General features: G+C 35.2%; 95 protein-coding genes, 1 tRNA gene and 4 pseudogenes (2 of these 100 cut by a window edge). 45 read left to right on the plus strand and 55 right to left on the minus strand.

From position 1 onward, the window contains the following. Positions 1–3,667, minus strand: partial view of a PAS domain S-box protein gene (locus tag AC13DP_RS17825; RefSeq protein ID WP_013071718.1) — the 5' portion only. The gene continues 1,037 nt to the left of window position 1, outside the view; the window shows 3,667 of its 4,704 coding nt (coding positions 1–3,667); the start codon lies at positions 3,665–3,667; its stop codon lies beyond the left edge, outside the window. Between the two features lie 416 nt (positions 3,668–4,083). Between AC13DP_RS17825 and AC13DP_RS17830 the strand changes: the two genes are divergently transcribed. The 3 genes from AC13DP_RS17830 to AC13DP_RS17840 all read left to right on the plus strand — a co-directional run bounded on the left by AC13DP_RS17830 (position 4,084) and on the right by AC13DP_RS17840 (position 6,939). Continuing rightward, positions 4,084–4,968, plus strand: coding sequence for a formate/nitrite transporter family protein (locus tag AC13DP_RS17830; RefSeq protein WP_013071717.1), 885 nt, complete (start codon positions 4,084–4,086; stop codon positions 4,966–4,968). A 14-nt stretch (positions 4,969–4,982) separates the two neighbouring features. Continuing rightward, positions 4,983–5,840, plus strand: a complete 858-nt coding sequence (locus AC13DP_RS17835; protein WP_483068223.1) for an NAD(P)-dependent oxidoreductase — start codon at positions 4,983–4,985, stop codon at positions 5,838–5,840. A 160-nt stretch (positions 5,841–6,000) separates the two neighbouring features. Then, on the plus strand, positions 6,001–6,939 hold the full coding sequence (locus AC13DP_RS17840; protein WP_483068224.1) for a cation diffusion facilitator family transporter: 939 nt from the start codon (positions 6,001–6,003) through the stop codon (positions 6,937–6,939). A gap of 3 nt (positions 6,940–6,942) precedes the next feature. On the opposite strand, the gene AC13DP_RS17845 is transcribed toward AC13DP_RS17840, so the two are convergent. Beyond that, on the minus strand, positions 6,943–7,107 hold the full coding sequence (locus AC13DP_RS17845) for a hypothetical protein (RefSeq protein ID WP_483068225.1): 165 nt from the start codon (positions 7,105–7,107) through the stop codon (positions 6,943–6,945). Between the two features lie 56 nt (positions 7,108–7,163). Continuing rightward, positions 7,164–7,598, minus strand: coding sequence for a porin family protein (locus AC13DP_RS17850; protein ID WP_483068226.1), 435 nt, complete (start codon positions 7,596–7,598; stop codon positions 7,164–7,166). A gap of 179 nt (positions 7,599–7,777) precedes the next feature. Between AC13DP_RS17850 and AC13DP_RS17855 the strand changes: the two genes are divergently transcribed. The 4 genes from AC13DP_RS17855 (at position 7,778) to AC13DP_RS17870 (ending at position 12,080) form a co-directional block, all read left to right on the plus strand. Further along, a complete protein-coding gene (locus AC13DP_RS17855) occupies positions 7,778–9,925 on the plus strand; it encodes a M3 family metallopeptidase (RefSeq protein ID WP_483068227.1) in 2,148 nt (715 codons plus the stop codon). 274 nt (positions 9,926–10,199) lie between these two features. Then, complete coding sequence (locus tag AC13DP_RS17860) at positions 10,200–10,742, plus strand: hypothetical protein (protein ID WP_013071712.1); 543 nt, start codon at positions 10,200–10,202, stop codon at positions 10,740–10,742. Between the two features lie 196 nt (positions 10,743–10,938). Further along, positions 10,939–11,424, plus strand: coding sequence for a MarR family winged helix-turn-helix transcriptional regulator (locus AC13DP_RS17865; RefSeq protein WP_013071711.1), 486 nt, complete (start codon positions 10,939–10,941; stop codon positions 11,422–11,424). A gap of 83 nt (positions 11,425–11,507) precedes the next feature. Continuing rightward, the gene (locus tag AC13DP_RS17870) at positions 11,508–12,080 is read left to right on the plus strand and encodes a pseudouridine synthase (protein WP_483068228.1); all 573 of its coding nucleotides are present in this window, start codon (positions 11,508–11,510) and stop codon (positions 12,078–12,080) included. Positions 12,081–12,217: 137 nt separating this feature from the next. Here AC13DP_RS17870 and AC13DP_RS17875 read toward each other — a convergent pair whose 3' ends face one another. The 6 genes from AC13DP_RS17875 to AC13DP_RS17900 form a co-directional block, all read right to left on the minus strand. Continuing rightward, positions 12,218–12,928: a hypothetical protein gene (locus AC13DP_RS17875; RefSeq protein ID WP_347405603.1), complete on the minus strand. Its 711-nt coding sequence runs from the start codon at positions 12,926–12,928 to the stop codon at positions 12,218–12,220. Between the two features lie 26 nt (positions 12,929–12,954). Then, positions 12,955–14,685 (minus strand): gamma-glutamyltransferase, encoded by a 1,731-nt coding sequence (gene ggt, locus AC13DP_RS17880; protein ID WP_483068229.1) that lies wholly within the window; start codon positions 14,683–14,685, stop codon positions 12,955–12,957. A 69-nt stretch (positions 14,686–14,754) separates the two neighbouring features. Then, positions 14,755–15,318, minus strand: coding sequence for a biliverdin-producing heme oxygenase (locus AC13DP_RS17885; RefSeq protein WP_272957486.1), 564 nt, complete (start codon positions 15,316–15,318; stop codon positions 14,755–14,757). Then, entirely contained in the window at positions 15,302–15,868 is a 567-nt protein-coding gene (locus tag AC13DP_RS17890) for a response regulator (RefSeq protein WP_483068230.1), read from the minus strand. The genes AC13DP_RS17885 and AC13DP_RS17890 overlap by 17 nt, the downstream gene beginning before the upstream one ends. A gap of 55 nt (positions 15,869–15,923) precedes the next feature. Then, the gene (locus AC13DP_RS17895) at positions 15,924–18,149 is read right to left on the minus strand and encodes an ATP-binding protein (RefSeq protein WP_483068231.1); all 2,226 of its coding nucleotides are present in this window, start codon (positions 18,147–18,149) and stop codon (positions 15,924–15,926) included. Further along, positions 18,150–21,806: a CheR family methyltransferase gene (locus tag AC13DP_RS17900; protein WP_483068232.1), complete on the minus strand. Its 3,657-nt coding sequence runs from the start codon at positions 21,804–21,806 to the stop codon at positions 18,150–18,152. Between the two features lie 535 nt (positions 21,807–22,341). Between AC13DP_RS17900 and proC the strand changes: the two genes are divergently transcribed. The 9 genes from proC to AC13DP_RS17945 all read left to right on the plus strand — a co-directional run bounded on the left by proC (position 22,342) and on the right by AC13DP_RS17945 (position 34,520). Beyond that, the gene (proC, locus tag AC13DP_RS17905; RefSeq protein ID WP_013071704.1) at positions 22,342–23,148 is read left to right on the plus strand and encodes a pyrroline-5-carboxylate reductase; all 807 of its coding nucleotides are present in this window, start codon (positions 22,342–22,344) and stop codon (positions 23,146–23,148) included. A 29-nt stretch (positions 23,149–23,177) separates the two neighbouring features. Beyond that, complete coding sequence (gene proB, locus AC13DP_RS17910; RefSeq protein ID WP_013071703.1) at positions 23,178–23,954, plus strand: glutamate 5-kinase; 777 nt, start codon at positions 23,178–23,180, stop codon at positions 23,952–23,954. 75 nt (positions 23,955–24,029) lie between these two features. Beyond that, positions 24,030–25,229 (plus strand): glutamate-5-semialdehyde dehydrogenase, encoded by a 1,200-nt coding sequence (locus AC13DP_RS17915; protein WP_272958928.1) that lies wholly within the window; start codon positions 24,030–24,032, stop codon positions 25,227–25,229. 134 nt (positions 25,230–25,363) lie between these two features. Then, the gene (locus tag AC13DP_RS17920; protein ID WP_483068233.1) at positions 25,364–27,235 is read left to right on the plus strand and encodes a M61 family metallopeptidase; all 1,872 of its coding nucleotides are present in this window, start codon (positions 25,364–25,366) and stop codon (positions 27,233–27,235) included. Between the two features lie 157 nt (positions 27,236–27,392). Next, positions 27,393–29,396, plus strand: coding sequence for a monovalent cation:proton antiporter family protein (locus AC13DP_RS17925; protein ID WP_483068234.1), 2,004 nt, complete (start codon positions 27,393–27,395; stop codon positions 29,394–29,396). Between the two features lie 205 nt (positions 29,397–29,601). Continuing rightward, positions 29,602–31,272, plus strand: coding sequence for an ABC1 kinase family protein (locus AC13DP_RS17930; RefSeq protein ID WP_013071699.1), 1,671 nt, complete (start codon positions 29,602–29,604; stop codon positions 31,270–31,272). 96 nt (positions 31,273–31,368) lie between these two features. Next, a complete protein-coding gene (locus AC13DP_RS17935; protein WP_272957088.1) occupies positions 31,369–31,743 on the plus strand; it encodes a hypothetical protein in 375 nt (124 codons plus the stop codon). Between the two features lie 227 nt (positions 31,744–31,970). Next, complete coding sequence (locus tag AC13DP_RS17940; protein ID WP_483068235.1) at positions 31,971–32,783, plus strand: HAEPLYID family protein; 813 nt, start codon at positions 31,971–31,973, stop codon at positions 32,781–32,783. Positions 32,784–33,038: 255 nt separating this feature from the next. Continuing rightward, positions 33,039–34,520 (plus strand): S10 family peptidase, encoded by a 1,482-nt coding sequence (locus AC13DP_RS17945; RefSeq protein ID WP_013071695.1) that lies wholly within the window; start codon positions 33,039–33,041, stop codon positions 34,518–34,520. Between the two features lie 74 nt (positions 34,521–34,594). On the opposite strand, the gene thrC is transcribed toward AC13DP_RS17945, so the two are convergent. The 5 genes from thrC to AC13DP_RS17970 form a co-directional block, all read right to left on the minus strand. Then, entirely contained in the window at positions 34,595–35,902 is a 1,308-nt protein-coding gene (gene thrC, locus AC13DP_RS17950; RefSeq protein ID WP_483068236.1) for a threonine synthase, read from the minus strand. 5 nt (positions 35,903–35,907) lie between these two features. Continuing rightward, complete coding sequence (locus AC13DP_RS17955) at positions 35,908–36,828, minus strand: homoserine kinase (protein WP_483068237.1); 921 nt, start codon at positions 36,826–36,828, stop codon at positions 35,908–35,910. A gap of 2 nt (positions 36,829–36,830) precedes the next feature. Next, on the minus strand, positions 36,831–39,278 hold the full coding sequence (gene thrA, locus AC13DP_RS17960; RefSeq protein ID WP_483068238.1) for a bifunctional aspartate kinase/homoserine dehydrogenase I: 2,448 nt from the start codon (positions 39,276–39,278) through the stop codon (positions 36,831–36,833). A gap of 347 nt (positions 39,279–39,625) precedes the next feature. Beyond that, positions 39,626–41,089, minus strand: a complete 1,464-nt coding sequence (locus tag AC13DP_RS17965; protein WP_483068239.1) for a magnesium chelatase — start codon at positions 41,087–41,089, stop codon at positions 39,626–39,628. A gap of 14 nt (positions 41,090–41,103) precedes the next feature. Continuing rightward, positions 41,104–42,252, minus strand: coding sequence for a vWA domain-containing protein (locus AC13DP_RS17970; protein ID WP_483068240.1), 1,149 nt, complete (start codon positions 42,250–42,252; stop codon positions 41,104–41,106). 201 nt (positions 42,253–42,453) lie between these two features. Between AC13DP_RS17970 and AC13DP_RS17975 the strand changes: the two genes are divergently transcribed. After that, positions 42,454–43,551 carry an endonuclease/exonuclease/phosphatase family protein gene (locus AC13DP_RS17975; protein ID WP_228249874.1) on the plus strand — a complete coding sequence of 366 codons (1,098 nt, stop codon included), beginning with the start codon at positions 42,454–42,456 and terminating at the stop codon, positions 43,549–43,551. Here AC13DP_RS17975 and AC13DP_RS17980 read toward each other — a convergent pair. Further along, positions 43,535–43,939: a response regulator gene (locus AC13DP_RS17980; protein WP_483068241.1), complete on the minus strand. Its 405-nt coding sequence runs from the start codon at positions 43,937–43,939 to the stop codon at positions 43,535–43,537. The two genes, AC13DP_RS17975 and AC13DP_RS17980, sit on opposite strands and share 17 nt — an antisense overlap. Before the next feature lie 46 nt (positions 43,940–43,985). Further along, complete coding sequence (locus AC13DP_RS17985) at positions 43,986–45,737, minus strand: PAS domain S-box protein (RefSeq protein ID WP_272957083.1); 1,752 nt, start codon at positions 45,735–45,737, stop codon at positions 43,986–43,988. A 206-nt stretch (positions 45,738–45,943) separates the two neighbouring features. Between AC13DP_RS17985 and AC13DP_RS17990 the strand changes: the two genes are divergently transcribed. Further along, complete coding sequence (locus tag AC13DP_RS17990; protein ID WP_228249876.1) at positions 45,944–46,675, plus strand: tyrosine-protein phosphatase; 732 nt, start codon at positions 45,944–45,946, stop codon at positions 46,673–46,675. On the opposite strand, the gene AC13DP_RS17995 is transcribed toward AC13DP_RS17990, so the two are convergent. The 6 genes from AC13DP_RS17995 to AC13DP_RS18020 are packed head-to-tail and all read right to left on the minus strand — an operon-like array spanning position 46,672 to position 53,115. Further along, entirely contained in the window at positions 46,672–47,988 is a 1,317-nt protein-coding gene (locus AC13DP_RS17995; RefSeq protein WP_272957082.1) for a polysaccharide biosynthesis protein, read from the minus strand. The genes AC13DP_RS17990 and AC13DP_RS17995 overlap by 4 nt on opposite strands. Further along, a complete protein-coding gene (locus AC13DP_RS18000) occupies positions 47,981–49,120 on the minus strand; it encodes a DegT/DnrJ/EryC1/StrS family aminotransferase (protein WP_347405611.1) in 1,140 nt (379 codons plus the stop codon). Before AC13DP_RS18000 ends, AC13DP_RS17995 begins: the two co-directional genes overlap by 8 nt. 27 nt (positions 49,121–49,147) lie before the next feature. Then, on the minus strand, positions 49,148–49,744 hold the full coding sequence (locus AC13DP_RS18005) for a sugar transferase (RefSeq protein WP_228249879.1): 597 nt from the start codon (positions 49,742–49,744) through the stop codon (positions 49,148–49,150). A 57-nt stretch (positions 49,745–49,801) separates the two neighbouring features. Next, positions 49,802–51,082 carry a nucleotide sugar dehydrogenase gene (locus tag AC13DP_RS18010; protein ID WP_347405612.1) on the minus strand — a complete coding sequence of 427 codons (1,281 nt, stop codon included), beginning with the start codon at positions 51,080–51,082 and terminating at the stop codon, positions 49,802–49,804. Next, positions 51,083–52,084: an SDR family oxidoreductase gene (locus AC13DP_RS18015; protein WP_347405613.1), complete on the minus strand. Its 1,002-nt coding sequence runs from the start codon at positions 52,082–52,084 to the stop codon at positions 51,083–51,085. It lies immediately after the preceding gene. A gap of 11 nt (positions 52,085–52,095) precedes the next feature. Next, entirely contained in the window at positions 52,096–53,115 is a 1,020-nt protein-coding gene (locus AC13DP_RS18020; RefSeq protein ID WP_013071680.1) for a LacI family DNA-binding transcriptional regulator, read from the minus strand. Between the two features lie 430 nt (positions 53,116–53,545). On the opposite strand from AC13DP_RS18020, the gene AC13DP_RS18025 reads away from it, so the two are divergent. The 4 genes from AC13DP_RS18025 (at position 53,546) to AC13DP_RS18040 (ending at position 55,635) form a co-directional block, all read left to right on the plus strand. Next, positions 53,546–53,680, plus strand: coding sequence for a hypothetical protein (locus tag AC13DP_RS18025; RefSeq protein ID WP_013071679.1), 135 nt, complete (start codon positions 53,546–53,548; stop codon positions 53,678–53,680). Between the two features lie 123 nt (positions 53,681–53,803). Beyond that, complete coding sequence (locus tag AC13DP_RS18030) at positions 53,804–54,124, plus strand: phosphoribosylpyrophosphate synthetase (RefSeq protein ID WP_347405614.1); 321 nt, start codon at positions 53,804–53,806, stop codon at positions 54,122–54,124. Positions 54,125–54,223: 99 nt separating this feature from the next. Then, complete coding sequence (locus AC13DP_RS18035) at positions 54,224–54,724, plus strand: Dps family protein (protein WP_013071677.1); 501 nt, start codon at positions 54,224–54,226, stop codon at positions 54,722–54,724. A gap of 14 nt (positions 54,725–54,738) precedes the next feature. Further along, the gene (locus AC13DP_RS18040) at positions 54,739–55,635 is read left to right on the plus strand and encodes a mechanosensitive ion channel family protein (protein WP_228249883.1); all 897 of its coding nucleotides are present in this window, start codon (positions 54,739–54,741) and stop codon (positions 55,633–55,635) included. Between the two features lie 83 nt (positions 55,636–55,718). On the opposite strand, the gene AC13DP_RS18045 is transcribed toward AC13DP_RS18040, so the two are convergent. From AC13DP_RS18045 to AC13DP_RS18060, 4 genes are all read right to left on the minus strand, one after another. Beyond that, positions 55,719–58,493, minus strand: coding sequence for an outer membrane beta-barrel protein (locus tag AC13DP_RS18045; RefSeq protein ID WP_347405615.1), 2,775 nt, complete (start codon positions 58,491–58,493; stop codon positions 55,719–55,721). A gap of 123 nt (positions 58,494–58,616) precedes the next feature. Then, a complete protein-coding gene (locus AC13DP_RS18050; RefSeq protein WP_347405623.1) occupies positions 58,617–59,477 on the minus strand; it encodes an outer membrane beta-barrel protein in 861 nt (286 codons plus the stop codon). Then, complete coding sequence (locus AC13DP_RS18055; protein ID WP_347405616.1) at positions 59,478–61,370, minus strand: carboxypeptidase-like regulatory domain-containing protein; 1,893 nt, start codon at positions 61,368–61,370, stop codon at positions 59,478–59,480. A 269-nt stretch (positions 61,371–61,639) separates the two neighbouring features. Then, positions 61,640–65,359, minus strand: coding sequence for a metallophosphoesterase (locus AC13DP_RS18060; RefSeq protein ID WP_347405617.1), 3,720 nt, complete (start codon positions 65,357–65,359; stop codon positions 61,640–61,642). Between the two features lie 57 nt (positions 65,360–65,416). Between AC13DP_RS18060 and AC13DP_RS18065 the strand changes: the two genes are divergently transcribed. Together AC13DP_RS18065 and AC13DP_RS18070 are read left to right on the plus strand one after the other, a co-directional pair. Continuing rightward, a complete protein-coding gene (locus AC13DP_RS18065; RefSeq protein WP_013070985.1) occupies positions 65,417–66,601 on the plus strand; it encodes a Pycsar system effector family protein in 1,185 nt (394 codons plus the stop codon). A gap of 404 nt (positions 66,602–67,005) precedes the next feature. Beyond that, positions 67,006–68,433, plus strand: coding sequence for an exonuclease domain-containing protein (locus AC13DP_RS18070; protein ID WP_483068242.1), 1,428 nt, complete (start codon positions 67,006–67,008; stop codon positions 68,431–68,433). 456 nt (positions 68,434–68,889) lie between these two features. Here the strand turns inward: AC13DP_RS18070 and AC13DP_RS18075 are convergent, their stop codons facing one another. The 4 genes from AC13DP_RS18075 to AC13DP_RS18090 all read right to left on the minus strand — a co-directional run bounded on the left by AC13DP_RS18075 (position 68,890) and on the right by AC13DP_RS18090 (position 72,735). After that, complete coding sequence (locus AC13DP_RS18075) at positions 68,890–69,843, minus strand: cation diffusion facilitator family transporter (RefSeq protein WP_483068243.1); 954 nt, start codon at positions 69,841–69,843, stop codon at positions 68,890–68,892. Positions 69,844–70,077: 234 nt separating this feature from the next. Continuing rightward, complete coding sequence (locus tag AC13DP_RS18080) at positions 70,078–70,494, minus strand: hypothetical protein (protein ID WP_347405621.1); 417 nt, start codon at positions 70,492–70,494, stop codon at positions 70,078–70,080. A gap of 78 nt (positions 70,495–70,572) precedes the next feature. Next, entirely contained in the window at positions 70,573–71,430 is an 858-nt protein-coding gene (locus AC13DP_RS18085) for an AraC family transcriptional regulator (protein ID WP_347405622.1), read from the minus strand. 225 nt (positions 71,431–71,655) lie between these two features. Continuing rightward, positions 71,656–72,735, minus strand: a complete 1,080-nt coding sequence (locus AC13DP_RS18090; RefSeq protein WP_272956905.1) for a hypothetical protein — start codon at positions 72,733–72,735, stop codon at positions 71,656–71,658. Between the two features lie 315 nt (positions 72,736–73,050). Between AC13DP_RS18090 and AC13DP_RS18095 the strand changes: the two genes are divergently transcribed. Beyond that, positions 73,051–73,374, plus strand: coding sequence for a cupin domain-containing protein (locus tag AC13DP_RS18095; protein WP_013070978.1), 324 nt, complete (start codon positions 73,051–73,053; stop codon positions 73,372–73,374). Between the two features lie 3 nt (positions 73,375–73,377). Further along, positions 73,378–73,560, plus strand: coding sequence for a hypothetical protein (locus tag AC13DP_RS18100; protein ID WP_272956904.1), 183 nt, complete (start codon positions 73,378–73,380; stop codon positions 73,558–73,560). A gap of 220 nt (positions 73,561–73,780) precedes the next feature. Here AC13DP_RS18100 and AC13DP_RS18105 read toward each other — a convergent pair whose 3' ends face one another. The 13 genes and pseudogenes from AC13DP_RS18105 to AC13DP_RS18165 form a co-directional block, all read right to left on the minus strand. Beyond that, positions 73,781–74,635, minus strand: coding sequence for a sigma-70 family RNA polymerase sigma factor (locus AC13DP_RS18105; protein WP_273300871.1), 855 nt, complete (start codon positions 74,633–74,635; stop codon positions 73,781–73,783). A 111-nt stretch (positions 74,636–74,746) separates the two neighbouring features. Further along, the gene (locus tag AC13DP_RS18110; RefSeq protein ID WP_272957514.1) at positions 74,747–75,178 is read right to left on the minus strand and encodes a cold-shock protein; all 432 of its coding nucleotides are present in this window, start codon (positions 75,176–75,178) and stop codon (positions 74,747–74,749) included. Positions 75,179–75,759: 581 nt separating this feature from the next. After that, positions 75,760–76,701, minus strand: a complete 942-nt coding sequence (locus AC13DP_RS18115) for a fatty acid desaturase family protein (RefSeq protein ID WP_148211676.1) — start codon at positions 76,699–76,701, stop codon at positions 75,760–75,762. 718 nt (positions 76,702–77,419) lie between these two features. Then, positions 77,420–78,745, minus strand: a complete 1,326-nt coding sequence (locus AC13DP_RS18120) for an alpha/beta hydrolase family protein (protein ID WP_347406383.1) — start codon at positions 78,743–78,745, stop codon at positions 77,420–77,422. 64 nt (positions 78,746–78,809) lie between these two features. Beyond that, a complete protein-coding gene (locus AC13DP_RS18125; RefSeq protein ID WP_272957512.1) occupies positions 78,810–79,664 on the minus strand; it encodes a class I SAM-dependent methyltransferase in 855 nt (284 codons plus the stop codon). Between the two features lie 104 nt (positions 79,665–79,768). Further along, positions 79,769–80,404: an alpha/beta hydrolase gene (locus tag AC13DP_RS18130; RefSeq protein ID WP_347406382.1), complete on the minus strand. Its 636-nt coding sequence runs from the start codon at positions 80,402–80,404 to the stop codon at positions 79,769–79,771. 56 nt (positions 80,405–80,460) lie between these two features. Beyond that, positions 80,461–80,697: an alpha/beta hydrolase-fold protein gene (locus tag AC13DP_RS18135; RefSeq protein WP_483068257.1), complete on the minus strand. Its 237-nt coding sequence runs from the start codon at positions 80,695–80,697 to the stop codon at positions 80,461–80,463. A 765-nt stretch (positions 80,698–81,462) separates the two neighbouring features. After that, positions 81,463–81,921 (minus strand): hypothetical protein, encoded by a 459-nt coding sequence (locus AC13DP_RS18140; RefSeq protein WP_347406381.1) that lies wholly within the window; start codon positions 81,919–81,921, stop codon positions 81,463–81,465. Then, on the minus strand, positions 81,921–82,397 hold the full coding sequence (locus tag AC13DP_RS18145; protein WP_347406380.1) for a helix-turn-helix domain-containing protein: 477 nt from the start codon (positions 82,395–82,397) through the stop codon (positions 81,921–81,923). Before AC13DP_RS18145 ends, AC13DP_RS18140 begins: the two co-directional genes overlap by 1 nt. A gap of 21 nt (positions 82,398–82,418) precedes the next feature. Beyond that, on the minus strand, positions 82,419–82,967 hold the full coding sequence (locus AC13DP_RS18150) for a hypothetical protein (protein WP_347406379.1): 549 nt from the start codon (positions 82,965–82,967) through the stop codon (positions 82,419–82,421). A gap of 238 nt (positions 82,968–83,205) precedes the next feature. Further along, on the minus strand, positions 83,206–83,838 hold the full coding sequence (locus tag AC13DP_RS18155) for a hypothetical protein (RefSeq protein ID WP_347406378.1): 633 nt from the start codon (positions 83,836–83,838) through the stop codon (positions 83,206–83,208). Further along, complete coding sequence (locus AC13DP_RS18160; protein ID WP_347406377.1) at positions 83,829–85,316, minus strand: transglycosylase domain-containing protein; 1,488 nt, start codon at positions 85,314–85,316, stop codon at positions 83,829–83,831. The genes AC13DP_RS18155 and AC13DP_RS18160 overlap by 10 nt, the downstream gene beginning before the upstream one ends. A gap of 122 nt (positions 85,317–85,438) precedes the next feature. Next, positions 85,439–85,832: pseudogene (locus AC13DP_RS18165) on the minus strand (helix-turn-helix domain-containing protein). Between the two features lie 598 nt (positions 85,833–86,430). Here AC13DP_RS18165 and AC13DP_RS18170 point away from each other — a divergent pair. Then, positions 86,431–86,535 (plus strand): annotated as a pseudogene (locus AC13DP_RS18170) (IS110 family transposase); the annotation flags it as partial. 40 nt (positions 86,536–86,575) lie between these two features. Here AC13DP_RS18170 and AC13DP_RS18175 read toward each other — a convergent pair. Continuing rightward, complete coding sequence (locus AC13DP_RS18175) at positions 86,576–87,382, minus strand: hypothetical protein (protein WP_347406376.1); 807 nt, start codon at positions 87,380–87,382, stop codon at positions 86,576–86,578. Between the two features lie 102 nt (positions 87,383–87,484). Further along, complete coding sequence (locus AC13DP_RS18180) at positions 87,485–87,901, minus strand: helix-turn-helix domain-containing protein (protein WP_347406375.1); 417 nt, start codon at positions 87,899–87,901, stop codon at positions 87,485–87,487. 439 nt (positions 87,902–88,340) lie between these two features. On the opposite strand from AC13DP_RS18180, the gene AC13DP_RS18185 reads away from it, so the two are divergent. Together AC13DP_RS18185 and AC13DP_RS18190 are read left to right on the plus strand one after the other, a co-directional pair. Further along, positions 88,341–90,044: a helix-turn-helix domain-containing protein gene (locus AC13DP_RS18185; RefSeq protein ID WP_483068244.1), complete on the plus strand. Its 1,704-nt coding sequence runs from the start codon at positions 88,341–88,343 to the stop codon at positions 90,042–90,044. A 136-nt stretch (positions 90,045–90,180) separates the two neighbouring features. After that, positions 90,181–92,556, plus strand: a complete 2,376-nt coding sequence (locus AC13DP_RS18190) for an erythromycin esterase family protein (protein WP_347406981.1) — start codon at positions 90,181–90,183, stop codon at positions 92,554–92,556. Positions 92,557–92,732: 176 nt separating this feature from the next. Here AC13DP_RS18190 and AC13DP_RS18195 read toward each other — a convergent pair whose 3' ends face one another. The 3 genes from AC13DP_RS18195 to AC13DP_RS18205 form a co-directional block, all read right to left on the minus strand. Continuing rightward, entirely contained in the window at positions 92,733–93,323 is a 591-nt protein-coding gene (locus tag AC13DP_RS18195; RefSeq protein WP_347406980.1) for a nucleotidyl transferase AbiEii/AbiGii toxin family protein, read from the minus strand. A 56-nt stretch (positions 93,324–93,379) separates the two neighbouring features. After that, positions 93,380–93,865, minus strand: coding sequence for a helix-turn-helix transcriptional regulator (locus AC13DP_RS18200; protein ID WP_347406979.1), 486 nt, complete (start codon positions 93,863–93,865; stop codon positions 93,380–93,382). Between the two features lie 805 nt (positions 93,866–94,670). After that, positions 94,671–96,281: a hypothetical protein gene (locus tag AC13DP_RS18205; protein ID WP_347406978.1), complete on the minus strand. Its 1,611-nt coding sequence runs from the start codon at positions 96,279–96,281 to the stop codon at positions 94,671–94,673. A gap of 188 nt (positions 96,282–96,469) precedes the next feature. Between AC13DP_RS18205 and AC13DP_RS18210 the strand changes: the two genes are divergently transcribed. From AC13DP_RS18210 to AC13DP_RS18220, 3 genes are all read left to right on the plus strand, one after another. Continuing rightward, on the plus strand, positions 96,470–97,006 hold the full coding sequence (locus AC13DP_RS18210; RefSeq protein WP_347406977.1) for a Crp/Fnr family transcriptional regulator: 537 nt from the start codon (positions 96,470–96,472) through the stop codon (positions 97,004–97,006). A gap of 54 nt (positions 97,007–97,060) precedes the next feature. Next, positions 97,061–97,651, plus strand: a complete 591-nt coding sequence (locus tag AC13DP_RS18215; protein ID WP_347406976.1) for a DinB family protein — start codon at positions 97,061–97,063, stop codon at positions 97,649–97,651. A 123-nt stretch (positions 97,652–97,774) separates the two neighbouring features. Then, on the plus strand, positions 97,775–98,608 hold the full coding sequence (locus AC13DP_RS18220) for a VOC family protein (protein WP_347406975.1): 834 nt from the start codon (positions 97,775–97,777) through the stop codon (positions 98,606–98,608). Between the two features lie 92 nt (positions 98,609–98,700). Here the strand turns inward: AC13DP_RS18220 and AC13DP_RS18225 are convergent. From AC13DP_RS18225 to AC13DP_RS18235, 3 genes and pseudogenes are all read right to left on the minus strand, one after another. Beyond that, positions 98,701–98,916 (minus strand): annotated as a pseudogene (locus tag AC13DP_RS18225) (hypothetical protein); the annotation flags it as partial. Positions 98,917–99,070: 154 nt separating this feature from the next. Beyond that, positions 99,071–99,346: pseudogene (locus AC13DP_RS18230) on the minus strand (Arm DNA-binding domain-containing protein); the annotation flags it as partial. Positions 99,347–99,763: 417 nt separating this feature from the next. After that, positions 99,764–99,841, minus strand: a tRNA-Pro gene (locus tag AC13DP_RS18235). 142 nt (positions 99,842–99,983) lie between these two features. On the opposite strand from AC13DP_RS18235, the gene AC13DP_RS18240 reads away from it, so the two are divergent. The 13 genes from AC13DP_RS18240 to AC13DP_RS18300 all read left to right on the plus strand — a co-directional run bounded on the left by AC13DP_RS18240 (position 99,984) and on the right by AC13DP_RS18300 (position 112,631). Further along, a complete protein-coding gene (locus AC13DP_RS18240; RefSeq protein ID WP_347406973.1) occupies positions 99,984–101,168 on the plus strand; it encodes a PQQ-dependent sugar dehydrogenase in 1,185 nt (394 codons plus the stop codon). A 27-nt stretch (positions 101,169–101,195) separates the two neighbouring features. Next, positions 101,196–101,663: a c-type cytochrome gene (locus AC13DP_RS18245; RefSeq protein WP_013070961.1), complete on the plus strand. Its 468-nt coding sequence runs from the start codon at positions 101,196–101,198 to the stop codon at positions 101,661–101,663. A gap of 48 nt (positions 101,664–101,711) precedes the next feature. Beyond that, positions 101,712–102,320 carry a uridine kinase gene (gene udk / locus AC13DP_RS18250; protein ID WP_013070960.1) on the plus strand — a complete coding sequence of 203 codons (609 nt, stop codon included), beginning with the start codon at positions 101,712–101,714 and terminating at the stop codon, positions 102,318–102,320. An 18-nt stretch (positions 102,321–102,338) separates the two neighbouring features. After that, a complete protein-coding gene (locus AC13DP_RS18255) occupies positions 102,339–102,653 on the plus strand; it encodes an FtsB family cell division protein (protein ID WP_013070959.1) in 315 nt (104 codons plus the stop codon). A 42-nt stretch (positions 102,654–102,695) separates the two neighbouring features. Then, a complete protein-coding gene (locus tag AC13DP_RS18260; protein WP_483068245.1) occupies positions 102,696–104,096 on the plus strand; it encodes a methylmalonyl-CoA mutase subunit beta in 1,401 nt (466 codons plus the stop codon). Between the two features lie 3 nt (positions 104,097–104,099). Continuing rightward, complete coding sequence (scpA, locus tag AC13DP_RS18265) at positions 104,100–106,223, plus strand: methylmalonyl-CoA mutase (RefSeq protein WP_483068246.1); 2,124 nt, start codon at positions 104,100–104,102, stop codon at positions 106,221–106,223. A gap of 101 nt (positions 106,224–106,324) precedes the next feature. Next, positions 106,325–107,206: an SDR family oxidoreductase gene (locus AC13DP_RS18270; protein WP_483068247.1), complete on the plus strand. Its 882-nt coding sequence runs from the start codon at positions 106,325–106,327 to the stop codon at positions 107,204–107,206. A gap of 101 nt (positions 107,207–107,307) precedes the next feature. Beyond that, positions 107,308–108,072: a ParA family protein gene (locus tag AC13DP_RS18275; RefSeq protein WP_013070955.1), complete on the plus strand. Its 765-nt coding sequence runs from the start codon at positions 107,308–107,310 to the stop codon at positions 108,070–108,072. A gap of 3 nt (positions 108,073–108,075) precedes the next feature. Beyond that, complete coding sequence (locus AC13DP_RS18280; RefSeq protein WP_483068248.1) at positions 108,076–108,975, plus strand: ParB/RepB/Spo0J family partition protein; 900 nt, start codon at positions 108,076–108,078, stop codon at positions 108,973–108,975. Next, the gene (locus AC13DP_RS18285; RefSeq protein ID WP_013070953.1) at positions 108,965–109,564 is read left to right on the plus strand and encodes a DUF5683 domain-containing protein; all 600 of its coding nucleotides are present in this window, start codon (positions 108,965–108,967) and stop codon (positions 109,562–109,564) included. The genes AC13DP_RS18280 and AC13DP_RS18285 overlap by 11 nt, the downstream gene beginning before the upstream one ends. A gap of 2 nt (positions 109,565–109,566) precedes the next feature. After that, the gene (dapB, locus tag AC13DP_RS18290) at positions 109,567–110,283 is read left to right on the plus strand and encodes a 4-hydroxy-tetrahydrodipicolinate reductase (RefSeq protein WP_483068249.1); all 717 of its coding nucleotides are present in this window, start codon (positions 109,567–109,569) and stop codon (positions 110,281–110,283) included. Positions 110,284–110,398: 115 nt separating this feature from the next. Then, positions 110,399–111,976: a signal peptidase I gene (gene lepB, locus AC13DP_RS18295; protein ID WP_013070951.1), complete on the plus strand. Its 1,578-nt coding sequence runs from the start codon at positions 110,399–110,401 to the stop codon at positions 111,974–111,976. 1 nt (position 111,977) lies between these two features. After that, entirely contained in the window at positions 111,978–112,631 is a 654-nt protein-coding gene (locus tag AC13DP_RS18300) for a WbqC family protein (RefSeq protein WP_483068250.1), read from the plus strand. On the opposite strand, the gene AC13DP_RS18305 is transcribed toward AC13DP_RS18300, so the two are convergent. The 4 genes in view from AC13DP_RS18305 to mutL are tightly spaced (each overlapping or abutting the next) and all read right to left on the minus strand, a layout consistent with a single transcriptional unit that may run on beyond the window. Then, the gene (locus AC13DP_RS18305; protein ID WP_483068251.1) at positions 112,621–113,670 is read right to left on the minus strand and encodes an endonuclease/exonuclease/phosphatase family protein; all 1,050 of its coding nucleotides are present in this window, start codon (positions 113,668–113,670) and stop codon (positions 112,621–112,623) included. The genes AC13DP_RS18300 and AC13DP_RS18305 overlap by 11 nt on opposite strands. After that, positions 113,671–114,585: a rhomboid family intramembrane serine protease gene (locus AC13DP_RS18310; protein ID WP_013070948.1), complete on the minus strand. Its 915-nt coding sequence runs from the start codon at positions 114,583–114,585 to the stop codon at positions 113,671–113,673. It abuts the gene before it with no gap. Next, a complete protein-coding gene (locus AC13DP_RS18315; protein ID WP_013070947.1) occupies positions 114,586–115,335 on the minus strand; it encodes a rhomboid family intramembrane serine protease in 750 nt (249 codons plus the stop codon). It abuts the gene before it with no gap. Next, positions 115,336–115,343 carry the final stretch of a DNA mismatch repair endonuclease MutL gene (gene mutL / locus AC13DP_RS18320; protein WP_483068252.1) on the minus strand. Its footprint extends 1,852 nt past the window's final position, so 8 of the gene's 1,860 nt are visible here — the last part of the coding sequence; its start codon lies beyond the right edge, outside the window; the stop codon is at positions 115,336–115,338.

Below are 115,343 nucleotides of genomic sequence, written 5' to 3' on the forward strand. Positions count from 1 at the left end.
CTAAAAGGTTTAAGGCCTCGATAGCATTGGAGGCTGCATGGCATTGTATATCCTCTATCGCTAACATTTCTTTCAAGATAACCTGGTTATTATAATTATCGTCTATAATAAGCACATTAGTAATCTTGCTAGAATTCTCATCTAAAAAAGAAGCACCTTCTTCAGACTCAAAATACACCTTAAATGAAAAGCTAGACCCTATACCGGGTTCACTTTGTACATCAAGCTTGCTATTCATTAAATATAACAGCTTGTTAGAAATAGTAAGCCCTAAACCGGTTCCGCCGTATTTTCTGGTGGTACTGGAATCTTCCTGATCGAAGGCTTTAAAAATCCGTTCCAGATTTTGTGGGGCTATGCCTATACCCGTGTCTCTTACTATAAAAGTATATTCCCGTTGATGTTCTGTATTCTTATTTCCTGCCTCAATCCTAAGCTCTATTTCTCCCTTGTTGGTGAATTTAACTGCATTCCCCAGTAAATTGGTTAAGATTTGACGAATTCTAACGGAATCACCATAAATATACCGATCTACTTTCTGGCTAATATTTAGTAACACTTCTAAACCCTTTTCATGCGCTTTATGTTTAACAACATCTATGGTTTGGCCACATAGTTCAATAATATTTATTTTTTCTACACTAAGTTCTAATTTCCCCGCCTCAATCTTGGAAAAATCAAGAATATCGTTTATTAAATCTAATAGTGTATTTGCCGAATTATATACCGTCTCCATGTATTGTTTCTGGCTGGTATTTAATTCCGTCTTCATTAAAAGATCGGTAAAACCTATCACTCCATTTAAGGGGGTTCTAATTTCATGACTCATATTCGCCAGGAACTCAGACTTAGATTTACTGGCGGCCTCCGCTTTTAATTTGGCTTCTACTAGAGAATTTTCCATTTCTTTACGCCTGGTGATATCTTGTATTGTTGCCAAAATGATATCCTTCCCATTCGTATCTTTTATTTTAGCTCCATTCACCAAGGCGGGAAAAGTTGTCCCGTCCTTTTTTATAAAACTTTTCTCAAAAGCTTCTACTTTTTCATTTAAAACCACTTTTTTAAACTTATCGCTTACCAGTGGAATAAATTCTTTTGGAACAATTTTTCGGTAGGAAATCCCGGTAAATTCTTCTTTAGTATATCCCGAGGAAGTTATAAGTGATTGATTGGCTTCTATAAAAGTTCCGTTTTCCACATCAATTAGGCCAATACCTATTGGAGAAAGCTCATATAAAGACCTAAACCTCACCTCATTTTCTTTAATTTTTCTTTCGGCTATTTTTCGGTCGGTAATATCACTTTGAGTGCCAATCATACGCAGTGGCTTTTTATCTTCTGTCCACTCTACAACTTTACCACGGTCTAAAATCCATTTGTATTCCCCATCTTTACACTTAATTCTTTTTTCTACATGATATATAGGTAGCTTTCCCGTAAAATAATCCTGTAAAGCTTTTTCAGATTTTTCCAGATCTTTCGGGTGGATTCTTTTATCCCATTCTTCTACACTGGTAAGATCATCGGTTTCTTCAAAACCAAGCATTTCTTTTGCTCTTAACGATAAAAACTGGGTATTGCTATCTACAAACCAATCCCAAATACCATCTCCAGATCCTTCTAAAGCAAATTGCCAACGTTGCTCGCTTTTCTTCAGCTCTTCCTGTATTGCTTTTAACTGGCTTATATCTGTCGCTACACCTACATAACCGGTGATTACACCTTCGCTATTCTTAATAGCTGTAATTACAAGTTGAACCGGGAAACGTTCTCCGTTTTTACGAATATATGTCCATTCCAGCGATTCATAATCTTTTATCTTTGGCCCTGCAGTAAAAACATCAAAACCTTTTATTTCTTCTCCGTACTTTTTAGATAGCTCTATTTCACGTTCTTTTATTTCCTGCTTATCATGGAAAATAAAAAATTTTTCTTTCTCGATCATTTCTTCAGCTTTATAGCCAAAGAAATTTTCTGCTCCCTTATTAAATTTCTTTATTACACCATCCAAGTCACTTTCTATAATCGATACCTGCGTGGTGGCATCCATCATATTTTGAAGTTCCCGATAACTTTTATTAATATTTTCCTGAGCTTCTTTTGCCGCGGTAATATCGTTGATCTGAGAAATAAAATATAAAGGCTTGCCATTTTCGTCTTTTTGTAAAGACACGGTTAATAATCCCCATAATAAATGTCCTTCCTTATGAATATAGCGTTTCTCCATATTATAAGTATCGATTTCACCGGCCATCAATTTAGATAATAGCTTAAGGTCTTTATCTAAATCTTCATGATAGGTAACATCCATAAAAGACATTTCTAGTAACTCTTCCTGGGTGTAACCAATCATCTTACTAAGATTTCTATTTACATTAACCCACTTGCCATCTAAAGAAACCAATGCCATCCCGTTTGGAGAATAATCAAATGCACTTTTAAACTGGCTTGCATTTTTAAACGACTCGGCCTCAAGCAGCTTTCTTAAGGTGATATCCTCTACCTGAGCGATGATTAATCTTGGTGAACCGTCCTCTGCTCTAAGCAAAGACGTAAACGATTGTAACCAAATTATTCTGCCGTGATCCTTATAAAATCGGTATTCGATTCTATAATTATCAAACTTCCCTTGCAGCAACTTTTTCCTTTTTTCAGAAATTAGCTCAAAATCTTCCTCAAAAATTTGATTTTGAAAAGAAAATTTTTGTATTTCTTGGCTTGATAAGCTCTCCAATCCAAAGATTTTTTTAGCCGATTCGTTAGCATGGTAAACTTCATTAGTCTTAGGATCTATAAGAATAATTCCTAATGGAGAATTATCAAAAATATCTCGAAATCTAGACTGGGTTAATTTAAGTTCGTTTTCCTTTAATTTTTGCTCGGTAATGTCCTGAAATGCACCATATACCCTAATCGTTCTTCCGGCTTCTTGTTCGGCATTACCAAAAACCTTTACCCATTTTATATGACCTTTCGCCGTTAAGATTTGAAAATTATCAATATAAGAACCACCATTCTCAGCGACTTCCGTAAAAATTCTGGTTATTCGGTCTCTATTCTCTCCTTCCAAATAAAAGTCTAATCCAGTTTGCATACTGGGTACAAAATCCTCATCCACTTCATGAATGTCTTTAGTGACTTTGGTCCAATGAATTTGATTATTTACCAGATCAACCATCCAGCCACCTACTCTGGCAACTTCATTGGTCTTTTCAAATATTTCATTTAGCTTTTTTAGATAACTATTCTCATCATGAAGATGTAAATATTCCTCTTTAAAAGGAATATGTCGTTGTAGGATAAATATATATTCTGTTCCCGCTGCTAATTCCACCTTTACTTTTTTGAAATAAAACCGCCATTTACTGGTATCCATTTCAGGCTTATAGCAGTCGTAAGTTTCATCACTTTTTTCAGATTCTATAAAATTCCTTATAACCTCCGGAAAACTAATTTCTTTATTAGTTAATTCACAAAGTTTTTTAAAGTCAAGTGTTTTTTTACGATTTGGTACAGATTGAAAATTTCCCCAAATTGCTTTCTTCTTCACATCAACAAACCAGATGCATTCAAAAAGATGTTCTCCAAACCAATCGATAAGATTCGGATTTTCTGCTAGTAGATTATTAAACGAAGTATGTAAATCTTTAAAGTGTAGGACCATATATAATTTTGGTAACTAATAGTTCTACTCCTAACTTAAAAGTAGAATTTGTATACCATCTAATTTAAAAAATTACTATTTCTTGTATACCAAAAATTAAACTAGGTTGCAAAATACCAAATATTGCAAAAATCATCTAGTTTTTTAAAAATTCTTTGCTAATAAAGGATTAAGTAATTACTTACAGTTTATTACCCCAGATTTAAATCATTTAAAATACAAGACATTTCCCTTACTGCAGCCTATGCGACATAAATTAGCTTTATAAATCATTTTCTACGAATCTGGGAGGAGGTATGTTAAATAAATGCTTAAGTACCTTTTAAGATGTTATCCTATAGTTTGAAAGTCTTAATTTAGTCGATAAAATCCTAATTAGTTTTAGGCTGCATTAGACTAGCATATATAACATTGCAATGAAAGAAGAAGAAATCGAAGCAAAGGAACAGGAGAAAAAACAGGAAAATATAGATAAAGAACTTAAAGATTCTACTTCATTATCTGGAGACAGTACCAAATCTCATGGAGAGATCCTGAAACAACAAATCGTTGAAGGGCAGGAAACCTATGATCGTACACCGCAAAGTATTTTATTAAGTTCAATTACTGCTGGCCTGGAAATTGGCTTCAGTTATCTGCTTTTATGTTCTGTCTTTTATTTTTTTAGTGACAGCCTTCAAGAGGAAAGCCTATTTAAAATCATGGCTTTTGTCTATCCTATTGGATTTATTATGGTGATACTTGGTCAATCTATTTTATTTACAGAACAAACTTCACTACTTACCCTACCTGTATTAAACAACAAAAGAAGTATTAAAAGTTTGTTGAAAATCTGGGGGACGGTAATCGCAGGTAATCTTCTTGGTGGCTACATTATTGCGTTTATCCTAATTTGGATTGGCCCAAAACTTAATCTTTTTGAGCATAATACAATAGAAAAAATTGCGCATCACGTTACCGATTATAATGGTTTTGTGATCTTTGTAAGCGCCATTTTAGCAGGATGGCTTATGGGCTTACTTTCATGGCTTATAACCTCCTCTCGTGATACCATGAGCCGTATTTTTATCATTTTTATAATTACTGCAACAATGGCCTTTACCGGGCTTCACCACAGTATTATAGGTAGTATAGAAGTTTTTGCCGGTATGATTGTATCGCCAAATATCGAAATTCTGGATTATCTTAAATTTCAAAGTTTTGGATTATTAGGAAACTCTATTGGTGGTGGTGTTTTTGTAGCGCTATTAAAATACAGGGCTTTTGTGTACAATATCGATATGGAACGTAGAAATTATTAGTTGAAATATATAAAATGACTTCAGAAAAATTTAAAACAGGTTGGATTGGTTTAGGAAAAATGGGAAATCCCATGTCTAAACAAATTTTAAAAGCAGGATATCCATTAAGAGTTTATAATCGCTCTCAGGAAAAAACAAAAGCTTTAGAAACCGAAGGAGCAACCGCTGCCACAACGGCTAAAGAATTGGTTGAAAAAACAGATGCTATTTTCATTATGGTTTCTAATGACGAGGCTGTAAGTGAAATCTTCAATCAGGAAAACGGAATTTTTTCTGCGGAAGTAAAAAATAAGATCTTTATAAATGCCAGTACAATTTCTCCGGAATTAAGCATTTCCCTTTCCAAAGAATTAAAAAATAAAAATGCATTTTATCTGGATGCTCCCGTATCTGGGAGTGTAAAACAAGCTGAAGATGCAACGTTGGTAAGTATTGTTGGTGGAGAGAAAGCAATCTTCGATAAAGTAAAACCGGTTTTAGAGGCCTACTCTAAAAAAGTTATTCTTGTGGGAGAAAATGGTGTTGGAAATGCTGCAAAATTAGCGGTAAATACTTACTTAGGGATCTTAACACAGGGACTTGCTGAGATTATTCAATTTTCACGTACAAAAAATGTAAAAACTGAAGATCTTATGGAGATTATTAATAACAGCGCCTTAGGAAGTACTTTTGGAAAAATTAAAGGAGAAGCGGCTATTAACGAAAATTACAATGCAGCCTTTACTTTAGAGCATCTTACCAAAGATTTAAGACTGGCGCAAAACAGCGGATTTGACAAACCGGTTGGAAATGCTGCGTATAACACCTTTAAAAACGCCGAAGCTGAACTTGGAGCTGAAGATGTTATTGCCATTATCAAGAAACTATCTTAAATTCTTAAAATAATTACCTAAAGAAGAATGTTTTATGTAATTATTTTAAGCTGATATTATTTAGTTCATATCCCGATTTCGTATGAAACAAAAATAATTAATTGCGGTTACCGATTAGATTTGCACTGGGATTGCATAAGTCCCGGTGTACTTTTACACCATGTCACACCACCACCATCACCACCATAATCAATCGGGTAAAAACCTGAAGCTCGCGTTTTTCCTAAACTTAGGATTTACAATTTTAGAATTTTTCGGCGGAATTTACGTAAACAGTATCGCCATCATGTCTGATGCGGTTCACGACCTTGGCGATAGCCTTTCTTTGGGAACAGCCTGGTATCTCGATAAAAAATCTAAAAAAGGAGCAGACGAAAAATACAGCTTTGGCTATAAGCGATTTTCGCTACTGGGAGCTTTAATAAATAGTATTGTCCTAATTGCTGGATCTGTTTACGTTATTTCTGAAGCTATTGAAAGACTTTTTGATCCACAACCTTCAGATGCACAAGGAATGATCGTTTTTGCCATTGTAGGCGTTTTAGTAAATGGTTTTGCAGCCTGGAAACTAAGTGGCGGCACCAGTCTCAATGAAAAAGCGGTTTCCTGGCATTTACTTGAAGATGTTTTAGGTTGGGTAGCGGTATTAATCGTTGCAATCGTACTAAATTTTACAGATAATCAATATTTAGATCCTGCCCTATCGCTGTTAATTACGCTGTATATTCTTTACAATGTAATACTTAGGCTTAAGGAGACACTGTACATTTTTCTACAGGGAGTTCCTAAAGAAATTAAACCCGAAAAAATTAAAAAAGATATCCTAAAAATCGACAATATCGACTCGTTACATCATATGCATATCTGGTCTTTGGAAGGAGAGCATCACGTTTTCACCTCCCATATAAAACTGAAGAATATTACTGAATTTAACGAATTACTCGAGGTAAAAAAACAGATAAAAGAGGTTTTAAAAGCATATCATTTTGATCATTACACCATCGAAACCGAACTAGATAATGAAAGCTGTGAACTGCTTACCAGCGAAGAGCATGAGCATGATGACCACAATCGCAATCATCATAAACATTCTCATTAAAATTTACCAAATTCGATATTCTACGCCTAAATTTAAAATGATTCCTCTAATCTCATTCTCTCTTTTTATTGCTCCAAAATAAGTGCGAAAATTCACTAATATCGTCTTGCTTATATGATGTCCCACACCCAGATTTAATCCGGCATCAAAAGAATCTCCGTCGCGCATTATAAAATTATCACTCTCGCCTTCGATCACCTGGTAATCAGATTGTAAATTGCGATCTACAATAAAGCAAACTGTGGTCCTGCTTCAAAAAACAGTCCGTTTGTTACATAAAACCGAGACATTAAGGGCACTAAAATGCTTAATTCGTGAATGCTATATTTATACTCGTAAGTTGAAGATGAAATGGGATTGCCATAATAGTCGAAAGCAGGAACACTTAGATCATCTTTTAAAACTTTGCTTCCCTGTAATCCAAATAAAACCTCTGGCTGAAATTGGTAATTTCCAGACCTAAATGCATAGAACGCTCCCGCATAAAATCCTGGCTTAAATTTAAAATCCCCTCGATTTCTAAAACGATAATCGTTACCAGATGCGTCGGTGAATTTCGCTAAATTCCCGCCTGCTTTTACTCCAAACTGGTGCTCCTGCGCAGTAATTTTAAATACTGAAAATAATAAAACGATAAAAAATAAATTCCTGATATTCATTTTGATTGATTTATGTGATTGACTTTTTGATTCATTATAATTTGCTGAAATCGGCGATAAATATAGAATTATTTTGCAATCAGAATCGATAAATTTTTCAAGCTTTTTTATCAGTTCATTCTTCAGAATTTACAGTCTTTGTATATTCAGGCCTTAAAACCTCAACACTCTCAAAACGCATGAAAAGAAAGTTTACAAAAAATTTGGGAATGGCAGCGATCGTATTATTTGCGGCCTGTAAAAACGACTCCCAAAATAAAGATGATGCTATGGAAAACAATGTTATTATTGCTGAATGGACCGGTCCGTACCAGGGAATACCGGCTTTTGATAAAATGAAAGTTGAAATGCTGAAACCTGCAATTCTTGAAGGGATGCAGCAACACCTTGAAGAAATAGACAGTATCGCGAATAATCCTGAAGCTGCCACTTTCGAAAATACGATTATCCCTTTCGAAAAATCTGGTGAAGCACTGGATCGTGCTTTTACATACTACGGGATTTTTAGCAGCAATCTTTCTTCTCCAGAATTTAGGGAAATTCAAAAAGAATTATCCCCTAAAATATCCGAATATAGTTCTAAGATTTCACAAAACGAACAGCTTTTTCAACGAATCAAAGCAGTCTACGAGCAATCTCAGGAAAAGGCCTTAGACTCGGCTGAACAGCGCACCATCGATTTAATTTACAAAGATTTTGAAATGGATGGTGCTAATCTTTCCGAAGAAGACAAAAAACGTTATGCTGAAATTAATAAGGAATTATCTGAATTATATACGCAATTTTCTAATAATGTCTTGGCAGATGAAGAAGGTTATGTGACCTATATCGATAGCACTCAACTTAGCGGTTTGCCGGAAAGTTATATTAAATCTGCAGCCAGTGCCGCAAGCGAAAGAGATCATCAGGGAGAATTTGCAATCACCAATACACGCTCTTCAATGGATCCGTTTTTAACCTATTCTGATGAACGCGAACTTCGGGAAAAAGTGTGGAGAACATACTATTCTCGCGGAAATAACGGAGATAATCATGATAACAACCAGGTGATCAAAAAGATCTTAGAACTTCGTGACGAACGGGTTGCGCTTTTAGGCTATGATAACTATGCGCAATGGCGTTTGCAAGATCGAATGGCAAAAACACCAAAACAAGCCATGGAGCTTATGGAAGCAGTTTGGCCTGCGGCCCTTGGCCGTGTTGAAGAAGAAATTAAAGACATGCAGGAACTTGCAAATAAAGAAGGAAAAGATATAAAAATACAAGCCTGGGATTATCGCTATTATATGGAAAAGGTGAGAAAAGAAAAATACGACCTGGATAGCGAAGAAATAAAACAATACCTACAATTAGACAATCTTAAAAAGGCTATATTTTACGTAGCAGGAGAACTTTTTAATTTCGATTTTACTCCGGTAGATACCAGCCTTGTACCGGTTTTTCATCCAGATGTGAGTGTTTACGAAGTTAACGATAAAACAAATGGAGAAGTCGTTGGGCTTTGGTATTTAGATCCTTATGCACGTCCAGGCAAACGTTCTGGAGCCTGGGCTACTACATATCGAAGTAAAGATGAATTAAGTGGTAACAAACCCGTATTGGCTTCTAATAATTCAAATTTTGTAAAACCGGCAAAAGGAGAACCTACACTGGTAAGCTGGGACGATGCTGAAACTTTTTTCCATGAATTTGGACACGCATTGCATTTTCTCTCTGCAAAGATTAAGTATCCAAAGTTGAATAGCGGTGTTAGGGATTATACTGAATTTCAGTCACAATTATTAGAACGTTGGTTATCTACAGATGCAGTGATCGATCAATTTTTAAGACATTATGAAACCGGTGAACCAATGCCTGAAGCATTAGTAAAAAAGATCAAAAAAGCGGCTACTTTCAATCAGGGATTTGGCACCACCGAATTTTTAGCTGCGGCTTTAATGGATATGAAATATCACACCACCGATCCTTCTAAAATTAATGATGTACAGGAGTTTGAAAAGCAGCAACTCGATGAACTTGGATTACCTGAAAAAATTCCAATGCGTCACAGGTCTACACAATTTAGCCATATTTTTTCTGGCGAAGGCTATGCAGCCGGATATTATGGTTATTTATGGGCAGATGTTTTAACTGCCGATGCTGCTGAAGCTTTTGCCGAAGCTCCAGATGGTTTCTATGATAAGGAAACAGCGCATAAACTGGTTAAATATTTATTTGCACCAAGAAATGCTATGGATCCCGCTAAGGCCTACAAAAAATTTAGAGGTAGAAATGCTAATATCGACGCCTTAATGCGTGATCGTGGATTCCCAGTGCCCAAAAATTAAAATGTATTTACTACATCTTAGCTCTTAGTTTTAGAGACTTTAATTATAAAATAAAAGCCATTCTGTTACAGAATGGCTTTTTCTATTAGTATAGAAAATTAAAACGATTTCTGGAAATCAATACCCAGGAAGGAAATTAAATAAACGTTAAATTCAAAAAACAATGTAAGCACTTACCTTTTTATTTGACTACATTTGCGTAAGCACTTACATAGTTTAAATAGAATTTAAATATGACCTGAAATTGAAAAACAATTTTCTAAACAAATGAGTTATGATCTTAGAAAGAACAAACAATTTAGCATTAGACATTAGAGAACTCAATGCGATGAATTTAGAACACATTGCATCAACTTTTTTACCAAAAACAACTATTGGTAACGATAAAACCGATCCATATATTGGTAAATTCCTTACCTTTTTAAAAGCAGAACTAAACCTGGATAATCACCAGGCCAAAAACTATCATTTGTTGTGGTCACGTGAACAGGAAACAATTGGTTTCGCCAGTGTCACTGCTATAAGAAAAGGAAAAGAAGCCAGGATCAAATTTACGGTGTTTGATCATGCTAATTTAAGTAGGGAGGAAAGTGAAAATAGTATTATTTCTTCAGTAGATAAGATTTTCGAAAAATTCGATCTAAAGAGAGCGATTATCAGTATCGATACTAAAAAAGAAAATCAACCAGAAAAAGATCTTTTAAGACTTTATGAATACTATCCTATTGGTATGGTTCATTTGGAAAATCCTGTAAAAGAATATGTGATTTTACGTGAAGAAAAAAATACTGCAAGTCAGTCATTTTACATCTTATAAATTTTAGGCACTAACCACTTAAGGGCTGCCCAAAAAGACTGTTCTTATAAAAATATAATTGCTCAATCCCTATAACTTGTCGGGATTGGGCAATTAAAGTTTATAGGATAATTAAAAACTCCGATAATCAAGTAAATTTTTCTTTATTAAAACTGCTTAAGTGTTTACTTTTACTGCTAGTTCTTAAATAAAATTTATGGAGAATGACTTTTTGGTGGAAATGGGATATGCAGGCTTAACAGGAAGATTAAAAAGATTAAGCGATGCCTTTGTATATTCTACCCGGCAATTTTACAGGGATCACGGCCTGGAAATTGAACCCAACTGGCATATGATTTTTCTGTTATTGCAAAAACATGAAAAGTTAACCGTGATGCAAATTGCGGAAAAACTGCACCTCTCCCACCCTGCTATCGTACAACTGGTTGATAAAATGAAGAAAAAGGGCTATATCAATTCGGTTAAAGACCAAAAAGACAAACGTAAACACCTACTCCGACTTTCTAAAAAAGCAAAGGATAAATTACCTGAAATTGAACGTCACTGGAAAGCAGGCGACGAAGCGGTAAAAGAAATAATGAATCACAGCAAAGCTATCCTGGACCATCTTGCTATCCTTGAAAACAATATGGATGAAGCCGACTTTAGGGAGCGCTCAGAAAAAAACCTGAAGAAATTTTAACAAGGAGGAAGTATTTTTTCTACACCGGATTTTACGACAATCCTCTATTCTCATTTTTTTATTTTTGCTGAACAATTTTTGCTATGCATCGCTATTTTAAAATCTACAAACCTTACGGCTATCTTAGTCAGTTTATCACCAACGAAAAACCCAGAAAGAAGAAAAAATTATTGGGAGAGCTTGGTAATTTTCCTGAAGAAACCATGGCCGTGGGCAGGTTGGATCAGGACTCTGAAGGACTTTTACTTTTAACTACCAATGGAAAAGAAAGTGCCAGAATTACCGGAAGCAGTGTAGAAAAAGAATATTACGTTCAGGTAGATGGTGATATTACTGAAGAAGCTGTAGCATTATTAAAAAATGGCGTAGAGATAAGTATTAACGGCTCAAAATACCAAACGCTGCCCTGTAAAGCTTTTAAATTAGAAAACCGACCTGTTTTTCCTGAACGCGCAAAAAAGATAAGGGACGAGCGCCACGGCCCAACCAGCTGGGTTTCGATCACACTTACTGAAGGGAAATTCCGCCAGGTAAAAAAAATGACGGCGGCTGTTGGTTTCCCAACACTTCGTTTGGTTCGTGTACGAATAGGAAATGAAAAACTAAACGATATGGATAGCGGTGAAGTAATCGAACTTCAAAAATTTGATAGCTAAAATTACCAATATTGAGTTTGATTTATGGTGAATTATTTTCAATAAGCTTCAGAATATTCATTTTTTGCTTGCTTAATAAAATCACACCTTTAAATAAAGCCGCTATTTCCGATTAAGTATTTTTGCCAACTCTATATTTAGTTCGAATTATAATGGGATAATACAAAATCTATATACGAAATCATGGAAATTACTTTTAATGAATTCTTTTCATTTCCGTAGTTAATATCAACCCCATGTATTATTTCATGACGATTTAGTCGAATTGGGAATTTTTCAATTTCTTTTTCCCAACTATTAATACTTGCTTTCTTAAAAATAGGAGACAATATAAAGTCTGAATACTTTAGATTTTTGTTCTCCAATTTTTCTTTAATCTGTGGTAAGTAATTCTTATTCACAAAAAATTTGGCCTCTAAAATATCATTACATATGCCATCAATTTGAGTTAATAAAATACAGATAGAAGCACAATAATAACCTTTGTTATAAGACTCAAAAGCTTCATTTAATATTTCTTTTCTGCTAGAATATTTCTCGACTAATCTTTTTCTAATTTTTTCAATTTTACCTTTATAATAATCTGTAAAATAAGCATCAAGTTTTTCAGGAAGATTATTATAAATATGCTTAAGACATGTGTTTATATTTATTCCACTGTTTTTTGAGAAATCATCTATATACCACCCATAAGTTGCGGTCTTGTATATGACCATCGCAACTTTTTCAGTATTTAGATGGCTGTACTGAGCAAATAATCTATTAACCTCATGTAGCCTAGTTATAGACTTAACTAATGATTCATATCCTTCTTTTAAGTCATTATTATTATTTACAGAATATTTCATTAAAAAATTTTCACCAACATCAATTATCAATTAAAATAAGCTTCCATTTCTGCTACAGCTCCGCCGCTATAACTTCTAGAATCTGCCGCACCATAACGCATTCCGGTTTCAGGATCGATATAAATTCCCATCGCTCTACCCTGGCTACTTCTTGTACCTGTTTCGTGCCCCATTTCTTCGTAAATTCTTTTGGTGTCTGGAGAGAATCCCCATTCTTCAAAATAAGTAATATCAGGCAACCATTGATGATGAATTCTTGGTGATTCTATCGCTTTAGCAATATCCAGATCGTAATCTATGGTATTCAAAATAACCTGAAGCACAGTGTTAATGATCGTCCTACCACCAGGGCTGCCAATTGCTAGCACCGTTTTTCCGTCTTTTGCGACGATCACCGGACTCATACTGGAAAGCATTCTTTTTTCCGGAGCGATTAAATTAGGGGCTGTACCTATTAAACCTCGTGAATTCGTGTAACCCGGAATTGGATTAAAATCTCCCATTTCGTTATTCAGTAAAAATCCGGCTCCTTCTACCACATATTTAGAACCGTAACTCTGCTCTAACGTATAAGTAAGCGAAACCGCATTGCCTTCTTTATCTACAACAGATAAATGTGTGGTTTCTTTACTCTCGTATTTTAAATGCCCTTTATTAAAATTAGCCGAATCACTCTCTGAAGCTGCATCCATCAAAATCGATTTTCGAAGTTTTTCAGCATAATTTTTCGAAGTCAGTTCTTCCAAAGGCATATTAGGATTAAAGTTGGTGTCTCCTAAATACATGGCGCGATCTGCAAAAGCGCGGCGCATCGCTTCAGTAATTAAATGTAAAGAAGTAGCCGAATTTTGTCCAAATTCAGCCATATCATAGCCTTCTAGGATATTCAGCATTTCTACTACCGCAACTCCGCCAGAACTTGGTGGAGGCATTCCTATAATATCATAACCACGGTAAGTGCCTTTGATGGGCTTCATTTCTTCAGCTTCATACCTAGCAAGATCTTCTTCAGTAATAATTCCACCATTATTAGCCATAAAATCGGCCAACAATTCGGCTGTTTTGCCTTTATAAAAACCATCTGGCCCATGCTTTTGAATTCTTTTTAAGGTCTTATATAAATCCTTCTGAACCAGAATTTCACCATTCTTATAAAGACTACCGTCCTCTTTTAAAAATATCTCTGCAGTACTTGCGTAATCATCTTTGTGTTCCTTAACCCACTTAAAAAACCACTGCATATCTTCACTTACCGGATATCCCTTTTTTGCTAATTTCAATGCAGGTTTTAAAAGATCTTTCCAATCTAATTTTCCAAATTTTTGATGTGCTTTATAAAGTCCAGCAACCGTTCCCGGAACGCCAACCGCTAACAATCCGTCATGATTGGAATTGTCTTTTACTTTGCCATCTTCCCCAAGATACATGGTTTCTGTAGCTGCTAAAGGTGCTTTTTCCCTAAAATTGAAAGTAGTTTCTGTACCGTCTTCACCACGATACACCAAAAATCCACCACCACCAATATTTCCGGCAGAAGGTAAAGTTACCGCAAGTGCAAACGCGGTTGCAATGGAAGCATCAACGGCATTACCGCCATCACTAAGAATCTGCGCTCCCGCCTGGGAAGCGAGTTTATGACTACTGGTAACGATCCCTTTTTCTGAAGAAACAGGAATACGACCGCTTTGCGCGAAAGTTGAAAATAATGGCGCAAAACATACAATAATAAGAAATAGTGGGGTATAGATTTTTTTCATAGGTTTAGGAATATAATCGAAAACCTAAACCTAGTCAAATTGTATATTATTTGAAAGAAATTATTCTATTTAAGCTGAAAATTGTGGCTGATACTCAAAGATCTTTCCAAAAAATCTAAAGGTTTCCTGAGCTTTAAGTGTTGCTTTCTGAATTTCTTCTTCTGAAAACTCCCTGGCATTCACTCTTTTCATAAACTCTTTCCAGCCTTGCACATTTTTACGATCTCCGTTAAAAAAATGATGTGTAGAAATTGAAGCTAATTTTGTACAATTTTGAAGTTCTTTCGCGATAAGCATTCCGCCCATTGCAGAACCTTCTAAAACATACGCAGCTCCCAGAGCTTCAATCTTATCCTTACAATGAAATTGATTCTCGAACTGTACTAAAGGTGAAGAAAAATCGATATTTAACATCTTAAGATCTTCAGCTAGTCTTTCACTTTTATCTATAGAAAATTCAGGCTCAAATTGCTTAATTTCGTCTTCAACTATTTTATAAGCTAAATAGTTTTGAAGCAATAGCAATTTATATTCTTCAAGAGTAATACTGTGATCCATGATCAAACCTGCAGTATTATCCTTTTCGATTTCTTTGTGTAATGTGGCTGTTTGTTCTCTAAGCGTCTGCAGCATTGTCTTTCTCGAGTGTTATGCTTTCTATATTCGCACGAATTTTATTAAGACTTATTCGTTGCTCTTCATTTTCAGCATTAATATCGTCTAGATATTGATAGATTTGATTTACAGCAATCTTATTTCGACGTATTTTTTCACGAAGTTCTTCTTTCTCAAGCATATTGAACACCACTTTTTTAAGTAATGGCATCAATTTTTCACCAAGAGTATTCATATGCTTTTTCAGAATAAATCCGGAGGCTCCAGATAGAATGGTATTCGCAGCAAGCTCGTCATCATCTATTGTCCCGGTAACGAATATAAATGGCAAGTTATCATCAAATTGCTTTACCACTTGAAGAATATCCAGACCGGTACAGGTTGGCAAATTATAATCTGATAATACAACATCCGGAACGAAATTGTGTAGTTTATTCTTACAATCCTCTACATTATCTACAAGTTTAATTTCAGGATTTTCTACAATTTTATGAATCTGCATCGTGATAAGATCGGCATCTACCTCATAATCTTCTACCAGCAATATTTTCAGTGCGGTCTTTATCATTTAAAATTTTTGGTTTTTTAGCGGCGAAAAATACAAAATATATTTTTAATTCTCTCTAATCTTCAATGTCCGGCAGGCTAAAATAAAAAGTAGAGCCTTCGCCGGGAATTGTTTCTACCCATAACGCGCCCTTATGTTTATCTACCACTTTTTTAGCAATCGAAAGTCCTATTCCAGAGCCTGTAAAATCGTCGGTAGCGACCCGTGAAAAGACTTCAAAAATTTTGTCCTTATGTTTGGGATCAAATCCTACGCCGTTATCTTTGATAAAATAAATAACTTCATCTTCTTGCTGATCAAAGCCTATTTCAATTACCGGATTTTCTTTTTTTCCGCTATACTTTAAAGCATTGGAAATAAGATTGTTTACCAATTGTGAAATCATCCTGCGATCGCCCATAATCTTGGGTAATTTTTCAGCGATTTTTATAGTGGTTCTTGGGTAATTACGTTCAGCATTTTGAGCATCGAGTGCATTTTCCACAATTTGCTTCATCGATAATACCTGTTTAGAAAGCTGTGTTTGCCCTACTTTAGAGTATGATAAAATATCGTCTATAAGTGTATCCATTTCTGAAGCTGATCTAACAATGGTCTTTACGGCTTTTTGACTGTAATCGTCTAACCTATCCATATAATGATCTTGCAAGATTCTGGCATAACCATCGATACCGCGAAGCGGAGCTCTTAAATCGTGAGACACACTATAACTAAAGGTTTCTAACTCTTTATTAGCATCTAATAACTGGTCGTTTAGACTATCAATTTTATCCTTTTGTTGCTTTACCAAAATATGAACGATGCTTTCTCTTAAACTACCAACAGCTTCAAGATCATAATCCTCCCACGGCTGTGCAACTCCGGCTACTTTCTCTGTCCAGCGCTCAAAAGATTTTCGGGGAGTTAAGTATTCTATCCCATCTTTTACGTAGCCATTTTTTTCTGGATTTCCGCCCCAATTTACCGTTTCCTTAGCCTCTGGCCTAAACCACATGATAAAATTATTATCCTGCTCCCCTATTTGAACACTAAGAATTCCTGATGCGGTATTTTTAAAAGCCAGTGCTTTTGGATATACAGCAGAAATCGATTTTGTTGAAAAATAAACCTCTTTTTTAGCTAAAAATTGGTCGCATAAATGTCTAATTTCAGCTTTTGTTGGTGTTTCTCCTGAAAGATAAATTTCTCCGTCCATCACCAATGCGCCACCACCACATTCTATAAGATCTGTAAACTTTGGATCGAAACGATAAAGCGCATCTTCAATATTTTTAATTGAAGTCATTTGCAGCACCAGCTTTTTCCTAACCTCATCAGACTTTGCTGTATTCTCTAAAAAGGTTTTTGTTGTTTTTAGCGCCAGTTTATTTGAAAAAACCTGTGTTAAAAACAAACAGGATTGCCGCTGATGATAATTAATAAATTTAGGCGAGTAATGGTGGCAGGCTACCAGTCCCCACAATTCACCATTCAAAACAATCGCGGCCGTAAGTGAAGCTCCCACCTTCATATTCTGCAAATATTCGATATGAATCGGGGATACCGCTCTCAACTCTGAATTCGAAATATCCAATGGCTGTCCGGTTAGCGGAGAAATTTCAGGAGTTATTGGTGATGCTTTATAATGTACATCACTAATAATTCTTACTCCCTGTTTCATAAAAATTTCCCTGGCAGGTTTAGGAATATCGGTTGCGGGATAATGCAATCCAAGCCAGCTTTCCAGTTCAGGTTCTTTTACTTCAGCAACAACTTCGCCATTCCATTCTTCATCAAACTTATAGATCATTATCCGATCGTAATCGAACAAATGTTTTACCAGCAAAGCAGCCTGTTGGCACATCTCGTTTACTGATTCAGATTCGTCTAATTCAGTTAAGATTTTAGTAAGCTGTTCCTGAAAACGAATAGGATCTATGGATTTACCTGAAGGTTCCACATCTATAATAAGATGATCACCGGAAATAGACGGAATACATAAAAATTTTTGCTCTCCTATTTTCAGTTTTTCGGGCAAAAGAGATTCATCATTTCTAAACTTCTTTTTAAAAGACTTTGCCACTTTTTTGGATAAAGCCTGTTTTAAAGGCAACCCTAAAACATTGGCATGTGGAATTCCCAGAATGTCTTCAATATTTTCACTGCATTGCGAAACATGGAAAGAATTTAAATCACAAACAACTATAACACCATGTTCCTGCGCTTTACCTATAATATGTATAGGTTCCCTGTCACAATTTGTGATATTTACCTGTTGTGCGCTATAAGCAGTTTTACTCATTTACTTTGCCTTGATTTTAAAATAGAAAGTACTGCCCACTCCTGGTTGCGAATCTACCCAAATAGAACCGCCATGTAAGATCACAATCTTATGCACATGCGCCAACCCAACACCGGTTCCTTCATACTTTTCTTCTGTTGGTACCCGGTTAAAAATGGTAAATATATTTTTCTGATCTTCCTCTGAAATTCCTATACCGTTATCCATTACAGAAAACACCCAGTATTCATCTTCCTGATAAGCAGAGATCCGAACTTCAGGAGTCTTATCTTTTGCACAGTATTTTAAGGCATTACTTAAAAGGTTTTGAAATAAAAGTCGCATTTCGACTTCATAGACCATTAATTTAGGCAGACTTCCGATATGCACTTTTGCATTGGTATCTTTTATTCGCTTGGTAAGGTCGTATCTTACAACTTCGACAAGCTCGCGCGTATCCACCATTTTCTTCTTGGTATTTCTACCAATTCTGGAATGCTCTAACAGCGCTTTTATCTGAGCTGATAATCGATCTGAAGCTTCATCTATATACTGGATATAGTCTTTGCCTTTTTGATCTAACTTATCTGAATAAATTTTACCCAGGATATCACTACCAAACTTAATGGTACTTAAAGGTTCCTGAAGGTCATGAGAACAAATAGAAACAAACTGTTCTAAATCATGATTCGCTCTTTCCAGATCCTTTTTTTGGCTTTCTAATTCTTCCTGTACCTGTTTCAATTCTGAAATATCGACACAGGTAAACCTGTTGGTTATTCCATTACCGTTTTCATCAAGCTCTACAGTAGAGTTCATGATTACCGGAACAATTTTTCCATTTTTGGTCACCATCTCCTGCTCTACATTTTTAAGCTCCCCTTTTTCCTGGAATAACTTATTAAGTCGTAAAGCTTTTAGTTTAGATTCGTCTTCGTAAAGTTCGAATATCGGTTTCCCTATAATATCCTCATTAGAATCATATTCCAATTTTTCTACCGCTTCCTGGTTACACTGTACAATTTCTGAAGTTTTTGGATCTACACTAAAATGCAATACCGGGTCCTCTTCATAAAAAGATTTAAAACGACGTTCACTGGCCAACAATTTATTTTTTGCCTTCTGCAGGGATTCGATATCCACAAAGGTAATTACAATACCTTCCGTATTATCTTCTCCATTTCTAAAAGGAGAAATTCGCTGTAAGTAATTTCTTCCTTCTTTAGAAAGAATATTGCGCTCTAAAATTTTACCGGTTTCCATCACTTTATTGCAGCGATCTACCAGACCTTTCCCTCTATTTACTCCAAAATTAGTTGTGAAATTATCGATAGGTCGACCAATATCACTATTTATTAAACTAAAATGCTTTTTAATTGCTGGAGTAAATTTTCGGATTCTTAGGTCACTATCCAAAAAGATCGTACCAATATTTGTACTTTCCAGAAGATTATTCATATCGGCATTAAGTTGTGCCAAATCATCCATCTTCTGGATATTCTCGGCATTTACCGTATTGATTTCTTCGTTGACGCTTTGCAGTTCTTCATTGGTACTTTGTAATTCTTCATTAGAAGCCAGGAGTTCTTCATTAGCTGCCTGCAGTTCTTCATTGCTGGTTTCGATCTCTTCCAAAGAAGTTTGCAGTTCTTCTTTGGTTTTTTTCAGTTCCTCTTCAAGCTCGACTATATATTCCTGAGTTCTACCACTTATTGTTATCTGTTCAACCTCTATAGTATCTTCTTCCTTTACTTCTTTCTCAATAAAAGTAAGTACAAAATTACTTTCATTATCCAGGTTTTTCGGCTTAAAAGGCTTAACTACAATATCTAATTTCATCACGACTCCATTAGCTTCTTTAACAATAGCGTCATGATAAACTACCCTTTTCTTTTCCTTTGCCGATTTTTTGGTGGTCGATTGCACTACATGCTTAAGATCTTTATTAAGCATTTCTATTAAATTAGTAGTGAATCCGGAGACAGGAAGGTTGGCGTACTTTCTAAATTCACCAACTGCTTCCATAATATTAAATTCTGAATCTACATATACACTTGCAGCACCAAACTGCTCCATAATAGCCTCGTTAAGCTCATTTACAAACTTTTGCTTACTGCTATTATAGGTGCGATTATCGCTATTTCTAGGCTTATGATGTTTTTCATCATGATCATTGATCCTGCCGGCTGTAGGTCTCAAATTTTTGGTTCTGATTCTAGCTCTTGGATGTACGTTTCTAAAGATTTTCCATTTTCTGCTAATATCTTCAAAAGAATCCCTGTGTGAGGTTATGGTTTCACTGGTTCCTAATACCAAAAAGCCATATTCTTTAAGGGCGTAATGTAAAACGTCCATGGTTTTCTTCTGGATAGTAGATTGAAAATAGATAAGAAGATTACGGCATAACACCATATCCATATTACTAAAAGGCGGATTTTTAATAATATTATGTTTAGAGAAAATGACCATACGCCTAATTTTCTCTACAATCTGGTAGCCTTCCGGTTTTTTGATAAAAAACTTCTTCAGAAATTTATCTTCTACGTTAGCGACCACACTTTCAGAATAGATACCAGCACTACCTATATCCAAATGCTCTTGTGAAATATCTGTAGCAAAAATTTTTATTTCGAGCATCTTATCCTGTCGTTGCATTTCATCATGCAGTAACATGGCCAGAGAATACGCTTCTTCTCCCGTACTACAAGCTACATCCCAAATTTTAAGAATATCATTATCTTTTTTAGACTCTATAAGTTCTGGGATAATATCATCTGCGATAATTTCCCAAACTCTTTGATCTCTAAAAAAATTAGTTACCCCAATTAAAAACTCCCGATACAGCATAGGGATTTCATCATCATTGTGTACCAGCATGTCGTAATATTCTTCCAAACTACTACAGCCTCCTACGTTTACCCTTCTTGCCAGTCGGCGGGCTAAAGTAGAATATTTATACTCCCTAAAATCAAGACCTGTTTTTTCATCAATAAGATGAAGGATTTTAGATAGCGTTTTCTGGTCGAATTCCACATCGTGGTTTTCGATATCAAAAACCATTGGTGCATTAATAAATTTACGCAGTTCCTCCCCCATTTCCTCAACGGGTAAAATATAGTCTACCAAACCGGTCTGGATAGCGCTTTTTGGCATTCCATCAAACTTAGCCTGTTCAGGATCCTGAACCATCACCATACCGTCTCTATCCTTTATGGCTCTTATGCCGCGAGTACCATCACTACCAGTTCCGCTTAGTATTACTGCAATTGCTTTTTCCTTCTTGTAACTGGAAAGGGACTCTAAAAACATATCTATAGGTAAATTAAGATGTGCCCGCTCTGGTTTCTCAACAAGCTTTAGGCAGCCATCTTCTACCAGAAGATTGCATTTAGGCGGAATAAGATAAATGGTTTTTTCTTCCATTTGCATTCCCTCCTTAATCTGTTTGATAGGAAATTTGGTTGATTTTGCCAACAATTCTCCCATCATACTTTTATAATCTGGAGAAAGGTGTTGAATCACCACATAAGTATTATTATCTTCTTCAGGAATACCAGTAAAAAATGCTTTTAAAGCTTCCAAACCTCCAGCACTTGCCCCCACAGCAATAATCCTGGACTGTGCATTTTCATGTTTTCTAGTTTTCTCCTTTGGTGTTAGTTTATTGTTTCTAGTCATTTATTCTTTGGGAAGTAGTTAACACGTGTAAAGGCCAAATATATCGGATAAATTACATATTTAATACTACAAATGCTTTTAAAATGCACGGTATCCACAAGATTTTAAGTAAGCCTTCCAATGAAATTCTGCCAGCTTAACAGTTTATTTTTGTCAGTTAGGCAGGTATAGAAAATAACTATGCCTCATAAAAATATTCAATACCTAACTTTAATGCGATATTATTATTTATTTTATTAAGAAACATTAACACACTGATATTCTTCGTACTTTAGGGGGAAACCATGCTATATAGCTATATAATCCTACTTATATGCCCCTATACCATTCCAGCTGACAGCTAATCTTAGCCTATATTTTTACAATTCTTTAACCGTAATTGAGATTTTGTTAAAATAAATTCAGCTTATATTAAATGCGTTTAAAAATCATAAGAGTAATATTTTTTTTGGCTCGCATGGTCTTTGAACACTAAGTAGAAAGTTTAACTAAATAATTGTGGGAATCCACGACAACAAAATTGAAAAACACAGAAATGAAAGTATTAGTTATTGGAGCAGGAAATATGGGACTTACTTATGCCGAAGGAATGGCAAAAAGCAGTCTTTTAAATCGAAGGAATCTTATGATCTTCGATAAATCTGCTGAAGTTATTACCGACTTAAGTAAAGTAGACCATTTTGATGTTTTCGATAAAGTAGATCATTGCCTGCCTCAGGCAGATATAGTTTTTCTAGCTGTAAAGCCTTATCATATAGATAGCTTATTTGAAGAAATAAAGCCAATGGTGAACGATGAACAAATTTTTGTTTCCCTAATGGCGGGAGTAACCATAAAAACAATTCAGGATGGTTTAGGAGTTAAAAAAGTTGTTCGTTCAATGCCTAACCTCCCTGCTCAGGTAGGAAAAGGGGTAACATCTTATACCGCTGCAAAAGAAGTTTCCAGAGTAGAACTACTAATGGTTAGAAATCTTCTGGACACAACCGGTGAGTCAATTAAAGTAGAAAATGAGAATTTTATAGATGCCTCTACAGGAATTAGTGGTAGTGGACCGGCCTATGTTTTCTATTTTATGGGATCCATGCTAGAGGCTGCACTAAAAATGGGATTTTCTGAAAATGATAGTAGAGTACTGGTAAGTCAGACTTTTGAAGGTGCAGTTGAACTATTTAATCAACACGATCTATCACCAGACACCTGGATGGAACGTGTTGCTTCTAAAGGAGGAACAACTCGTGCAGCTTTAGATTCTATGGACGATAATAACGTTAAAGAACTTATTAAAGAAGCTGCATACGCCGCATTTGACCGTGCAGTAGAACTTGGAGAAGGTAAATAATCTACGAACTAACACTATCAAAATTAATAATGGAAAATAAGAAAAAGAGAATCGTTGTAAAAGTTGGAACTAATGTAATGACCAACAAAGACAATAGAATTTTAGGTCCAGTACTGAAACATTTAGTAGAACAAATAGCAGAGCTTTACGAAGAAGATGTAATGACCGTTTTGGTCTCTTCTGGATCTGCAATCGCCGGGAAAGAAATTCTTGGTGAAATTAACATCACAGATGCTTCTAAAAGAAGACAGGTTTATAGTTCAGTAGGACAACCAAGAATGATGAGGCATTATTACAGCATTTTTCATGATTATGGGATGCGTTGTGCACAGGTGCTTGCCACCAAAAGAGACTTTAGCCCCGGAATTCATAGAGAAAATATGATTAATTGCTATGAGTCTTTACTTTCTGAAGGAATCATTCCAATCGCGAATGAAGATGATGCTGTTTCAGTAACCATGTCTATGTTCTCTGATAATGACGAATTAGCAAGTCTTGTGGCCGAATTAATTGGTGCAGATTCATTAATTATCCTTAGTGATACTGACGGACTATACACCGGGCACCCAGATGATGACGATTCAGAAAAATTAAATAAAGTTCAGGTTGATCAGAATGTAGAAAAATATGTCCAACAATCTGATAAAGGCGAAGGTGAAGGCCGTGGCGGCATGGAATCTAAAATTAAAATAGCAAAAGAAACCGCTGCTAAAAATATCACCACTTACATCGCTAACGGAAAGCGACAAAATGTGATTCTGGATATTATGAATGGTAAACCTGTAGGAACCAAATTTACATCCTAATCCCATTTAAAATAAACCAAAGAACTTAAACCCGATAACGGGGAATTAACTAATTAAAAACTTAAAGAAGAAAGAATGATACTTTTAAATTCAGATAAAAAAAATAATGTTTTGAAATCCATGATGCGAATTCTGGACGAAAAACGCGAAGCCATTATTACCGAAAACAAAAAAGATCTTGAAGCTTTTGGAGAAGGAGATCAGGCCATGTACGACCGTCTTGTTTGTGACGATAAAAAAGTAGATGGTATGATCAATTCTGTAAAAGAGGTGATGGAGCAGGAAGATCCTGTAGGTAAGACTATTGAGCATAGAAAACTTGATACCGGGCTGGACATCACTAATAAAACCGCTCCTTTCGGAAATATCATGATTATTTACGAATCCAGACCGGATGTTACCATAGAAGCTGCTGTACTTGCTTTTAAAGCAAATAATAAAATATACCTTAAAGGTGGTAAAGAAGCGATAAACAGTAACAAAATTCTGGTAGAGTGCTGGCACGAAGCTCTTAAAGAGAATGATCTAAGTTCAGACTGGATCGAACTATTACACTTAAGCCGCCCAGAAACTCAAGAATTTCTAAAAAATCCACCAGTGCAGTTAGATCTAATTGTACCTAGAGGTGGGGAACGGCTTATTGGCTTTGTAAAAGAACATGCCACAGGCGCCGTTCTTGTAAGCGGTAGAGGAAATAACTTCCTTTATGTTTCAAAAAATGCAGATTTTGAAACTGCTAAAAAAGTAATGCTTAATGCCAAAATTGATAAGATTTCCGGTTGTAACGCATTAGATAAAGTTCTTGTAGATGTTAATCTACCAGATTACGAAGCTAAATTAAAAGAGCTACAGGAAATGTTCAAAGAAAATAAAGTGAACATATTAGTAGATGAAGAGGTTAAAAAAGTACTTAGTGACGAAGAAGAAGTTCCATCTGAATCTACCTGGTACGAAGAGTTCTTAGCTATGAAAATTGTTATTGGTAGTATCGACGGTTTAGATGCGGCTATCGAAAAGATCAACAAATATTCTGGCGGACATTCGGCTTCTATAATTACTAAAGATAAAGATGAAGCTATCCAATTTATGGAGCAAGTAGATAGTGCAGCCGTATACCATAATGCTTCTACCAGATTTACAGATGGTGGACAAATGGGGGTAGGCGCCGAGCTTGCCATAAGTACAGATAAGCTACACCATAGAGGGCCGTTGGGCTTAAAACAGCTTACTACAAATAAATATTATGTGCTGGGAGACGGGCATATAAGAGCATAATTTTCAGTTGATATTAAAAACTAAAAAAGGGTGACTTGATCGTCACCCTTTTTTAATGTTTAAATTTGATAAAATAAATACTAAAATGTAACTATTTTAGTTTTTAATAGTCCAATAAGAAAGATAAAAACAATATGAAGAAAATAGTGTATGCCGCTGCCTTACTGGCAAGCTTGTACTCTTGTAAAACAACACAAAACCTAAGCTCTAAAGATCAGCCTATTATCACCACGATTGATCTGGTTAATGTTACCGATGACAAAGTAAAGGTAAGTGTGGACCCCGCTAAAATTACTACGGAAGAAATTAGCTTTTTTATTCCTAAAACCGTTCCCGGCACCTACTCTACCGACAATTATGGAAGGTTTATTGAAAACTTTAAAGCCTACGATTACGATGGTAACGAGTTAACGTTTACACATCAGGATGATAATACCTGGACCATCAGCAATGCCAAAGCTTTGGATAAGGTGAGTTATGAAGTTAATGACAGTTATGATATTGAAGGTGAAAATGATGTATTCTCACCTGCAGGAACCAATATCGATGCTGATAAGAATTTTATGCTGAATTTGCATGGTTTCGTAGGATATTTTAGCAAACTTCAGGAAGAGCCCTATCGTATAGAAATCCTCCGTCCAGATAATCTTATTGCGGGAACTTCTTTAACTCCTACTACAAAAGATGAAAATCCAAATGATAACTTTAGCACAGATACCTACACTGTAGGTCGTTATTTTGAAGTGACCGACCATCCTATCATGTACGCAAAACCAGATACTACAAGTTTTGACGTTCAGGGAATGAAGGTGCTTTTAGATGTCTATTCGCCAACCGGAAAATTTTCTGCTCAGGATATCAAACCGGGTATCGAGAAAATGATTTCTGCTCAGAAAAAATTTTTGGGAGATATAAATGATACCGAAAAGTATGCAATCTTATTGTATTTATCAGATCTTCAGAAAAAAGATGCACGTGGTTTCGGGGCCCTGGAACATCATACCAGTACTACGGTTGTGCTCCCAGAAACTATGCAAAAAGCGCAATTGGATGAAAGCATGAAAGATGTGGTTTCTCATGAATTTTTTCACATTGTAACACCACTTAGTGTTCATTCTAATGAAATCCATTATTTTGATTATAACGATCCTAAAATGTCTCAACATCTTTGGATGTATGAAGGGGTTACCGAATACTTTGCGAATCTCTTCCAGATTAATCAGGGATTAATTTCCAATCAGGACTTCTATGATCGTATGTCTGAAAAGATCGCATCTTCAATGAATTTTGATGATACGGTTCCATTTACTGTAATGAGTGAAAATATACTTACAGATGAATATAAAGACAGTTATTACAATGTATACCAGAAAGGGGCCCTAATCGGTATGGCCTTGGATATTCGTCTAAGGGAATTAAGTGATGGAAAAATGGGAATTCTTGATCTTATGAAAAAATTAAGCAAGAAGTACGGAAAAGATAAACCCTTTAATGATGAAGATCTTATAGGTGATATCGTAGCATTAACCTATCCTGAAATTCAGTCATTTTTCGACCAGTACGTGACTGGAGAAACTCCAATCCCTTATAATGAGTTTTTCGCGAAGGTTGGCTTAGAGGAAAAATCAAGTATGATCAACACCGGCTATTTCTTAAACGGCCAGGTTCCTTATATTGATGGTGATCCTGCTTCAGGAGAACTTTTCTTTAGAAAAGGAATTGGATTTAATACATTTCTTGAAAAACTTGGCGTTGAAGGTGGCGACATTATAAAAACAGTTAATGGTACCGAGTATACCATCAAAAATGTATATGGCTTAATTACAAGTTCACAATCATGGGAAGAAGGATCTGATATCGAAATTGTAGTAGATCGTGACGGTGAAGAAATAACATTAACCGCTAAAGCTTCACAACCCCAAGTTGAAGAAACTTCGATTACCGAGATGGAGCTACCCGCTGATAGTCCAAAAGTGAAATTAAGAGAAGCATGGCTTAAAAATTAGGCATTCAAAATCAAAAACCTCAATTAGGTTTTAAAAAAAGCTGCTTAAATGCTTCCCAATTATCCGGATGAGATAATTTAAAGAAGTATTTTAAGCAGCTTTTTTATTCCATATAATTCAACTAAATTACCAACCAACTAACCAAAATCAAAATGCTATGGAAATCCCGATCTTACAGGATATTGTGGTTATTCTGGGATTGTCGGTATTAATTATCCTTGTTATCCAAAAGATAAAAATCCCGAGTATTTTAGGCTTTTTATTAGCGGGGATTATTGCCGGCCCACACGCATTTAACCTTATAAGCAATAGTCATGAGGTTGAACTGTTAAGTGAAATTGGGATCATTTTCCTACTTTTTGTGATTGGGATCGAACTGTCATTAAAAGGCCTCGCAGCTATTAAAAACACTATTTTTATTGGTGGAGGTTTGCAGGTGGGAGGAACCATATTATTTACTACTTTGGCTTCACAACTTTTAGGTTTACCCCTAAATACTTCTATATTTCTGGGATTTCTGTTTTCTTTAAGTAGTACCGCAATTGTGCTAAAACTTTTTCAACAGCGTGGTGAACTTACCTCGCCGCATGGGAGGATAAGCATTGGGATCCTGATATTTCAGGATATTGTTGTAGTACCTATGATGCTACTAACTCCCATATTAGCAGGAAAAGCTGATAATATTTTAATGACTATTGGAATCTTGATAGGTAAAATTGCCCTGGTGTTGGTTGTTATTTTGCTCCTTGCCCGCTATGTAGTGCCTAAAGTGTTGGGGTGGGTCGTAAAAACCAAAAATCAAGAACTTTTTATTCTTACAGTAGTAGTTTTTTGCTTTGCTATTGCCTGGCTCACCAGTTCTGTTGGCCTTTCTTTAGCATTAGGTGCTTTTTTCGCCGGTCTTATTATCTCTGAGTCTGATTACAGTCATCAGGCCACCGCAAATGTGCTGCCTTTCCGTGAGATCTTTATCAGTTTCTTTTTTATCTCTGTAGGTACACTTTTAGATTTAGGCTTCTTTTTCGATAATGTAGGCTATATACTTTTACTGGTGCTGGGAGTTGTCTTACTTAAAATGCTGGTGATAGGAATTACCGTTTTAATCCTAAAATATAAACCAAGAACGATTTTTATAACCCTATTTAGTTTATTTCAGGTAGGGGAATTTTCCTTATTACTATCGGGCGTAGGCCTGGATAATGGTTTATTACCAGAAAATATTTACCAGTATTTTCTTGCTATATCGATCTTAAGTATGGCGCTTACGCCATTTCTAATAATGAATTCTTCAAAACTTACCTACGCTATTCTTAAAGCTCCTATCCCTTCTGCAGTAAGGCATCGTTTATCAAATATTAAAAAAACTACAAATGCAGACGAGCAGTATTCTGAAGAGAATTTAAGTGATCATATTGTAATTATTGGTTATGGAACTAACGGAGAAAACATCGCTAAAGCCGCCCGTAGTGCCGATATTCCTTATGTAGTGGTAGATATAGATCCGGATTCTTTTGAGAATGCCAAGAAAAACAAAGAACCTGTTGTTTTTGGAGATGCAACCAATTCGTTAATTCTAAAACATATTCATATTCAGGAAGCTCGTGTAGTAGTTATCGCTATTTCTGATGCTGCAGCGACTAAAAAAATTATAAGTACCATTCGGTTATTTACGCAAACGGCATTTATCATTGTTAGAACACGCCAGGTGAAGGAAATTGAAGAAAATTTACGCGTGGGTGCTGATGAAGTGATTCCGGCCGACTTTGAAACTTCTATCGAAATTTTTACCCGGGTGCTTAAAAAATACCTGGTACCTTATGACGAAATTGTTGAATTTACCAGTAGTATTCGATCTGCAGATTACGAAATGCTTACACGCCTAAAAGATAAGCCCCATAACCCGGCACTCCATCATTTAAATATCCCAAACAAAGAAATTGCAACGCTTAGCGTTCAGTACAAAAACAAAAATATTGTAGGGAAGAGTCTGGAAGAATCTGGTATAGCTAAGAATTACGGGGTTACGGTTCTCGCCATAAAAAGAGATACCCAGTATTTAACAGAGATCACACCACAAACCAAGATTAAACGTGGCGACCTTATATATGTATTTGGCAATCCTTCAAATATTAATCATTTAAATAGTTTGCTTACGGTTTAAAACAATAAGAGCGTTATTGAAAAAGCTCAACTTATAAAAGCCAAGTATTCTTAATTTTATCAAATTTTAGGCTTTATTTTTTAGAAAGTCAGGGCTGGGTAAAAGAAAACTATGAATTTACATTTAAAGTGCTAAAACTAAGCTAAGATGCACGGCTAAAAGACTAAAGAATTGTAATTTGCTGTGCAAAATAAGCTAGCAGTTAATGTCTATACTACCCGAGAATTTTACACGCTATCGTAAATTTTTCAGTTTTATGCTGAAATATGCTAATAGTGATCTTTTTAAGAAAACTACAGCGAATGCGTTTGATGATGCTACCAGTGAAAACAAAAATCAGGATAACTTTGATCGTTCTCCCGAAGAATTGGTAGAAGATTTAAAAAATATGGGGCCTACCTATATTAAATTAGGGCAATTGCTTTCTACAAGACCAGATTTATTACCTGATGCTTATCTTAAAAAACTGGCAACCTTACAGGATGATGTTACACCAATTCCTTATGAAGAGGTACATAAGATTGTAGAAGAAGACCTGGGCACACGTATTTCTAAAGCCTTTGATACTTTTGAAGAAAAACCAATCGCCAGCGCCTCTATTGGTCAGGTGCATTATGCTACTTTAAGAAGCGGTAAACCGGTAGCCGTTAAAATTCAGCGTCCCGGAATTAAACGTAAGTTTCTGGATGATATGGATACGCTCCAGGAAATGGCAGAACTTGCGGTTAAACACTCCAAAATCGCTAAAAAATATGCGATAGATACCGTTTTAGCTGAATTACGACGTATCTTATTAAACGAACTTGACTATTCCAAAGAGCAGCAAAACCTTATTACGCTTAAAGAAAACTTACTCCCATATAACTACCTTATCGTACCGGCACCGGTTCCCGACTATTGTGGCAGTAGGGTGTTAACCATGGATTTTATCGACGGAAAGAAAATAACCTCTCTTTCCCCGCTTAAGCAACTAGAAGTAGATTATGCTCCAATGGTCGATCAACTTGTAGAAGCTTATTTACAACAGATCATTAACGATGGTTTTGTACATGCAGATCCTCATCCCGGGAATATACAGTTTACAAAAGATAGTAAAATTGCGCTTATCGATCTTGGCATGGTGGCTAACTTTACCAGCCACATGCAAGAATGCCTGCTTCAGCTTTTAATCGCCATTAGTAATAATAATGGCCCGGAGACAGCTCATATTATCATTAACATGAGTGAGACCGATGAAGACAGTGATCTGGCCACCTTCAATAAAATGATTAGTGACATCATTATGGAAAGTGAGAATAGCCCGGCAAAAGAATTACAAACCGGAAGATTGCTTATTCAGTTAAATCGTTTGGCTGCAGAAACCGGAATCCATATGCCTGTTGAAGTAAATATTCTGGGTAAAATATTGTTGAATATGGATCAGATCATTGCTGTTTTAGATCCGGAATTCGATCTTAGGGTCGCAATAAAAAAACATGCTCAGGAAATCATGCAAAAGAAAATGTATGAGGAGCTAAAACCAGAAAATTTCTTTTCCATGCTTCTGGAGTCCAAAAAACTGATAGAGCATATTCCCGAACGCCTAAACAAAATTACCGATAATCTTGCAGAGAATAAATTTAAGGTAAATATAGAGGCATTAGATGAAGAGCGGCTAACCGATGGGTTTCAAAAAATAGCCAACAGGATCACTTTAGGGATTATCATTGCCGCAATGATTATTGGCGCGTCAATGCTTATGCAAATCCCTACAGATTTTGTGATTTTCGGATATCCTGGCTTCGCCATTTTATTCTTTATCCTTGCCGCTTTTATGGGAATTTGGTTAACCTATGTGATTATTTTTAGAGATAATAATCTTAACAATAAAAAATAAAACTCCATTTTTCCAGTTCAATTTGAAATAGTATTTTTCGGAAATTTAGAATTATAGAATAATCTGTACTAGCCATTAGCGATCAAACCTTTAGGAATGTATAGTGTAAGGAATAATAAAATATTACATTATTTCAGCTTATTTATAGGCCTGGTGATCCTAAATATCAGTGTTGATTCACCAGATATCAATAAGAAATGGCCTGAAGATCTTAGCTTAAACGACCAGGAAAGTATCGTAGAAATTGTTCTGGAAAAGATTATGGGTTTTGAAAATGCTATTCCCGAATACGACGACAGTGATAATGAAAGTCATCTCATTAAAAAACACTTTTCGGTGGATCTTTATGTATTAGATAAAAAATCAGAATTTGTTTTCGACGTCGCTCTTCAGAAATTAATAAATTCAGAATATAAGTTTAAATACTACGACTTCTATCCCGAAACTACCTCACCTCCTCCCGAAATTTAGATTCTAATTCTTCATTAAGGGTTTCATTGGCCGATCCAGCCCATGCCGGTATCGGTAGATCAATACCCTAAATTTTAAAAGTTTTTCCGAATAATAGTCTGTAGGGCATGCTAAGCTTTTTGCATTTACGTCCCAACAAATTATTTTTTACTAAACAATTGAATTACACTGATCGTGCAATTAGCAAAGATTAGTGATTACCTATTTGAATAAAATCTAAACATATAATGAACAATATTATAAGTAAGCTTATACTTCCTGTTTTACTGGTAAGTACAGGGATCACCGCTCAACATCATAAAGAGCATCCAACCGATAGTCTTCCTGCTAAAGTTTTACATGCTGAACCTTTGTATATCGATTTAATTCGGGATCTGGGAGCCAGGAAAGGAGAAAAAGAATGGAATATTGGTGTAGGACTAACCGATAACGAAAAATATGATGAATATACGGCATTGGTAGAGTATGAATGGGCTCCTATGGATCGATTAGGATTAGAAATCGAACTACCATTCTCCCTTTATTATCCGGGCAGAAACAACTCGGCACCCGGGAGCAATCTAAACAGTATAAAAATGGCCGGGCAATACAGCTTTCTGGTTTCAGAAAAGCATCAGGCCTCTATGGCTATTGGATATATTCAGGAATTTACCATGACACAATTTAATAATTATGGGCGTGGAAAACTTTTTACAGGTTTGGTCTATAATCCGTTTTTAATCGCTGCAAAACGTCTTGGTAGTAATTTTCACTCGCTTATTTATACCGGGCCAGTGTTCGACCATCATTTTAATAACGACAATATTGCCACAATCTGGCAAATCAATTCAAATATTCATTACATGATTCCGGGTACTCGTAACTTTATTGGTGTAGAATTTAATAAAGAAATCTACAATAACACCTTCGATATGACGATTAGGCCACAAATGCGCGTAGACCTAAGCGACAATTTACTAGTGGGGATTGTGACCGGAATCCCGATAAATAAAAATAGTGAACGGTTTAGTTCATTCTTAAGGCTTATTTACGAACCTTAACATATTAAACACACAGATTTAAGAATAAGGAGTCTTAAAAAAGGCTCCTTATATTTTAAAGAAAATACCTCAGGCCAAATCAAAGAGGCATTTATTAGAAAATTATTTTTTATTTCGAGGCATCCTGATCCCCAATGGAAACGGAACTTTTAATCTCGATTATCGAGTCAATTTTGTATAATTTATCTGCTGTTTTTGTAGAAAATAAGAAATAGCAGTATTTTTCAGTTTTAACCCTAAACAACATAATCACTAATGAAGAAAATTTTTACCCTCATTTGCGCACTTATAACTTTCTCTTCTTTTGCCCAGCAGGTAAAAGTTCCTGTAGATACTACCGTAGTAACCAATCATTCGGTAACCATCAAAGGAAAAAACATCAATTATTCGGCTCAGACCGGGATGCAACCCGTATGGGACGATCAGGGCAATCCTATAGCCAGCCTGTATTACACGTATTATAAAAGAAGTGATATCAAAAATACCGAAAACCGGCCTTTGGTGATTTCTTTTAATGGAGGTCCCGGTTCTGCATCAGTATGGATGCATATTGCGTACACCGGACCAAGAATTTTAAAAATCGATGATGAAGGTTATCCTGTACAGCCCTACGGAATTAAAGAAAATCCATATTCGATTTTAGATGTTGCCGATATTGTCTATGTAAATCCAGTAAATACCGGTTATTCCAGACCAATTCCTGATGCTGATGGTAAGGTTGATAAAAGCAAATTCTTTGGAGTAAATCAAGACATTAGCTACTTGGCTGAATGGCTAAATACTTTTGTTACCCGTGAAAATCGATGGCTCTCACCTAAATATTTAATTGGGGAAAGTTACGGAACGACCAGAGTTAGTGGTTTGGCTTTAGAACTTCAGAACAGCCAGTGGATGTATTTAAACGGTGTTATTTTGGTTTCTCCAACCGAATTGGGAATCGACCGTGAAGGTCCCGTTGAAATCGCAAACCGCTTACCTTATTTCGCAGCTACCGCATGGTATCATCAATTACTTCCGCAGGAATTACAAAGTAAATCTTTAACCGATCTTTTGGATGAAGTTGAAGCCTACAGCATTAACGAATTACTTCCGGTACTGGTAAAAGGCGGGTACGCCTCTGAAGCTATTCAAAATACCGTTGCCGAAAAAATGGCATACTATTCCAGTATCGATAAAAAAGTATATCTTCAGAATAATTTAGAATTGCCTATAAGAACTTTCTGGAAAGAACTGAAACGTGAAGATGGCTTTACCGTGGGGCGTTTAGATTCCCGATACTTAGGAATCGATCGTAAGGATGCTGGTGAAAACCCCGATTATAATGCCGAATTAACCTCCTGGCTACATTCCTTTACCCCTGCCATCAATTATTATTTACGGGAAGATCTTAACTTTAAAACTGATCTTAAATACTTTATGTTTGGACCGGTACATCCATGGGATCGAAGCCGCGATAATTCCGGTGAAAATTTAAGACAGGCCATGGCTCAAAATCCTAATCTGGATGTGATGATCCAATCTGGATATTTTGATGGCGCCTGTACTTATTTTAATGCCAAATACTCTATGTGGCAATTAGACCCTAGCGGAAAAATGAAAGACCGACTTTCTTTTAAAGGTTATGAAAGCGGGCATATGATGTACCTGAGAAAAGCTGATCTCGAAACAGCAAACGAAGATATTCGCGAGTTCATTAAAAATAGTTTACCTGCTGCAGGTGCTTCAGCAAAGTACTAAATACCTATTATTCATTAAAAAAGCCTTTCCTGATTTAGGAAAGGCTTTTTTAATATTTCACAATGTGAAATAAATTAAATCCCCTGTTCACTTAACAGAAAGGATTTTAAATCAGTATAATCCTTAATCGAAATTGCTTTCTTTTCCTTTTTTAAAACTTCTTTTATAGCATCCGGAATTTCGATTTCTTTACCAATCGCTTCCTGAACAGTTTCTCTAAATTTACAGGGATGTGCCGTCTCTAGAAAAGCACCTACTTCATCTGGATTTGTCTTAAAATGCTCTTGCAGACCAAGATACCCTACCGCTCCATGAGGATCCATAACATATCCCGTTTCTTTATAAACCGATTGCATGGCTTGTTTAGTTTCCTCGTCATTGTAACTAAAACTGGTAAGGTTTTCTTTTACATTTCCATACTCGTTTTGAAAAAGTTCCAAAATTCTTACAAAATTGCTGGGATTCCCAATATCCATCGCATTCGAAATGGTTGAAACACTTGGTTTTGGCTCGTAATTTCCGGTTTCCAAATAATCGGTTACTGTTCTGTTTGCATTATTAGAAGCAATAAAGTGCTTTATGGGAAGTCCTAATTCTTTAGCAACCATCCCCGCACAAATATTCCCGAAATTACCACTCGGCACAGAAAACACAATATCTTTCCCTTCGGAAGCTAACTGCCGATAAGCTAAAAAATAATAGAACATCTGCGGAAGCCAACGTGCTACATTTATCGAGTTTGCGGAAGTTAACTGTCGCTTGGATTGAATTTCTTCATCTAGAAAGGCCTGTTTTACCATATCCTGACACTGGTCGAAAGCACCATCAATTTCTAAAGCCGTAACATTTTCACCAAGGGTGGTTAATTGTTTCTCCTGAATTTTACTCACTTTACCTTTAGGATACAGTATGACTACATCAATACCTTCTACTCCTAAAAATCCATTGGCAACTGCTCCACCGGTATCTCCCGAAGTTGCAACAAGTACCGTTACTTTTCCTACCTCGTTTTTTGTGATAAAATATCCTAAACTACCTGCCATAAAACGAGCGCCTACATCTTTAAAGGCTAAAGTAGGGCCATGAAAAAGTTCTAAAGTATATACATTGTCCTTCACATGTACTACCGGAAATTCAAAATCTAAAGTTGTAGCAATAATTTCTTTTAGGTCCTTTTCTGGAATTTCATCGCCTACAAATTGTTTAATTGCATGATACGCGACTTCAGTTTGTGACATATTAGGCAGTGCCGCAAAAAAAGAATCTGGTAATTTTTGGATATGTTCTGGAAAATATAATCCTTTATCTGGAGCAAGACCTCTAATTACGGCATTCTCGAAACTAGAAGAATGAGTTCGATTATTCAGACTAAAATATTTCATGTTTTCTATAAGATTTTAACTCCTTCAGGGTTAATTTTTGATAAATGAAGATCGTAAGTGATACTTTGTTTTTCCATAAATTGAGCAATACTGGATTTTACCTTTTCAGCATTTTCTTTACCACGGCACATGGCATAAACCGATGGCCCGGAACCCGAAATCCCAAAGCCAAGTGCTCCGCTTTCTAAAGAAATAGTTTTAATTTCATCAAAATACGGGATTAAAATTGAACGAATAGGTTCTACAATTTCATCTTTAAGGCTTCTACCTAATAATTCGTAATCTTTCGTATATAAAGCACTTACCAAAGCTCCCAAATTTCCCCATTGGCTCACGGCCTTATCCAAACTAATATTACGTTTGATAATGGCACGAGAGTCTTTGGTTTTCACCTCTATTTGAGGGTGAAGAATCACCACATTCAATTCTTCAGGAGACGGCAAGGATAACACTTCTAACGGCTCATAACTTTTTACCAGTGTAAACCCACCAAGTAAAGCGGGGGCTACATTATCGGCATGGGCATTTCCGCTGGCCAATCGTTCGCCTTCCATTGCAAAAGGTAACAATTCAATATTTTTCAATGGAGCACCTAAAAGCTTATTTACGGCAAAAACAGCACCGGCAGAACTGGCAGCACTACTGCCAATTCCGCTTCCTGCTTTTATTTTTTTATAAATCTCGATATCAAAACCTTCGTTCGATTGTAGCTTTTCAAGCATGGCCTTAACCGCTACACCCGCTACGTTTTGATCCACTTCTAAAGGAAGATCCTGCCCTTCCAGCTTAGTGATTCTAAGTTTGTGAAGATCATTTTTTTTAATGATCATCTCGTCCCCAACGTTATCCAGGCAACAGCCCAATACATCGAAACCACAGGAAAGATTAGCTACCGTAGCCGGAGCAAAAACTTTAATTTCTTCCATCGTTATTTTTTACCTATTCGTATAACATCGGCAAAGATTCCAGAGGCCGTAACATCGGCTCCGGCACCTGCTCCTTTTACGATTAATGGTTGCACACTGTAGCGATCTGTAAAAAACAATACAATATTATCGCTACCACTAAGATTGTAAAAAGGATGCGCTGCATCCACTTTTTGTAAGCCTACAGAAGCTTTTCCATCTTCCAGCTGGGCGACGTATTTTAATTGAGCTCCATCTTTAGCAGCATCTTCGTATATTGCTTTAAACTTACTTTCGTCTTCCTGAAGTAAACTGAAGAAATCTTCATTATTCTCTGTATTCAGACTTTCTTCAGAAAGGAAGCTTTCATTTTCGATATCGCTAAGCTCCATTTTTAGTCCGCTTTCGCGAGCAAGGATCAATATCTTACGTGCTACGTCTACTCCGCTTAAATCGATCTTAGGATCGGGTTCAGTATAGCCTTCTTCCATAGCCTGTTCTACCGTTTTATAGAATGGTGCAGTTCCATCATAGGTATTAAATACAAAATTTAAACTCCCTGAAAGTACTGCCTGAATTTTATGAATTCTATCTCCAGAAGCAATTAAGTTTTTAAGGGTATCTATAATTGGTAATCCTGCACCAACATTGGTTTCGTAAAGGAAAGACGCTCCGTATTCCCTCGAAAGCTCCTGTAAATGTTGATAATTCACTAAATCATCTGCAGCTGCAATTTTATTACAGGTGACCACGGCAATAGAATTTGAAAGATATTCTTTATACCACTTGGAAATCTCAGCACTCGCCGTGTTATCGACAAAAATACTGTTACGCAAATTGAATTCTTTTACCTTATTAAAGAAATTATGCTTACTGGCTTTTTCACCGGCATCAAGTAATTCTTGCCATTTGCTTAAATCCAGTCCGTTTTCATCAAAAACCATCGTTCTGGAATTTGATAATCCCAGTACACGAACTTTAAGCCTTAATTTTTCAAGAAGGTATTTTTCCTGCTTTTCTAATTGCGACAAAAGTTTACTCCCCACATTTCCAACTCCGGTAATGAACAGGTTTAGTTCTTTAGACGGCACTTCAAAAAACTGCTCATGTAACGTATTTAGTGCCTTATTAATATCTTTTTTCGCAATCACCGCCGATATATTACGCTCTGAAGATCCCTGGGCAATCGCCCTGATGTTAATATTGTTATTTCCAAGAGCACTAAACATTTTACCGCTTAAGCCGTGGTGACTCTTCATACGATCGCCCACTAAAGCGATAATCGCTACATTTCCTTCTATTTCTACGGGTTTTATTTTCTGATAATCGATCTCTACGGCAAAAGCTTCATCTAAAGCTTCTTTTGCTGCCTGAGCTTCATCACCCTTTACGGCAACACAAATACTATGCTCTGAAGAGGCCTGGGTGATCAATACTACATTGATATTTTCCTGATATAGAGTTTCAAAAAATCGTTTTGAAAAACCAGGAATACCAACCATACCACTACCCTCGATATTCAGCAGTTTAATATCATCTATATGCGTAATGCCGGTAACCCATCTAAAATTTTCTTTACTGGATTTTGAAATTAGCGTCCCCGCATCTTCTGGGGAAAACGTATTTTTTATATGAATTTGAATGCCTTTGTCTAACAATGGCTGTAGCGTTGGCGGATATAGAACTTTTGCTCCAAAATGTGATAATTCCATCGCTTCCTGATACGATATATTTTGAAGTGGATAAGCCTGGTGTACCACATTTGGATTGGCAGTGTACATACCGTTTACATCGGTATAAATAATCACTTTTGCCACATCTAAAGCACCACCAAAGATGGCTGCGGTAAAATCACTACCGCCTCTTCCCAAGGTACTGGGAACGCCCTGTTCGTTTTTAGCGACAAAACCTGGAACTACAAATAAACTAGCATCATTTTCTTTGAAATACTGTACGATGTTTTTATTGGTCTGCTCGTAATTAAGCTGAATCTTTTCATTATTATTCTTACAAACAATTAATTCCCTGGAATCGATTAAAAGCGCATCTGTCGCCAGGCTTTTAAAATATTCAGCTATAATTAAAGAGGATAAAATTTCTCCAAAACTCGAAACCACATGTTTGGTTTTATTGGATAGCTCATTAAGCAAATAAACACCTTCGTATAAGGTTTCCAGTCGATTAAACTCGGTTTTCACCTTGCTTAAAACTCCGCTTTGATTTTGAACAGGAATTAATTCTTTTACCGCATCCAGGTGTCTTTTCTCGTTCTGAGCCAGAATTTCTTTATAGGCTAAATCTTCTTTAGCCGCTAATTCTGCCATTTTTAATAGATCGTTGGTTACCCCACCAAAGGCTGAAAACACAGCAATGGTTTTATCTTGTTGCACATGCTTTTTTACAGTTTCGGCTACAAGTTTGATTCGCTCCGGAGAGGCCAAAGAAGATCCTCCGAATTTTAGAATATTCATAAGAATAATTTAATAGTTTGAAATAAATAGTTTTGAGTTCGTTGTAAAACGTGTGTGAGTGCGGACGGAAAATTATATACATACTACCCCAAAGGGGTAATAATTGTACGAGTAATAATAATAGAAATAGCAACTCCTGTTGTAGAAGTAATGTTTGAATTGCTATTTAATTTAATACTCTTCATTGTTTTCCTTAAAAGATGTTATAAAAGTATAGAAATAAGGAGATATAAAAAACTAAAAACACACATTTGCCGAAAAAATATGAGATTATCATAATTTCATAAAAACAAAAGCCCGATTTTTATCAAAATCGGGCTTTTGTTCCTTTTATTTCAATGGAAATATTACAATCCGCTAATATAACTTCCATAGAGATCATTAAACTGAATCCCTTTTGTATATCGTTGCTTGCTTAGTTTTTTAAATTCCACTAATCCCCAAAGCAAAAATTCCTTTAGAAAATATGTATCGGTCTTCTCCATTTCCGGCTGATATTTTTTGATCAATTCATTTAACGGGCCTACCTCATCTAGTCTTTTCTTATATTCTTCATCAGTAAGATCATCTGGCAGCTCAAAGCCGGTTTGTTCAAAAAACCATTCTATCAGGTCATCATATGGTGTTTTCTCATCTGGTCGTTGCAATTTTTCAATCTTGGGAAAATAATTAGGGAATAAGGTTTTTACCGCATCTCCAAGTAATTGTGTCGCCACGGCGGCAGCTCCTTCCTGCTCCCCTTCGTAAACCAATTCTACTTTACCGGTTACTGAAGGAATTACGCCCATAAAATCACCGAATCGCAACAATGTTTTATCTTCCTCATTTTTTAAAGTTCTGCGCTCTGCCGTACTCAAAAGATTTTCGTACGCTGTTATACTCATTCTGGCACTAATACCGCTCTTCTCATCTATAAATTCACTCTCTCGAGCTTCAAAACCAATTTGCTCCAGCAGGTCTTTCGCCAGTTCTGGCACATAAACCATATCGGTTTGTCTGGAATCTAACTTAGCTTCTTGCTGAGTAATGGTCTTGGCGATCTCTATAGTTTCAGGATAGTGTGTTAAAATCTGCGAGCCAATCCTGTCTTTAAGTGGTGTTACAATACTACCGCGATTGGTATAATCTTCAGGGTTTGCAGTAAATACAAATTGCATATCTAAAGGCAGCCTTAATTTAAAGCCGCGAATCTGGATATCGCCCTCCTGAAGAATATTGAACAACGCCACCTGAATTCTGGCCTGTAAATCGGGTAGCTCGTTAATTACAAAAATACTACGATTAGCACGTGGTATCATTCCAAAATGAATCACACGATCATCTGCATAACTCAATTTTAAATTGGCTGCTTTAATCGGATCTACATCGCCAATTAAATCGGCTACCGTAACATCTGGGGTGGCCAACTTTTCAAAAAATCGCTCACTCCTGTGGATCCAGATAATAGGTGTTTGGTCTCCTTTTTCTGCGATGAGTTCTTTGGCATATCGCGAAATAGGGTTTAAAGGATCGTCACTAATTTCTGAACCTTTAACCGCCGGGATATATTCGTCCAAAAGATTGAGCATTAAACGCGCTAATCTTGTTTTAGCCTGCCCGCGTAATCCTAATAAATTAATGTTATGTTTAGATAATATCGCACGTTCTAACTCGGGAATGACAGTATCGTCGTACCCATGAATTCCGGTGAATGAAGCTTCTTTCTTTTTAATTTTTGCAATTAAATTATCACGAAGCTCATCTTTGATGCTTTTACTTTTATATCCTGAAGATTTGAGTTCTCCCAGGGTTTTTACTTTCTCCATATTCATATCTTCTTTTTCTTTTAGCCTCTAATTCTTTTTTTTCTATTGGTTTCGTAATCTTCAAAAATCATTTCTCCAAGTCCCTGAAGTCCGGTATAAAATGCTTTTCCCTGATTTGCCTGTGTAAATTCCCTTATAAACTGCATTAAATAAGGATCTTGTGCAATCATAAATGTAGTAATAGGGATTTGAAGTTTACGTGCCTGTTGCGCCATGTTATAGCATTTATCAACAATATATGGATCTAACCCCATACTGTTTTTATAATAACTGCCATCGCGTTCTCTAATACAGCTTGGTTTACCATCTGTAATCATAAAAATTTGCTTATTGGTATTTCGCTTTCTACGCAAAATATCCATAGCGAGCTTTAACCCATCCACCGTATTGGTATGATACGGCCCTACTTTTAAATAGGGTAAATCTGCAATAGAAACCGGCCAGGCATCATTTCCAAAAACAATAATATCCAACGTATCTTTTGGGTAACGTGTAGTAATTAATTCGGCCAAAGCCATCGCAACTTTTTTTGCCGGAGTGATACGATCTTCACCATACAGGATCATACTATGACTAAGATCGATCATTAACACGGTACTCATTTGAGATTTGTAATGCGTTTCTTCCACCACCAAATCATCATGCGTCATATTAAAATCACCAATACCATGATTAATCTGGGCATTCCGTAAACTTTCAGTCATCGAGATCCGGTCTAAAGAATCGCCAAACTGATAATCCCTAAAATCGCCGGTATGCTCATCGCCACGACCTACGTGACTGGTACGGTGATTCCCGGAGTTTCCTTTTCTCATCTTTCCGAAAATCTGATCTAATGCCTGTTGCCGTATGGCTCTTTCGGTTTTGGCGGTAATCTTTAAATTTCCTGATCCATCTCCTTCTCCTTCACCATCTGGATCTATTTCTTCTTTAATATACCCCTTCTGTTTCAGGTCTTCAATAAAATCGTCAATGGTATATTCGCTGGTCGTAAGTTGGTATTCTTCGTCCAACTGGCGTAACCAGTCTAGCGCTTCATCTAAATCACCAGAAGTATGGGTGATCAATTCTTTAAAGATTTCGAAGAGCTTTTCAAAAGGGGTGATGTTAGGTTCCTCGTACTTCTTAAAAACAAAACCCTTTTCCTTCATTTTATCTTTCTTCTTCATACTTTAAAATTACGCTTTTTTCGATAGAATTAAAATTCAACATTTCATAAGTTTAAAAAATGGATCAATTCATCACCAATCCCGTGAGAAATCAGCTTTATTAAGTTATTCTTTTCTTAAATACTTTTAAAATTTCCTGAATAATCAGAGATTTGAAGTTGAAATTGACCGAAAAATTTCCAACATAAAACGAACATCAGCATGGACACCGCTGAAATTATCATACTTTTCCTAAATTTTATTTTTTTAATTCCGACTTTAGCCTCTATTACCCGGTTTGATCAATGGTGGATTAGAGGATTTGATTTTCCCAGAATACAAATTTCAGTTTGTATTATAATTACGCTGATCTTGTGCTTTATAGTCTATGATTTTTCCAAAACATGGCATTATGTTGCAACAGTTTTACTTTTCTTAAGTTTGATTTATCAGTGCGTCAAAATATTCCCATATACCATACTTGCGAAAAAACAGGTTATTAAATATAAAGGAAAAGAAGATAACGCCACTATTTCTATCCTGGTAAGCAATGTTCTTACCCCTAATAAGCATCCAGAAAAATTAGTTGCACTGGTTAAAAAAAGACAACCGGATATCCTTTTAACTTTAGAAACAGATAAACGTTGGGAAAATGTTTTAGAAGAGATAGAAGATGATTATAAATATACTATAAAAGTTCCGCTGGATAATCTTTATGGAATGCACTTATACTCGAAGCTAGAGTTGATAGATGCAGATGTTCATTATCTTGTACAGGAAGACATTCCATCCATTCATGGCTATGTAAAACTTAGAAATGGTACCAAATTAAAGATCCATTGTTTACATCCTATGCCTCCAAGCCCTACTGAAAGTTATACCTCTACCAACCGAGATGCTGAAATTTTAATGCTGGGAAGAGATCTTTCTCCGGAAGACCGTAAGGTTTTGGTGTTTGGCGACCTTAATGATGTAGCATGGTCCAGAACTACGAAGCTTTTTCAACAAATGAGCGGATTGATGGATCCACGTATAGGAAGGGGATTTTTTAATACTTTCCATACCGGATATCGTTTGTTTCGTTGGCCGTTAGATCATGTTTTTCATTCCAAAGACTTCACCTTAATAGAGATTGCCAGGGAAAAAAGTATTGGTAGCGACCACTTTCCTATGTATATAAAATTAAATTATGATCCCAGAGCTGCGGCGGTGCAGGAAGAGTTAGAATTGGAACGCGAGGACGAATTATGGGCTCATGAAAAAATTGAAGAGGCGCATCCTCTAGAAAAAAGCATAAGAATCCCTAAAAAAATTCGTTAATAGATTTCAGTTGTTTTACAACTTCATAATGTTTGACGGTTACGGGTTTTTCAATATAATCAATCACCCTTTGATAGGTTTCTGCCCTACTTCGATCTTTTTGGTCTATGGATGAGGTGACCATAATTACATGAATCTGATCATACAATACATGTTTTTTAATCTTATCTAAAAATTCCCACCCCGACATTAAAGGCATATTAATATCCAGAAAAATAAGATAAACCTTTTCCTTATTTTCCAGATTTTCTGGCTTATTTAAATATTCTAAAGTTTCAAGAGCACTTTTAAAAATGATTGGTTTAGATGAAATTTTGCATCTAGAAATCATTTTTCTTTGCATCATTAAAACAATATCATCATCATCTACCAATATGACTTCCAACATAATGTAGGTTAATATTAATGTTCTACATAGATTTAGGGCAATAAATCTATTTATAATATGTTTTTTGCGCTATGTTTCGTATCACAGCATCTAAATCCTCGGCGGAATTTAATATATTTTCTAATAAATTCTTAGTTTCTGTAGTATTATTTTCATTATACTTCAATAAATCAACTAAACCCATGATTTTTGCCAAAGGCGCTCTAACCGTATGGGACTGCTCCCAGGCAATTTCCTCTAGCTTGCGGTTTCTATGTTCGATTTGTTTAATATACTCTTTCTGCTGTGTAATATCTTGTTTAGAGCCAATAATTCTTTGTGGTATATCCTGTTTATTATAAAGCACATAACTGCGATCTAAAAAAGTTTTATAGCTTCCATCAGCACATAAAAACCGGTACTCCAAACTAAAAAATCTTTCCTTTGCGCGCAGGGTTTTTTCGACCTTATTCTTGATAAATTTTCGATCGCTCTCATGAACCTTCTTATACCACCATTTTGTAAAATCCTGTTTTTCTATTTTCCTGGGATCATAACCACAAACTTTATAAAAGCCTTTAGAAATTTGAACCGAATTATTAAGTACATCAAAATCGGTTATAATATCACTGGTCGCTTCAGAAATAATTTCATACCTGGATAAACTTTCTGACAAACGATTTCTCTGCTCTACCAAATCTGTAACATCCCGGCTATTGATAACTATTCCTTCAATGGGCGTATAATTTATTAAGTTGGATAACTTTGTTTCTAAATAACGCCAGTATCCCATCCCATCTTTCACCCGGTAAAATGGAAGGCCTATTTTGCTATTATCCCCATGTTTTATCGACTTTACTACCGTCTTTAAAAATTGCTGGTCTTCCGGATGTATATCATCAAAGAAGTTTCGTTTTTTTAATTTCTCTGGCTTTAATTTTAAGATATTTTCTACGCTTGGGCTAATATAACTATAATTAAAATCTCGATCTAGAATCGCTATCAAATCACTCCCCTCCTGGACTAACGATTTAAAACGCTCTTCACTGTCTTTTAATGCCTGTCTTATTTTAATATTTTCGGTAATGTCTTCAGCAATGGTCAAACGAGCTTCCTTTTGATCATAGTTAATTGGTGAACTATAAAAATTCACCTTGATTTCAGTACCGTCTTTCTTTACATAACAGGCCGTGTCGTGCAAAAAATCATCCGTAAATTGCTTGATCAATAATTTTAATTTTTCTTTTTCTTCCCGCGCCCATAAATCACTGGCTTTCATGTTTAGAAACTCTTGTTCAGAATATCCATAATGATCTATTGCCGCCTTATTTACACTTAAATATTTTAAAGTATAGCGATCAATAACCCACATAGGTAAAGGTGAGGAGTGAAATAATGTTTTATAATTATCTTCAGATTTACTTATCTGCTGCTTATATTCTTTACGCTTAATCGCAAAATATATACTTCTTTTTAAGGATGGAGGGTTTATTTCAGAAACATGAATGTAATCCTCGATCCCCAGAGCAAAAGATTCATAAGCATGTTCCCTGATTTTGCTGTTAGATATGATTAAGACCGCAAAATCTTGCTGTTGCACAACAAAATTCAAAATCTCTGTGATATCAGTTTCCAAATAGCTTAGCTGGAGTATTAGTATATCAAAATCACAGTTTTCAAAAAGAATTCGCTTAAGGGAGTTAAGACCACTGCACTGGGAAATATAATTGTTTGGATATTGTTTTAAAGCACGTAGAATAGTTTCACTTTCTTCTATAAAACCAAAAAGTAGGATATGTACAGGAAGGGATTTATGCATAATTAAAAATGGAGAGTTAAAACCCTGAGTTCTACGTATAAATTAAAAAAGGGCGTTTTAAATTTAAGGTTTTAAAACCAAACTTAAGAATTAAAATATTTAATTTTAGAAAAATTATTTAGCAAGACTGAATATTTAAGAATAATGACTGATAATTTTTTGCCCTTTTAAGCAAAACAAACTACTTTTCAAAAAAAGTAATTTAGATGTTTTCATTCTTCTCAAAGAAGTATTTTTTTGTAGATCTATTAGAAGGGTTTACTGATTTTCATAATCATATCCTACCAGGTATCGATGATGGGTCGCCCGATGTGGAGACCAGTCTTCAGCTTATACAAAAATTTGGAGAGTTTGGCGTAACCAACTTTGTGCATAGCCCTCACGTCATGAACGATTATTATCCCAATACTCCAAAGACAATTAATGCTGCACTTGCAGAGTTACAGGCTGTACAACCAGCCCATATTAAAAATTCGGCCGCTGCAGAATATATGATGGATCAATCCCTAATGGATAAACTCTCTGAAGAAAAATTGCTAAAAATTTCAGGCAATTTTAGTCTGGTAGAAATGTCTTTTTTACAACCGCCAATTAACCTTAAAGAAATTATTTTTACCCTTCAAAATAAAGGTCATGTCTTAATATTGGCGCATCCAGAACGTTACGGATTTTTCCATGAGCCCAGCCTAAGAAAATATACCGATCTAAAAAATCGTGGCTGTTATTTTCAGTTAAACATGCTCTCTCTTAGTGAACACTACGGTAGAGGAATCCAGAAAATGGCTTTTAAATTACTGGAAAATCAAATGATTGATTATATAAGTAGTGATACCCACCGGTTGGAACACCTTGAAAAATTACAGAACATCAAACTGAAATCTAAAGAAATGGAAATGTTAAAGCCTGTTGTAGAAAAAAGTAAAGGGCTTTTTGCTTAAACCTGATAATTATCAAAGATACTTTGTTTATCCTGAATCAGCATTTTATCGCTAAGTAATAGATGTAACTGCTCAGGAAAATCATCTTTGATTTTAGTGCTATTCACAATCAAAAATGATTGTTGGTGGATTGGCGTTTCGTCTTTAGCAATTAATTGCTCCCGCTCTTTTTCCCCTCCTTTTAAACCGGTGAGCATAATTTTTCCCGATTGATGGTACAAAAACAAATTCGCCAATGTTTTTAACGCCACAGGATATTCATTAAATATCGTAAAAACACTACCCGATTTTCTATTGGCTAATATAAAATCAGTAAGACCAAAAACTTCCTGAAGTGTAAAAAAATAGCGATAAGCTTCGGGCTTAGTCATCATAATCGCATTTTTCCATCGTAATTGCCTTTTCCAAATTGGTAATACTGAACCCGTACTTCCTAAAACATTACCAAACCTAATGGTTTTAAAATCGGTCATGCCGCCAAGATTTGAAAACCAAAAACACAGTTTTTCTGCCCAACACTTACTCTTTCCCATCACCGATTTAGGCTCCACCGCTTTATCGGTAGATAATAAAATACACTGTTCTGCTTTATAGGTTTCCGCTAAATAAAAAATAATATACGTTCCTGCGATATTATTCTTTATCACTTCCTCAAGCTCATTTTCCAGTAACGCAACATGCTTATATGCCGCAGCATGAATCACAATTTCTGGCTGAAATTCCTCAAAAATAGCGGTCATCCTTTCCCGGTTAGTCACATCGGCAAGTAAGCATTGCATTTTTGCATTGGGATACAAAGCCTCCAGTTCTTCTTTTAGATAAAACAAAGCAGTTTCTGCCTGATCTACAATAATGATTTCTGAAAAGGAATCTGAATAATATTTTACCAAAGCAGCACCTATAAATCCTGCTCCGCCGGTAATCAGTAATTTTTTATTTTTCTGCTGAAATTTACCCGGTGCTATTCGTTCCGTTTTATATAAATCCTGAAGCTGAAATTCTTTAAAATTGAAATCATTTTTTTTCCAATTCTGAAGCGCAAGAGTAAATACGTTAGCTTTTGCACTTATCATTTTCTCTAAAAAAGCGGCTTTGATCCCAAAATCAGATTTATATTCTTCTTCAATATAAATTACTGAAGATTGATTTTCTAACAGTTCCAGGTTTTCTAATTCTAGAGAGTTGATCGTTTTTTTATCGAAAATAAGGACGTTTGACCTCACCCAATTTTGTCGAAGAAAATCTGAAACTTCTATAAGCTTTGATGCTTCTCCAAATACGATAAGCTGTTCTTTAAAATTTGGTTTAATCATGTTTTATTGCCGCTAATATTTCGGTTTTAATAAAATTAAGGTCTGCTGAAGTCATCGCCGTTCCCGATGGTAAACATAAGCCATTTTCAAAGATCGTTTCGGCAACAATACTTCCGTAGAAATCAAATTCGGTAAAAACAGGTTGTGTATGTAAAGGTTTCCAAATACGCCGACTTTCGATATTCTTTTTTGCTAATAGCCTCATCAAATCCAATGCTGATATTTGCAATTTTTCCTTATCCATTTCTACAATACTCAACCAGTGATTACTTTTATATTCTGAAGAGCATTCGTCAAACATCTGAAAACCGTCTATATCATTTAAAAAAGAAGCATAAAATTGCTGAATTTCACGCTTCTTTTTGGTTCGCTCTTCCAAAACATCGATTTGCGAAAGTCCAATGGCCGCTAAAACATTGCTCATTCGATAATTATAGCCTATCTCTTTATGCAAATAAAAATCTTCGTTTTCCTTAGACTGTGTGGCCCAAAAAATAGCTTTATTTTTCTGAATATCATCCTGGCAAACTAGTGCTCCCCCTGCCGAAGTAGTAATAATTTTGTTTCCGTTAAAAGAAAATAACGCCAAATCGCCAAAACTACCGCAAGCTCTGTTCCTATATCTACTTCCCATAGCCTCAGCCGCATCCTCAATAATTGGAATTTCATATTTCGCAGAAATTCGATGAATTTCATCCACCTTATAAGGCATCCCATAAATATGCACGGCGATTATTGCTTTAGGTTTCTTTCCTTTCTTAATTTGAGAGGTGATGGCTTCCTCTAAATAAACCGGCGATAAATTATAGGTTTCTTTTTCGCTATCTACAAAAACAGGTGTTGCACCTTCGTACAGAACCGGATTTACCGAAGCGGCAAAACTTAAGCTCTGGCAAATCACCACATCTCCCTTACCAATATTCAATAACTTTAAAGCTAAATGTAAAGCTGAAGTTCCTGAATTTAAAGCAACCACATGCCGATCTTGGCCTCCTAAAAATGAAGAAATTTTAGCTTCAAATTCACCAATCTGAGGACCAACGGGAGCAATCCAGTTTTCCTGAAAAACCTGCTGAATTTTTTGTAGTTCGTTACCGCTTATGTGCGGCGGTGAAAGCCAGATCTTCTTCATCAACTAATGAATTTCAGGAAATATAGGTTATTCTGCTTTCTTTTTAGGAATTACATGATCAAAATTTACGGCATCATACCCATTAGCACTGTATATAGTCTTCAGCAAAATTTTAAGATCAAAAACAAAACTCTGATGTTCGATATAATAATTATCCAAACGGAATTTCTGCGGCCATTTTAGCGAATTTCTACCGGTAATTTGTGCCAGACCGGTAATTCCCGGTAGTACGCGATGCCTATCTCGCTGTAATTTATCCTCGAGATTGATATAATACACCGGTAGCGGCCGGGGACCAATAAAACTCATTTCAAACTTAAGAATATTAAAAAGTTGTGGAATTTCATCTAAACCCGATTTTCTAAGAATTCGGCCAAATCTGGTAACACGCAGTTCTTCCTTTAAAAGTCTTCCTTCAGCATCTTTCTTATCATTCATTGTTTTAAACTTATAAATCCTAAAACTTACGGCATCTTTCCCTACCCGCTCCTGAATAAAAAGGGGATAAAAACCATCGAAAATAAGGATAAGTAAAATGATAAGTACAAAAACCGGTAGAAATAACAATAGTGTAAAAAGCGCAAAAACAAAGTCGAACATACGTTTAACGTACTTGCGGTACATATTGAGATACTTTTTAAAATTAAGTACGGAGGAATCTGACTAAAATCGAACGAAAATTTACAGTTTTTTATCGGCTTTTTCTCCTAAAACACCTTTTACATCATAAACTACCGCATCTTTACTTTTAAGTTCAGACAAATCCATCTCCAGAAATTCCTGATGTGCCACCGCTAAAATTAAAGCATCAAAAGTGGCGTTTGGCTTTTTATTAAGGGTCTTTAGGCCATATTCGTGCAATACCTCCTCTGGGTTTGCTAAAGGATCATACACTGTTACATGCACCCCGTAATCTTTTAAATTTCGATAAACATCGATTACTCTGGTATTGCGAACGTCCGGGCAATTCTCCTTGAAGGTAAAACCTAAAATAAGAATATTAGATTCTTTAACCTTAAGATCTTTATTTAGCATTAATTTCACCACTTCTGCAGCTACATATTGCCCCATACTATCGTTCATTCGTCTTCCGGCAAGGATAATTTCCGGGTGATAGCCTACCGCCTGCGCTTTTTGGGCTAAATAATAAGGATCTACACCAATACAATGTCCGCCAACAAGACCGGGAGTAAACGGAATGAAATTCCATTTTGTACCGGCAGCTTGCAGTACCGCTTTGGTATCAATATCCAAAATATTAAAGATTTTGGCCAGTTCGTTTACAAAAGCAATATTGATATCACGCTGCGAATTTTCGATTACTTTAGCCGCTTCAGCTACTTTTATTGAGGGTGCCAGATGGGTTCCGGCAGTAATCACCGAGGCATATACAGCGTTTATGTCTTCAGCAATTTGTTTGGTAGAGCCCGAGGTGACTTTTAAAATTTTGTCTACAGTATGCTTTTTATCACCAGGATTTATACGCTCTGGGGAATAGCCCACAAAAAAGTCGTTGTTAAAACGAAGTCCGCTAAATTTCTCTAAAACGGGCACACATTCTTCTTCGGTAGCGCCGGGAAAAACAGTGCTTTCATAAACCACTATATCTCCGTGTTTTATGACTTTACCTACGGTTTCACTGCTTTTATATAGTGGTGTAAGATCTGGTTTATTGTTTCTATCTACCGGGGTTGGAACGGTAATAATATAAAAATCACATTGTTCTAAATCTTTAGAATTGGACGTACAGAAGAGACCGGTTTCTTCGGAATTACTTTTCTTTAAAACCGCTTTTAATTCATGATCCGCTACCTCTAAAGTTTTGTCTTTGCCCTGTTGTAATTCCTCTATACGCGAATTGTTAATATCAAATCCAACCACTGTATATTTAGTAGCGAAAAGACGTGCTAAAGGTAAACCTACGTACCCAAGACCTATAACTGCTATTTTCTTTTGTATCATTTACTTTAAATTATTCCAATACCAGGACACGGCTTCAGCTAAACCTGCTTTAACTGAAAATTCCGGCTGATACTCAAGTAATTTCTTAGCTTTTTCGATCGATGCCTGGGAATGGGGCACATCACCCTGGCGTGCAGGACCGTATTTAGCCGAAATATCTAAAATTTCAGGATCAAATTTATATAATTCAGCCTTTAATATTTCAAAAAGTTGGTTAAGATCTGTTCTTTCGCCGCAAGCTACATTATAAATTTGATTTACTGCTTCCGGGTTTTCGGTGAGCATGGCCAGTAAATTTGCCTGAATCACATTATCGATATAGGTAAAGTCTCGTGAAAAACTACCATCGCCATTAATAACCGGCGATCGATGATTCATTAGTTTTTTAACAAACTTTGGGATGACCGCTGCATACGCGCCATCGGGATCCTGATGTCGCCCAAATACATTAAAATAGCGTAAGCCTATGCTATTTAAGCCATAGGTTTTCTGAAAAACATCGGCGTAAAGCTCATTTACATATTTTGTGATAGCATAAGGAGACAATGGTTTCCCTATATGATTTTCTACTTTAGGCAATGCTGCGGCATCTCCATAAGTTGAAGAGCTCGCAGCATATATAAATCTTTTTACCTGGTTTTCCTTCGCGGCAACCAGCATATTTAAAAAGCCGTTTATATTTACTGCATTTGTAGTTTGCGGATCCTTAATCGAACGTGGTACCGATCCTAATGCAGCCTGATGTAAAATATAATCTACATTTTTACCGGCTCTTAGACAAGCATCAGCATCGCGGATATCGGCTTCGATTAAAGCAAAATTTTGGTGATCCTTAAATAGATTTAGATTTGCTTTTTTCCCGGTAGAAAAATTATCCAGGCAAATCACCCTTGCATTAAGATCAAGAAGGCTTTTACAAAGATTAGAACCAATAAAACCGGCTCCTCCGGTAACAAGTACTGTACTGCCGGTTAATTTTGCCCGTTTATTTGCATCTATCAAAATATGGATTATTAAAGTTCAGAATCAAACGTAGTCGATTCTAAATTTACCAATTTGGTTTTGATAATCTTTTCTGTTGTTTTATTTAATTCGGCCTCTCCTTTTAATCGTTTTCCAAGAAGCTTCATAGCCCCTTTTCCTATTTTCCGAGGATTTTGCTCTATGTAACTGATTGATGGCGTTAAATAAGAAGTAATTTCTTCGTTTAAAAAGCCAACTACTTTTAAATCTTCTGGAATTCGAATATTATTTTCATACGCATAGCGGTATACTCTCATGGTGCTTTCAGTATCACAGCATAACACCGCTTCTACTTTATCGTCAATTAAAATCTCATGAATTTTTTCTTCAAGAAATTCCCTTCTGGTTGAAGCTGCAATATGCTCTTTCATACTAGGCAATAAAGCTTCCTGATATCCCCTAATTCTTTCTTTACCGTTAACCAGATGAAGAATGGTAGAGACTACACCAATTTTCTTAATTCCTTTTTTGATGAGCTTAGTGGTTACCTTTTTAAAACTTTCAGCATCATCTACCCCTACTTTATCCACCGGCATATCATAATTAATACGGTCATAAAGTACCACAGGGATATCATAATCGATTAAGTTATAGATATGTTCAAAAGCGCGTTTACGCTGCGTTTCTTCAGCAATAGATAATAAAACACCATCTACAAAACCAGAGGTTAAATGATCTATGATCTGAACTTCACGATCATAGGACTCGTTAGAAATATACGTAATTACCTGCAATCCTTCTTCTTGTGCCCTCGCTTCTATTCCCGATAACACTTTGGCAAAAAAGACATTGGCTATGTTTGGTATAATTACACCAATAGTCCCACTTCTACTACTTTTTAAATTAACGGCCACAGGATTAGGACGATAGTTGTGTAAAGTTGCTAATTCTTTAACTCTCTCTACAGTCTTCTGACTAATTTCCGGGCTGTCGTTTAAGGCTTTAGAAACAGTAGAAACTGAAACATTAAGCAATTTAGAAAGCTCTTTTAAGGTGATTTTATTTTTCATACCTTCAACCTAAAGTTTAAATGTGGTTTTTACGCCAAAGAAAAGCATTTTTGACGTTGCTAAAAAATAAATTCGACGAATATGTAATCGGACAAACCTATTTTCATGTTTACAAAGATAAATTTTACAACTCACAAAGCCTATACCCCTGTCATAATATGGGATATTCCCATAGACGATCTTGATTTTAAAAATAAAGCTTAAAAATAAAGCGGGTCACCCGATTAATACCATCTTTTTGTGGAAACACCCCCCTGTTTTATTGTTTTTTATTAAAAAGAATTCAAAAAAGCCGGGGATCTGATTATTAAAGATGAAAAAAATTAGGGGCACTCTGCATATCAATTTCTTAGGTGGATTGTTTAAGATCATCATTCCAAATATTAATTATTCTATATTCTTTTTATAATAGCTATTATCTATATTTTTTATGAAGTTTTTTAGTTCCTACTGGTTTTATATTATCGCTGCAATAATCACCATTATCGGACTGGTAACAGGCTGGTATTTTTTCTTTTTACTGGTGTTGCCTATAGGTCTTTTTAGCAGCAAAAAAGATCGTTAAACACCCAAATATTAAGGAATAGCCAAAGGGAGTTAAACTTATACTAAACCACTCAAATCACTTGGATTTAAGGCCATCTCAACGTAATTTAACATTTGAAACCAATTGAAAAATTATAACAAAATGAAAGATTACGGAACCCTATCGCAGGCAATAAATAAATTAAAATTAGAAGAAGGTTATGAACATGATTTTAATTTAGTGGACGAGCACCTGGAAATAAAATCGGAAAACGAAAAATATGGTGTTCATGAATTTGATGTAGATAAAGTCCTGCGTTTTGAAGGGATGAGCAATCCTGATGATAACGCTATCCTATATGCCATTACTACAGAAAATGGAAAAAAAGGAACCTTAGTTGATGGATATGGAGTTTCCAGTGGGCAGGTCTCTGAAGAGATGAGCAAGAAACTTGATATGAAACAAAACAGACCTATAGAATAGGTTGATTATGGTATAGCGTTAAACTTCTATTAAACGCTGTACTACACATTTAAGTATTGTATTTTTGTATTGAAAATAAAAAAACTATAAATAAATACTATGAATTATTTAGGATTAGACAAGGAAAAGATAGCTTTAACTGTAGATGAGTTAAACATTTTACTGGCTGATTATCATTTATACTATCAAAAGTTAAGAAACTTTCACTGGAATGTAATCGGCAAAAATTTCTTCGATTTACATGAAAAATTTGAAGAAATGTACGATGATGCTAAACTGAAAGTAGATGAGATTGCAGAGCGTGTATTAACTTTACGTTTTCAACCTACAAGTAATTTTAGTGAGTATTTAAAAATGTCGAATTTAGAAGAATCCATTTCTGAACTTACCGACTATGAAATGATTGAGCAACTTATAAAAGATCATGGAGTTATCTTATCACAAATGCGAAAAGTAATCAAAGCGGCAGATGCTGCCGGTGACGAGGGGACTATAGATTTAGTAGGCGCTTACATCAGGGAACTTGAAAAAACCAGCTGGATGTTGGATGCATGGAAAATGAAAACTACCGAAACGCATAAAGCTATTCCTGCTAAATAATCTATTTTACATACATGGCAAAAAGCTTTGATATTGAAAAATCATTAGAGTCCCTGGTTGATAAACTAAGTGGATGGCTTAATAGCCTTATCGTGAACCTGCCAAATATTATTTTGGCAGTTCTCGTTTTTATACTTTTCATATTTACCGCAAAATGGATTGGAAAGTTTGTAAACCGACTTTTAATCAGAAAAGTTAAGCAAGACTCTATCCGGGAAATTACTATTAAGGTCCTGAAAGCGATTATTATCCTAACTGGTTTTTTTGTCGCATTAGGGCTTCTTAATCTTAATAAGTTACTTACTTCCATACTTGCGGGAGCGGGAGTGATTGGACTGGCGGTTGGTTTAGCATTGCAGGGACCACTAAACAATAGTTTTTCTGGCGTTATTTTAAGTTTTTTACCCGAATTACAAATAGGGGATTGGGTAGAAACAAATGGCTATGCCGGTACCGTAGTTGAAATTAACTTAAGAAGTATAAAAGTTAGACAGTCTGATAACAACTTTGTGGTGATCCCAAATTCAAAAATTGTAAATGATGCTTTTAAAAATTACAGCAGGACCGAACGTTCCCGGATTTTTGTAAACTGCGGTGTCCACTATAGTTCAGATCTGGAAATGGTGAAAAAGTTAACCACAGATACGATTGCAGAATTATTCCCACAGAACGGTGAAGAAGAAGTGGAATTTCTTTATAATGAATTTGCCGACAGCTCTATTAATTTCACAGTACGATTCTGGACCGACGCCAGGAAAAATTTCGACATTCTTGCAGCACAAAGCAGGGCTATTATCGCTATTAAAAAGGCTTTTGATAATAATGATATCAATATACCGTTCCCTATAAGAACTATTGATTTTTCGAATAATTTAAGTTTAAATCAAAGCAAAGAAACTGATAAGGATTAAAATTATTTTCTATAAACAAAAAAGGCTTTTGGAATTAAAATACTAAAAGCCTTTTTTTATAAAATTAGCAGACGAACAAATGCTTAAAAAAAGAAATTTCTATCTCTAATCTCTCCTTTTTTACCCAGGGTATTAAACTTATAACTAAAGCCCAGCATAAAATATTGCTGGAGTACCGTACTTTGAACATCTTCAACATAATTCAATTCTGATTGACGCTGAGTATTGGTGTTTTGATTCAATAAATCAAAAGCTTTTAAACTAATATTTCCTTTATTATCCAGTATGGAATAGGTAAGTGTACTGTTCCAGAGTACTGTAGATTGTTGAAAAGCCTGCCCTACGTTTGGGTTATTAAAATACGTAAGATCATTTTGCCACTCCAGATTTTCCGGCCAGTTGGTAATTGTTCGAAGACGAAATTCATGTCTGGTAAACCGGTAATCTTCGAAAGAATTAATATCAAATTCTACCGTATTGAACCTCATACTATATCCGGGACGCAGTTCCAAAAAGTCCCCCAACTTATAAGTCAAATTTAAAGTAGGACCTACTAACCTGGAATCACGATTGTACATTTGATCGTTATTGTAATTTACGCTTCGTTGTACATTACTGTAAAGGCCAAAACCTACTTTTAAACTGGATAAAGTATCAAGCTCAATATCCTTACTATAACTAATATTTCCGTAAGCACTGTAACTTCCGTCTACATTATCATAGGTCGTATAGCGCACAAAATTGTTATCTACCTCAGATCTTGAAACGACCTGATCATCAAATTTAGAAAAACTTATATACGCGTAAAGACCACTACGGGTTTGAAAATCATAATTATTGAAGTTTATATAAAAATTTGTTTCATTAGAAGGTTTAAGATCGGGATTTCCCTGAACGATATTTAATGGATCTGAAATATCAATGTATGGGGATAGTTGTCGCACTCCCGGTGCATCATTTCTTCTGGAAACATAGGAATATATACTCATTTTTTGATTGATCCTATAACTAAAATTGAAATCATATTCTAGAGCGTCAAAATCCTGTGAGAAATTGAAGTCCCTAAGGTTATCGCTACTGGTTAACTCTCTATGAACATATCCTACTCCAAGGCCTACATTTATCTTCTCTGTATTCCAATCTATTCCAAGCTCGGGACGGTAAAATTCATTTACATTTTCGAAATCTGTGCTTTGCTCGACATTAAAATCTTCAAAATCTCCAGAAGCGTTATTTAGATCATAAACATATTGCTTATCATCTCTGGAATCATTTCCATATCCCATTTGAGAATTCAGAAAAAACTTATCTTTTATAACAGGTAACCTATAGCGTAAGGTAGAATTTACGTTATTGTTTTCCTGTTTTCCATCGGTATATTGATTTCTATCAGTCAATTCCCCATCATCTCCAAAGGTTTCTGCGGAAGTTAGTATAAAAGACTCTGAGTCATTGTTTTCTAAATTACCATTAACCCGCAAGGAAAGTGAAGAGCCGTTGTTCCATTTTTTATTAACATTAAAATTCCCCCCAAAAGTCTTCCCATCCCTAAATGTTTGGTTATCACTTTCAGATTGGTTAATTAAGTCCCCATTTTCATTAAAAGACTGCGAGTTACTTTCATAACTATTTTCGGCCTTCGTATAGCTAAAAGAGGGCATAGCATCTATAAACCAGGTAGTATCCGGCTTGGTGGTAAACTTCATATTAGCCTGATGGCGATCTGTATTTCCTTCGGTTTTAGAGTAACTTTCGGTAAAATATCGACTATCAGGAAAGATATTTTCCCTTTCCCTCTGGGTTTCTTCATAATTATTGGACCCCGAATAAAAATAATCTGCTGAAATTTCTGAAGTCTTACCCCAGGAATCCGCGAAATTAAGTCCGCCGGTTCTAGAATTTATAATTCCGCTGCCAAAACCAAAACTACGCCCGTTAACGCTAAATGCTCCCGTGCTCGATACACTTATAGTTCTGGCACCTCCAAACATTTTTTCGATCTCTCCAAAGCTAAAACCGGGAGAATTAATATTATTTCCCCCGCCAAGTGCACTTATTTGCAAATCGTTATCAAAATAATTTACGAGGCCAGCATATTCAAAACGATCATCTGTTCCGCCTCCTCCAGATAACCGACCAAAAACACCCTTATTCTTATCTTCGTCTATAGTGATGTTTATGGTTTTATTTTCTCCGCTACTAGCTTCTCCGGTAAAGGCATCAGAATCTGATTTTGTATCGGAAACCTGAATTTTACTAATCATTTCCTTGGTTAGGTTTCGGGTAGCGATAGTAGGATCGTCACCGCCAAAAAACGACTTGCCGTTTACCAGTATTTTATTTACCGGCTTTCCGTTAACGGTAATATTTCCTTCAGCATCGACTTCTACCCCGGGAAGTTCTTTTAATAAATCTTCTACCGTTGCATCTTTTTTGGTGGCAAAAGATTCGGCATTAAATTCTAAGGTATCTTTTTTGATAGTAACCGGAGCTCGCCTGGCTTTCACCAAAACATCACCAAGGGATTCTATCTGAAATTCGAGTTCTATAGGATTAAGCTTTATGATCCTGTCATTTTTTAAACTTACTCTTTGCTCGTATGGAATGTATCCTACAAAAGAAACAAACACATTTACTTCTTCCAGCGAGGTTCTGCCTATTAGGCTATATTCTCCATCTTTATCGGTAATGGTATAGGTAACTAGAGTACTATCCCCAATGGATTCCGCAAAAACCGTGGCTGCTTCCAGAGGCGCCTTACTTTCTTTATCAATTAATTTTCCGGAAATTTCAAATTTCTGTGCAGATAATGAAATACTAAAGAATACTGTGGCCAGTACCAGTAATTTTTTGAACATAAAATGATGATTTATTGATTGACATCTACTAATAACTAAAAAACTCGTTGAATATTTAACACTTAATTACATTTTAAGATTTATTTAACTTTTAAAAGCGCATATTCCTGCATAACGGTTTTTCTAGCGGGGATGACTCTTGCCATTTTTATGAAAAGAATCGAATCTGTAGCTAAAACTCAGCATAAAGTATTGGGTAAGTGTGGTAGACTCTGATGACGTAATGGCATCTGCCCCAGAATATTGAAATACATTGGTGTTTTCGTTTAAAATATCGTAAGCTTTAAGCGTGATCAATCCAAAATCATTTTTAAGAAATTTATAAGATACCGAAGAATTCCAGAAGAAAATATGGGCATCAAAACGATCCTGATCTACCTGTGGATTGGTAGAATACCTAAAATCATTATTCCATTCAAAGTCTTTAAAGAATTTAATAAAACCACTTAAGTTCACAGAATTTCGGTAGATACGCTGATCTTTTATAGTTTCTAAATCGTATTTGGCGACTTGTAGATTCATACTGTAGCTTAATCTCAATCTTAAAGATTGGTTGGAAATATTAACCGACGGACCTAAATTATAATTTTGACTGGTAGCTTTGTATAAGGTTCCATCAGTAAATCTGTAATTCTTGTTATGGCCTGCATTAAGGTAAAAGTTCACGCCAAGCTGACTAATAGAATCCAATTTAAAATTCTTATTCATTGATGCGTTTGCTGAAACTCTATACTCGTCCTTCATATTACTATAGGTTGTAAATCGCACCAAATCATTGCTAATCGTGGTTTGCGATTGCACAGGATCTACGGTATAATCACCGCTTAAGCTGCCATTAAAATAAAGCTGCTTATCCATATTATTGGTGTTGTACCTTAAGTTTAGATTGTGACGTTTTGTTAAGTCCAGATTTGGATTTCCTGCTACAATATACAGGGGGTTCGAAATATTTCTATAAGGTGTTAAAGTATTAATTGAGGGAATTTAATTAGACAGGTTATAGTTTAGTCCTAAATTTGAAGTTTTACTCAAATAGTAATTCAGTCTCGCACTCCCCTCAAAAGCATTAAAGTTATTATCAAAACTAAAATCTCTAATTCTGTCTGTACTTTCCAGATCTGCTAAAGAATAACCGGCATCGATAGAAAAGTTAAAGCTTTCAGTCTGGTAACTAATATTTAAAGCGGGTTTATGGGTCGCTGTGTGATTATCGAAACTTGTACTCTGGTCTTCATTAAGCTTCTGGAACTGGTCGGATTCTTCATCATAATCATAAGCCAAATTCTCTGAGTCATCTAAATTGATAGCATAATTGTATGAAATTCCGTAGAAAAGCAGCTTTTCAATAATTGGAGATCTAAAGTTTACGAAAGCGCTGGAATTATTATTTTTAGCCCCTCCTCTTATTATCTGATTTCGATAGATATCTTCCTGCTCTGAATCATAAAAAATATATTCTGATTCATTCCTTCTTTCAAAATCTGAATTATCGATATTAGTATTGATTCCCAGCATAATGAATGATTGCTTAAACCTTTTATTAATATTTAAATTAGTACTAAAATTAGTACTCTCGGTAATTCCGTAATTTGAAGCGGTAGAGGTATTTCTTAAATCACCGTTTTCTTTTCTACTTTCAGAAGTACTACTTCCTCTGGAAAAGTTTTTATCATAACTAAATTTAGGGCGGGCATCTATCATCCAACTCGAATCTATGGCCAGCTTTATATGCGTGTTGATTTCATGCTTATCCTGGTTTCCTGTAGAATTATAACTACTCTCGGTAAAATAATTACCTTCTGGTCTTATATTTTCGGATGAGCTTATATTATCAAAATAATTATTGGTAGCGGTATAAAAATAATCTGAACTTACTTCCAGGTTTTTACCCAGATCATCTGCATAATTGGCACCTGTCACTTTAGAATTTACAATGCCCTCTCCTCCTCCTATTATCCTCCCTCCTATACTTATCCCGCCATTATACGTAGTGTACGCATAGGTATTAAATACCTCTCGTAATTCTCCAAAAGTAAAGCCGGATGTATTAATATTATTACCTCCACTTAATACACTTAATCTTAAATCGTCATTAAAATAGTTGGCTAATCCGGCATATTCGTAACGCTCGTCTGTCCCTCCACCCGCAGCTAATCTGCCAAAAACGCCTTTATTTTTATCTTTATCAAGCTTTATATTAATAGTTTTACTTTTGCCATCGGCTTTTTCACCTCTAAAAACCTGGCTATCAGATCGGGTATCGACCACCTGAATTTTCTCGACCATATCTTTCAATAAATTTTTAGTGGCGATACTTCCATCTCCAGAAAAAAACTCCTTTCCACCTACCAATATCTTATTTACCTCAACCCCATTGACCTTAATGCCCCCATTCTCATCAACCTCTACTCCTGGTAGTTCCCTTAAAAGATCTTCAATGGTGGCTCCTTCTTTGGTTCTAAACGATCCTGCATTATATTCTAAAGTATCCTGTTTAATTCGTATGGGCGGTACCCTTCCTTCGATGAGTACATCGCTTAAAGATTCTACCTTTTGCAACATTTCTATAGGCTTCAGGGTTAGGGGATCTTCATCTTTTGGCAATAGGATTACTTTTTTAATCGGCGCATAGCCCACAAAAGAAATTAATAGATTTATTTTTTGTTTTGAAGATTTTCCGGATACATTAAAATCGCCTTTAGCGTCTGTTATCGTATAGCTGATTAAAGTACTATCTTTTAGAGTTTCTGTGAAGACGGTGGCCCCTTCTAGTGGTTCGCGGGTAATACTATCTAATAATTTTCCTGATATTTCAAATTTTTGGGCCTGTACTCCAAATGAAATAAATGCAAATAATAAACATGCATTTTTAAACATATTTGATGGTTTTTGATTGATGATTAATAAATTACACTATTAATCCTCCCAATTTTAATATTATTTTATCAAAAATCTATATGAAATATAAAATACCTAACGTTAAACCATAAAAAAGCCTGCAAATATGCAGGCTTGTAAGTAAACTGCCTCAGAGAAGGCCCATGAGGCAGTTATTAGAAAATCATTTTTTATTTCGAGATACTCCGATACCGATGCTTATCGTGACAGAGTATTTTATCTTGACATAGCCTTAACGATGTAGATTTTTAAAATCGGAATCCAAACCCAAAACTAAAACGCCAACCTTCGTCCCCATTAAAAACATGCAAGGTTCCGTTTACAGCTTCAGCACTATTAATCCAAATACCACCACCATAGCTATCATGCCAAATCTTACTATTATCGTCTTTTTGCCATACCCTACCAATATCGTATCCTCCAAAGACTCCTATTTGAAAGGGTAAAAAGGAAGTTTTAAACTGGTTAAAACTATACCGAATATCGCCTCCGGTAGCAAATGCACTTTTACCGGCAAAACGCTGTAATCTATACCCCCTTAAGCCAGAACCTCCACCTAAAACAGCTGCCTGATAAAATTCATAATCTGTACCTATATTTATTTGCGTTTGCACATGACTATTTAATACCAGTTTTCTACTTGGGATTAGCGAGTTGTAGAACTCTAAATACGATTTAAAATAGCCATAGTTACGATCGGTATCTGCTGTATTTAGTTTACCTCCTAAATTTAAGTCGAATTGCATCCCACGGGTGGGATTAAGGACATCGTCATAACTTTCATAACGGTAAAGGGCATCGAGACCGGCAAAATATTTACGATCAAAAAAGCCCTCGGGATCCTCTGGGGCAAATTCATCTATAAAACGCCCCTGGATATTATCGATTTCAACCGTTTCGAAACTTGCCTTGTAACTAAAATAGCTACCAAAAGGGGTTTCGTTTACCAAACCAACATCTCCCCCAACACGGCTTATTTTTACACGGTTGTAATCTAATGTAAGTTCATCATCAGGATTTCTCGTTTCATTTCCGTAGCCAAAAAAGTTTCTGGCAAAATTAGGACTGGTAAAGTGCGCCCCAACCTGTAAATTATAATCGCCTATGATGGTGGCAAACCTTGCCTTATAATTTAAATCGAAACCATCTGTAGCAAAATAGAACCCGGCCTTTAGTTCGTGCTGTGATGTATATGGATTTCTTTTAAAATCATTGATCGTATACAATGCCTTAAAACCAAGCTTTAATCCGTCATCCGGATTATAACCTATACCTGGGGTAATAGAAGTCGATTTAAATACCTTTTTATCTTTATCATAAATATTTAAATCGTACTGGTCTGTAAATCTAAACCGGGCATCAGCGCCTTCTTCAATGGTATTAGGCTTAGATTTGTGATCATAAATTTTTAGTTTCTTCTTATTTCTTATCCTGTAAATATCATTATTTTGCCCCCCTATAATCCTTACATAAATAAGCTGATCGCCTTCGCCATCTACCGTAATAATATCATCATCGTCTAAAGCATAAATCCAAATATCTTTGGTAAACTGTTTATCATATACAAAGTCACTTACGATATCGGCTCTTTTGCCTTTTTTATTTCTATAAATCGTTACTTTGGTTTTCCCTTCAGGCATGCGGGTCACATCTATAAAATCATCCTTATCTGTACCGGTTACAATCGCTAATTTTGCATAATAATCATAATATCTTTCTGCAATCTCCACAATATTATCTCTTCTTCCCTTCAGGTTTTCAATAATCCCATCCGTAATTTCTCCATTAGTTTCCGGTGGGAGTTTACTAAAGGCTTCTTCGATAACCTGATCGGTAATATTTTCCTGAATAAACCTGGCTTGTGTTAACCAGGTTTCTTTTCCGGTATTTTGGAGGATGGAGCGATCTAAACCAATAGCCGCAATGTTAAACCATTCAACATTTTTTAATTTCTTATCATACACCGCAAACTGATTGGCTAAACCTACCAGGGAGCGTAAGGTTCCAAAAAAGGCACCATCAAAATTCGAGAATACCTGATCGCGATCCCTTGGTATGGGTGTAAAAGTTCGGTTTCCTTCCTCATCTTCATTTTCTGCCCAGCGCCATTGATCCTGATGCCTGTCCCAATCACCTACCAACATATCGAAAATACGTGCTTTTACGTAAGCAGGCTCATCAATTTTATACTTCTCGTCCCTTCGTATACGCTCAAACATCCCTGCGGTACTAACAATATCATGATTTGGTGATCCAAAGCTTTCCTTCTCTAACCAGTGCTCCTCAGGACGCTCTACAATCATATATACATCATCCCCATGATTTTCGTTCATCGCTCCCAGATTATCCTGTTTTGGCAGGTAAAAGATCTCTGGATTTGTATGTGCCAAACCAATAGCTTCCGATAACGTTGGTATTGCTAAAAAAGCGAACGGATGGGCTGAAGTATAAAAGTCACTAATAATATTCTCAGCAGCCGTATTCTTGAACTGTTCTTCTATAGGTGTGCTTTTATAGGCCACAGATTGCAGAAACTGCACGGCATCTTTTTTAATTCTTCTTATATTATATTCCCGATCTAAAGAATCTTTTACCCTTATCGATACGGTTTGGTGCCCCCCTCCTTCCAACAAAGGTTGTAAACCGCCGTATAGGGTATCCAGATCGGCTACCTTATATGATACTTCAGTCCCGTATAATTTTCTATATCTTTTTCCCCACAGTGTTTTATATAATCCGCTTACCTCTACATCCTCATCAGGGTAAATGCTAGCTGTCTTTTTCTGCGGAAAAGAGTCGGGATAGTCGCCCAGTTTATAAGGCTTAGGAGCCGCAAAAACTTCTTTTTGATACATCAGTTCCGGCTGATTATCTCTATTTCGATAATAGCTTACCCATGAAGAGCCATCTTTAAAGACATCATATACCGCAAAGCCCTGTAGTGAGAAAGCAAACAAACCATCTGTTCCCAAAGCCACATAATTTTCTTTGGAACCTGAACCCGAGATTATCTGTTTTATCCCGTCATGATCGATATACTGTAGGGTATGTTCGTGGCCGGAAACAAAGATCACTCTTTCTCTTCCTTTAACCATCGTCCTTAACCTGTCAGAAAGTGACTTATAACGTTCATTTTGAAGATCCTGAATAGAAATACCACCGGTGGTTCTTATCAACATCGCCAAAGATCCTAATACCGGAATCGGAATTTTCTTTTGCGAAGGATATAAATGTCTGTTAAAATTATATTGCCCCCCATGGATCCCATTGGAAAAAATAGGATGGTGTAAGGCGATAATCGTTGTTTTTTGCTGTGATTTTTTTAGCTCACTTTCAATTTCAGTAAAAAGTGCTTCCCTGGTTTTTATCTGATCGCAATCATCATTAATCGTAGGACTTTTATCCCAGTCTTCCAGATACCACTGGGAATCGATAATGATCATTTGTATATCGTCAGAAATTTCTTTAATCTCCAATCCACATCCCGTACTGGGTGACCAATCTAAAGAATCGCCATATTGCTCGATCAGGTATTCTTCCTGACGTTCCAAACCATCAATACGTTCACTGTACCAATCATGATTACCAGGGATATAAATCACTTTTCCGTTATATTTTTCAACGGCATCCAGTTGCGCATCCAACCGGTATTCGGATTGTTCTCGTAATGGATCATCTTTTGGCGGCATGCCCACCGGATAAATATTATCCCCTAAAAATATCGCATATTGTCCCCTGGTGTCTCGCTGTTTTATAAACTCCTTAAAAGCAATAAGGGCTTTAGAGGTTCCACCTTCAGGAGAATACCCGCCATCCCCTAGTAAATAGAATGTCTTTTCAATTTCCTTATTTTCAGGATATCCAAAATTAGAAGTGGGTTCTCCCTTACGATATTTTGGAGCCGAGCTTGTACAGGAAGCCACAAGAGTTAAAATTAATAAAAAACAGAAGTAGTTATTTCTTTTCATAAATGTTGTTAGACAAATTTTTGTAATTTGGCATCTGTTAAACTAGTACTTTTATAGATGAACAACCTATTCGATAAAGCTGATGATTACGTGCTTGAATTATTCAAGGAAAAACTCCCAAATACTTTCCTATATCACAATTACAAGCATACTGAACGAGTTGTTAAAAGTACAGAAGAATTAATTGAACATTCTGAAATTAATGTTAAACAAGAAGAGGCGCTTAAGCTGGCCGCATGGTTTCACGATACCGGTTATACCAAAGGTCATGAGAACCACGAAGCATCCAGTGTTAAAATCGCCGAAAGCTTTTTAGAGGAAAATAACGCCACACAGGAACTTATCGATCTGGTGTCTAAATATATTATGGCTACCAAATTTAGTCATACGCCGCAGGACATCGGAGAGATGATCATCAAAGACGCCGATTCTTCGCATTTTGCCAAGGAATATTACGAAGAAACCAGTGAACTTTTACGACAGGAGCTACAGTTACATAATCGCAAAAATTACAGCTCGAGTGAGTGGATTATGGAAAATATAAAAATGCTGACTGAAAAGCATAAATTTTATACTGATTATGCCCTAAAGAACTGGAATCAGGCCAAAGAGGAAAATCTGCTGGAATTAGTTGAAAAACAAAATAAGAGGGAGAAAAAATTAAATAAGGAAGAGCATAAAGCCCGACTTAAGGCTAAATATAAAAATGACAATCCAGAGCGAAGTATCCAAACGCTGTTTAGGGTCACGCTACGCAATCATATTAAATTAAGTGATATTGCAGATACCAAGGCCAACATATTATTATCGGTAAATGCGATTATTATTTCTTTAGCGATTTCTAACCTTATCCCTAAGCTGGATGCGGTAAGTAATCGCCACCTGCTTATCCCTACTCTTGTACTGGTTCTTTTTAGTGTAGCTTCAATGATCTTATCGATTATGTCTACCCGGCCTAATGTAACCAGTGGTGAGTTTACCAAAGAGCAGGTAAAAAATCGGGACGTTAACCTTCTTTTCTTTGGAAATTTTCATAAAATGCCTTTCGATTTGTTTAAATGGGGCATTAATGAGATGATTAAGGATAAGGATTATGTATACGAATCTTTAATGCTCGATCTACATTTATTAGGAAAAGTATTACATCGAAAATATTTACTACTAAGATTAACCTATACGGTATTTATGTTGGGGATTATCATCTCGGTAATTGCCTTTGTTATTGCTTTTTATTTAATGTAGATTTTTATTACTCCTTTAAATTGGACCAGGGGCTTTTTAGAAACTCAGCTGCGAATTATCGAATGTCGATTAATTATTGAGCTAAAGACGGCAATACCTATTGTAGCTATTTTATAAAAAGAGAACTCATTCATTTATTTTAATTCAATAAGCTTTCTGAAAAGCTAAGATTGCGGGCTATTCATAAGGAAACTTAGTTCCTCAATTACCACTACCCTTGTATTCCCATATGAAATATGTATTCGTTTTTTTGCTTTTATGAGCGATATGCATAGCGATTGAAAACGCTCTACCGGCTTCAGCTCTTATTTACAATCGAGAGCTTGGAGGAATCAAATAAGGAATATTTCCAATTTTTAGTATTTTTTCCTTTTAAAGTTCAGAAATAATACTAATTTGGCAACATGAAAGAGGTAAAATTTGCGATAATTGATATTGAAACCACGGGCGGAGGCATTAAAGGAAACAAAATTACCGAAATTTGTGTGCTGGTGGTGCAGAATGGAGAAGTGATAAACGAATACACTTCGCTGGTAAATCCCGGTACCGAAATACCGCTATATATCGAAACGCTTACCAACATTAATGATAAGATGCTGGTCGATGCTCCAAAATTCTCTGAGATTGCTTCTAAAATTCAGGAAATCACCAGAGATTGTATTTTTGTGGCTCACAATGTAAATTTTGATTATAATATTATTAAAGCTGAGTTTGAGAGTTTAAATTTATCCTTTCAAAGAAAACGCCTGTGTACCGTAAGGCTGGCTAAAAAACTTATCCCTGGTCTATTTTCTTATAGCTTGGGAAATCTTTGTACTTCGATCAATATTCCGCATGATAACAAGCATCGAGCCTATGGAGATTGCGAGGCTACGGTTACGCTTTTTAAACGTTTTATAGATTTAGATCCCGATTACGAAGTTTTCAAGGATTTTTTAAATCAAAAAACAGCAGCTTCTTATTTACCTCCTAACTTTAGAAAATCGGATTTTGAAAAACTTCCTTCTACAACCGGTGTTTATTTTTTTAAAGATAAAGATGGAATTCCGCTATACATTGGTAAGGCTAAAAATATTAAAAGTCGGATAAAATCTCATTTTCAAGAAAAATCTAACCGAAAATATAGTCTAATGCAAGCTACGTATAGCATTGACTACGAACTTACCGGAAGCGAATTGCTTGCACTTTTGCGGGAATCTTCTTTAATTTTAAAATATTTTCCAAAATTCAATAAAGCACAAAAAAAAGTAAGCAGGCCTTATACCCTTACCTCCTATCACAATCAAAAAGGAATAGAACAATTTGTGATTCATAAAAATAAGGTTTCTCCAGTAAGCTGGATGAAGTTCTATACCCGTGAAGAGGCCATAAAATTCCTGGAATTTCTTTGCCAGGAATTTAGATTATGCCCTAAATATTGTGGTTTGCAAGCAGGGGTGGCAGAATGCAGCCATTATAAAATCAATGATTGCAGCGGAATGTGCCGGGGCGAAATAGAGGTAACCGAATATAATCAAAGGGTTTCTCGCGCTATCGATTATATTCACGAATATGAAAATTCCTGTTTATTGGTAGAAAAAGGACGTACAAAAACTGAAAAATCTTTTATATATCTTAAAAAAGGCCGTTATGCCGGTTATGGTTTTATCGAAAATTCTGAAGAGTTAAGTGAACCTTCTCAATTTGACAATTACCTGATTCCCCAGGAAAATTCGAATTATGCCGATAGAATTTTAAATAGTTACCTCAAAAATAAAAAGCATATTAGAAAAATTGCACTCGAACCCCAAGAGGAGGCTTCGGAACTGCAAAAAGAAGAGTGGTTTGGATAATAAAAAAATCTTGAAGATTTAAGGGGAATTACCTTTTATCATCAAAGGACATTCCCCTTTTCACATATTCTCAACCACCACTTTTATAAATAAAAAGTGTCGATCTACGCAACATTAATGGCAAGAACAGACCAAAGTAGTTTTTTTTGATTGGCGTTTTCTTTAAAGTCTGTTTGGTCGGTCTGTCCGATCGAGATTTTCTTACCTCCTAATTCAGTTCGAGGATAGACTTTTCGATTTGGTCGATTTCTCCGCTGTGAAAAACAGTCAGTTTTCGGTTGGGAATATCAAAGTCCAAATTCACAATACTTGAAATTCCGTCCAGTTTCATCGGATTCGGCTTTCTTCCGAAGGACAGTCCATTTGGGTGATTTCAAATAGGGTTTTCTTCATTTCGTTTTCAGTGTTACGAACCGACTTTAAATAGCCGCATTAGCCGTTCGTCTTTTTCTGTTTTCAGCAATTCACAAATTTGCAGTGTTTTGTATTCGTTTCAATCTGTATGGTGGGATGTTGAATATTGTAGTTACTCAAGCGTTCTAAAATAGTGGTATAGACTTTATTTTCAGAAGGATTATCGGCACTGTCCAACACAGCATGTAGCGAAGCCACATGGTAGGTTCCGTCTAAACTCCAGATGTGGAAATCGTGAATGTTGGCAACACCTTCAATCGTATTCAGTTCTGAGGTTAGGGTTTCCATATTCACATGTTCAGGAACCGCTTGTAGCATTATCTTTAGGGTTCCTATTAAATTTTTGGTGGCGTTGTACGAAATGAAAGCAGCAATGGCGAGGGTAAGCAACCCATCTATCCAATTCCAACCCGTAAAATAAATCACCACAGCACCTATTAAAACAGCTACCCAACCCAATACATCTTCTAAAAGGTGAAGCATAATGGCTTTACTGTTGTGATTGTGGGAATGCCCGTGCGCGTGATGGTGATGATGGTGTCCTCCGGTTCCATTTTTTATTCTAAGAAAAGCAAAGCCGTTGATGCTCACTCCCAAAACCGCTAACCAAAGCATACCCACACTATTGACTTCTTGGGGATCTATCAATGATTCTATACCACTTTTAATCATAAAGACAGCTCCAATCAATAGAAATAGCGATAAGCCCAGCGCAGATAGTAATGAAAACCGTTTATAACCGTAGGAATAACTAGAAGAACGTTTCTTCCCTGATATTTTTTCAAACAAAACCGCTATGCCTATAGCGACGGCATCTATAAAGTCATGAAAAGCATCGGTAATAATTGCTGTGGAATTGGTAAAGATCCCGCCCACCACTTCGATAACCGCAAAAATTAAGTTTAGCCAAAAGGCTAAGGTTAGTCCATTTTTGGTATCTGAATGCTGATGTGCTTCGTGAGGATGCTCGTGAGTATGTTGGTGCTTGTGGTTCATAATAGAATCTGAATTGTTATTTTTTAATCTTTGGGGCATCTTACTAGTTAAACTTCAAGACAGTCAATTCGAGTAAAAATCGGTTGAGATTTTTGTATCGAGAATAGGACTTGAAATTTAAGTTCTCGATACAATTTTGCTTCGTTACACTTCACAAAATCAATCGAACTGACTAATTTTTATTTCTTAATACATTACGGGTAATTATTCATTTTTATTTCTCCGTTCTTTTACCTAAGAAGTTAAGGAAGCTTTATGGAGTAGGCTTTTGGCTAGTTCTAAAGCTTCTTCTTGGGTTGGAGCAAGCAGCAGTGGATTTCCCCAAAATTTCTCATATACAGAGGCAAACAATTTTAATCCTACACGTTTGACTTTGTTTGGTTCTACCTGTATGGTTGCTTGTATGCATTTGAGCTTTTCTTTATTTAGTTTCCGCCAGGCGTTTATTTTCCGGGTTTCTTCCCTGGAATGTTTGTGCTTTTCTTCAGGAGCCTCACCCGTGCTAACCATTACAAAAGGTTTTCCGCTCTCGAACAAGTTGGTAAACGCGGCCATATCCTTATCGTGATTGTGGTTTTCAGTTGTTGTTTCTTCCAGGCTGTGTTGAAAATCAACCAACACTATTGGGAATTTTGAATCATCTATAATCATTACCTCTACATTTAATACGTTTGCAAAGTTAGAACGATTCTAAATAATTGCATTGTACCAATAAACGTATCTGTTGGACTAATCGTGGTTTTTGTTTTGGAATGCAGATGCGGTTACTCCTGTTATTTTTTTAAATAATCGAGAAAAATAGGCGTAATCCTCATAGCCTAATTGTGTTGCGATTTCTTTAACCGATTTATCGGAGTGATAGAGCATCCGCTTGGCTTCTAACATCACCCGTTGTTGTATGTGATGTGAAACGGAATACCCGGTTGCCTTTTTTACACATTCGTTCAAATAAGCGGTAGAAATAGTAAGGGTTTTCGCATATTCACTCGGTTTTTTTACGGTCGTAAAATTGGCTTCCAAACGCGATTTAAAAGCCTTGGTAATAGACTCAAAACGGGAAAGGCTATCTGGTGATTGAGTTTGCGCTAAATACTGTGAAGTGACTAATGCTACTAAGGCATTCCCACTGTCTTTGAGTACCGATTGATATAATTTTTCGTGTTTTCGCTCTGATAATTTTAAGCACAAGGATGCCGTTTCAGCAATAATAGAAAATGCTTCCCTTGTTAAGGATACCGGTCTTACAGGGTTTATAGCTTCCAATAGTGTTAGGTATTCCCGATTCAAGGTTTCTGTATTGATTGCCCAAAAGCTTACTGTTGCTTGGTTAATGTGCAGCATACGGTGTACTTGATTGGGGTGAATGTAGAGGGCAGCAGCTGGTTTTAGGGTATAGCTATGGAAATCTATTTCAATGGATGTGCTTCCTTTTTCTTGTAAAAGAAACAGATGATAATCATCCCTGTGTGCTGCAGCCGCTTCTTTAAACGCATTTAAATCTTTGAATGTCATTTTTCCGATGACAAACCCAGTATTCAACGCATCGTCCATCGTTTTTACAGGAATGCTCTTTGTTTGTTCACGCATGGTCTTTTTATTTGAGCGGATTTTGGTTGGGTTGTCATGAATGGCCTGGGCTATCTTAAGATGCGATAATAGCAACTATAACTTATGAGCTTATCGTTTTATTTTCTCCTATTTAAAATTACACTTTTTATAGAATATCCGCTAACTTAAGCTTAAACGATATTGGGTATCGTTTATGAAATGAATTGCTATTTTACAGGATCTGCTATTATGTTTTCTAATCGATTATTTCTGGAAACAGGCCATCACATCTTCTTCAAAATAAGGTTTTTCATTTACCCAAAATATATAATCGATCTTTAAAAAATCTTTTGCAAATGCGTGTAATATTGGTACAAGGTTTTTTCTAGAACTATGAATATGATCACTTTCCTCATCATAATCATTATCTGCTCCGGTTTTTGCTATATAATTGCCATCCTGAACGGCAATGCCCAGCGGAACGGTAAAATTACCTTCATGCATTTGGGCAAGTGCATGATTTAATTGTGCTTTTCTGGTCATCATCAAATCAGGGCCACCCAGCCCCACTCCTATTTTTTCACCATATTGATAAACAGATTTTAAATAGCCTTTATCTTCAAAAGGCAACCATTCACCTGGAAAAAAATTGGCATAAAGCATCGTGGTCACGTTTGGGAATGCTTTTTTCAATGCCAACATATTGTTTTTAACACCTTCAACATAGGCCTGTTCTGTAAAATCAGGAGCGGTTTTAGGACTAACTCCAATAGCTGTTTCCTGGAGGTTAATTCCTGCGATTAACTCACCAAATTCTTTACCCAGTGCCCTAAGTAAATGTGCAAACCTATCCTGTACTTTTTTATTCCATCGCTTAGCAACCCAACCTTCCGGCTCACCAGTATCATTATATTGCAACACCGCTCCCCCATCATATTCTTTTGTTAGCAGATAATCGGGAACAGCTTTATATTTTTTATCGAAGGTGACGTCTTGTAACTGGATAAAAAGTTTTTTATCATATCCTTTAAGGTAATTGACATCTTGTTTGATTTTCGAAAAATCATATCTTCCTTTCTCTGGCTCCAGTTCTCTCCAGGAATACATAATCTGGGCGCCTTTAAATCTGGCAATGAAAAGTAACGGATGATCAATTATAGATTCTCTATCCCTTGAAAAATAGACAAAATGCTGAATATCGTCTTCTGGAATCGGACAAGCAGCATTGGCATAGTTTTTATAAGCCTCTTTGTATCTTTCAGATGGGTTTTTCCAGTTCTGGCTACTCAAAGATGGACACAGCAGTATATAACTGATCAATAATAAACATTTAATTCGGTTCATTTTTAAATTTTCTATTACTCATTTATGATAAATCCCTTTTTAGCGGGGGCTATTACTACAATTAAACGAGATATTTTTTTTTTAATTAAAAACCTGATAATCAAACCCAATCTACATGACTACAGCTGTTTTAGGAAATTTCTCGTCCTCTGCCAGCATATATTATTTTATAAATTCATTTTAAATAAAATATATCGATAATTCAACGTACATTCCATCTTTTCCGGCAATAATTTCTTGGGCATCATCATTACCTAACAATATGACTAACGGAAAAAAATAACAATTTTATACACCTATTTTACGGTAATAAGAATGAAAGAAAATGAATTTGGTCATTTAGTCCCTTTTAATTTAAAAAAAGAAATTCCTTATACTACCAATACGGTCGTACAAAGAACGATAGTCGATAAAGCATCGAGAATTGTGCAATTAATGGCATTTGACTATGGTAAAGTTTTAGCAATCACATCTGATGGTACGCAATTTCATGTGCTTATTGAGGGTAAAGCTGAAATGGTTATAGATGAAGTCTCTACCTACCTGCAACCCGGGGATTCTATTATTGTTCCCCCAGGCACAAACTATACTTTAGAAGCTAATGAGAAATTTAAAATATTAACCATTAATTTAGAATAACCAATGTTTTACAAAAAACCTTTATATCAATCTACCGATAAAGTTTGTGCAAAAGAAAATCCTGAACAAGAACTTAGCATCAGGATTTATGCTTACAATATTTATTACTGTACTATAAAAAATAATCCCGAGGCTAGAGAGCTTATATATTTCGAAAATGAGCTAACTCCATATCCCGTGTTTTAAAGAGCAAGTAATGGATAAACAATTCGGGGCTTCAAAGATGCTTCTAAATAGGGTGACAAGCATTAGGTGCTACTCATTTTTAAAAAATTGAAGGAAGTAAGAAGTTTAAAAAGTTCGCCCGGTATACATCAGAAAGTCTTTTTTATAATTTCGTGCTTAGCCAATACTGAGTAGTTGAACAGCATCTGGGCAGTACGCCCTAAATGAGCGATTAAAAAGCTTATGAAAATAAGATAGCTGCTTTTGGCGAACGACGAAGCTTGATAAGTCCCATTTCCTTAATTTGTCGTACTCTCTCTGAGGTTAATCCTAAAAGCGTACTTATATCTCTCAGGCTTTTAGCCTCCCCACCGTTAAGTCCGAATAACAATATGATTACTTCTTTTTCCCGTTTTTCTAAAATAGTCATCAATTGATTTATTTCATGCGAAGTCGATACATTAAGTAGTCCCTGATCGGGATCTTCGATTTTACTTGTGATTAGTTGATTTAAGGTAAAATCATCATTATCATTTGATAAGGGTTTATCTAGGGATAGATAAGTGGCATTACTTTTTCCGGCTTCTTCGATTTCAGTTAGAGGTAAATTTAGAAAATTAGAGACCTCTTCCAAAGAAGCTTCTCGCTGCAGTAATTGCTGTAGGGCTGAATTTGCTTTTCTAATTTTATTAATAAGCGTTAATTTATTTAGAGGTAATCGTACTACTCTTGCGTTTTCAGAAATTGACTGAACCATTGTCTGGCGTATCCACCACACCGCATAAGAAATAAATTTAAAGCCTCGTGTTTCGTCAAAACGATTGGCAGCTTTAATAAGCCCCAAATTCCCTTCAGCAATAAGATCTGATAAACTAAGGCCTTTAAACTGGTATTGTTTTGCAACCGAGACTACAAATCTTAAATTCGAGGTCACCAGGGTATGTAAGGCTTTCTTATCACCAGCTTTAATCTTTCGGGTAAGTTCCACTTCCTCTTCACTGGAAATACGTGCAATGGGACCAATATCTTTTAAATAAAAATCTAAACTTGCCTCATCTCTATTCGTTACTTGTTTTGTGATTGTTAATTGTCGCATATATTATTTTTAATAAGGTAGTCCAATAAAGGATAAAGCTTTATTGGCGTACAGCAGCTTTTGGTAGAGCCAATGAATTTTGTTTCGATATAAGATAAAAAGATGTTTGCTTTATCGCTTTTCTACCAGTGTAGCTTTAGCGCCTTTTGCCGTTTTTTGCTTGACAAAAAATACCTGGTCTTTTTCTGAAATTTCGTCCAACAGATCCTTCATATGAACAAAAATATGGTCACCGGATTTTTGATCTTTTATAAAACCATAGCCTTTTTCTATAAAAAAAGAAATTACTGTTCCTTTTCGCTTTTCTTTCTTCTGAATCTCCCGGTTATGGTTAATTGAAGGGCCTGTGACAAGAAAGCTACCGTCCTGACTTCTGGTAGGCGTTTTACTTAGATTCCCCGATTCATCTACATAAATCATCATCTCCTCAAGTTGCTTTCCTTTGTTATTATCGGTCTTGCGGTTTTCCCTTCGCTTGTCCTTCAGTTTTCTTTTTTCAATCTTTTTTTTAATATTCTCTTTTTTTGAAAATGAATCTCCCATAATGTCAATTTTATCATCTAAAAATCACCTTCATTAATGGCCAAATAGACCTTTAAAACTGCATGTGGTGATTAGTGTCACAAGACACTCAGCACTACCAAAAAGAAAACCGAAAAGGAGAAAACTTAACTAATAATCAACGTCTGGGGAGTCTAAGGTAAAGGCCTCTTAAATACCTATGAAATATATAACAATTCCCCTGGCCTACAGCAAATAACATGTTAATTTAAGCGGTCTGTTAAAAATTAAATAATTGTCTGTTTTGTACAAAAAATAAAACTAAAGCTGGGGAAACTTGTTTTTGTTATTTTTAAACGCAACTACGTTAATTTGAATACTAAAAATATCGTAATTTTGCTCTACAAACTCAAATGTTTGCATTTTATGACATTACTTTTTACAGAGGCGTTTGCAATTATTATTGCGATTACCTGTTTACTACTTATTTTTTTATTACTTATTTATGGAGGGTTCCCCTTCATTCTTAATCGAAGAAAGAATTTTTAAAAAATAATATCTCATTAAAAAACTCCTTAGAAATTAAATTTTAAGGAGTTTTTTTATTTTATAAAGGGCAGCGATTACCTGCCAAGATTTCTTAACATCGCGATATGATCTGCAATTGCCCCGGTAAACGTAGATTTTTGATTATAAGGTATTCCAAATTCGAGTGCTGTATCTCTTACAATGGGACTAATATCCCGATAATGCACATGACATATATTGGGAAACAGGTGATGCTCGATCTGATAGTTTAATCCACCTATTAACCAGGAAAAAGTCTTATTCTTTGGTGAAAAATTAGAAGTGGTTAGCAATTGATGTACCAGCCAGTTATTATCAATATTCCCCTGATTATCGGTTAATGGGTAATTAACATCTGGCATCACATGGGCTACCTGAAAAACACAGCTAATTACCAGACCGGTAACCAGGTGCATGGATATAAAGGCAAGAATGACAAGCCAGGGGGAAAATGGTAAAACCAGTATAGGCAAAACGATAGCATACATATAGTACGCCAATTTCCATAAAGTAAGATGAAATAAGCTCCTATAAAACTCTTTTTTATCTTCTATCAATCCCATTTTTCGATATCGGGTTAGCCTTACAAAGTCTTTTGCCGTAATCCAGGCTAAGGTTGAAATACTATAAAAAAACCACACATAAATAAATTGAAAACGATGAATTTTATATTTCTTTTTATGTGGTGAAAATCGTAAAAAAAACGGCATGTTTAAATCATCATCCGCCTCATGTATATTGGTATAGGTATGATGCAAAACATTGTGTTGCAAATGCCAAACGGTGGCATTGGCACCGATAATATTCATAGAATAGCCCAGGATAGTATTTAGCTTGGAGTGTTTAGAGTACGACCCGTGAATAGCATCATGCATTACGCCCATACCAATACCGGCCATACCAAAACCACTGGTAATATATAATAAGAATACCATCCAGCCGGATGTTACGATACCTGAGCATAAAATTGATATTGGACCTAAAAACAATAAAAGCATGACTATTGTTTTGGTGATCATGCTAGAATTAGCATGGGTGGAAATCTGATTTTCTTTAAAATACTGGCGTACTCTTTTTTGTAAAAGTTTTACGAAATGGCGATCTAGCGAACGCGAAAATTTAGGAGGATGTTGCAAATTAAAAGCTTATTAAAAGGTGATAGATAAGACGATAAATCGGGGAAGAATTGTCGGTTGCTCCGGGAAGTTCTTGTTATCTTTACGTATTAAACGCAATTATAACGCCATAATTGCAAAATACATGACATTATTAAGTTAATTATTGCCTAATATTGGCATGATGATATTCATTTGCTATCTAATCTTTCGATTTTTTAAAATGAATGTTTCTGCCAGCATCTTCGTATTCACTATACAAGCTTAATGTTTGTACTCAAACAGGCTGTCACTTAGAACCTTGTTATCGAAATTCCTGAGTATTTTTACAATTTTAGTAAGTGAGCTCTACATAACTCTATAGTGCTTTTATGTGGCCTGATCATGTGTTTGATAATAGTAATTATCTTCAGGGCAAGCCCACGAGGCATTTAATTGAACAAGCAATTTTAAAACGATACAGGTCTCGGCGCATTTCATCCTGATTATCGACTAAAGGACTAGCCAGCTACTTAAGGGGATTAAGCATAATTCAAAAAATGTCGATTGATTTTCTTCGTTTTTGCCTATAAATACTTTTTAAGTCTGATGCTTCAGCTGGTTAATCTCTCTCTAAAATCCACTCTAACATTAAATTTAAGACCTTAGGAGACATGGTTTGTTCAATTTCAGAATATTCATTGGGCATACCGGTCTCACTTTCCTGAAATAGATGATTTAAGTTTTCCATTTGAAAAATTTCAATATTTTTATTTTCAAGCTTCTCTAGTGCTAACGCATTTTCAATTGCCGGAACCTGAACATCCTTTTTCCCAAATAAAGCCAGTATTGGAATGTCTACTTCTTTTAATGCGGTAGTAGGATCATAGTTTATAAAATATTGCATCCACGGAGAAGTCATACTTTCGATTAAACTATTCGTTTGAGCAGCGTTTATCGAATTGTTTGTTTCCTCTTTAAAATAGGCTGCTAAGTCTTCTTTTAGTGCATCGTTAGTTTTAGTATTAGAAGCGATAAGTTCATAAGCGCCATGAAATACTTCCTGACTTCTATTTACGATACTGTCATGAATCCCACTTTTCTCTTCAATCAGTTTTTTCTGAAGTAGTAACAAATCTTTTCCTCTTAAAACAGCTCCAGCCAAAAGAACAATAAAATCAACATCTTTGGATTTTGACGCAATCATAGGAGCAATTATCCCTCCCTCACTATGTCCTATTAATCCGAGTTTTGAAATTTTTAGATCTTTTCTTGATTTTAAATATGTTATAGCCGCTTCAGTATCCCTGGATAAATCCTTAGAAGTAGCTGTTGCGTATTCCCCTTCTGATTTCCCAACGCCCCTGTCATCGTATCGCAATACAGCTATTCCATGGCGCGTCAAAAAATCTGAAATTAATAGAAATGGTTTATGGCCCATAATTTCTTCATTTCTATTTTGGGGACCACTTCCGCTAATTAAAATGACCACAGGAAATTTTTCAAGACCTTCAGGGGTCGTTAAGGTTCCTGCTAAGCTTATATCATCAGATTCATTATAAAACCTAACCTCTTCTGCATGATAAGGGAAAGGTTCTTTGGGTTCTTGAGGTCGATTTATAGCTGTAGTGAAATTATCCCTACTTAGGTTTAAGGCTAATTTTAAGCCTCCTTGCTGAAAAGTACCTGCTATTATTTCTTGTGTATGATCATATTCACCTGTATATTTTATTCCCATTGCCGGAGCTTCTAATAGTAACTGGGAATTTTCTACTGTTGTTCTGGCAACAGGTAACCCTATTGCCATTTGCTTAGGACTATCCATAGTTGTGCTGTAACTGCTATCTTGCTTCTTAATATGAAAAACTAAAGGCAGTTTGGTTCCCTGTATTTGTAAGCTTCCATACCAATCTCCAAGAATTTCCTGCCCCTGTATAAAAGAACTCATTAGAGCAAAACAAATTAAAAGTAAAATATTTCTCATAGTATTTATTAATAGGGGTCCTACCTGTTTAGTTGTTATCAAACTGATTATTTTTTTTCAGCAAATAAAAATTTTCGTTGAGGATCATTGTTTTTTCTTCTGCTATTTTATGAGCATATTTCTTTGATAAGCTAAAATAATCCTGTTGATCCATCAATCTATAATTGGGTATAGTGGTGTAAAATTGATCATCTATGGTTTGATAATCATCTTTACTCGTTTTTGAAACTTTTACATTGAAAAAGCGCAGTAGGTTCTTAAACGCCTGAGTCTCCTTTATCTTTTCCTGAAATGAAGCACTACCAATATAGTCTCCGGGCTTTTGAATTTCATCGAACAAGTTAAACAAGCCATGGGTTTCTTCCCGGTTTAAAAAGAAGAGCACTCCCTCTATAAGAATAAAACACGGCTGATTATCTTTTATGGCATTTAGCCTGGTTAATAAATCATCTTTATAATCTGTACTAAAATCCACACCAATAAAATGAATATTCCGTTTGGGAAGTACCCCTTCAGACTGCCATTGCTCTATGTGCTGTTTTTTATAAGTTATGATTTTAGGTTTATCAATTTCAATATGAATCAGTTTCTCATTCAGCAAAAACGGATACATACTGAATCCGCTACCAAAATTGATCAATACTGTAATCGCTTCTTTTTCTAATAACTCATTGAGATGGGTCAGGAAAAATCTATTTCGTAAACAATGTGTAAAAGGCTCTTCCCAAGACACCTCCTGTAAATAGTCTATGATCCACCTATCGGTTTTAGGATTTTGCCATAGCCTTGCAAAAATATCCTGACTCAATTTTTCATCGGTTGCCCGAAAGGCGGAAGTCACAAAAGCCGTTTCATGTACCCCTATGTTTTTTTGATGTTCCATAATGATTGTTATGTTGATGAGATCTTATGGCTCTAAATTAAACAATATTTATTGCTATTGCTATTTATGCTTACGGAATACCTACTCTTAAGCTGCTGCCCAGGTTAGTTATAATTAGCCTTTGCCCATTTAATCGTAGGTAATATCCATTCTTTTAGCGGTCTAAACAAAAAGCCATGACGCAAACCTGTATTGATTTCAATTTCTTTAAAATGTGGGATATCACATGTAGCGTTCTCCTTTCTGGCTACTGCTGAAACCCCAAATGGATCTGTTTTTTCATAGATGGTAAGGATATTTCCACAGAAATTAATTTCAGGAATATGCAGCAAATCTCGCTCCCTGTAACTGGCGATAAAAACAAAATTCAAATTGGGATTATGTGCCAGTGTTGAAACATACTGTGCGATATAACCTCCTTTAGAAGTTCCCACCACGGTTATTTTATTAGGGTGTACCCCCATCGATATTAAACTATCTATCTGTTCAACTATTCCAATAGCATATTCCCGGGCATTCACATTGCCATTTCTTTTTTCACTTAGCACATTGAATCCCGAGGATTTGAATTCTTGTAATATAGCCTGATACTCCGTTTTACCATATTCCGGATGAACATCATCCAATTCGTGTTCTTCTAAAAATCTATTATGAAGAAAAAAAAGATAGCGATGTGGTTCATTTCCATAACCGGTAAATATAAATCCAACGAAAAATACTACTATCAGATCTTTTTTCATTTTTAGTGATTTTTAATCCTACATGAGGAGTTAATTCACCCAGGCTTGCTTCGAAATTATAAAGAACCCGGCGTTAAGTATTTATTGCGATTGGTATTTCTAACGCCTACAATAACCATTTCAGGCACCAACCAATTTAAATAAAGAAATTTAGTAATTCTTGTTGTATGTATAAAATTATAATTTCTGTCAAGCAGCTCTACAACCGGATACTTTTTATCGGAAGTATTATAACTTTCAGGTAGATGAATCTCTGGTTGCCTATCCTCATCTAGAATCTCGGAAAATAATATTGCGGATCAATCCGCTGCTCATATCCTTTGAGAAAAGCTTAAATAGTTGCTTAATATTAAGCTGATGATCAATAGCTCGTATTTCATAGCGATATACTTTTTAATTTTATTAGAAAGGTCAGGAATACTTTGAACGCTGAAGTTATAACTTTTATAGGAATAGTTCGCTATTTCTAAGTTTTTGTAAACTACCTCAACCTGGCGCATGAGGCACAAAATATTTTTATTTCGAGGCATGCGGATAGCTAAGGTGATGTGATGAGAATATGACTTCTGGATTACCGAGTGAACTAACTCTTACTTCTGTAAACGGAAAAAAGTACTTTTTAAACTTCTTAGCTATTTGCCGTATTTGTAGTGCCTTTGTTTAACACAGCTTAATTTTACTGGAGTATACTTAAAGTTTAGAATAAAATCCTGATTCGATATTTAGGTTTACTGTTATAAAAAAATCTGACCCTTTTGTGATTGGATTTGTTTTTTTATCGAGGTGACAGAACGCTTGTAACATTCTGGAAACCACAGTATTTATACGGTTTCTCATGGTTTCCAATTTCGTGACTCACGATTAACTCACATTATAATAAGAACATATTGAAGTTATTTGGTACTTCATTTCTACAAACTTAAAAAAAAAAGTAATATTTATGAAAATAAGTAAAGATTGGAATTTTAAACGATTTGATTATTTGGGAGGAGGTCAACTCAGTTCTTTATTTGCGATCAGCCGTTTTTGTGCGCTGGCAAAGTATTCGAGGCGAGAAATTATTTTTTTCCTTGTGGTTTATTAAGATTAAATGTCACATCCTTTTTTACAAGATCAGTGACATTAATAGTAGGTAGAAGAAAATTATTAAATGAGGTATTTTCTGTTTTACTGTGTAAAACACCTCTCGCTGTACCGATTGTTAACATTGCTAAATGACTAATAAAACCTTTTGGAGCAGTCAACTCATTCTTATCCTCGTTTAAAAAATCATCCCATGTTTCGTCAATAATCTTAAAATGACAACCAACTTCAATAATCAAAAAAGGTGATTTTTCTTTAATAAATTTTGTAGAAAAAAGAACTGAAATAATCTTTTTATCCTTACTAATTCCAAATTTCAAACCTGCTTTGAGATCCACCACGCTTCCTTCCGTAAAGGCAGATTCTATTACTGCAAATTGTTCAGTAGTAATATTGTTTAAAGCAAACCCAATTTTTTTGTCTGTTTCTGACATTAAGCTACTAATTTAAAGTTGCATTCTGAATCTTCACTATAAATGGTGGACTCTAATAAAGTTTGATAATTAGCGGTACTAGTTTCTGAATCAATAATTTCTTCACTTTCGCTATAAGATTTGAAGTTGTTTGCTTCAAATTCAAACATTGTTTCAAATTCTGGAACCTCAATTAAAATGAGATCTAAAATTCCTTCGATTCTGGTTATAGTTTCTATTTGTAAATTCTCAGTTCCTTTAAGTAATTTATTGACATACTGAGGTGAACAATCTAAAGCTTTAGCTAATTGCTTTTGTGATTGTGGAAACTCATTTAATTTTTTGTTTTCTTTTAATTTGGACATGATTTTTACGGCAATCGCAAATGATATATCCAGCCAAGCTGAATTTTCTTTACGATATTTAGCTTTTTCAATCCACTTTTTATCGGACTTGGATGTTTTCTTTAATTTATTTTTAATGTTGCTAGTGCTCATATCTCGTATAAAATTTTCTATTTAATTGAATTCGACAAAATCTAAATTGTCATCTTCTTCATCCATTAAGTAGTTTCGTGTAAATTCAAGTTTCTTTAGTTCCTCTAAGAGGTGATTCCTTTTATTCATTTTATGAGTAAGTTTTATTGCTCCTCCACATATAACAAAAAGATTAGCTTCTATTCTGATTGCGTAGATTCTAAGCCAACTGTTCCTTTGAAGTCCTTTGGCTTTATCTTTCTCAAAATCTTCAATAACCCCTTCAGATAAGGGTTCAAAAAGTGTAGATAGGGTTTCAAGTCTTTCAGTTTTTCCTGTTTCTGCTATTTCTAATAATTCATTTTCTAACTCTCTAGCGTCTACCCTCGTTTTAATTATTGCTTCTTCAATACTTATTCCTTTCCAAAAATTACGATTTAAATCTTCCAAATGCTCTTCAAAGAATTCTCGCAAGTAAATTGGATCATTCCATAATTCGAAACATTTTGCAAATTCATGTAAAGATTCATTTTCATATTGTACTGAATATAAACTGTCTTCAACTACTGCAAATGTATCAATTATTTTCATTAAATCAACCTGTAGGTTTATTTTTGTGAATTTTTAACTTGAATTGTTAAATGCAATTATACAAAACGTTCATCATTAATTTGTCCTATGTTTTTGCTTGCGCACAACTGTCTTATATAACAATCAGTTGCGGATTGGCAAAAAACTAAGATAGCTAAAATTACCGACTTTATGCTTGCGCGGTTGTGTCCGCAGGACACAAAGCCCCAATTGTTGTTACGGTGTTGGTAGCTTTGCTTTAACTTTTCAACCATTTTTCAGCCAAATAGATAATTATTATTGATACTAATATTATTCCAATTCGAAACCATAAACCGCTTTCAATGAAAGATATAGCCGCATACATTAAAATAATAAAAATTAACGTTAACGCAATTATATATTGTAATGAAAGAACTGTGATTCCAATAAAACGCCTAAAAGGACTATAATTTGAAAAACTTCTGTAAAATTCAATCTCCTCTTGAATTTTTGAAATCTTTAGGTACAGTTCTTCATCAAGTTTTTCTATAGTTTTGAGAAGCAAGTTTTCATCTGTTTCTTCATCAATTGATATTCTAAGAACATCATCATAAATTTCTTTACTTAAATATGCAGCTTTACCGTCTGAGAGTAATATTGTTTGTAGTTGTTCTTTATAGTTAAGATTATCCTCGCCTTTCGGAAAATAGGCAATAAAGTTTAGTCTAGTTTTTATTTCAGTTAATATCTCAATTCTTTTATCGAAATATCTTACAAATGTATTTTTAGATTCCGTCAGTGGTTTTTCGACGAGACCTTTAATAAGCCAAGATATAAAAGCAACAAGTGTTGTCAACAGAAATATTATTATATTAGGGTTTGCATCTTTTAAAATTTGAATTAGATCCATACGAAGTTTTTATTGTTTTGGAACATTGATAATACTTTTCTTGATATTTGTTTCATAAAACTTCCTTCTTTTGATGAATCATTTATTTTATTCTCATTTCTCAATACGGCATAAACCAAATCAGCATTTCCTAAAATAGCATATCTTTCTTTGTTTTCATTAGTTGTCCCAGTTTTAAGAAAAGCATTGTCAACTCTAAGACCTAATTTGCTATAAAAAATTTCATTAAGTATTGAAAGGCATTCTGTTTTATTTTCCGTTAAACTATCTGGATTGAAAAATGTTGAGTATGCTAGTGCTAAATCGTATAAAGATATTCCATTTCTCGTAGCACCTAAAATACTTGAAGGAAAAAAATCAGATTTGGGTTTATCCAAAATATTTGATAAAAATTCTAAGTTGGAATCAATACCAACTTTACCAGTGGCATTTAGAAACGCATTATTATTTGAATATAATAATGCTTCTTTGATTGTAAGTTGTGGTTTGTAATATTTGACCTCTCGAACTTTCCAATCCAAAGTATTTTTGAAAGAATCAAATTTTTCAGTTTTTAAAACTCCATTCTCTCTAAGGTTACAGTAAATAAATGGTTTTAAGGTTGAGCCTACATTTGATTTTGAAATAAAAGGATAATCGGTTCCGTAACTACTAGCAAAACCTATAACTTTTCCTTTTTTGAGAGCGATAATTGAAACGGGATATTTCGATTCTTTTACGAATTCTTGAGCTAATTTTTGAGTTTTAAGATCAATTGTGGATATAATTTTTTTTCTCTTATCATCCACGTATTTCGTTATAAAATTAATTGAATGTTCATTAAAATTAGAAAGTGGAGTTTCTGAAATAGTTAGTTTTGATTTGATATTTTTTTGATAACGACTTTTAGAAATTAGCTTTTTTTCAAACAAAATGCCGTTTATAAGATTATATCTTTTTGAGAAGATTTTTGAATTTTTTGTGTAATAATTTGGACCACGCAAAATTGTCAATAAATAAATTAATTCAGACTGACTTAGTTTATCTACTTCTTTGTTAAAATAATATAAACCTGCTGTTCTTAAACCCCATATATTTTTACCAAAATAGATGTTGTTAAAATATAAATCTAATATTTCATTTTTTGAAAACAATTTTTCAATCTGAAATGCTTTATAAGTTTCTCTAAATTTTCTTTTGAAGTTTTTTTTATTATCACGTATTATATTTCTGGCAAGCTGTTGACTTATAGTACTGCCCCCCTGAACTATTTTTCCTTCTTTTAAATTCTCAAAAATAGCTCTAGATACCCCTCTAATATCAACACCTTTATGGTCATAAAATCTTTTATCCTCTATTTCTACTAAGAAATTTTTTAAACGAGAAGGAATGTATTTAGAGATAGCTTGACAATCATAATTATTGGAAACAACGCCTAATGGTATTTCTTTATTTAAATCTTTACAATATATAACATAACCTTCTAATTCTTTATCCATTGTAATTCAATTGTTTTTGCATTGCCATCAACTTTGTTCTATAAATAAAAAAAGTGCCGATTTATCCGAACATTAATCCGGTTATCGACACTTTTTTCAAATCTTAAATATTTTCTTTTTCACTATTTCTTATCCAGTAATTTCTCTAAATAAGCCACTTTCTCTTTTTCAGCTTGTAACAATCTTTCGTATAGCTCAACTACTTTATCTACAGGATTAAAAGTTGGCTGTAAATTAATAGCATTCAAAGTTGATGTATCATTACTATTAAATGTATTCGAAATTATATTCAAAATATTGTCTTCAGAAAAATTTTCAATAGCCTCTTTACTCACTCCTAACACTTTTGCTACTTTTTCAAGCTTTTCATCTTCAATATGCTCACTTTGTTCTAAGCTGGATACGCTTTTGGCTAATGCCTAATTCTGCGGCAAGGGCTTCCTGCTTCATTCCTCGAAGTTCTCTAATTCGGCTGATCTTTCTACCGATATGACTGGTTTTTGTTGCTGTGCTCATAATCTCAAAGATAAACATTCTTTTTAAAAGTTGCGCTCATCACTCTTTGCAGTAAAAAACAAGATTCTCCTTGTTTTTTACTCGATAATCGAGATTACCTATTCCAAGGGTTATCTAAAAATTAAAAATAATTTTCTAATAAATCGTCTAAAGGTAATTTACTAGTCATTTTAATTCGCTACAGTCGCTTCCTTTTAAAACTTGAATGCTAATCACCCATCACTAAAGTTTCATTTTAAAACCTTTTGATCTATGCTTACCAACTTGCATCCCCCCAAAGTTATAGAATTTACGTTAACCCAAATTACGGAAATCCTCACTAACAACTCTAAAATTTACTGCTATGAAAAATTTACAGTCCTTAGATATTGAAAAGATCGTCTCGCAGTTACCAGTATTGTTGAAAGCTTATTTAGCTATTAATATAAAGATTTTTTTGATTATTATTTTCTATTTAGTTATCAAAATACCCGGTCAAAGAAAAAAGATGGGTTATTAAACATCACGGAAAAAGAAAATTTTACATTTCAACTATTGTCATTAGACTATTATCAAGAGCAGATAAAACTAAACAATTCGTTTTTTCTTTTGCGCTGTACAAGTTGCACTTATTGCTATTTGTAATATTTTACTTAAACAGGCATTTGCGATAGCAAAATCAGGTTTACCATACGATGAAAATTATGCGTCAAGATTAGGATAAAATGCTTGGAAGTTAGCTTAGTTCTTTGTTGGCAAGACTTTTAATAGTTCGGTTTTTTAAATTGGTCTAGATTTATTTTTCCCGAATACTCATTTGAATAATTTCCGCCAATTTCAACTCTAAGAGTTGTTTTAAAATCTCCCTGATAAATAGGTTTTGAACTCAAAACAATTTCATTTGGTGGCAATAGAACTGAACTCAATCCATTACCACAACTAAAAATATATATTTTTTCAATTGGATTCCAATTATTATTTTCATCTTTAGCTTGCAAAATTATTGGAATATAACTTTCATATCCTATAACAATTGTATCAGAAGAAGCGTTTTTTATCAGAATAGGATAACCTTCATAATAATCATCCCATTGATATTTTGATACATCATGTTTTAATTTCTGTGTTGTATCAACAATAATCTCTATATCAATAGTATCGAAAAAGCCTTTTTTATCAGCAACTCTTTCACTTAATACGAAATATGATGTCTCTCTTCTTTTTTTTACATTTTGAGAATACTTATTCCATATTTCCTCGTTTTTAAGTGAGTCCTCCTTAAAATTTCTATCATTTTGTTTATAAGATGTAGGCGGTGTTGGAGGCGGCGGTGGTTTTATTAAATCTTTAATACTATGGTCTACTTCAATCGAGTCCGTTTCGCTACCAATATATAATATAGTGCTACTTGAAACACCAAAATCATTTGTATTATATTGATTTTCATTATTTTGTAGCGTATCAATTATAATTGGAAAATTTTGAACGTTATCTGACAAATTTTTCCCACAACCAATAAAAAATAGAATTGTCGATGATACTATGATAATATATTCTATTTTTTTTTGCATAATTTGATATTAAATGCTTGCCAACTTGTTTTATAAATAAACAAAGTGCCGATTTACCCGATTATCGACACTTTATTCAATTTCTGAGTATTTTCTTCTTCACTATTTTTTATCTAACAGTTTCTCCAAATAAGCCACTTTCTCTTTTTCAGCTTGAAGCAATCTTTCATAAAGTTTTTTATTTTCGTCGTATGCCTCAACTAGTTTGTCTAAAGGATTAAACGTACATTGATGATGAACTGTAGGGCCTGCATTAATAGTAGAACCTTCGTAATTGTTTTGAATATTATTAAATATAGCCTCTTCCGAAAAATTCTCAATAGCTTCTTTGCTCACTCCTAACACCTTAGCTACTTTCTCCAACTTTTCATCCTCAATATGCTCGCTTTGTTCTAAACTGGATACACTTTGTTGACTGATCCCTAATTCTGCGGCAAGGGCTTCTTGCTTCATTCCTCGAAGTTCTCTGATTCGGCTGATTTTTCTACCGATATGACTGGTTTTTGTTACTGTGCTCATAATCTCAAAGATAAACATTCTTTTTAAAAGTTGCACTCCTCACTCTTTGCAGTAAAAAACAAGTTTCTACTTGTTTTTTAATCGATAATCGAGATTACCTATTCCGAGGGTTATCTAAAAATTAAGAATAATTTTCTAATAAATACCACATCGCCTAAAGGCAATTTACTAGTCATTTTGATTCGCTACAGTCGCTTCCTTTTAAAACTTAAATCCTCATCACCCATCACTAAAGTTTCATTTTAAAACCTCTTGATCTATGCTTACCAACTTGCATCCTCCCAAAGTTATCGAATTTGCGTTAATCCAAATTACGGAAATCCTCATTATCACCTCTAAAATTTACTGCTATGAAAAATATTACGGGACTGATATCTTGATAAAAGTTAATCAAGCATATCTAAAATACAATGTTTAGTTTTGTCGAAAATTCATATTAATGAAGAATATTATCTTCATCTATTTCTACCTAGTTACATCTATTATTTATTCTCAAAACGAATTAAATAAGGAAATTCTATATCAAAGATCTTTTACCGAATTGGAATCAGATTTTTGGGATACTTACCCGGATTTCAGGGCAGAAGTGTATGCTGATACTTACTTAAATAAGGCTAAAAATAAAAACGATTCACTATTAATTGCCAAAGGATTTGATTTTAAAGCACGTTTATATGAGCCAGAAATTAATATTGCTTATGCAGATAGTATAATCGCTTATACCAAAAATTTAAAGCATCAAGATTTTCCTGCGGTAGGATACTCGCTCAAAGCTTATTGGAATTATCAAACAGGTCATTATAAAATTGCATTAGATAATTATATTATTGCTTATGATCTTGCCAAAAATCACAATAATGTAACCCAAATTATTGAAAATGGAGAAGGAATTACGGCGTTAAAAAATAGATGGGGACAGCATGAGGAAGCACTAAATTTATATAAATCTCAGCTAAATTTAATTCAGCAGCAAAAGCACTATAAAAAAGAGTTTAAAGAACATTATTTTAACACACTATATAATTTAAACGTTTCTTATAAAAGAAATCAAGATTATGATTCTTCCGCTTATTATATACGCAAGGGTATTGAGGAAAGCTTAAACTTACATGATACTTCGTTCTATTATGATTTTGTGTATTCTTCAGGTATTAATCACTTCTATCTTGAAAAGTATAAAGCTGCCATAGATAGTTTAAATAAATCTGAGCCTTTTCTTGATTCATCTGAGTTGGCCATAAGCTATTATTATAAAGGTTTAATTAGCAAAAAAACAGGGAATGTTGAAAAAGCAACATCTTACTTTCTTCAAATGGATAGTATCTATTCAAGTTCGAGGGATATTTTTCCAGAGATAACAAATGCCTACAATTTTTTAATCGATTACTATAAAGATAGAGAAGCTCTTGAAAAACAAATTGTCTTTATGGATAAGTTAATCCTTGCTGATAGTCTTATAAATTCAAACAACTACTATATGAATATCAAAGTATTACAGGACTATGATATTCCACAACTTAAAAATGAAAAGATTGCATTATCAAATCAGATTAAAAATAAGAATGACTCTATTTATTATCTAATTCTTATCTCTATCATTACGTTAGTCATTACGTTAGCAATAACAGTTTATGTAGCCATTCGCCAATATTTGAGAAAAAGAAAAATCCATAAGAGATTACAAGAATTAATCTACAAAAAACAAAAAGATGCTTCTATTTTAGCTTTAAAGGAAGATCTGAACATTGATAATAAAAACGAACTTAAAGGAATCTCTGAAAATATTATAGTTGATATTTTGAACAAACTGAAGAAGTTTGAAAATAATCTTGGTTTTTTAAATAAAAATCTAAAATTAAATGATCTCGCTGATGAGTTTTCGACCAACTCTCTATACCTTTCTAAGATCGTAAATGCCAAAAAGCAGAAGAATTTTTCCAATTACCTAAAAGATCTAAGAATTGAATATGCAATTGAACTACTGAAAAAGAATATTCATATTAGGAAATACACAATTGCTGCAATAGCTCAGGAAGTAGGTTTTAAAAGTGCAGAATCATTTTCCAAGTCATTTTATAAAAAGACATCCATATACCCTTCCGTCTTCATTCAAAAGCTAGAAGAATCAGGTCGTAATTTATAAAAGCCGAGTGCTAACCTCTTACCTTACCTCTATATAGCTATTTTTTATTCTAGGTTTGCGTTCGTCCATATAATGGAAATTTATAAAAACCTCATTTATTATATCCATGAACGTAAATCTATTTTTTTTGAAAAAAGTGATTCATCCGGTAATTCCGCTGATGTTTTTCTTTACTCTTCAATTTGGTTTTTCCCAAGGTATAGAGACAGCTATTATTTCTGGTATCCATGAAGAGAGCCAGGAAGATTTAATGTTTTTAAAGAACGAATTAAAAGACAAATCTTATGTTCTTTTGGGAGAGCAAACACATATGTATTCAGACATTTTCGCAATGAAAATCAGAGTTATAAAATTCTTGCATGAAGAAATGGGGTATAATACTATAGCTATGGAATCTTCAATGTATGATATTTGGAAAATGAATCAAACAGGATTTGATCCTTCTCAATTTAAAAATGCAATTTGGGGAATTTGGGCGAGGAATGAAGAATTCCAAGTTTTAATAGATTACATTAAAGAAAACGGAATACAGGTTTTCGGCCTGGATCCACAAGTGCTAGATACGGCTAATTTCATTGATGAATTCTTTGAGTTTTGCGAACTTCATGACATCGATTTAAAACTAGACGAAGATGATATGGGAATTGCAATGGATGGTATCTTGGAGAATCTAAAATATGATGCATCAGATATTAGTTTTAGCACTTTTGCTAAAGAATTAAGTTCCCTAATAAAACAAATTAAAATGCTACCAGATAACGATCTTAATCATTATTGGTTGCAATTTTCGAAAGGCTTATTAACTTCTGCAAAGGATGCTCATAAAAATTCTGAACCAATTTTAACAGAAGACTTTATCACTAAAGAGCACAACTTAAGAGATCGTCAGATGGCAGATAATTTTCTGTCCCATATAAAGCGATTTGGTATGGAAAAAGTTATTGTATGGGCTGATAATATTCATATTATGAATAATAATTCAGGTATCAAACGTCCTATTGCAAAGGAGTTCATATCAGCTGGAAATTACATCAAAGAAAAATTAAAGGAGAAGGTTTATAGCTTAGGTACCATTCATGCCAATGATTCTTTATATTATATGGGGCAATGGGAACCTACTCCAATAGAGGAAGATTCATTTGAAGCCATCTTAAGTGAGAAGAATGCTCCCTATCTTTTTGTAAGTTCTAATCAAGAATTAATGAAAAGGCCATTCAAAACCCGTCTATTACATTTTTCCAAGTTTTATGAAGTTAACCTAAGTGAATTACATGATGGATATATATTTTTAAAACACGCTGGATCTAAAGCTAAACAGAACGAATCAATCCCATCCGATACCATAGCGGCCAAACGAAAAAAATTGGAATCTGATAATGTATCTATAGATGGAAGTGAAATAAGCCTAAAGGGGAAGCTTATTGATAGTATTTCAGGCGAACCTTTGGCATTTACCAATATCATTTTAAAAGATCTGGAGATATACCGTATTTCAGATGAAGACGGATCCTTTGAACTTACGGTAAAAAAAAATATATATGAAAACGCTGTAGCCAGTATTTCTTCCATGGGGTATGAAGATACAGAGATTCCTCTTCGTGAACTAAATGGGATAAACTATATCAACAGGAATACTGAGAATTTAGCAGAAGTAATCATTTATGGAAATCTTACTCCATTATCGGTATTGAAGAAAGCGGTAAAGAATAAGAAAAAGAATTTCTCCGAAAATCCCTTTAACTTTAAAAGGTATAGTGATATCAAAATAAACACAAACGATAAGACAGACATTAGTTTAGAACTTATTACGGATAATTATGATTTCGGGTACTTCAAGGATTATATCAGTACAAAAAGAGTAGAGCAAATACATTGGAAAACGAATAATGTACCAGGAACCTATAAATACACCTCTCAATTATTCAAATTTCGAGAAAATGCTATTCGGTATTCCAATATTCTTCATAAAAGGAAATATAAAAAATTTGAATTGGAATTTATTTACTCCACAAATCCTGAACATTCAAATATGTATATAATAGGGTTTAAGACGGAAAGAAATAATTGGAATTATACAAACAGAGGATACCCTACAGAATATTCTGGTCTGGTATATATAAACAAGAATGATTTCGCTATTATTAAAATTATAGAGAATTGGGAAACAATTTTAGATAAGGAAGAAATAGAAAAACATCTAGGTGGTTACGCAGGCTATGATAACGTAAAACAAACCATTCTGAAAGAAGAAAATGTCTGTTATTTTTCCAAATTGGAGGATTTGAAATATTATGCAAGCCATTTCTATTATAAGTCCTATTCGGAGAATTATCTTAAAAACGGTAATATAGATTATAAAACATTTGTTGCTGATTCTTATCTATTTGATTATGAGTTAAACAATCCAGAAGTAATTAAATATGAATATTATGGTCAGGAAAGTAATACGGCGCTAGATAGAATTGATTATAGTCCTGAATTTTGGGATAATTTTGTACCAGAAGCTCTTTAGATGCTATATTTTTAAATTAACCAGTTTAAAGACTAATTCAAGATGTTTGTCTGTAGACACAATCTTGGTTGCGCCGCACGGTCGTAACGAAAAAAAGAGAGGCTTAAGGGATATAGGTAGTATTAAGACTGTTATATTTCAAAAAAATCTCTAATTAGTGTCAAAAAAATAGCTCATTACTTTTTATAATCTCTAATTAGTGTTTTAAGATCATCCTTGATAAATTCCCAATATTTATCCTTTAAACAAATGGGATCAAAATCATCGTCTGCATTCTGGAACATTATGAAATTCTGTAGTATGGTTTCTTTTTCGTGAGTATATGGATAACGTTTTTCATGGAGTTGAAGCATTTGATCTAACGTATAGTCTTCGAAAAGGGCATGTAAATCCCAAAAGTCTTTTTTACGCCCTCCACGTTGTACCACATCTATTTTCATAGCAATGATTTCTTCAATGCTTGCCATTCGTATACCATCTTCAACTAGTGGTGGTGTTATAAATGGATCGGTATAGAACACATCCAATTTTATAGCATTATCCGCATCTCTGCCAATGATATAAGATCTACCCAGTGCAGGTGGAACAGATAAAAAATCTACATAATTGAAGTTCTGTTGTAAATAATCTGTGATGGCATCAAAATCAATAGTACCGTATTCGGCATCACTGAATAAATCAATATCTACAGATATCCGATGACCTATTTGTAAACTAAGCGCTGTACCACCAACCAGACGAAAATCTTTAAAAATTTCCGCTTCCATGAGTTGTAATAAACTCTGATGAAGTATTTCGTTGACGGTATGGTAATATAGCATGGCTATAGTGATGTAGATATCTTGTAAGGATCTGGGCTGGTTTGCCCTAATACTTCCTGTACTTTCTTTTTCCCATAAAAACGAATGAGTTCATTTTTTTCCTTTTCGTTACCACGCTCAAAAATTCGTTTTATGATCGCCTTGTATTGTTGTTTCCAGTTCAATTTATTAAAGTCGGTATCCCAAAACAGGGATTTTCGAAATAGGGAAAGCTGAGGCGTTTGCTGTATCCTTTTCTCTTTTTCCTGGCGAATATTATAGTACGTCTGCAATAAAGACAATACCCCTTCTTCTAAATTCAAGCTTTCCTCGATCTTAAGGGCTAAAGCTGTGGTTAAATTACGCTTTCCTTTGGTGATCGCATTTAATGTTTGCGGATGCTCTCCAATACTCAACGCAAAAGGACGTTGCTTTAACGATCTACGTTTTAGTTCCCGATCTAAAACAAGACCAGGATGAATACCTTTATAATTGAGTAAATTGGACATAACACAAATGTAAACAAATTTGTTTATATCATTTACTTTTTTATCCAGAGCCTTTGCCTTTTTAATTCTATTGAAGCGGTACCAAAGATCAAATGAAATGAGCTATAGATATATTTATTTACTTCTAGAGCCGTCACATTAGCTTTTTGAAATCAAAAAGCTAAGGCTCAAAAATTCAAAGTAAGCTTATAGCATTGAAATGTAGATCGATCAATTTTACCGAAATGGTACTCAAGCGAACGTAAGGCAAAAGCAAATTTTCCACTCTAATCCACTAGTATTTTTATTTGCTTTTGGCATATGTTCAAGACCATTTTTTCGAAGCGTTTTGAGTTGAACGTGGTGAGAAATTGAAGGCAATTGAACTTTCTGGATATTTTTAAAATAACTATATGTCAAATCAAGAAAGAATTTTCAAGAAGGTATAACAAGGCTGTTCATTATCATTTTATTGCATCCGGCATATAGAAGGCAAGACACTAACCAACTATTAAAAATAAGATTCTGAATGTTGTTGAAGTGAAAAAATTGAAAGTTTAATATATTAAATACCTAAAAAATTATTCAACACTTTTGGGTATTTACTGAATATCAGAGCTTAATCTTAATAGTATATTTGAGGCCGGAAGAACATTATGAATAAAAAGTTTCAGGACTTGTTCTTTTAGGTAGTCTTGGGAGAAGATTTCATGGATATTAGAGTAAATACCTCAATCAATTTCGATGTTAAAAATTACCATCAGCTTAATGTAAAAACTGATGGTAAATTTTATTAATTTTAAGTATAGAAATTGAATCCTTACTATTAGATATTCTCTGTTTCTTGAGTATAAGAAAAATCTATATCAGATTTAAAAGTCTTCACGATAAATACAGGAGAATCTCCATTTTTAGGTACGACCTTAAAAGAAATTCTAACTCCAACAATTTCTAAATCGTCAGGTACACTTGCAATTTCGCCCGAATTAACTAAGGTTGAATTTGAACCAGTATACAAATGTTGTCCAGTTAATGCTTCAAAATCTCCAATTTGCTCTTCTTTACCACTAACTCTAATATTTGTGCCTTCAATTTCAGGATAAATTGAAACAATTTCTGTATTAAAATCTTCAATATCAGCAATAGCTAAGAGATCAGGATTCCATATTACATTAATTGAATTTTCGTCTATTGAATAATTATTTGTATGAATTTCTTCAATATTGCCGAAGCCAATTCCTCCTCCTATTCCGCCATCAAAACCTCCTGGTCCTCCCGGTCCTCCTGGATTATTACTATGAATTAAAGTCCGAAATCTCTTAACATGATCAATTTCTGGTCTATTTTGAAGATAAAATACACCAGGGGCTTCATCATAAGCTACTCCAGAACTTGAAGCACCATATCCAGGGAATGGAATATTAGGTCCACCAGCGCCATGACTACTTTCTATAGTTCCACTCATCGCTATATCTGTTTTAATGTCTAATTTTACATATTCAGTAGTCGTTTCGGTTTGTCCGCCAAAAATTCCACTTAATAAATTTGTTGCAGCTCCTTGTACCCCACCTTTTATTGCTCCTAAAATACCATCTTTAACTGCTCCACCTAGATCTTTCCATATATTGGAGCCTTTATCTTGATTTTCATCTCCAGAAAAATTTGAACTCATATTACTTGAATCTCCAGATGATACATTTCCATTAGAGCTAAAATCTTTATTATCAGATTTTATTGTTCCATTGATCTCTCCCTTAGAAGAACCATTCAAATCAACTGAAGAAATATTTACAGATCCTAGTTTCCATTGTTGAGATAATTCAGAAAAACTCAGCAAATCTATATTTTCATCATACGCTAATTCGTATTCAAACGCATACCAAGTTGCTCTAGAAAATTGAAATGGTTGTACCATAGAAGCGGAAGAAGAGTATGAATTAACATCAATTACGGTTTGATCTGCAAAATTCAATATTGGGGAATTGAAACTTTGAGAACCAAGAAGGTTTATTGTTGAAGTTACATAACTCGAAGAAATCTCAGAAGTAGGATCTGTGTAAAAATAAGTTCTAATTACACCTCTATATTTGTTATATAATGTAAAGAAAAGATGATCTGCTGTAGAGTTTTCATCAAATGTGCTATAAATCAGTTCCCAACCATCCTCACTGGAGTAATCATGTAGGATATTATTGTTTATACCTACCGATGATGCTGCCTGCCACGGCAAACGTATATCTCCGTCAGGGGAAGGGACTTCATCTACATTCTCCCAATCTAAGGCATAACTTTCTATAGGAACAGTAGCCTTTAAATACGTAAGTTCATTTTCCAAAGTTGACTTGGAATTTGAGTTCGTTAATGGTTCTTTTGAGCACGAGCTCAAAAGAACCATTAACACGGTTACCCCTGTTAAAAGTAATTTTTTGCTAATCATAATATGAAATATTTAGGTTAAGAATACTATAAAATTACGGTTACATACTATTATATTAAAAATATAATTGTTAAAATTAATAATTATTCATAAATACTCAATTAAGTCTAGATATTATATATGATATATTATTCTATGCAAGGAATATTTATAAACTATAAAACAATAATCACCTTCAAACAAAAAAAATGAATCCAATTGAAAAGTTAGTAGAAGAAATTGAATGTCAAAATTTATGGGAAAAAGAATTGAATTTGACCAGAAAGGAATATTTAAAAGTTCGAGGTAGTATAGATACTAATCTTTATTTTATAGTTAAAGGAAGTTTACGAATTTTTATTATTGATGAATTTGAAGAACATACGATAAGATTTGGATATAGAAATAATATAATTGCAGCTCTTGACTCGTATATAAAAAATGAGCCTTCAGATTTGTATATCCAAGCAATTAAAAAGACTGAATTAAAAGTTATTTCCAAAAACAGTTTTAATAATTTCATATGGAGTTCAAAAAAATATATAAAAATATGGCTGGAAATAGTCAATGAACTTGTTTACAAACACATGGAACGAGAACGTGATATTTTAACCACATCGCCAGTAGAAAGATATAAACGTGTTTTAGGCAGAAGTCCGCAATTATTTCAAGAAATACCAAATAAATATATTGCTTCATATTTAAGAATGAAACCTGAAACGCTTTCGAGAATTAAAAAATCTTGATTCCAATCAATTTTAGATCATCTTGTTATTTCCAAATTTGTAGAAAATTCAGATATGAAAATAAAAACAGAATCTTTAATATTGGATTTAATTGAGCGAACACGACAGAATATCAATCAAGTTGAACAATTGAGCCAGTTAACTGAAAAAGAACTCAACAAAAAGAAAAACCAAGTGACTTGGAGCATTCTTGAATGCATTGAGCACCTTAATCTATATGGCGAATTTTATATTCCCGAAATAGAGCAGAAAATCGAACAAAGCAAGACAGACCCAGATCAACTCTTCAAATCCGGAGTCTTAGGTAATTATTTTGCTAAAAGTATGTTACCTTCAAAGAAAATGAGAAAAATAAAAACATTCAAGGATAAAAATCCAAATGGTCGTAAGTTGAATAAGAGAACTTTAAAAAGATTTTTAGAACAACAAAAGCAAATTCTGGAACTTTTAAACAAATCAAGAAAAATCAATTTAAACAAAACCAAAACAGCGATCAGCATCTCAAAACTGCTAAAATTAAAGTTAGGAAATACATTTAGAGTTTTAATTTACCATAATCAAAGACATATTGAACAAGCGAAAACACAATTGAATAAAGGAACAATTCATAAAGTTTATAAGAATAGCCGATTGGTTTCTAACTGATAAATTCGGATATTTCATAAACGCCTATTTTTTTTGGCTTAGTTTTTTAAAAAGGTAAGATTAAAAACTCCATATACTACGCCCACACCTTAAGATAATTGACCCCATTCTTAAATATTTTAAATGAAAATACGCAATTATATTATCATTTCGATCGTAATCATTAGCTTATCGTTTTGCAAGAATACTACTAAAGAAAGCAGAACTGATAAAAGCAATAAAAATATTTCATCTGATTTACTGATTGACCATTTTAATATTTGGGTTGAAGATCCTAAAATGGTCAAAGAACAACTAGAAGATATTGGGTTCACTTCTGTTCCAGATTCCCTTTCTGAAGTTCACGAAGGACAAGGAACAGCAGGAAGATATTTCAATTTTTTAAATACTTACCTCGAACTAATTTTTGTATATAATCAAAACGAATTAGAAAAAAATGTAAGGAAAAACAAAGATTTAGATTTTACAGAAAGAGCAAACTTTAAAAAAAATGGTGCTTTACCTTTTAGTATTGCTCTGAGATTAAAAGATTATGATATAGATAAAATTCCATTCGAAAGTGTGAAATATCATCAAGATTGGATGGGCAAGAATGCAAGCATATACTCAGCTAAAAATTCAAAAAAGTTTCTTCAAGAACCTTCGATTTTCATAGTTTATCCAGAAATTGAATCGGACACGTTCGAAACTATATCTGAACTTAACAATATTCCAGATGAGTATGCATTTGCAAGAGAATTTTATAAGCATCCAAATGGAGCAAAAAAAATCACAAATATTGTAATAACATCAACTGATTTAAATTTAGAAACAGAAACGATTAAAACGGTTAACAAAATTCCAAACCTGACTGTAAAAAATGGAACAGAGTATTTAATGGAACTATATTTTGATAAAAATATTCAGAAAAGAACATTTGATTTGAGACCTGAATTACCATTAATTATATATTTGTAACGACCAATAAATTTTGTCAGATAAGAGCTATGTGCTGGAAAGCTTTGTTTATCCTAAATAATAGGAATATTTCATGCTGATTTTTTATAAATTCAGCGATATCTCCAATAACCAACCCCACCAAGTAACAATAATCCAAGGACAATATATTTGACGTAGTCAGGAGTAATGGCAGCAGAACCCGATTAAGCATAGCTGTGAAGACCAACTAAATAAAAATTCACACCAAAATAGGTCATCATCACGCTTCCATATGCTACTATACTCATAAAGTTGAAAGCAAATTTTCCTATAAGGCCAGGTACTAAGGTAATTCTTTAGATAGGTTTCTTTTGTCGTATAGTTTTTTAGAGTCCCGTACTTTAAAATACCTTTCATCTTTGTGGAGTGGTAGTCCAGTAATTGCGTTAAGGTGTAGTGCTTTTTATCAATGCCCAGATAACGTGACTTTACTGCACTGGCAGTGATCACCTGATCTTCCTTTTGCAGGCTGTCATAAGCTTTATATAAAAGTGCCTTAGTATCGTCTATCTTTTTATTAAGTTGCTGGCTTTCCATACTGCTGCCATTTAGCTTGCAGGCTGACTGGTTCCAACGGCTCACTTCCAAGCTACGTTTTAGGCTCATTTCAATATAAATGCCGTTAACTGATATTCGGGCATAAAGGAGGGCATCTTCCGGCTTGTTTTTTTTCTTGCGGATGAAAAAAGAAATCATAAATGTTTGAGTGGTACGCATCGTTTTGTTTTTTAAATGAAACAATAATTAAGGGTTGAAAGCCAAAACGATCAATATGTACTAAGGGTCATGGGGTTAATCAAGATACAAAAAATAAGCTCACGATTAACTCACGAAAAAGACCAAAACTCACGAATAACTCACATTATAGCTGGTGAAGTTTGATAGAATTTAATGCATTAAAAAAGGGTAACTACATAAAAACCATATAATTACCCTTAATTAACCAAAATTTGGTAGTTTAAAAAGTCGGGGTGGCAGGATTACCTTAGCGGTGATCCTGAAAATAGGATTGTTACTCAACACTATCCAATCCAGGCTACGCCTGGTGCCTTTTTTTCTTTTGATAGCTCCCAAATCCTTCGATTTGTCGCTATAAAACAAAAAAATCCAACCACTTTCGTGATTGGATTGTCTTGGTCGGGGTGGCAGGATTCGAACCTGCGACCTCCTGCTCCCAAAGCAGGCGCGATGACCGGGCTACGCTACACCCCGTTACACAATCATTATTTGCGATTGCGGGTGCAAATATAATAATTCTTTTTCCACTACAATGGAAAGTTCAGATTTTTTATATATTAGTTCGATAAATAGTTTTTAATCCATTAAATTACAACCAATCTCATAACACCTAACTATGAAAAAACTTTTCACTACTCTGGGAATGGCGCTGCTGCTGATTTCCTGTGGCCAAAACGATAAAAAAACGGGTACTGCAGATGCTCAGGATACCGATGAATCTCCAGAGCTTTCCAAACAGGAGGTACCAGAACCTATCCCGGCCGAAACCAATGATACTTATACCACTGAAGTAGTCGTAGAAGGAATTCCTATCCCCTGGGGTATCGATTTCTTACCAGATCAAAGCATGCTGATTACCGATAAATCTGGCGAAATTTACCATTTTAAAGACGGCAAAAAACAAAAACTTTCTAATGTTCCTGAAGTCTATGTGCGTGGACAGGGCGGACTATTAGATATTGCCGTTCATCCAGATTATGCTAACAATGGATGGATTTATTTTACCTATGCCTCCTCTGAAGGCGAAGGCGAAGGGGGAAATACCGCAATAGCCAGAGCAAAAATCAATGGTAGCCAACTTACCAACATAGAAGTACTCTATAAAGCCGGGCCAAACACCACTAAAGGACAACATTTTGGATCCAGGATAGCTTTCGATAAAGAGGGATACCTTTACTTCTCAGCCGGAGAACGTGGTGCTCGTGATGAAAATCCACAGGATATCACAAGAGATAATGGTAAAGTTTATCGCTTAAATGATGACGGAAGTATTCCGCAGGACAATCCCTTTGTAGGAAAGGAAAATGCCAAAGAAGCTATTTATTCTTATGGACATCGCAATCCACAGGGAATGATCTTAAATCCTGAAACCGGTGAAATTTGGGTTCATGAACATGGCCCACAAGGCGGAGATGAAATAAATGTAGTAAAAGCCGGAGCAAATTATGGATGGCCGGTAGTAACCTATGGTGAAAATTATGACGGAACTCCTATTACCGAAGAGCGTAGCAGGCCAGAATTCGAAGATCCTATCTTTTACTGGTTACCTTCAATCGCTCCAAGCGGATTTGCTTATGTTACTTCCGAAAAATATCCCGACCTAAAAGGAAACTTATTAGCAGGCTCCCTTAAATTTCAGTATCTGGAACTTTTGATTTTAGACGGAAAGAAAATTACTAAACGAGAGAAATTGGTTGAAAAAGTAGGAAGATTACGAGAAGTTGTTGAAGGACCCGATGGAAATATCTATCTTGGCGTAGAAGGAAAAGGCGTATTGAAATTAGTAAAAAAAACAGCATAAATTAGAATTAAACACAAACGATCAAAAATGAAAAAGTTATTAAGTATTGCCGTGATTCTGGGAGCGATGGCCTGTAAGTCAGACAAAAAACAGGAAACTACTGAAGAGGAAGAAACCTATACCATCCCGGCAGATAACGGTTCAGCTCAAAAAACACCTTTAGACGAAAGTATCGCCAGAGGAAAAAAAATATACTCCCAACTTTGCGTGACCTGTCACCTACCCACAGGACAAGGAATCCCGGGAACTTACCCTCCATTAGACGGGTCTAACTGGTTAAAAGAAAAACGCACAGAAAGTATTCGTGGTGTAAAATATGGTATGCAGGGGCCTATTACCGTAAACGGTAAAGAATACGATAACGTCATGACTCCTATGGGCTTAAGCGATCAGGAAGTTGCAGATGCACTTAATTATGTAATGAACTCCTGGAGCAATAAAATTGATGATATGGTAACCGAAGAAGAAGTTGCCGCAGTAGAAAAACCTGAATAACATTTATTTTTTGGGGCAAATAATTAAATTTGCCCCAAATTTTTTTAGATGCTTATAATTGGAATTGCCGGAGGTACCGGTAGTGGTAAGACTACCGTTGTAAATCAGATAATCGACGAATTAAAAAATGAAGAAGTAGATGTGATATCTCAGGATTCCTATTATATGGATACCAGTCATCTTAGCTTCGAAGAACGTAAAAAAATAAATTTTGACCATCCAAAATCTATAGATTTCGAGCTATTGGTCGCTCACCTAAAAGACTTAAAAGCCGGTAAAAATGTGATGCAGCCGGTATATTCTTTTAAAGAACATAACAGGACGGGAGAATTTATCGAAGTTCACCCCCGTAAAGTAGTGATCGTAGAAGGGATTCTTATTCTTGCCCATGCCGATATTCGTGATATGTTCGATATCAAGATCTATGTGCATGCCGATAGCGATGAGCGTTTAATACGTCGTCTTAAAAGAGATATCGCAGATCGCGGCCGTGATTTAGAAGAAGTACTTTGGCGTTACCAAACTACGCTAAAACCTATGCATAACCAGTTTATAGAACCTACCAAAGAATTTGCAGATATTATTATCCCTACCAATCGCTATAATACGGTAGCTGTTGATATCGTTCAGACAATTATCAAAGATCGCTTGTTCTAATTTTGTATATTTAAACCAATGAAATTAAAAGAACTTCGCAGTAAAACATGGTTTAAAATCCTTAGCAATAAATATGTATTGCTGGGCCTTATATTTGCAATCTGGATGTTCTTTTTAGATAGTAATTCCTGGTTTATACATCATGAACTTAACCAGGAAATTAACGAGCTTAAAGAAAACAAGGAATATTACCAAAAGGAGATTTCTAGGGATAAAGCCATTATCGGCACCTTGGGTGACTCTATAGAATTAGAAAAATTCGCGCGCCAAAAATATTATATGAAACGCCCTAACGAAGAAATCTATATTATCGAATACGATACGGTAGATTAAGATTGGGCATTTTCCACTTGTTTTCCTAAAACCACACCTATTATGAAGCAATCATTATTTCAGGATTTTGATGAAGTTTCTGCAAAACAATGGAAACAGCAAATTCAATTTGAACTGAACGGTCTGGATTATCAACATTTAGTGACGCATACCTTGGATGGTATCGACATTAGGCCATTTTATCATCAGGACGACCAAATTGAAAGTTTACAGGTAAATTCCAGTAAAGACTGGTCTATTTGTGACCAGATTTACGTAGTTTCTGAAGAAAAAAGTAATTATCGCGCTTTAAAATTAATCGAAAAAGGAGCTGAAAGTATCTGGTTCATAATCTCATCAGAAGAAACGAATCTTGACAAACTATTTAAAAACTTCGATTTTCGCTCTACTCCTATTTATCTGAAATTCACTTTTCTGTCTGAGGATTTCCTAAAAGGTTTGCGTAATTTTTTCCAGGATAAAAATACAAAAGTATACCTTCAAATCGATATTATCGGGAATTTGGCCGCTTCAGGAAACTGGTTTTCTAACTTAGAAAATGATCATAAAATTTTAGATAAACTACTTCAAAATTCACCCAATTTCGAGTCGGTTATTTCCGTAGATAGCATGTTGTATCAAAATGCTGGCGCAACCATTCCGCAGCAATTAGCCTATGCTATCGCACATGCCAATGAATATCTAAATCATATAAACGAAGTTAATTTTCTGTCAGCAACAATAAAGAAAAACTTAAAACTTCAATTCCTGGTCGCTGTTGGCTCAAATTACTTTTTTGAAATTGCTAAAATCAGAGCCTTAAGATGGCTTTTTGCAAGTTTAGCTGAAACCTATGGCTTTCAGCAAGAAATTTTTATTCTGGCCCAGCCTTCAAAACGCAATAAAACACTGTACGATTATAACGTCAACCTTTTACGCACCACCACTGAAAGTATGAGTGCGGTTTTGGGCGGTGCAGATGCTATTTTTAATATGCCCTATGACGCGGTATATCATAAAAATAATGAGTTTGGAAATCGAATTGCCCGCAATCAGCTTTTAATTATGAAGTATGAAGCACATCTAAACAAAGTAAAAAACGCTGCGGAAGGTGCATATTATATCGAAAACTTAACCGAACAGTTTGCCGAAAAAGCACTGGCCATCTTTAAAGATATTGAAAACGGAGGCGGATTTTTAAAACAACTGAAAGACAGTGTTATTCAGAAAAAAATAAAAGAATCGGCTGAAAAAGAACAGGAGAAATTCGATAATGGTGAATTGGTTTTAATCGGCACCAATAAATACCAAAATACAGCCGATAAAATGCAACAAGAAATTCAGTTGTATCCCTTTCTAAAAAAGAATCCGCGTAAAACTTTGATCGAACCGATTTTAGAGCGGCGATTAAGTGAAAAACTGGAAGAGAAACGATTGAAGACCGAAAAAACTGTAAACGCATAAGTTATGGGAAGAAAAAACCTTAAAGATTTACAGTTAATCGATAAAAAAATAAGTTCAAAATCTACAATTTCGACTTATGAAACTCCCGAAGAAATCAATATCAAATCTTCGTATTTTAAAGAAGATATAGAAAATTTTGAACATCTTAATTTTATTGCGGGAACCTCTCCCTTTCTTCGCGGCCCTTATAGTACCATGTATGTACAACGTCCCTGGACGATTAGACAATACGCAGGTTTCTCTACCGCCGAAGAAAGTAATGCCTTTTATCGAAGAAATTTAGCCGCAGGGCAAAAAGGACTTTCAGTAGCTTTCGATCTGCCAACGCATCGCGGTTACGATAGTGATCATGAACGCGTGGTGGGCGATGTGGGAAAGGCCGGGGTCGCCATCGATTCGGTTGAGGACATGAAAATACTTTTCGATCAGATTCCGCTCGATAAAATGTCGGTTTCCATGACCATGAACGGTGCCGTATTACCTATCCTCGCATTTTATATTGTTGCTGCTGAAGAGCAGGGTGTAAAACCCGCACAGCTATCAGGAACCATCCAAAATGATATTTTAAAGGAGTTTATGGTAAGAAATACATATATCTACCCTCCTACTCCTTCCATGAAAATCATTGCTGATATTTTTGAATATACCTCGCAGCATATGCCAAAATTCAACAGTATTAGTATTTCCGGCTATCATATGCAGGAAGCCGGTGCTACCTGTGATATTGAACTGGCGTATACACTTGCCGACGGACTGGAATATATTAGAAAAGGTTTGGAAGCCGGAATGGATATCGATAGTTTCGCACCCCGACTTTCGTTCTTTTGGGCCATTGGGATGAATCACTTTATGGAAATCGCAAAAATGCGCGCGGCCAGGATGCTTTGGGCAAAGCTGGTAAAGCAATTCAGTCCTAAAAATCCAAAAAGTCTATCGCTAAGAACACATTCACAAACCAGTGGTTGGAGTTTAACCGAGCAGGATCCGTTTAATAATGTGGCGCGTACGTCTATAGAAGCGGCAGCGGCAGCTTTTGGAGGTACACAAAGCTTACATACCAACGCTTTAGATGAAGCTATTGCATTGCCAACAGATTTTTCAGCCCGAATTGCCAGAAACACACAATTACATCTTCAGCAGGAAACCTCCATCACAAGGACGGTAGATCCATGGGCCGGAAGTTATTATGTTGAAAGCTTAACAAATGCTATTGCTGAAAAAGCCTGGAAATTAATTGAAGAAGTTGAAGACCTGGGCGGAATGACCAAAGCAATTGAAGCCGGAATTCCGAAAATGCGTATCGAAGAGGCCGCTGCCAGAAAACAGGCCAGAATTGATAATGAAACCGATATCATCGTGGGAACCAATAAATACCGTTTACAAAAAGAAGATGAACTGGTCACCCTGGAAGTAGATAATCAAACAGTACGCAGTCAGCAAATTGCACGCTTAGAAAAAATTAAGGCTGAAAGAAACCAAACTGAGGTTGAAAAAGCACTTAAAAATCTTACTAAGGCTGCAAAATCAGATGAAGGAAACTTATTAGCTTTAGCTGTTGAAGCGGCCCGAAAAAGAGCTACTTTAGGTGAAATAAGCGATGCCCTGGCAGAAGTTTTTGGGCGATATAAAGCAAAAATCCAATCATTCAGCGGGGTGTATTCTAAAGAAATGAAAGACAATCAATTTTTTAAAAAAGCCAGAGAACTCGCAGATAAATTTGCCGAGCAGGATGGGCGCCGACCCAGAATTATGATTGCAAAGATGGGACAGGATGGGCATGATCGCGGTGCAAAAGTTGTGGCCACAGCTTATGCTGATGTAGGTTTTGATGTGGATATTGGTCCGCTTTTTCAAACTCCTAAAGAAGCGGCTAAACAAGCGGTAGAAAATGATGTGCATATCCTTGGAGTTTCTTCTTTAGCTGCCGGGCATAAAACATTAGTACCCCAGGTCTTAGAGGAACTTAAAAGGTTAGGTCGTGAAGACATTATGGTGATCGTAGGTGGCGTCATCCCATCGCAGGATTATCAATATTTATTTGATGCCGGCGCGGTAGCTGTTTTTGGTCCCGGGACTAAAATAAGCGAAGCCGCCATACAACTACTGGAGATTTTAATTGATGAGTAATACTGCTATCAGATTTCGAAATACATAATTTTGAGTGTCGATTACCTCAAATTCTGAAAAAATATAAGTAAATTCATTGTTGAACTTACAAATTCAGAATAATGGACTTTACAAAAAAAATGCTGCGTGACGAGGCTTTAGCGGGTAAGACAATTGTTGTAACCGGCGGAGGAAGCGGTCTTGGTAAATCCATGACCAAATATTTCCTGGAATTAGGAGCAAACGTAGCTATTTCTTCCAGAAATCTGGAGAAACTTCAGAATACAGCATCAGAATTAGAGCAGGAAACCGGCGGAAAATGTTTACCCGTGCAATGTGATGTGCGAAACTATGAGGAAGTAGAACAAATGCTTCAATTGGTGCTGGATGAATTTGGAGAAGTAGACGTGTTATTAAATAATGCCGCAGGAAATTTTATATCACCTACAGAGCGTCTTTCGGCAAATGCCTTTGATACTATTATTGATATTGTGCTTAAAGGAAGTAAAAACTGTACACTAGCTTTTGGAAAACACTGGATCGATAAAAAAACTAAAAATACCTCTATTCTAAATATTGTCACCACTTATGCCTGGACCGGTTCTGCTTATGTAGTACCAAGTGCAACGGCAAAAGCGGGAGTATTAGCCATGACGCGCTCTCTGGCGGTAGAATGGGCTAAATACGGGATTAGATGTAATGCGATTGCGCCCGGGCCATTCCCAACCAAAGGAGCCTGGGATCGATTATTGCCCGGAGATCTAAAAGATAAATTCGATCTGGCCAAAAAAGTACCGCTAAAACGTGTAGGTGATCATCAGGAACTGGCCAACCTTACTGCTTATCTGGTATCCGACTTTTCTGCTTATGTAAATGGTGAGGTAATCACTATCGATGGCGGAGAATGGTTGAAGGGCGCCGGGCAGTTTAATTTGCTGGAAGCAATCCCCGAGGAATTGTGGGATCAGCTGGAAGCAATGATTAAAGCGAAGAAAAGAGGTTAATTTTTTTGCGATTGTTAAAGTTTTTGAAAAAGCTGTTAACAAAATGATTTTATAAACCTATAATAAATTGTATTTTTACCTTCAAAAATTGATACAAATTAATGGGTAAAATCATCGCTATTGCCAATCAGAAAGGTGGAGTAGGTAAAACTACAACTTCAGTAAATCTTGCTGCTTCCCTTGGTGTTTTAGAAAAAAAGGTCCTTCTTATTGATGCCGATCCCCAGGCCAACGCCACTTCAGGATTAGGAATTGATGTTGAAGAAATAGAATTGGGAACCTATCAGCTACTGGAGCATTCTATTACTCCAGAAAAAGCGATTATGCAAACCAGTTCTCCAAATCTGGATTTGATACCTGCCCATATCGATTTGGTAGCCATTGAAATTGAACTCGTAGATCAGGAAAACAGGGAGTCGATGCTTAAAAAAGTAATTACTCCTCTTAAAGAACTATACGATTATATTTTAATAGACTGTGCTCCTTCTCTGGGATTATTAACATTAAATGCCTTAACCGCTTCAGATTCTGTAATTATCCCTATTCAATGTGAATATTTTGCTTTAGAAGGTTTAGGTAAATTACTGAATACCATAAAAAGCGTCCAAAAAATACACAATAATAAACTGGATATTGAAGGCTTATTATTAACGATGTACGATAGCCGTCTTCGACTTTCCAATCAGGTGGTGGAAGAAGTTCAAAAACATTTTGATGAAATGGTTTTTGAAACAATCATTCAGCGAAATGTGCGTTTAAGTGAGGCTCCAAGTTATGGTGAAAGTATAATTAATTACGATGCGTCTAGTAAAGGGGCTACAAATTACTTAAGTTTGGCGCACGAAATTATTAAGAAAAACAGTTAGAGGATGGCGAAGGCTACAAAAAAACAGGCACTTGGTAGAGGTCTTTCTGCGCTATTGAAAGATCCTCAAAACGATATAAATTCAGCCGAAGATAAAAATGCAGATAAGTTGGTGGGGCATATTGTTGAGTTGGAATTATCTTCAATCGAAGTAAATCCATTTCAGCCAAGAACCAGTTTTAATGAAGATGCCTTACGCGAATTAGGTAGTTCTATAAAAGAACTTGGGGTAATCCAGCCCATTACCGTTAGAAAACTGGATTTCGATAAATACCAGTTGGTTTCCGGAGAGCGTCGTTATAGAGCTTCAAAATTAATAGGTTTAGAAACCATCCCGGCTTATATTCGAATTGCTAACGACCAGGAAAGCCTTGAAATGGCGTTGGTTGAAAATATTCAGCGTCAGGATCTTGATCCAATAGAAATTGCACTCTCCTACCAAAGACTAATCGATGAGATTAGCCTTACCCAGGAACAGCTTAGTGAGCGTGTAGGTAAAAACCGATCGACCATCGCCAACTATTTACGCCTTTTAAAACTAGACCCTATCATCCAAACGGGAATGCGGGATGGCTTTTTGGGAATGGGCCATGGTAGAGCGCTGATTAACATGGATGATCCCCAGATACAACTGGAGATCTACGAAAAAATCTTAAAGAATTCATTATCTGTAAGAGATACCGAAAAACTGGTAAAAGAAGCTAAAAACGGACCTGAACCAAAAACGGTATCAAAGCCTGCCATACCGGTTACCTACAAGAAAAGTATTAAAGAATTTACAGATTACCTGGGGACCAAGGTTGATGTAAAAGTTCAGAAAAATGGGAAAGGGAAACTAACTATTCCTTTTTCCTCTGAAGAGGAATTTAATCGAATTAAAAAATTAATTCAGGGTGAAGAGTAAGCAGCTACTTCCGCTATTATTCCTGCTTCTACTTACATTACAGCTTACCGCTCAGGAAAATGATTCACTGTCTGTAGAAAAACCAACGGTAATCGCAAGTCCAGAAGCGCCAGCAGCCTTAAAAAAGGAACAGGATTATAAACCATATAATGCCTTAGCACCCGCTAAAGCTGCATTTTATTCTGCTATTCTACCAGGTTTGGGGCAGATTTATAATGGCAGGATCTGGAAAGTGCCACTAGTATACGCGGGAATAGGGATTCCTGTTTATTTTTATATCGATAACGATAAACAATACGATCGCTATCGTACGGCTTATAAACAGCGCCTAGCCGGAAAAGAAGATGAGTTTGCGGGAAGAATATCAGACCAGGGGTTGCGTAGCGCCCAGGAACTTTATCAACGTAATAAGGAAATTTCGATATTAGTGGCTATAGGATTTTACGCATTAAATATTATTGATGCCAATGTAGATGCCCACCTGCAACAATTTAACGTAAGCGAAGACTTAAGTTTAAAACCGAATTATAATCTCGATAAATTCACAGGAAAGTCTAACTATGGATTTTCCCTGAATTTTAAATTTTAGACATGAAAATAGCACTTTTAGGATACGGAAGAATGGGAAAAGCAATTGAAAATATCGCTTTAGACCGTGGACACGAAGTTGTACTGAAAATCGATAAAAATATAGAAAGTTATAGTTTAGAAGAACTAGAAATTGATGCGGCCATCGATTTTAGTATTCCGGACGCTGCTTTCAAAAATATCACTACTTGTTTTAAAGCAGGTATTCCTGTGATTTCCGGCACTACTGGCTGGTTAGACCGATACGAAGAAGCGGTAAAAATATGTGATGAACACAAAGCTGCATTTATTTATGCCAGTAATTTTTCGTTAGGTGTAAATATATTCTTTGAGCTTAATAAGAAATTAGCCGGAATGATGAAGAATTTAGAGGAATATGGCGTAGAAATTGAAGAAATACATCATACCAAAAAATTAGATGCTCCCAGTGGTACGGCCATAAGCCTTGCCGAACAAATTATTGAAGTGAACGAAAGAAAAAAGGGATGGCATCTGGAGAAAGCTAATGATAATGAAATTCCGGTTTTCGCAAAACGAATAGAAGATGTACCGGGTACCCATACCGTAAGTTATACCTCAAGAATCGACGATATAGAAATTATGCATACCGCGCATTCTAGAGAAGGATTTGCTAAGGGAGCCGTATTCGCTGCAGAATGGATTAAAGGAAAGGCCGGCGTATATACCATGAAAGATGTACTTTCCAGCCTACTTGAATAAAAATACCGTATTCAAATTAATTTTATAGCATAAAGCAGCTTGTAAGAAGTCTTTTAAAAGAAAAATAATAGTAACGAATATCCTTTTAGGTATACTAACAGGGAAATAATAAGATATGACATTTACAGAGTGGTTTATTTTCTTTCTGGTTGTGCAGGTGATTCATTTTGCAGGAACCTGGAAATTATATCAAAAAGCAGATAGAAAAGCATGGGAAGCATTAGTTCCAGTTTACAATGCGGTAATTTTGATGAAAATCATTAATCGCCCGTGGTGGTGGGTAATTTTGCTATTTATTCCTATTGTAAATCTTATTATGTTCCCGGTAATTTGGGTAGAAACTTTAAGAAGTTTTGGAAAAAACAGCAGCTTGGATACCTGGTTAGGAATACTCACACTAGGCTTTTATATTTATTATGTTAATTATACCCAGGATGTAAAACACATAAAAGACAGGAGTATAAAACCAAAAACAACCGTTGGCGAATGGGTAAGTTCCATTTTATTTGCTGTAGTGGCAGCCACTATAGTCCACGGTTATTTTATGCAGCCTTTCACCATCCCTACCTCTTCGCTAGAAAAAACCCTTCTAGTTGGTGATTATCTTTTTGTAAGTAAGTTTCACTATGGGGCACGAATTCCGCAAACTCCCATAGCTTTTCCTATGGTACATGATACCATACCCGGCATAGGTATTAAATCTTATCTCTCAGAACCTCAAATCCCATATTTCCGATTACCGGGTTTCGAAAAAGTGAAGAAGAATGATATCGTGGTTTTTAACTGGCCTGTAGATACCGTAAACGCTTTTCACCAGTATGGTGACGGGAAATATTATCATAAGCCAATCGATAAAAAATCGAATTACGTAAAACGTTGCGTAGCCACACCTGGCGATTCTTTAGAAATTATAGCCGGTAAAATTCATATTAACGGGCAACCCCTTCAGTTATCTGAAAGGGCGAAGCCACAATATTCTTATCAGGGAACTACTAATGGGCAGGAACTTACTCCGCAGTACATGTATCAAATGTATGATATTACTGATGGTTTCTACTACAACAAAGCAACCAACGAGTTTATAATCTCTGCACTTCCTGAAGAGGCTGAAGAAAGATTGAAAAATAATCCGTATATCAAAACTCTGGAAAGACGGGTTTATCCTGAAGATCAAAAAACAGCCAGCTTATTCCCTAACGATAAGAAAAAGCGATATAACCTGGATTACTTTGGCCCGATCTATATTCCTGAAGCGGGGAAAACCGTAAAAATTACTCCAGAATCTTTACCTTATTACCGCCGAATCATTGAAGTTTATGAAGGCAGCGAAATGGGAATCGATAATAAAATCAGCCTAAACGGTACCCAGGTACTTTTAAATGGCCAACCTTTCGATTCTTACACTTTTAAACAGGATTATTACTGGATGATGGGTGATAATCGTCATAACAGTGAAGATAGCCGTAGTTGGGGATACGTACCCTACAATCATGTGGTAGGTAAACCGGTTTTTATATGGTTTAGTAAAGATAAATATGCCTCTGGTTTCTTAGATGGTATTCGATGGGATAGAATGTTTACAACGGTTAAAGGGGAAGGTAAACCTGTATCCTATCTCCCATATTTCCTAATTTTACTCGTGATTTTCTTCGGTTTTAATTATTTCAGAAAACGTAAAAAATCAGATTCTTAAAATGGATACTGTTTTATTACATCCGGCCTATTTTGGTCCTGTTTCGCAGTACGCCGTGATTGCGCAATATGAAAAAATAGTTTTTGAAAACTTTGATAGTTATCAAAAACAGACCCATCGTAACCGGATGTATATCTATGATGCTAATGGAAAATTATTACTAAACATTCCCATTAAGCATAAATCATCGCTTACCGGGACAGAATCTGATGGGCGTCAACTGTATAAAGAGGTGCTGATCGATAATTCATTCGAATGGCAGAAGCAACATTGGCGTGCTTTAAAAGCATCTTACCAAACCTCTCCATTCTTTGAATTTTACGAAGATGAACTCATTTACTTGTATGAAGATCAATTTTCCCATTTAATGGATTTTAATTACCGGTGCCAGGCGTTTGTTTTTGATGCACTGGGAATTGAACCTGAAATAAAAAAATCTGAAGAATATTTTCGAATTCCTAAAGGAATGGATAATGGCAGACATCTGATTTCAGCCAAAAAAGATTTTAATTTTTTGTCTGATCGTTATCCACAGGTGTTCGAAACTAAACACCAGTTTATTAACAATCTTAGTATTCTGGATTTGATTTTTAATTTAGGACCACAAAGTTTAGAATTCCTTGAAATACAGAACCTACCTAATTTTAATTTTTAATTGAAAAAGTGGTTAAAATTGGGTAATGATCAGAGTAAGGTATTTTAATTCGTTCATAGGAATTAATTTCAAAAACAGTATCCAGTAAATGAAAATCAATCCTTAGCGGAAAATAATTCAAATTATAAGTACTGCTAAATCCTGCTCCCTTTTTTACAAAAGCATCCTGAAACCGATCATTTCTAACCTGGTTATACGTATAGGAAAAAGCTGTGTTATTAAAATCGCCGCTAATTATAACTGGGTATTCTGAAGAATCAATAGAACGTTTCACTCTTTCTGACTGGTTTTGCTGCCTAACAAATCCGCTCGATATATTTTTTATTACTTTTTTGGATTCCTGTTTATTTTTAAAATTATCGACCTCCTGAACATCCTCGGTTACTTGTAAACTCTGAAAATGTATATTATAAAGTCGTATGGTATCCTTTTTTATAATAATATCAGTGAATATTGCATTGTTATTATCACCAGTGAAATTATCAACATGAAAATCTAAAGACCGCTTGGCAAGCAACGGAAACTTAGAAAATATGGCCTGTCCAAAAGATGATTTATCAGAGCGATATTTGATAAATTTATAGGGATATTTTTTTTCCAGGTATTCATTTTTGTAATATTCTTCTATAGTTAAAATATCTGGATCTGCTTCCTTGATCATATCGTTAATTTTTTCAGGAATATTCTTTTCATGCGTCCAATTTGATTTATTGAACATCCTAACATTATAATTCATTATAGAATATTCTCCCCTAGTATTATCATCGCTAAATGGCCATCTATAGAACTTAGAAGCAAAGCCAAATCCCACGATCATAATTAACAAGGACAATATCATTTGTCGCTTCATTCGCACTAACCAATATAAAAAGAAAACAAGGTTAGCGATAATTAAAATGGGGACTCCTAAAGTTAAAACTGAAATTAAAGGATAACTTTTGGGTGGTATATAAGGCAAAAAATAAGCTACAATGAGACCTATTGCCAATATGGAATTAAGAAAGAAGATAAGTTTATCAAACCAGGATAGTTTTTTCATCTAGTCATCTTTACCCGCCTGAAAAAGAAAATCTTTTTCTGCTTTCGTTAAACTTTCATATCCGCTCTTGCTAATTTTGTCCAAAATTGAATCTATTCTTTGTTGCTTTTCAGATTTAGACATGGTTGAAGAAGTCCTTGAAGCAGAAGCATAGGATGCTTTAGACGCTCTTTTAGACGTATTATGCACCGTCTTCATTTTGGCCTTCTTCTCTCGTTTTTTAAACAGATTTGCAATACCATCCATCAAATTTTCCCACCAGGCTCCAATATCATTTCCTTTATGAAGTTGTGTCGTATATAGGTAGCCTAATCCAGCCCCACCAAGATGCGCTAAATGACCACCGGCATTGCCCATAGGGATCTGGATAATATCTATGGCAACCAAAGTAGCTGCAATCCACCAAAACTTTACATTTCCAATAATTAGCAATCGAACATACATATTTGGTGCCTGAGTAGCGACTCCAATTAAAACCGCCATTACTCCGGCTGAAGCTCCTACAAGATAGGATTTACCCCCCGAAAAGGCAGGGAATAAATTATAACTCAGCATAAACACTAATCCTCCTATGATCACTCCTAAAAAATAATAATTCAACAGTCGTTTAGGAGAAAAGAAATTTAGAAAATATATTCCCGAAAAATATAATATCAACATATTTGAAGCCAAATGCCAAATCCCTCCGTGTAAAAAAGAATACGAAATGATCGTCCAGGGTTTCAGAATAAATTCCGCAGGATCCGAGGGTAATACAAACCAGTCGTAAAAAGCGGTAAATCCGGATATTTTAAAAAGGGAAAATACCGTATTCAGAACCCCAAAAAATAAAAAAACAAGCACGTTTATGGCGATAAGCTTCTCTGTAACCGTGGCTGTGTTTATTTTATAGCGTATCTTATCTGATGCCCTCATCTAGTTCCACCTATTTTGGTTAAACTGATTTTTCTTCCAGTACCACATAGTGATAAATCCAATAACTGCACCCCCAATATGCGCCCAGTAGGCCGTATTTGAAGGTCCTAAAAGAGTATTTCCGGTCACGGCCGAATAGACATTCAAAAGAAAATAACCCCCTATTAGGTACTTTGCTTTGATGGGTATAGGAATAAACATTATATATAATGGCAAGTTTGGATAAATCACAGCAAATGCTGCCATAACACCAAATATTGCTCCTGAGGCTCCAACCATGGGTACCATAAAAGAACTGGCAAGATCATTGACTAAAGCATTCCCTCCATTGTACATCATTCCATAAGACTGACCATCAAACTGGTTAAGTAAATCATTGATTTGAGCTACCGTAGCACCGTTCTCAAGCAAAGCATTGTAAGCCGAATTAAAATCGAGATAAGAAAATAATATCTGAAGCCCTGCTGCCCCCAATCCGGCCGAAAAATAAAGGAATAAAAAGCGATTCTGACCAATACTTTGCTCTAAAAAACTCCCGAAGATATAAAGCGCAAACATATTGAAGAATATATGCGAAATCCCGCCATGCATAAACATGTGCGTAAGTATCTGCCAAAAATGAAAATTTTGATTCTCGGGAAACCATAAAGCGAAAAGTTCATATGCTTTTACACCAATAACCTGGCTACCAATAAAAAATAAAATATTTGCTATTAAAATAACTTTTACAGATTCCGAAATTCTTCCCATTTAGGTAA

Source organism: Zunongwangia sp. L-65 (assembly GCF_056859415.1).

What these genes read in the sequence shown, in the direction of transcription:
- AC13DP_RS17830 (WP_013071717.1), top strand. Translation starts at nt 4,084, where the DNA reads ATGAAAGAAGAAGAAATCGAAGCAAAGGAACAGGAGAAAAAACAGGAA.
- AC13DP_RS17835 (WP_483068223.1), top strand. Translation starts at nt 4,983, where the DNA reads ATGACTTCAGAAAAATTTAAAACAGGTTGGATTGGTTTAGGAAAAATG.
- AC13DP_RS17840 (WP_483068224.1), top strand. Translation starts at nt 6,001, where the DNA reads ATGTCACACCACCACCATCACCACCATAATCAATCGGGTAAAAACCTG.
- AC13DP_RS17845 (WP_483068225.1), bottom strand. Translation starts at nt 7,107, where the DNA reads ATGCGCGACGGAGATTCTTTTGATGCCGGATTAAATCTGGGTGTGGGA.
- AC13DP_RS17850 (WP_483068226.1), bottom strand. Translation starts at nt 7,598, where the DNA reads ATGAATATCAGGAATTTATTTTTTATCGTTTTATTATTTTCAGTATTT.
- AC13DP_RS17855 (WP_483068227.1), top strand. Translation starts at nt 7,778, where the DNA reads ATGAAAAGAAAGTTTACAAAAAATTTGGGAATGGCAGCGATCGTATTA.
- AC13DP_RS17860 (WP_013071712.1), top strand. Translation starts at nt 10,200, where the DNA reads ATGATCTTAGAAAGAACAAACAATTTAGCATTAGACATTAGAGAACTC.
- AC13DP_RS17865 (WP_013071711.1), top strand. Translation starts at nt 10,939, where the DNA reads ATGGAGAATGACTTTTTGGTGGAAATGGGATATGCAGGCTTAACAGGA.
- AC13DP_RS17870 (WP_483068228.1), top strand. Translation starts at nt 11,508, where the DNA reads ATGCATCGCTATTTTAAAATCTACAAACCTTACGGCTATCTTAGTCAG.
- AC13DP_RS17875 (WP_347405603.1), bottom strand. Translation starts at nt 12,928, where the DNA reads ATGAAATATTCTGTAAATAATAATAATGACTTAAAAGAAGGATATGAA.
- ggt (WP_483068229.1), bottom strand. Translation starts at nt 14,685, where the DNA reads ATGAAAAAAATCTATACCCCACTATTTCTTATTATTGTATGTTTTGCG.
- AC13DP_RS17885 (WP_272957486.1), bottom strand. Translation starts at nt 15,318, where the DNA reads ATGCTGCAGACGCTTAGAGAACAAACAGCCACATTACACAAAGAAATC.
- AC13DP_RS17890 (WP_483068230.1), bottom strand. Translation starts at nt 15,868, where the DNA reads ATGATAAAGACCGCACTGAAAATATTGCTGGTAGAAGATTATGAGGTA.
- AC13DP_RS17895 (WP_483068231.1), bottom strand. Translation starts at nt 18,149, where the DNA reads ATGAGTAAAACTGCTTATAGCGCACAACAGGTAAATATCACAAATTGT.
- AC13DP_RS17900 (WP_483068232.1), bottom strand. Translation starts at nt 21,806, where the DNA reads ATGACTAGAAACAATAAACTAACACCAAAGGAGAAAACTAGAAAACAT.
- proC (WP_013071704.1), top strand. Translation starts at nt 22,342, where the DNA reads ATGAAAGTATTAGTTATTGGAGCAGGAAATATGGGACTTACTTATGCC.
- proB (WP_013071703.1), top strand. Translation starts at nt 23,178, where the DNA reads ATGGAAAATAAGAAAAAGAGAATCGTTGTAAAAGTTGGAACTAATGTA.
- AC13DP_RS17915 (WP_272958928.1), top strand. Translation starts at nt 24,030, where the DNA reads ATGATACTTTTAAATTCAGATAAAAAAAATAATGTTTTGAAATCCATG.
- AC13DP_RS17920 (WP_483068233.1), top strand. Translation starts at nt 25,364, where the DNA reads ATGAAGAAAATAGTGTATGCCGCTGCCTTACTGGCAAGCTTGTACTCT.
- AC13DP_RS17925 (WP_483068234.1), top strand. Translation starts at nt 27,393, where the DNA reads ATGGAAATCCCGATCTTACAGGATATTGTGGTTATTCTGGGATTGTCG.
- AC13DP_RS17930 (WP_013071699.1), top strand. Translation starts at nt 29,602, where the DNA reads ATGTCTATACTACCCGAGAATTTTACACGCTATCGTAAATTTTTCAGT.
- AC13DP_RS17935 (WP_272957088.1), top strand. Translation starts at nt 31,369, where the DNA reads ATGTATAGTGTAAGGAATAATAAAATATTACATTATTTCAGCTTATTT.
- AC13DP_RS17940 (WP_483068235.1), top strand. Translation starts at nt 31,971, where the DNA reads ATGAACAATATTATAAGTAAGCTTATACTTCCTGTTTTACTGGTAAGT.
- AC13DP_RS17945 (WP_013071695.1), top strand. Translation starts at nt 33,039, where the DNA reads ATGAAGAAAATTTTTACCCTCATTTGCGCACTTATAACTTTCTCTTCT.
- thrC (WP_483068236.1), bottom strand. Translation starts at nt 35,902, where the DNA reads ATGAAATATTTTAGTCTGAATAATCGAACTCATTCTTCTAGTTTCGAG.
- AC13DP_RS17955 (WP_483068237.1), bottom strand. Translation starts at nt 36,828, where the DNA reads ATGGAAGAAATTAAAGTTTTTGCTCCGGCTACGGTAGCTAATCTTTCC.
- thrA (WP_483068238.1), bottom strand. Translation starts at nt 39,278, where the DNA reads ATGAATATTCTAAAATTCGGAGGATCTTCTTTGGCCTCTCCGGAGCGA.
- AC13DP_RS17965 (WP_483068239.1), bottom strand. Translation starts at nt 41,089, where the DNA reads ATGAATATGGAGAAAGTAAAAACCCTGGGAGAACTCAAATCTTCAGGA.
- AC13DP_RS17970 (WP_483068240.1), bottom strand. Translation starts at nt 42,252, where the DNA reads ATGAAGAAGAAAGATAAAATGAAGGAAAAGGGTTTTGTTTTTAAGAAG.
- AC13DP_RS17975 (WP_228249874.1), top strand. Translation starts at nt 42,454, where the DNA reads ATGGACACCGCTGAAATTATCATACTTTTCCTAAATTTTATTTTTTTA.
- AC13DP_RS17980 (WP_483068241.1), bottom strand. Translation starts at nt 43,939, where the DNA reads ATGTTGGAAGTCATATTGGTAGATGATGATGATATTGTTTTAATGATG.
- AC13DP_RS17985 (WP_272957083.1), bottom strand. Translation starts at nt 45,737, where the DNA reads ATGCATAAATCCCTTCCTGTACATATCCTACTTTTTGGTTTTATAGAA.
- AC13DP_RS17990 (WP_228249876.1), top strand. Translation starts at nt 45,944, where the DNA reads ATGTTTTCATTCTTCTCAAAGAAGTATTTTTTTGTAGATCTATTAGAA.
- AC13DP_RS17995 (WP_272957082.1), bottom strand. Translation starts at nt 47,988, where the DNA reads ATGATTAAACCAAATTTTAAAGAACAGCTTATCGTATTTGGAGAAGCA.
- AC13DP_RS18000 (WP_347405611.1), bottom strand. Translation starts at nt 49,120, where the DNA reads ATGAAGAAGATCTGGCTTTCACCGCCGCACATAAGCGGTAACGAACTA.
- AC13DP_RS18005 (WP_228249879.1), bottom strand. Translation starts at nt 49,744, where the DNA reads ATGTACCGCAAGTACGTTAAACGTATGTTCGACTTTGTTTTTGCGCTT.
- AC13DP_RS18010 (WP_347405612.1), bottom strand. Translation starts at nt 51,082, where the DNA reads ATGATACAAAAGAAAATAGCAGTTATAGGTCTTGGGTACGTAGGTTTA.
- AC13DP_RS18020 (WP_013071680.1), bottom strand. Translation starts at nt 53,115, where the DNA reads ATGAAAAATAAAATCACCTTAAAAGAGCTTTCTAAATTGCTTAATGTT.
- AC13DP_RS18025 (WP_013071679.1), top strand. Translation starts at nt 53,546, where the DNA reads ATGAAGTTTTTTAGTTCCTACTGGTTTTATATTATCGCTGCAATAATC.
- AC13DP_RS18030 (WP_347405614.1), top strand. Translation starts at nt 53,804, where the DNA reads ATGAAAGATTACGGAACCCTATCGCAGGCAATAAATAAATTAAAATTA.
- AC13DP_RS18035 (WP_013071677.1), top strand. Translation starts at nt 54,224, where the DNA reads ATGAATTATTTAGGATTAGACAAGGAAAAGATAGCTTTAACTGTAGAT.
- AC13DP_RS18040 (WP_228249883.1), top strand. Translation starts at nt 54,739, where the DNA reads ATGGCAAAAAGCTTTGATATTGAAAAATCATTAGAGTCCCTGGTTGAT.
- AC13DP_RS18045 (WP_347405615.1), bottom strand. Translation starts at nt 58,493, where the DNA reads ATGTTCAAAAAATTACTGGTACTGGCCACAGTATTCTTTAGTATTTCA.
- AC13DP_RS18055 (WP_347405616.1), bottom strand. Translation starts at nt 61,370, where the DNA reads ATGTTTAAAAATGCATGTTTATTATTTGCATTTATTTCATTTGGAGTA.
- AC13DP_RS18060 (WP_347405617.1), bottom strand. Translation starts at nt 65,359, where the DNA reads ATGAAAAGAAATAACTACTTCTGTTTTTTATTAATTTTAACTCTTGTG.
- AC13DP_RS18065 (WP_013070985.1), top strand. Translation starts at nt 65,417, where the DNA reads ATGAACAACCTATTCGATAAAGCTGATGATTACGTGCTTGAATTATTC.
- AC13DP_RS18070 (WP_483068242.1), top strand. Translation starts at nt 67,006, where the DNA reads ATGAAAGAGGTAAAATTTGCGATAATTGATATTGAAACCACGGGCGGA.
- AC13DP_RS18075 (WP_483068243.1), bottom strand. Translation starts at nt 69,843, where the DNA reads ATGAACCACAAGCACCAACATACTCACGAGCATCCTCACGAAGCACAT.
- AC13DP_RS18080 (WP_347405621.1), bottom strand. Translation starts at nt 70,494, where the DNA reads ATGATTATAGATGATTCAAAATTCCCAATAGTGTTGGTTGATTTTCAA.
- AC13DP_RS18085 (WP_347405622.1), bottom strand. Translation starts at nt 71,430, where the DNA reads ATGCGTGAACAAACAAAGAGCATTCCTGTAAAAACGATGGACGATGCG.
- AC13DP_RS18090 (WP_272956905.1), bottom strand. Translation starts at nt 72,735, where the DNA reads ATGAACCGAATTAAATGTTTATTATTGATCAGTTATATACTGCTGTGT.
- AC13DP_RS18095 (WP_013070978.1), top strand. Translation starts at nt 73,051, where the DNA reads ATGAAAGAAAATGAATTTGGTCATTTAGTCCCTTTTAATTTAAAAAAA.
- AC13DP_RS18100 (WP_272956904.1), top strand. Translation starts at nt 73,378, where the DNA reads ATGTTTTACAAAAAACCTTTATATCAATCTACCGATAAAGTTTGTGCA.
- AC13DP_RS18105 (WP_273300871.1), bottom strand. Translation starts at nt 74,635, where the DNA reads ATGCGACAATTAACAATCACAAAACAAGTAACGAATAGAGATGAGGCA.
- AC13DP_RS18110 (WP_272957514.1), bottom strand. Translation starts at nt 75,178, where the DNA reads ATGGGAGATTCATTTTCAAAAAAAGAGAATATTAAAAAAAAGATTGAA.
- AC13DP_RS18115 (WP_148211676.1), bottom strand. Translation starts at nt 76,701, where the DNA reads ATGCTTTTATTGTTTTTAGGTCCAATATCAATTTTATGCTCAGGTATC.
- AC13DP_RS18120 (WP_347406383.1), bottom strand. Translation starts at nt 78,745, where the DNA reads ATGAGTTCTTTTATACAGGGGCAGGAAATTCTTGGAGATTGGTATGGA.
- AC13DP_RS18125 (WP_272957512.1), bottom strand. Translation starts at nt 79,664, where the DNA reads ATGGAACATCAAAAAAACATAGGGGTACATGAAACGGCTTTTGTGACT.
- AC13DP_RS18130 (WP_347406382.1), bottom strand. Translation starts at nt 80,404, where the DNA reads ATGAAAAAAGATCTGATAGTAGTATTTTTCGTTGGATTTATATTTACC.
- AC13DP_RS18140 (WP_347406381.1), bottom strand. Translation starts at nt 81,921, where the DNA reads ATGTCAGAAACAGACAAAAAAATTGGGTTTGCTTTAAACAATATTACT.
- AC13DP_RS18145 (WP_347406380.1), bottom strand. Translation starts at nt 82,397, where the DNA reads ATGAGCACTAGCAACATTAAAAATAAATTAAAGAAAACATCCAAGTCC.
- AC13DP_RS18150 (WP_347406379.1), bottom strand. Translation starts at nt 82,967, where the DNA reads ATGAAAATAATTGATACATTTGCAGTAGTTGAAGACAGTTTATATTCA.
- AC13DP_RS18155 (WP_347406378.1), bottom strand. Translation starts at nt 83,838, where the DNA reads ATGGATCTAATTCAAATTTTAAAAGATGCAAACCCTAATATAATAATA.
- AC13DP_RS18160 (WP_347406377.1), bottom strand. Translation starts at nt 85,316, where the DNA reads ATGGATAAAGAATTAGAAGGTTATGTTATATATTGTAAAGATTTAAAT.
- AC13DP_RS18175 (WP_347406376.1), bottom strand. Translation starts at nt 87,382, where the DNA reads ATGCAAAAAAAAATAGAATATATTATCATAGTATCATCGACAATTCTA.
- AC13DP_RS18180 (WP_347406375.1), bottom strand. Translation starts at nt 87,901, where the DNA reads ATGAGCACAGTAACAAAAACCAGTCATATCGGTAGAAAAATCAGCCGA.
- AC13DP_RS18185 (WP_483068244.1), top strand. Translation starts at nt 88,341, where the DNA reads ATGAAGAATATTATCTTCATCTATTTCTACCTAGTTACATCTATTATT.
- AC13DP_RS18195 (WP_347406980.1), bottom strand. Translation starts at nt 93,323, where the DNA reads ATGGAAGCGGAAATTTTTAAAGATTTTCGTCTGGTTGGTGGTACAGCG.
- AC13DP_RS18200 (WP_347406979.1), bottom strand. Translation starts at nt 93,865, where the DNA reads ATGTCCAATTTACTCAATTATAAAGGTATTCATCCTGGTCTTGTTTTA.
- AC13DP_RS18205 (WP_347406978.1), bottom strand. Translation starts at nt 96,281, where the DNA reads ATGATTAGCAAAAAATTACTTTTAACAGGGGTAACCGTGTTAATGGTT.
- AC13DP_RS18210 (WP_347406977.1), top strand. Translation starts at nt 96,470, where the DNA reads ATGAATCCAATTGAAAAGTTAGTAGAAGAAATTGAATGTCAAAATTTA.
- AC13DP_RS18215 (WP_347406976.1), top strand. Translation starts at nt 97,061, where the DNA reads ATGAAAATAAAAACAGAATCTTTAATATTGGATTTAATTGAGCGAACA.
- AC13DP_RS18220 (WP_347406975.1), top strand. Translation starts at nt 97,775, where the DNA reads ATGAAAATACGCAATTATATTATCATTTCGATCGTAATCATTAGCTTA.
- AC13DP_RS18240 (WP_347406973.1), top strand. Translation starts at nt 99,984, where the DNA reads ATGAAAAAACTTTTCACTACTCTGGGAATGGCGCTGCTGCTGATTTCC.
- AC13DP_RS18245 (WP_013070961.1), top strand. Translation starts at nt 101,196, where the DNA reads ATGAAAAAGTTATTAAGTATTGCCGTGATTCTGGGAGCGATGGCCTGT.
- udk (WP_013070960.1), top strand. Translation starts at nt 101,712, where the DNA reads ATGCTTATAATTGGAATTGCCGGAGGTACCGGTAGTGGTAAGACTACC.
- AC13DP_RS18255 (WP_013070959.1), top strand. Translation starts at nt 102,339, where the DNA reads ATGAAATTAAAAGAACTTCGCAGTAAAACATGGTTTAAAATCCTTAGC.
- AC13DP_RS18260 (WP_483068245.1), top strand. Translation starts at nt 102,696, where the DNA reads ATGAAGCAATCATTATTTCAGGATTTTGATGAAGTTTCTGCAAAACAA.
- scpA (WP_483068246.1), top strand. Translation starts at nt 104,100, where the DNA reads ATGGGAAGAAAAAACCTTAAAGATTTACAGTTAATCGATAAAAAAATA.
- AC13DP_RS18270 (WP_483068247.1), top strand. Translation starts at nt 106,325, where the DNA reads ATGGACTTTACAAAAAAAATGCTGCGTGACGAGGCTTTAGCGGGTAAG.
- AC13DP_RS18275 (WP_013070955.1), top strand. Translation starts at nt 107,308, where the DNA reads ATGGGTAAAATCATCGCTATTGCCAATCAGAAAGGTGGAGTAGGTAAA.
- AC13DP_RS18280 (WP_483068248.1), top strand. Translation starts at nt 108,076, where the DNA reads ATGGCGAAGGCTACAAAAAAACAGGCACTTGGTAGAGGTCTTTCTGCG.
- dapB (WP_483068249.1), top strand. Translation starts at nt 109,567, where the DNA reads ATGAAAATAGCACTTTTAGGATACGGAAGAATGGGAAAAGCAATTGAA.
- lepB (WP_013070951.1), top strand. Translation starts at nt 110,399, where the DNA reads ATGACATTTACAGAGTGGTTTATTTTCTTTCTGGTTGTGCAGGTGATT.
- AC13DP_RS18300 (WP_483068250.1), top strand. Translation starts at nt 111,978, where the DNA reads ATGGATACTGTTTTATTACATCCGGCCTATTTTGGTCCTGTTTCGCAG.
- AC13DP_RS18305 (WP_483068251.1), bottom strand. Translation starts at nt 113,670, where the DNA reads ATGAAAAAACTATCCTGGTTTGATAAACTTATCTTCTTTCTTAATTCC.
- AC13DP_RS18310 (WP_013070948.1), bottom strand. Translation starts at nt 114,585, where the DNA reads ATGAGGGCATCAGATAAGATACGCTATAAAATAAACACAGCCACGGTT.
- AC13DP_RS18315 (WP_013070947.1), bottom strand. Translation starts at nt 115,335, where the DNA reads ATGGGAAGAATTTCGGAATCTGTAAAAGTTATTTTAATAGCAAATATT.